This window comes from Roseateles sp. GW821-FHT09H10, from assembly GCF_059415865.1.
In genome coordinates, this window is the sequence record NZ_JBWKOB010000005.1 from 54,749 (window position 1) to 166,289 (window position 111,541).

A 111,541-nucleotide genomic window follows, 5' to 3' on the forward strand; every position below is an offset into this window, starting at 1 on the left:
AACCCCGGCAGTTCGACGAACACCAGATAGGCGCGGCGATTGGGAAACTCGCGCAGCGTCTTGTTGACGAGCCAGGCCCGCACCACCGGCTTGCAGCGGGCCAGCTCGGTCTGCACCTCGCCGAGCTCGAAGGCGGACAGGTCGTGACGCGACACCTGGCTGAAATAGGGCTCCTGGCGCAGGTCCTCCCAGGCGCGCTCTTCGGCTTCCTGCGCCTGCTTCATGCGCTCACGCCAGAGCTTGAGCGCGGCCGCATCGTGCGCCTGGCCCGCGCGCGACGTCTCCAGCGCTTCCACCGCCGTGCGCGCCGCCCACCAGCGGCGATCGCGTCCCGCGTCCCAGAGGCGCTGCAAAACCTGCAGGCGGCCGGCCCGGTCGCCATCGGCCAGCATCTGCGCCAATCCCTGCAGCGCGGCGGCATGTTCGCTGCTGCGCTGAAGCGCCAGCTCATACAGCGGCCGCACCTCGGCGCGCGGATCGAGCTGGCGGCGCAGCGATGCCTCCTCCACCAGCTCGTTGGCGTTGCTGCTGGCCCGCGAGGCTTCCAGGGCCTGCGCCCGATCGCGCACGCGGCCCAGCCAGGCGTGATGCTGCTTCCAGGCGCCGGCGTTGTCCTTGCACCATTGACGGTCGAAATGCGCGATCCAGCGCGGCGCGCCTTCGCCCAGCAGAGACAGTGCGCCGCGCCGTGACCAGTCCGGCAGCACGGCCTGCCCGCCGAGGGCCGCGACGCGGTCACGCAGGCTGGGATGGGTGTCCGCCACGTCGCTGAGGCGCGCGAGCGCCAGCCGCAGGGCCTCGCGTGCGAAACCCGGCTCGGGGGCCAGCCCCATGTGGGCTTGCATGGCCTGGAAGGGCCCGACCGGAAGCGCCTGCCCGGCCGCGCCGCGCCAATGGTCGGCCCAGAAATGCTGCCCCAGCCAGGCGCTCTTGATCTCGATTTCCACCAGCGCAGCGGTCGCGACCTCCGCGCCCAGCAGACGTCCGGCGATGCGGTCCGCCTCGTACTCGTCCTGGCGCGCCAGCGCGAAGGTCTTGGCCGCGAAGCGCGGGAAGTACCACTTCAGGAAGGCCTGCGTGGCCGCCGCGGCGATCCCTTCATCGTTCTGCATGCTGTCGTGCAGGCGCAGCCACGACAGCCGGGTGCGGTAGATCCACGCCGCGAAACGCCCGTGGTCGCCGCGCAGATGGCCGTACTCGTGCGTGAGCACCGCCAGCAGTCGCGGCTTGTCGAGGGCCATCAGCAGCGGCAGCCCGAGGGTGAGCGTGTTGACCGCGCCGCCCAGCAGGCCCCAGCGCGGCGCCTGGCGGATGCTCGCGTTGAACTCGTCGTCGAGGTAGACGGCGTGGATGGGCGGGCCGTGGATCTTCTTGCGGATGCGCTCCAGCGCGTCGAACAACGCAGGCGCTTCCTTGGCCGTGATGGCCAGGCCCCCGGGCGCGTCCAGACGCACCCACAAGGCCCGCAAGCTGGCCCACAGCAGGCCCAGTGCCGCCACCAGCACCCATATCAATCCGATGCGTGCGCGCCCATGCAGGAGCTGTGGCACCAGCCAGGCCAGCAGCCCGAAGGCCGACACCAGGCATCCCAGCACCCACAGATAGCCCAGCGCCGCGAACATGGCGACGCCGCGGCGATAGGCGCGGCTGTCATGGGCGCTGGCTTGCTCGCTCATGCGCACCATGTGCACGAAATCCGCCTGATCCATCAGCACTCCCCGCGGCCTCGCCGCCTCCTCTTGTTGTGGCGCGCATCCTAGCCAAGCCCCTACGGTCCTCGCCTTTACTTCCCTCCCGCAATGCAGGGGATGCCGCAGGTTTTAGAATGGCCTCGTCCATCGCTTTCCCCGGGGCTTTTATTTCCTTCATCCGATGCTCTATGAGCAAGGGCTTGGAAAATGCCGGACGGGCGTGATCGTCTCGCGTCAGATGAACCCGAAGTCCGGTTGACCTCGCCCACCTGATTACCCCTGGGTGTTCAGGATCTCGGCCCCCAGGATTGCGGTGGACACCTTTCTTCGCTTTAGCATCGGCCGATGAACTACTGGCTGATGAAGTCCGAGCCCGACGAGGCCTCCATCCTCGATCTGCAGAAGGCCGGCACCCTCCCGTGGACTGGCGTGCGCAACTACCAGGCGCGCAACTTCATGCGCGACGACATGCAGCTCGGCGACGGCGTGCTCTTCTATCACTCGTCCTGCCCCGAGCCCGGCATCGCCGGTCTCGCCGAAGTCAGCAGCGCGGCCTATCCCGACGCGACGCAGTTCGACGCCAGCAGCCACTACTTCGACGCCAAGTCCAAGCCCGAAACGCCGCGCTGGGTGCATGTGGACGTGCGCTGGCGCGAGACCACGCGGCTGCTGAGCCTGAAGGAGATGCGAGAGGCACCCGAGCTGGCCTCCATGCGCGTGCTGGAGCGCGGCAGCCGCCTGTCCATCACGCCGGTCACGCCGGCCGAGTGGCAGGCCGTGCTGAAGCGGCTGCACGCCAAATGACGGCCACCCTCGCTGCCGAGCTGCTGGCGCTCGGGCTGGTGGCCGGCTTCCTGGCCGGCCTGCTCGGCATCGGTGGCGGCATGCTGATGGTGCCCATCCTGACCTTCATCCTGAGCCAGCGCGGCGTCGAACCGGGCCTGGCGGTCAAGATGGCCATCGCGACGTCCATGGCCACCATCATGTTCACGTCGCTGTCCAGCGTGCGCGCCCATCACCAGCGCGGCGCCGTGCGCTGGGACCTCGTGCGCGGTCTGGCGCCGGGCATCCTTGTTGGCGGGCTGCTTGCAGGCGCGGGCCTGTTTGCCTTGCTCAAGGGGGCCTGGCTGGCGCTGGTCTTCGGCGCCTTCGTCAGCTTCTCCGGTTGGCAGATGCTGCGCAACAAGCGTCCGGCGCCCAGCCGCCAGATGCCCGGCGCGGCCGGCCAGTTCGGTGCGGGCGCCGGCATCGGCCTGCTGTCGGGCATGGTCGGCGCGGGCGGTGGCTTCGTCAGTGTGCCCTTCATGGTCTGGTGCAATGTGCCGGTGCATTTCGCCGTGGCCACCAGCGCCGCCCTGGGCTTTCCGATCGCGGTCGCCAACACCCTGGGCTATGTCATCGGCGGCTGGAACCTCGCGCCTGCGTTGCCAGGCAGCTTCGGCTATCTCTATCTGCCGGCACTGGCCCTGATTGCGCTGGCGAGCGTGACGATGGCGCCGCTGGGCGCGCGCGCGGCCCACGCCATGGATGTGGCCCAGCTGAAGAAGGTCTTCGCGATGCTGCTGTTCGCGCTCGCGGCCTACATGCTCTGGAAGGGAATTTCGGCGATCTAGCCGAAAGCGATCGACGCCAGCACGACCTGATTGCCGCCGCGGCGCTGGGCTTCGTGCACGGCGGCCTCGCTGGCCGCCATCAGCTCGTCTTGGCGCGAGGCCGTGTGCGGGAAGCTGGACACGCCCATGGAGATGGACAGGCCCAGGTCCTGGCCATTCAGCACGACGATCTGGGCTGCGCACTGGCGGCGCAGCTGCTCCATGCGGGCATGCGCCGTCGCCAGGCCCACGCCGGACAGCAGCACGGCGAAGCGCTGCGGCCCGATGCGGCAGGCTGAGTCCATCGCCCGCGTGTTGGCACGCAGCATGCGGCCAATGCCCTCGAGCAGGCGTTGCTGGGCGTCATCGCCCAGGCCGGCAATGGCCGAAGAGGAATCCAGCGCAATGATGACGAGAGCGAACTCCCGATGCTCGCGCGCCGACAAGTCGATCTCGCGCAGCAGCTGGTCGTCGAACTGGGCCCGCATATAGAGGCCGGAGACCTCGTCGCGGCCCGAGCCCTGCTGCAGCTCGCGGCGGATCTGCTCGATGGACGACTGCTGCTGCTCGATCTGGGCCAGCGCACGCTGCAGATGGGCCTCGCGATGGCGCTCCTCGGTGCGCTCATGCCAGACCGACAGCAGGAAATCGGGGCTCAGTGCCAGCCGGGTCACGCTGAACTCGCGGCGGCGGCTGTTGATCTCCAGCTTGTGCTCGCTGACGACCGGATGGCGCTGGGCCATGACGGTCTGCTCGACACGGCGCAGGGCCGTCGTCTCGTCGGCCTTCAGCAACTCGGCGTCGGTGTGGCCGACGACAGCCTCCCGCTCGAACATCTGCGCCAGGCCGGTGCTCGCGAACACATAGCGCCCGGTGGACATGGCCTTGATCGCCGCCTGGCTGCCCAGGGGCTCGATCAGCGCGACCAGGCCGAGCAGCGCCTCGCTGCCCAGCTCCGCATGGCCCGACAGCCAATGCGCCAAGCTGCCGGGTGGCGGCTGCATCGCGGTCTGGTCTGCGGTCATGTCCATGAAATCGTTTTGATGCGATCGCGCGTTCGCAACAAAACGTTGCAAGCGCCAAGGGTGTCGGGGGACTGTAGTGGGGCAAAAGCAGCGCCAGCAAGGCCGCGCCACCCCATGAATCGGGCCTCCCCCCTAGAAGACCCGTTTGCTAGCTGAACTGAATCCTAACGAGTTTCGATGCAGTCACCCACGACAATGCCGCCCCATTCACGGGAGGTCTATGCGGGGATTCGATGCGGTGGTGGTGGGCGCCGGGGCGGCAGGCCTGTTCTGTGCGGGCCTCGCGGGCCAGCGTGGGCTCAAAGTGCTGCTGATCGACCACGCTCCCAAGCTGGGCGAAAAAATTCGTATCTCGGGAGGCGGCCGGTGCAATTTCACGAATCGTGAGGCCGGACCGGCGAATTTCCTGTCCGAGAACCCCGCCTTCTGCCGCTCGGCGCTGGCCCGCTACACGCCCCTGGACTTCATCAAGCTGGTGCAGGGCCATGGCATCGCCTTCCACGAGAAGCACAAGGGCCAGCTTTTCTGCGACGACTCCAGCGAGCAGATCATCCAGATGCTGGTCAAGGAGTGCGAGGCCGGCGGCGTCACGCGCTGGCAGCCCTGCGCCGTGGCCGATGTCCGCGCCCTGCCGGAAGGCGGCTTCGAGCTGGACACCAGCCAGGGTCCCGTCAGCTCGCCGCGTGTCGTCGTCGCAACAGGCGGGCTGCCGGTGCCCAAGATCGGTGCCAGCGACTGGGGGCTGCGCCTGGCCAAGCGCTTCGAGCACGCCATCGTCGAGCCGCGGCCGGCCCTGGTGCCGCTGACCTTCGACCCCGAGGCCTGGGCGCCTTTTGCGGCCCTCGCCGGCCTGTCGCTGCCGGTGGAGGTCAGCGTCGGCAGCGGCAAGGCCCGCATGCGCTTCCTGGAAGACCTGCTGTTCACGCATCGCGGCCTCAGCGGCCCGGCCATCCTGCAGATCTCCAGCTACCGGGCCGATGGCCAGGCGCTGCAGCTCAATCTGGCGCCGGAACTGCAGCTGGACAAGGAGCTTGTCGACGCCAAGGCCGCCTCGCGCCGCCAGCTGGGCAACGAAGTCGCCGCCCGCCTGCCGCAGCGCCTGGCCGCTGCCTGGCTGGAACGCTCCGGGCTGGATGCCGCCAAACCTCTGCCCGAATGCCGCGACGCCGATCTGCAGCGTCTGGGCCGCAGCGTGCACGAGTGGCAGCTGATGCCCAGCGGCGACGAGGGCTGGCGCAAGGCCGAGGTCATGCGCGGCGGCGTCTCGACCCGTGACCTGAGCTCCCAGACGCTGGAGAGCAAGCGCGTACCGGGGCTGTATTTCATCGGCGAAGTCGTCGACGTGACCGGATGGCTGGGGGGCTACAACTTCCAATGGGCCTGGGCCAGTGCGGCCGCCTGCGCGAGGGCGATGGCGGACTCTTTCGCGCCGGCCTGAGGAAATCTTGGCAAGTCCTTGATTTCCCGGCTACAATCCTTGGCTTTGCTGGCAAACCCGCGCATCGATTCGCTGCACGTCATTGGACAAAACACAAGTGACGCAGTAATCCGGAACCTGCTGCTGAAACTTAGCCGCGAACACCGAGCGCAATCTGAAGGAAATACATGACCACCATCCGCGTCAAGGAAAACGAGCCGTTCGACGTCGCCCTGCGTCGCTTCAAGCGCACCATCGAAAAGCTGGGCCTGCTGACCGAACTCCGCGCCCGCGAGTTCTACGAGAAGCCCACCGCCGAGCGCAAGCGCAAGAAGGCTGCCGCCGTCAAGCGCCACTACAAGCGCGTGCGCAGCATGCAGCTGCCCAAGAAGCTGTACTGATCGTCTCTGACGCGACCCGGCGCCTGTTTTCGAATTGGCCCCGGTGAACTCCAAAACCCGCTACAGGACGCTGTTGCGGGTTTTTGTCTTTTTGAACCGGATTCCCCCATGAGCCTGAAAGACCGCATCACCGAAGACATGAAGGCCGCGATGCGCGCCAAGGAAAGCGACCGTCTGCTGACCATCCGTGGCCTGCTGGCCGCCGTCAAGCAGAAGGAAGTGGACGAGCGCGTGGTCGTGGATGACGCGGCGCTGGTTGCCATCGTCGACAAGCTGATCAAGCAGCGCAAGGACTCCATCAGCCAGTTCGCCGCCGCCGGCCGCGATGACCTCGTCGCCAAGGAAACCGCCGAACTGGCCGTGCTGCAGAACTACCTGCCCGAGCGCCTGTCCGCTGAAGCCGTGGCCGAGAAGGTCAAGGCCATCGTCGCCGAGCTCGGCGCCAGCGGCCCGGGCGACATGGGCAAGGTCATGGCCGCCGCCAAGGCCGCCCTGGGCAACAGCGCCGAGATGAGTGCAGTGTCCGCCGCGGTCAAGGCCGCGCTGGCGAAGTAAGGAGGCCCCCATGAGCCTGCCCATGCAAGCCATCGCGCCCGATATCTGCGCCGCGCCTCAGCTGACGCCCGAAGCCATGGCCGAAGCCGCGGCCATGGGCTTCAAGAGCGTGGTCAACAACCGCCCCGATTTCGAGCACGGTCCCGACCAGCCGACCTCGGCCGCCATCCAGGCCGCCGCCGAGGCCGCCGGCCTCGAGTACCGCCACCTGCCGGTCGCTGGCGGCTACCAGTCGCCGGAAGAGATCGCCGCCTTTGCCGATCTGCTGGCGGAACTGCCGCGACCGCTGCTGGTCTTCTGCCGTTCGGGCGCGCGCTCCACGCGCCTGTTCATGCAGGCCCAGCAACTGGGCTAGGACCAGTTCGCGCCGCGGCAATGGGCCGCGAAGGCCCGCCGCAAGGGACCAATCTAGACGCAGCGCGCCGCCCGCACTCATGTGCGGGCCAGGGTTGCAACAACGAGTGGTCCCTTGCGGCGGGCCTTCCCGAGGGGTTGTGGCCAGAAAGACCGCATGCTGTGTTGCAGGCCTTGCAGGCCGCGCCAAGCCAGAGGCTTGGCCCTTCGCCAGGCACGGTCAGGCCACAGGCCTGCCCGTGTCCGGGCTCAGCCTCGCTGGGTCGACACCCAGCTTGCGGTCTGCTGTCGTGCCTGCGGCCTTTCTGGCCACAACGCGGCCCATTGCCGCGGCGCGAACTGGCCCTTTCGTCGGGGCTTACCCTGAACGACGGCTGAACGAAGCCGCCACCCCTCAAGCGGTCGCTACATTGGCGACCGCTTTGCATTTCTGCCGTACTCCCGCCCCATGAACGCCCTGCTCTCCCTTGCGCGGCGCATCGACAGCCTCAACGACCGCTTCGGCAAGATTGCCGCCTGGGCCGTGCTGCTGTCCTGCTTCATCAGCGCCGCCAACGCCATCGTCCGCTACGGGCTGGACTACAGCTCCAATGCCTTCCTCGAGATCCAGTGGTATCTCTTTGCCACCTGCGTGATGCTGGGCGCCGCCCAGGTGCTGCGCCTGAACGAGCACGTGCGCGTGGACCTGGTCTACAGCCGCCTCACCGGCCACGGCAAGGTCTATGTCGACCTGTTCGGCCTCGTGGTCTTCCTGCTGCCAGTCATCTGCTACATGGCCTGGCTGTCCTGGGGGCTGTTCGTCGTCAAACTCAGCACGGGCATGACAGCGACCGACTCCGTTTCCAGCCTGGGTTTCATGGGCTACTGGGTCAAGCTGCTGACCTCGGGTGAGGTGTCCAGCAATGCCGGCGGCCTGATCCGCTGGCCGGCGGTGCTGGTACTGCCCCTGGGCTTCGCAATGGTCGCGCTGCAGGGCGTGGCCGAAATCATCAAGCGCGTGGCCTGGCTGGCGCACAAGTTCGACATGGACATCCACTACGAGAGGCCGCTGCAATGATGTCGATGGAGAGCTTCCCGCCGCTGATGTTCGCGGGGCTGATCCTCGTCATGCTGATCGGCTTCCCCGTCGCCTTCTCGCTGGCGGCACTCGGCCTGGCCTGTGGCTTCTTCGCCGTCAGCCAGGGCTGGTTCCCGCCGGAGTTCATGAGCGCCCTGCCGCAGAACGTCTTCGGCATCCTGTCCAACGACCTGCTGCTGGCCATCCCCTTCTTCACGCTGATGGGCTCGCTGCTGGAGAAATGCGGCCTGGCCGAGGACATGCTCGATTCCATGGGCCAGCTCTTCGGCCCCGTGCGCGGTGGCCTGGGCTATTCGGTCATCATCGTCGGCTTCATCCTCGGCGCCATCACCGGCACCGTGGCCGGCCAGGTCATCGCCATGGCGATGATCTCGCTGCCGGTCATGATGCGCTACGGCTACAACATGCGCTATGCGACCGGCGTGCTGGCCGCGTCGGGCACCATCACGCAGCTGGTGCCGCCCTCGCTCGTGCTGGTCGTCTTGGCAGATCAACTCGGCCGCTCCGTCGGCGACATGTACAAGGGCGCCTGGGGGCCTTCCATCCTGCAGGTGCTGATCTTCGCGCTCTACACCTTCATCCTGAGCCGCGTGAAGCCCCACCATGTGCCGGGCGTGCCCAAGGAAGCCCGCACGCTGCAGGGCTGGGCGCTGTGGGCCAAATGCCTGCGCGGCATCATCCCGTCGGCCGTGCTGATCTTCGCCGTGCTGGGCTCCATGGGCGGCCTGCCGGGCATCAACACCGCCATCTGCACGCCGACCGAAGCCGGAGCGATGGGCGCCGTCGGCGCCTTCATCCTGGCGGCGCTGCACAGGCGCCTGAACTGGCCGCTGATCAAGGACACCATGCTGAACACCATGCGCATCACGGCCATGGTGGTCTTCATCCTGATCGGCTCGCGCACCTTCTCGCTGGTCTTCCAGGGTGTCGAAGGCGGCCGCTGGATCGAACACCTGCTGAGCGACCTGCCGGGCGGCCAGATCGGCTTCCTCATCGTCGTCAACCTGTTCATCTTCTTCCTGGCCTTCTTCCTCGACTTCTTCGAGATCGCCTTCATCATCCTGCCGCTGCTGGGCCCGGTGGCCGACAAGATGGGCATCGATCTGGTCTGGTTCGGCGTCATGCTGTGCGTGAACATGCAGACCAGCTTCATGCATCCGCCCTTCGGCTTCGCCCTCTTCTATCTGCGTGGCATCTCGGACACGCTGTTCAAGAACGGCTCCATCCCGAAGAAGGTCCAGTCCAGCGACATCTACCTGGGCTCCATCCCCTGGGTCGTCATGCAGCTCATCCTGGTGGCCATCGTCATCTTCTTCCCGCAGACGGTGACGGCGTTCCTCGACAAGGAGAAGGCGGTCGACCTGAACCAGGCGTCGGAACTGCTGCAGCAGATGGGCGGGCAGGACAAGGCCAGCGAGATGAGCGCCGATGACGCCAGCAAGCTGTTCGCGCCGGAGCCTGCAGCGTCGGGTGCCAGCGCGCCGACGGACGATGGCGACGCGGTGCGCCGCGCGCTGGAAGACGCGGCCAAGAAGTAAGCAAAAAGCCCGCTCGCAGCGGGCTTTTTCTTGGGGCCGTCGGCGTTCAGCCGCGGCGGCGGGCACGCCAGCCGAGCAGCACCAGGCCGCCGGCCATGAGGGCCACGCTCGCGGGTTCCGGCACGGCGCTGGTCAACGTGATCAGGCGCGAGTTGCCGGTGCCGGTGTCCTCGGCCACGAGGTAGATCACGCCCTTCTCGTCGATGGTCACGCCTTCGATGGCCTGGGTCGTGATGCCCGCGAGGCTGATGAAGCTCAGCGTGTTGCCGGCACGGTCGAGCTCGATGAGCTTGTTGGATTCCAGGCTCAGCACCAGCAGATTGTCGGCAGCAGCGCTGCCGGCGAGGCGATCCACGCCGGACAGGGTCTGGATGTCGGACAGGCTGTTCAGGCCGAACAGGGACGAGGCGCCCGAGAACAGTGTCGTCGACGTGGCTGTGCCGCCGCCAACGGCGAAGCTCAGCGACGCCACGCGCAGCTGGGCCGGGTTGTCCTGCTTCACGCTCCAGAAGCGGCCGTCGCGCGCGTCGTAGCTGATGCCCTCGGTGCCGACATTGCCGACGCTTGTGCTGCTGCCCGTGATCGCCACCTTGGGCTGGCTGTTCAGCCCCAGCGTCGTGCCGGCGGCAAAGCTGAAGCGATAGGCCATCTGCGGGCGCTCGTCGACGACGACGAGCTGGCCATTGCCCAGATAGGTCAGGCCCTCGGCGTCGTTGTTGGAGCTGCCGGTGCCGGTCCAGTTGAAGGCCATGGTTCCCAGCGTCTGGCCGGTGCGCGAGATCTCGACCACGCCCAGGCCCTCGTCGCCGACGAAGAACAGCGTGCCGCGGTCGCGCGCGTAGGTCACGGCCGAGGCCTCGAGGCCCATGCCGCCCAGCGCATCCAGCTTGACGTTGCCGCTGACGCTGTAGGTCGACAGGTTCAGCGAGGTCGTTGCGGCGGTGGCCGGCGCCGCAGCGAAGGCGGCGGCCAGTGCGGTCATCAGGGCGGCGGTGCGGCACATGGGCACTCTCCTTTCATTGGCGAGCGCGCAGTGTCCCGACGGCCCATGACAAGGTGACGACATGAAAAAAGCCCCGCATCGCGGGGCTTTGCTGTTGCCAGGGACAACTGACAGGCGTCGCGAGGTCCGCAGGGACCTCGCTCGGCCCCGTCAGAGTTTTTGCGACTGCATGAAGTCGTCGAAGCCGGCTTCCGAGAAGCGGAACCACAGGTTCTGGTCGCGGCGGAAGTTGGAATAGTCCTCGTAGACCTTCTTCCAGTTCGGATTCTTGGCCGACAGCTCGCCGTAGATGGCCATGGACTCCTTGAAGGCCGCGTCCATGACGTCCTTGGGGAAGCGGAACAGCTTGGTGCCCGAGCCCACCAGCTGCTTCAGAGCGCCGGGGTTCTTGGCGTCGTACTTGGCCTGCATGTCGATGTGGGCCATCGCGGAAGCGGCCTCGACGACGGCCTTGTACTCGGCCGACAGCGCATCAAAAGCCTTGGTGTTGATGAAGAAGTCCAGCTGCGGACCGCCTTCCCACCAACCGGGGTAGTAGTAGTTGGGCGCCACCTTGTTGAAGCCCAGCTTCTGGTCGTCATAGGGACCGACCCACTCGGCGGCATCGATGGTGCCCTTTTCCAGCGCGGAGTAGATCTCGCCGCCGGCGATCTGCTGCGGCACGGCGCCCAGGCGCTCCATGACGCGGCCGGCGAAGCCGCCAATGCGGATCTTCAGGCCCTTCACGTCGGCGACGCTCTTGATCTCCTTGCGATACCAGCCGCCCATCTGCGCGCCGGTGTTGCCGCCCAGGAAGTTGATGATGTTGTAGTTGCGATAGAACTCGCGCATCAGCTTCAGGCCGTTGCCCTCCACCATCCAGGCCGTCATCTGGCGGCTGTTCAGGCCGAAGGGGATGGCGCAGCCCAGCGCGAAGGTCTCGTCCTTGCCGAAGAAGTAGTACGGCGCGGTGTGGGCGATCTCGACGGTACCGCCTTGAACAGCGTCCACCACCTGCAGGGCCGGCACGATTTCGCCGCCGGCATGCACGGAGATCTGGAACTTGCCGCCGGTCATCTCGGAGACCTTCTTCGCGAACACGTCGGCCGCGCCGAAGATGGTGTCCAGCGACTTCGGGAAGCTCGACGCGAGGCGCCAACGCACCTGGGCCTGGGCATGCACGATGGCCGGGGCGGCACCTGCCGCCAGCACGCCAGCCAGGCCGGCATGGCGCACGAAGGAACGACGTTCCATGGTCATTGAAGGTCTCCTGTTTTCGGATTTGCGAAGAGAGAAAAGTGCGGGGCGATTCTAGGAAGCGCAGGCGGCGCGCCGGCCCGGATTTACCCCGGACGCGAACGCATCAATTGCCGGCCAATTTCATTCCAGTGACGAGGACCGAACCGATGGTCTTGGTGCCCATCGTGTACTCGTCGGAGCCGATGCCGACGATGTTCTGCAGCATGTCCTTGAGGTTGCCGGCGATGGTGACCTCATGCACCGGGTAGGCGATCTCGCCGTTCTCGACCCAGTAGCCGCTGGCGCCGCGCGAGTAGTCGCCGGTCACGTAGTTGACGCCCTGCCCCATCAGCTCGGTGACGAGCAGGCCGGTGCCCAGGCGCCGGATCATCGTGGAGAGGTCATCGCCGGGGGCCGTCACGCGGCTGCTCATGCGCAGATTGTGCGAACCGCCGGCATGGCCGGTCGTCTTCATGCCCAGCTTGCGGGCCGAATAGCTGGACAGGAAATAGCCTTGCAGCACGCCCCCCTCGACCACCGAGCGGGCGCGCGTGATGCAGCCCTCGTCGTCAAAGGGCGAGCTGCCCTTGCCCTTCTTCACATGCGGATCTTCCGAGATGTCGATATGCGCCGCCGTCACCGGCTTGCCCAGGCTGTCGAGCAGGAAGGTGGTGCGCCGGTACAGCGCGCCGCCGCTGGTGGCCTGCACCAGGGCGCCGAGCAGGCCGATGGCCACCGTGCTCTCGAACAGCACCGGCACCTCGGCCGTGGCCGCCTTGCGCGCCTTCAGGCGCGACAGCGCGCGCTCGGAGGCATAGCGGCCCACGGCCTCGGCCGAGGCCAGGTCGGCGGCGTCGCGCATGGAGCTGTACCAGGCATCGCGCTGCATGTCGTTGCCGCGGCCGGCAATCGGAGCGACCGAAAGCGAGTGGCGCGAGCTGGCATAGCCGCCACGGAAACCGCGCGTATTGCCCATCCAGAAATGCGACTGCTGGGCCGACACGGCCGCGCCTTCGCTGTTGGTGATGCGCTTGTCCACGCCCAGGGCGGCAGCCTCGCAGCGCAGCGCGATCTCGGCGGCAGCGGCCGCGTCGACGGCCCAGGGGTGGAACAGGTCCAGTTGGGGCCGGGCCGAGGCGTCGAGGGCCAGGTCGGCCTCGTCGGGCAGGCCGGCAAACTCGTCCTCGGCCGTGAAGCGCGCGATGTCATAGGCCGCCCGCACCGTGTCGCGGATGGCCTGGGCCGAGAAGTCGGAGGTGCTGGCGTTGCCGCGGCGCTGGCCCAGATAGACCGAGATGCCGAGGGACTTGTCGCGGTTGCGCTCGACGTTCTCCAGCTTGCCCAAGCGTGCCGACACCGACAGGCCGCAGCCCTCGGACACCTCGGCGCCGGCATCGCTGGCGCCCATCTTCTTCGCCTCGGCGAGGGCGTCTTCGATCCACTGCTGGAACTGTTCGGGGCTGTAGGCGAAACCGGCTTGGGCTTGGGACATGAAGGGCTGGCAAATCGAGTGAGAGGCAATCATAGGCCTCGAGAAATCAGGGTTTGGCGTCCGGTTCTTTCACGCCCTGCTGGCCATAGAGCTGCAGCGTGACCGCACCCTCGGCGCCGCGTCGGAAGCCGGCGCGAACGCCGCTGCCAGCATGGATGAACTGCAGGGGCTCGGCAGCCTCGATGGGTGTCAGCAGGTAACGGTCGCCGTTGGGAAAGACCAGGGTCAGCTCGGCCTGCGCCCGCTCGACGACGACGCGCGGCCCGGAAGCACCGAAGGCGTAGCGCCCGCCCAGGCTGTCGGCGGCGGCCGCGTCGAGCCGGGCGCGGCGCACACGCGTGTCATGGAACTGCGGCCAGCCATAGGTGCGCGACAGGCCCACCAGCACCTCATGGCCCAGCCCACGCCCGCCCTCCCCGTTGGCCAGATAGACGGCGCCATCACCGGTGCGCAGATTGAGCACCATGCCGGCGTTGTAGCCGGTCGTGCCGCCGTAGTGCACCAGGAACTGCTCACCCCCTTCGCCGACCAGGCGGAAGCCATAGACATGGCCGTGCACGGGCTTCTCATCCAGCAACGCCTTCAGGCTGGCCTGGCGGAACACGGCGCTGCGCCCGTGGTAGCCCTTCCAGACCTCGGCCAGCAGCAGGCCCAGGTCGCCGGCGTTGGACCACAGCCCCGCCGCGGCGCTTTCCGGCAAGTGCAGCCAGCCACCGGGCACCGTGGCGCCGCTGTCGGCATGGCCTTCGGCGATGTCGGCGCCAGGTGACTGCAATGCAAACGTGGCCGCACCGAGCTTGGCGGGCTGGAACAGCCAGCGCCGCAGCAGCGGCTCGAACGCCAGGCCTTGCGTGTCCTGCAGGGCGATCTGCGCCAGCGTGTAGCCCCCGCCTGAATAGCGCAGATTGGCGCCGGGCGTGTCCAGCACTTCGGCCCGCGGCGTGTTGACGCCGGCGGCTCCGGCAACGATGGCCGCCAGAGACGGCACCGGGCCGCCTTGCGCATAGCCGGGATAGCCACCCGGCGTGATGCCGGCCGTGTGGGCGAAGAGATGGCGCAGCGTCACCGGATGCTCGGCGCTCTGCTTGCCCGCCGGCAGGTGCACGCTGCGCAGCAGCGTGTCGACATCGCGGTCCCAATCCAGCCGGCCCGCATCCACCAGGCGCAGCGCCGCCAGCACCGTGACCGGCTTGGCCAGCGAGCCGGCCTGGAACAGCGTGCGGCAAGACAGCGCCGGCTTCTGCGCCGCACGCACGCCATAGACGGCCGACCAATCGAGCTTGCCACCCCGGATCACCGCCACGCCCAGGCCGGGCACATGCTGTTCCGCCATGCGCGCGCTCAGGGGCTGGGCCTGGGTCTCGCCCTCGAACACCACGCTGGGCAGCATGCCCTGTTCGAAGGCCGTCCGCCTCGCAGCGGCACCGGGCTGCTGTGCGCAGACGCGGCCCTCGGGCGCCGCATGGGCTGCGCTGGCCAACGCGGTGCAGGCGAACAGGAGGCGCAGGGCTTGGGACATGAGGGAGACCGCTGAATCGGGGTGGGCGACAATGTAAGGTCTCGCCCGAACACGGCCCCCGATGCAAGAAAACAATCCTGAACTCGAAGACGACGACGACTTCGACCGCCCCAGCAAGTCCCAGCTCAAGCGTGACTCGACCGCGCTGCAGAAGCTCGGCGACGATTTGCTCGCCCTGCCCGAGAGCCGCTGGGAGCCCCTGGCCCTGCCCGAGATCCTGTACGACGCGTTGCGCCACGCCAAGAAGATCACCAACTTCGAGGGCAAGCGCCGCCAGATGCAGTACATCGGCAAGCTGATGCGCAAGATCGACCCGGAGCCGATTCGCGAAGCCGTCGCCGCCTTCAAGCTCGGCCATGCCCAGGACAGCCTCAGGCTGCACCAGTCCGAGCGCTGGCGCGAGCGCCTGCTGGCCAGCGACGACGCGCTGCAGGAGTTCCTGGCCGAGCATGCCGATGTCGACATCCAGCAGCTGCGCAGCCTCGTGCGCGCCGCGCGCAAGGACGCGGCCAACGAGCCGGAGAAGCGCAGCGGCCGCGCCTTCCGCGAGCTGTTCCAGTTCATCAAGGCCTCGGAAGTCGCCGCCGAAGATGAGTGACCCCGTCCCTGAAACCGTTCGGATAGGCATCGTCTCCATCAGCGACCGGGCGTCGACCGGTGTCTACGAGGACAAGGGCCTGCCGGCCTTGAAGGACTGGCTGACGGCCGCCCTGCGCAATCCCATCGCCTTCGTGCCCCGGCTGATCCCCGACGAGCAGGCCGGCATCTCGCAGGCGCTGATCGACCTCGTCGACGCCGAAGGCTGCGACCTGGTGCTGACGACCGGCGGCACCGGCCCCGCACCGCGCGACGTGACGCCCGAGGCCACGCTGGCCGTGGCCGACCGCGTGATGCCGGGCTTCGGCGAGCAGATGCGCCAGATCTCGCTGCACTTCGTGGCGACGGCCATCCTGTCGCGCCAGGTCGCCGTCATCCGCGGCAAGGCCCTCATCATCAATCTGCCCGGCCAGCCCAAGGCGATTGCCGAGACGCTGGCCGGCCATGAGAAGGCCAGCGGCATCTTCGCCGCCGTGCCCTATTGCATCGACCTGATCGGTGGGCCCTATCTCGAAACGCGCGACGAGATCTGCAAGGCCTTCCGGCCCAAGTCGGCCGTCCGCCCCACCCAGGCCTGACGGACTCGCAGCCATGGCGACGTCCGCGCTGTCCAGGTTCCAGGGGATGGCCGGTTTGTCGAGCGGACTCAAGAACCTGCTGCTCGCCTTGCTGGCCCTGTGGTACGCCTTGACGGCGGTCACCTTTGTCGAAGAGCTGACCGGCACCGACAGGTATCGCGCCTCGAATGAAAGCCCCGCCCTGATGGGCCTGACCGCCCTCTCGGCATGCCTGGTCCTCGGTGCGATGGGCGCCTGGTCGAAACGTCGAACCTGGCAGGTGCCCGGCATCGCTGCGATGATCTATTTTGTTCTCGAGGTCTCCCGAGTGATGAGCTTGCCAGGCCCGGTGGACTGGCTGTACGAAGTCCTTCCGATGGCCATCGCCTTCTCGGTCTGGGCGGGGTTGGCCATCGCGGTGTCGCTGCTGCTCAGGCGGTGGCTGGCCCCCGTGCTGCACGGCCATCGTCGCCTTCATCTGGCTGTCGCGGGCATTGCAGGCCTGGGCACCGGCTTGACCGTGCTGTTGCAGCCGCAAAAGCTGCAACTGCTTGTCAACCTCTTCTACGCCATCTGGCCCGGCGATGCGGCCCTTCAGGACGACTTCCTGCTGGCGCTGTACTACGCGTTGGGCGGCATGGCGGCCGGCTTCACGCTGAGCCTGCTGTGGCCTGCCCATGAGGGCCTGCCCAGGCTGCCGGCTCTCGCACTGGCCGGCTGCTGGTGCGCGCTCGCGGCAAGTACGCTGCTGGATCCGGTCAACAGCCACGCCTGGCTGTACCGGACGCCGGAACCGCCACCCCTGGTCTTGCTGCTCCTGCCCATCCTCGCGGCCCTGTTCATGGGCATCTGGCTGGCGCGCTGGCCGTCACGGTGGGCTCGCCATGCCTAGGCGACTTGCAGCCCTCGTTCTTCTGGCCAGTGTGGCGAGCACGGCGCAAGCCTGCTCCTGCATGGCACCGGGCCCGGACGAAGCCGCGAACTGGCGCGAGAACTGGAAGCATGCGCAGGCGGTCGTGCTCGCCGAAGTAGTCGGGCAATCGTCCGAACCGGCGACCGCCTGGTTCTCGAGGGACCATGTCCTTGGCTACAAATCGCCCTTGCACCGCCGCCCGATGCTGCATCTCGTCGTGAAGCACCGCTGGAAAGGCGAACTTGCCGATGGTGCGGCCTTCGTGGTTGAAAAGCTCGAAGGGGCCGCCTGCGGCTACGAGCGCTGGGCGCAAGGCGCCAGCCATCTGCTCTACCTCCACAAGGCCCAGCACTGGGTTGCCGGCCTGTGCGGTTCATCGCGTCCGGTCGTCGACGCGGCAAGCACGATCCAGCAACTGGACGCGGAACTCGCCCGATTCCTCGGGACGGCGAGCGTGCCTAGCCGATGACGGCGCCCGGCACCGCCGACTCATCGAGGGCCGCCACCACCTGGTCCAGATCGCGGTTGCTGCTCAGTCCGAAGCCGCCCACGACGCGCTGCCCGCCAGCGGCCCGGCCCGAGGCCGTGTGCACGCCCACCCAGGCATTGCGGCCCGAACGCTTGGCCGCATAGAGGCCCAGGTCGGCCAGGTTGACGACCTGCTGCCAGCTGCGCGCCTGGGGCCGCTCCATCTCGAAGGGCACGCAGGCAAAGCCGATGGAGCAGGTGACGTCCAGCTCGATGCCATCGTCGAGGCGGAAAGGCCTGTCGGCCACCGCCGAGCGCATGCGTTCGGCGAGTTCCTCGGCCCGTGAACGGTCGGTGTCGCGCGCCACCGCAAGGAATTCCTCGCCGCCCCAGCGCACCAGGTAGTCGGACTCGCGCATGACGGCCCGCAGCCGGGCGCCGAACTGCACCAGCACCGCGTCGCCGGCCGCATGACCATGGCGGTCGTTGATGCGCTTGAAGGCGTCGATGTCCAGCAGCAGGAAGACGCTGTCCGTGTCCAGCGGCTGGCCGCCTGCCGCCAGCACTTCCTGGGCACGGCGCAGGCCGACGGCCAGGTCCTGCTCGATGTGCTCGCTGAGGAAGCGGCGGTTGTGCAGGCCGGTCAGCGGGTCTGTCACGCTGCTGCGCTGCAGTTCGCGCGACTTCTGTTCCAGCGCCTCGTGCAGGGCGCGCAGGGCGGCGGTGCGTTCGCGCACCTTGTGCTCGAGCTCGAGCTGGCGATGGCGCAGCAGCCGGGTGCGTGCCGCCACCGTCAGCAGCAGCAGCAGGACCAGCGTCAGCCCCAGCGCTGTCCGATACCACCAGGTCTGGTGCCAGGCCGGCTGCACCGTCACCGGCAGGGCCAGGTCGCGCTCGCCCCATTGCCCGTCGCGATTGGAGGCGCGCAGGCGCAGCCGGTAGTCGCCCGGCGGCAGGTTGGTGTAGACCACCTGGCGGTGAGCCGCATCGGCCGCCATCCATTCGTCGTCATAGCCTTCGAGCTTGTAGGCATAGCGGTTGCGCTCGGGCGCCGAGAAATCGCTGGACGAGAACTCCACCGCCAGGCTGTTGCCGTCGGCCGGTACATCCAGGGGCTGGGCGTCGCCGGGCGCAAAGGCGACCGGGCGACCGCCGATCTGCACGTCCACCACCAGCACCTCGGGGCGGTAGGTCCAGACCTGCAGCTTCTCCGGCAGCACCACGGTCATGCCGCCGGCGCCGCCGAAGAGCAGTTCGCCGCGCTCGGTGCGCGCCGCCGAACCCGTCCAATAGGTCGGGAAGACGACACCTTCGGCGCGGCGCAGCGCCTTGACGGCCATGCGGGCCGGCTCGATGCGCGCCAGGCCGTTGTCGGTGCTGGCCCAGACCTGGCCCTGCAGGTCCTGCAGCAGCGCGTTGACGGTGCCGTCCGGCAGGCCCTGCGCGGTGCCAACGCGCACGATGGCCTCGCCACCGCCGGGCGCCGGCAGCACGTCGATGCCGCCGCCATAGCTGCCCACCCAGAGACGCCCCTCGCCGTCCAGCATCAGCGCCGTGACAAAGCCGGCGGACAGGCCCCGGGCCAGCGTCGGGCCGGCCGGGTATTGCACGACGGCGCCGCTCAGCGTGTCGACGCGGTTGAGGCCGTTGCGCGTGCCGACCCAGAGTTCGCCGCCGCTTCCGCGGGTCAGCACCATGATGCGCTGGTCGGTCAGGCCGGGCGCCGCCGGCGTGACCGCGGCGGCGCGGCCGCTGGCCAGGTCCAGGCGCCACAGGCCGTCGAACTGGCCACCGATCCACAGCGTGCCGCCGTCGGCCAGCAGGGCCCAGGTGGAAGCCGCCGGGTCGCGGCCCGCCAGCGTCACGCGGCGCAGGCGGCGCCCGTCGGCGTCGGAGCGGTAGAGGCCGCGCTTGGTGGCGATGAAGACGTCGCCATCGGCCACGCGCACCATGCCGAGCACGATGTCCGGCGGCAGGGCAGCCTCGGGGCGGCTGGCGTCGGGGCGCAGGGCATGGGCACGGGAGCCGGCCGCATCGAGGATGTCGATGCCGCTCTTGTGCGTGGCCAGCCACAGCCGGCCCTCGGGCATGGGCAGGATCCAGCTGATCTCGGCGCTGATGAAGCGCGAGTCCAGCGCGTCGCCGATCTCGGCGCTGGCGCCCAGGCGGGTCAGCACGCCGCCCTGGCGCGGGTCGTGGCGGCTCAGGCCGCGGTTGGACGCGGCCCAGACCAGACCGGCGCGGTCGCGGTAGAGGGTGCGCAGCGCGTTGTCCGCCAGGCTGACCGGCCAGGCCGGCACATGGCGGACACGCCGGCTTTCCAACCTTTCGAAATCCACGGACACGACGCCCTGACCCAGGGTCGCCACCCACATCTCGCCCGGCTGGGTTTCAAGCAGGCTGGTGATCTGGCTGTTGGCCAGCAGGTCTTCCCTGCGGGCCACACCGGTCTCGTGGACTTCCACGGCCGGCGCATCGCCCTCCTCGGCCAGCACGAAGACGCCCTGGTGCACGCCAGCGGCCCAGATGCGCCCGGCGCTGTCCTGGGCCAGGGCCAGCGGCTGCACGACGCGCCCCGCGGCCAGGGTCACGGCCTGCAGCGGCACGCCGGCGGCCGGGCGGCGGAACAGGCCCGCGGCACTGCCGATCCAGAGTTGGCCGCGCCGGTCGCGCAGCAGGCTCCAGACCTGGGCGCCCGCAACCTCGGCCCAGGCGCCACTGGCGCTGGCATGCTCGATGCGTCCGCTGTCGGGGTCGAGATGATCCAGGCCGCCATCGGTGACGATCCAGAGTCCGCCGGCGCCGTCATCGGCAATCTGGCGCACGCTGACGTGGCTCAGCCCGCGGGCGCCGCCGACGGGAATGGCGACGAAGCGATCCGTCGCGGGGTCATGCCTGAGCAGACCGGCGGCACTGGTGCCCACCCAGAGCCTTCCCTTGGCATCGCCATGCAGGGACTGCACATAGTTGTCCGGCAGCGCGCCCGGCCGCTGCGGGTCGGGCTTGTAGACCTTGAAGCGGTAGCCGTCCCAGCGCGCCAGGCCGCCCAGCGTGCCCACCCACAGAAAGCCCTGGCCGTCTTCCGCCAGGGCTGTGGCGATGGCATTGGGCAGGCCCTGCTCCTGGCTGAGATGCTGGAAGCTGATGTCGGCCAGGCTGGACCAGCGCTTCTGGGCAGGCGTCGCCTCGGCCCCGAGCACGGCCACGGCCGTCGCCAGGCCGAGAGCCAGGCGCAAAGCCGAGGAAAGCCGCAGTCGGAACTCGCGTAGAAGCACAGCAGGCCGTCACGGGGATGGGCCGTTACGGCCCGGAAGCGGCGATTCTCATCCACGCCGGCCCTCCTCCCGGCAAGCCAGGCCCCGGTCAACGGCTATTTGCGCCGGCTAATCGCCGTACTGCACCCAGTCCGTCGGGCAGGCGGCGACCTTGGCCGGCTTCCTGGCCGTGCTGTCCGCCACCCAGCATTCGTCGAAGACGGAGCAATAGCAGGCCTTGACGCTGACCTTGCCCGGCAGTTCGCTGACCCGCGCCCACAGCGCGGTGTCGGCCGACCTTGGGACATGCAGGAAGTGCTTCTCCTCGCCGGGCCGCAGGATCTCGCCGTTCACCGTGGAGAGCTGCCAGGTCAGCGCGGGCGGCTTGCCTTCGCTGCTGCAGCAGGCCTGGAGCAATTCGCGCACGCTCTTCACCGGCTTGCCCTCGAGGCGCACCTCCATGCCGTCCACGCGGGCCGGGCCTATGCCCTTGTTGCTCAGCGTGAAGCGCTGCAGCGTGGGCTGGCTGTCGGCATCGACATTGCTCGTCGAGTAGTTGACGCTCGGCCAGGACGTCGCCGTGACCATGCGGGCATTCGCCTCGGCCATCTGCTGCATCACGTGGCCGTGATGGATGGCGAGGTAAAGCGAGACCAGCGACACCACGATGGCGCAGACCGAGACGGCGATGTCGAACCAGCGATGGCCGCTGTGGCCGCCATGGTGATGCGAATGGACTTCCGGCTCTTCCAAGACTGCGCTCCCTTGTCGATGTGGGCGCGCAGTCTAGGGGCTACTTGACGAGGCGATTCATCTCCGCGGCGTCGAAGGCCTCGTCGCGCTGGGCGTCATCGGGTACACAGTCGCCCACGGGCCGGCCGGCCTGGGTCGACAGCTTGCAAACCGCGTTCCACAGCAGGGCGATCTGGTGCTCGTGGCCCGAAGCGCTGTCGATGAGGCCGCGCATGGCCATGGCGACCGGGTCGTCGCCCTGGGTCACGCCATAGGCCGAGAAGCCCATCTTGGCGGCCGCCTCCTCGCGGGCCTGCTCGCTCTCGGCCTCGATGATGCGGGCCGGGTTGCCCACGGCCGTGGCGCCGGCCGGCACGGGCTTCGTGAGTACGGCGCCCGAGCCGATGCGGGCCCCCGCACCGACCGTGAAGCCGCCCAGCACGCAGGCATTGGCCCCGACGATGACGCCCGGGCCCAGCGTCGGATGGCGCTTGGCGCCCTTCACGAGCGATGTGCCGCCCAGCGTCACGCCCTGGTAGATGGTGCAGCCCTCGCCGATCTCGGCCATCTCGCCAATGACGATGCCCATGCCATGGTCGATGAAGACCTTGCGGCCGATGCGCGCGCCGGGATGGATCTCGATGCCGGTGAGGAAACGGCTCCAGTGCGAGGTCCAGCGCGCCAGCCACTTGAAGCCGCGCTGCCAGAACCAGTGGGCGCGGCGGTGCATCCACAGCGCATGCAGGCCGGGGTAACAGGTCAGCACCTCCCACGCCGACCTGGCGGCCGGGTCGCGTTCGAGGATCAGGGCGATGTCTTCGCGCAGGCGTTGAAACATGGCGCGGAGTCTAGGAGCCCTGATTTGGGCCTGTTGCGGCTGAGGTCTTCTGCATCTGGCGGGCGATGCCGCGCAGGATGTGGACCTCCTCGTTCGTCAGGCCCGCCCGGTTGAAGAGCTGGTTCAGGCGCGGCATCAGCTTCTTGGGTGCCGCGGGGTCGAGGTAGTCGATGTGAACCAGCGCCGCCTGCAGATGCTCGAGCAGGCCCTGCACGGCGCGCGCATCCGCCAGTTCCGGATCGGGCGTGCGTGGCTGCACGCCGAATCCGCCGACGGCCTGGCGCAGGTCATAGGCCAGCAGCTGCACGGCTTGCGCCAGGTTGAGCGAGCCGTAGTCGGGATGGGTCGGGATGCTGAGCACCGCATGGCAGCGGTAGACGTCCTCGTTGCTCATGCCATAGCGCTCGGAGCCGAACACCAGGGCCAGGCGCGGCGCGGCCTCGCGGGCGGCGAGTTCGGCAAACAGCGCGCGCGGCTCGCGCGTCGGCGGGCCGAAGTCGCGCGGCGTCATGGCGGTGGCGCAGGCGAAGTCCACGTCATCGAGCGCCTCGGCCAGGGTCTCGACGACGCGGGCCCGGGCCAGGATGTCGGCCGCGCCGCTGGCCATGGCGACGGCCTCCTCGTGGCAGAGCACGTCGGGGAAGCGTGGTGCCACCAGCACCAGGTCCTTGAAGCCCATCACCTTCATCGCCCGCGCCGTCGCGCCGACGTTGCCCGCATGGCTGGTGTTGATCAGAATGAAACGTGTGGATTCCACGGGTTACTACGGGGGCTGCGGCTAGAATCCGGCGATTATCCGGGGCGTCTCATGGCGCCCCGCCGCTCTTTCCCTCTGTCAGCCCCTTCTTCCCAGCGAGTGCCACGCATGCTGCAAACGTCTCACCATCCCATGCTCAATGTCGCCATCAAGGCGGCACGTGCGGCCGGCGCCCTCATCAACCGCGCCTCGCTGGACCTCGAAGCTCTGCGCATCAACACCAAGAGCCCGAACGACTTCGTCACCGAGGTCGACCACGCCGCAGAAGGGGTGATCATCGAGACGCTGCTGGGCGCCTACCCGGACCACGGCATCCTCGCCGAAGAGTCGGGCCGCACCCACGGCGCCAAGCATTCCGAGTACGTCTGGATCATCGATCCGCTGGACGGCACCACCAACTTCATCCACGGCCTGCCGGTCTACTGCGTGTCCATCGCGCTGGCCCACCGCGGCGTCGTGCAGCAGGCCGTCGTCTTCGACCCGACCCGCAACGACCTCTTCTACGCCACCAAGGGCCGCGGCGCCTTCTTGAACGACCGCCGCCTGCGCGTGTCCAAGCGCACCCGCATGAGCGACGCGCTGATCGGCACCGGCTTCCCCTTCCGCCGCGGCGACAACTTCAAGCGCTACGTGAAGATGTTCGAGGAAGTCATGCAGCACTGCGCCGGCCTGCGCCGCCCGGGCGCTGCCGCGCTGGACCTCTGCTATGTCGCGGCCGGCTATTACGACGCCTTCTTCGAAACCGGCCTGCAGCCCTGGGACTTGGCGGCGGGCTCGCTGATCGTCACCGAGGCCGGCGGCCTGGTCGGCAACTTCACCGGCGAGGCCGACTTCCTGCACCAGCGCGAGGTCGTGGCCGGCAACCCCAAGATCTACGCCCAGCTCGTCACCATGCTGGCGCCCTACACCCGCGTCATCAAGGAAGAAGACATGGCCGCGCCGGCCGCGCCTGTCGTCGAGGTGGTGCCCGCGGCGCCCGCGCCCAAGAAGCGCGCTCCGGTGCGCATCAAGAAGGATGCCGGCGGCGACGCACCGGTCTGAGCCTGCAGCGGATCCCCGAAACAAGCCCTCTCGCGAGGGCTTTTTCGTTGGATCGCCGTGAAGGAGTTCGCGCTAGAAGCGCCTGCGGGCTAACCCGATCATTCGTGTGTGACTTCTGCACGGCCGCACCCCTTACCCAAGGGAGGGCGGCTGGACAGAATGCGTGCTGCAACGCGGCCACAAGCCGCTTCAACCAGACCCACCCACTTCACCGAAAGACGCTTCCGATGTTTGCCCGTTCCGCTGTCGCCCTCGCCCTCATCGCCGCTGCTTCCCTGGCTCACGCCGATGCCAAGGTCCTGAAGAAGGTCGCCCCCGAGTACCCCGGCGAGGCCGTCAAGAAGAACATCACCGCCGGCAGCGTGCGCGCCAAGATGACCATCGCCGGCGACGGCAAGGTCTCCAGCGTCGAAGTCGTCGAAGCCGAACCCAAGCGCGTCTTCGACCGCGCCGCCACCGAAGCCCTGAGCCAGTGGAAGTTCGAAGGCACGGGCGCTGCCCAGACGCACGAAGTCAAGCTGGTCTTCAAGTCGGAAGACTAATTCGGCGCTTCGCTGAATCAACAAGGCCCGCGATGCGGGCCTTGTTCTTTTATGGCTTTGCCCGCGGCGGCACGCGAGTGTCCAAGGGCTTGGGGCTGAACTGGGGCTCGAACTTGCAGGTCGCCCCCAGCACCGCCCTCGCCTTCTCGCAGCCCACCGCCACCCCTTCCGGCGTCGGCTTCTTCCCCTGCGTGGCCCAGGCCGACAGCGCTTCCAGCAGCGCCGCATAGGTCGGGTCGCTGAGATAGCTGTGGTCGCGGTCGCCGGTGAAGGTCTGCACCAGCCCGGCCGAGCGTCCAGCCGCCGCCATCGTGCGCCCGAAGCTGTCCTGCAGTTCGACCATGGCCGTGCCGTCGTGGATGCCATGCACCGTGAGCACCGGCACCGGAATGCGCCCGCCCAGGTCGGCGTCGGCCGCCAACGTCGCCACCGCCTTGGCATCGGCCGTGTAGCGCAGCACGCCAGCATTGAGCGCCGCGTCGTCGGCCGAGCCTGAATAGACCACCCCGATATTGCCGAAGGGACTGGCGCCGCCGGTGCGCTTGAACACCACATCCTGGAAATGCCAGGTCGCCCAGTTCAGATGCGCCAGGATGCTGCGCTCCGGGATGCGGATCACATCGGTGATGGCCTTGACCTTGGCGGCCTGCTCGGGCGTGCGCTCGGCGGGCTTGCTCAAGGACAGGCAGTCGTCGACCCGCCGCGCCAGCTCGGCCTGGGTCAGCTTCGCGTCGACCGGCAGCCCGACGTTCAGCGGGTACTGCGGCTCGCTGGGCAGCGGATGGTTGCGGCACAGATATTGATAGACGACGCGCAGGTCGAGCCGGAAGTCGTAGCTGCGCGTGCCGCCGCCCAGCACGCCGGCCGTCAGCAGCACGGCGTCATAGGGCTTGCCCTCGGTGAAGAGCTCGGCGCCCTTGGCCGCCACGCTGGCGCCCCAGGACTGGCCATGCAGCCAGATGTGCTTCGGTCTCGCCACCTTGGCGATGAAGAGCTGCCGCAGCCGCTCCGTGTCCTCGGCCGCCGCGGTCACCGCGACGCCGCCCTGTCGGTAGCTGGACGCCGCCCAGGCATAGCCCAGGCGGGGCATGACGGTCCAGCGCTCCAGGTCCTCCACGACGCGCCTGGCCGTCGGCGCGCCGAGGAAGGGCCCGCCGTGGGCATGCAGCACCAGCTCGCCATTCCAGGCCTTGGGCATGGCGATCAGGTAGAAGGCGCCGGCGCTGTCCCGCCCGGCCAGGCAGGCCGTGCCCTCGCCGACATGGGGCGGGCAAACCGTCGACACGGGCGGGGTCTCGGCCGCGGTGTCGAAAGCGGCGGCGGGCAGGCCCGCCGCCAGCGCCATCCATGCGCCCAGCCACTTCATCGTCATCGTCGTCATCGCTGCGTCTTTCGCTCAGAAGCTGTGGCGCACACCGGCCTCGAAGCCACTGCTGTTGCCGCCCGGCACCGTCGTGGCCACGCCCACGTTGAAGCGCACGCCGTTGGCCTTGTTGTCGATGCGCGCCACATTCGCGTAGAGCGCGGTGCGCTTGGACAGGTCGTGCACATAGCCCAGCGCGATGTGCTTGGCATCGCTGGCGACGCCCTTGGCGCTCAGCGTCGTGTAGGCGAAGCGGATCTCGCCCTGGGGCGTGACCTGCCACTGCGTGCCGACCATGCGCGCCGTCGTCTTGGTGACGCCGACCTTGTTCTCGCCCCACAGGCCCATCAGCTTGACCGGGCCCAGCTGCCAGGCGGCACCGACATTGGTCTGGGTGTAGTTGCCCGTCGCGTAGCGGGTGCGCGAGTTCGCCGCCGACACGTTGAAGGCCTCGTTGCGCCAGCCGACGCGCAGGCCCTGCAGTTGGCCATCCTTCTTCGTCGGGCCGTCGCCCTGCTCGCCCAGGGCCAGCATGGCATGGGCATAGACGCCTCCCAGGCCCGAGGGCAGGAAGTAGCCGACGGAGTTGGAGGCCCGCACATTGGTGCGGGCCGTGGTGCCACCGGCCGGTGCCGGGTAGAAAAGCAGCCCCGAGCTGCCGACACCATTGGTGCCGAAGGGGTGCATGGACGTCGTCAGATTGCCGAAGGACGGCACATAGTCGCGGCCCAGGCGCAGCTCGCCCCAGGGGCCGGACAGCTGCACCGTGGCGCGGCGGCCCCAGGTCAGGCCGCCGCTGACGGAGTCCTTGTTGTTGCTGCTGGTGGCGCCGCTGGTGCCGTCGTCGACCGCGACGGCCGACTCCAGCCAGAAGCCCACCTTGAGCCCGCCGCCCAGGTCCTCGGTGCCCCGCACGCCGAAACGGCTGGAGGTGTTGCCGTCGCTGTTGACCAGCCAGCGCTTGCCCACGCCATCGGCCTTGAGCTGCTGCACGCCGATGTCCATCAGGCCGAACAGCTGCACGCTGCTGGCCTGCTGGGCCTGCGCGGTCGCGGCTGCGGCGGCCAGGGCCAGAAAGCCCACCCTCGAAAGTCTTGTCTTCATGGTTGTCTCCGTTTGGTTGTTTTGCCGCGGGCTCGTCAGCGCCGCTTTGGAATCCGGGGCGGACCTTAGTGACGCGACTCCATAGCGTCAAATACACTAAACACCAGATATCAAGACATAAAACATATGGAGACGAGATGGAGCTTCGGCATCTGCGCTATTTCGTGACCGTGGCCGAGACCGGCCACATGACGCGCGCGGCCGCCCTGCTGGGCATGCAGCAGCCGCCGCTGAGCCAGCAGATCAAGGCGCTGGAGCAGGAGCTGGGCATGACCCTGCTGCACCGCCACCCCAAGGGCGTCAGCCTCACCGACGCCGGCCGCCTGCTGCTGGACGAAGCCAAGCGGCTGCTGCGCGATTTCGCCGACATGCGCGACCGCATGGACCGCCTGGCCGGCGGCCAGTACGGCCTGCTGACGGTGGGCTTCACCAGTTCGGCCGCGGCCCATGCCTTCACGCCGGCCGTGTTGCGCGCCTGCCGCAGCGAGCAACCCGGCATCGCGCTGACCATGACCGAGGACAACGCCGCCGGCCTGACCGAGGCCATCGCCAAGGGCAAGCTGCACTGCGGCTTCCTGCGCGTGCCCGTGGCCCAGCCCGAAGGCGTCGGCTTCGAGACCCTGCTGACCGAGCCCGCCCTGCTCGCCCTGCCCCTGGACCACCGCCTGGCCGGCGTCCCCCGCGCGGCGACGACGGCGGTGCGCCTGGTCGAGCTGGAGCACGAGGACCTCATCCTCGTGCGCCGTCCCGGTGCGCCCGGCCTCTATGCCAACCTGCTGGCCCTGTGCGAGCGCCACGGCGTGCGGCCGCGCAGCTTCATCGAGGTCGACCGCATGACGATGAACCTCAACCTCGTCGCGGCCGGCGCGGGCATCTCGGTCGTGCCGGCCTCGATGCGCGGCATGCATGCCCATTCCATCGTCTGCCGGCCGCTGGAAAAGCATGCCCAGCTGGAGGCCCCGCTGACGCTGGCCTACCGCACCCACGACCAGGCCGGCCCCACCGGCACCTTCATCGCGCTGGCCCGGCGCATTGCCCAGGCGCATCGCGATGCGTGAACATGCATAGGCGCGCGCTGCTCGCGCTGGCCGGTGCCGGCCTCTGCACCGAGGCTTTCGCCGAGGAGCCCTGGCCGGCGCGGCCCATCCACCTGGTCGTGGCCTACCCACCCGGCGGCGTCAGCGACGACACGGCGCGCGGACTGGCCCAGTTCATCAGCGGCCGGCTCAAGGTGCCAGTCGTTGTCGAGAACCGCGCGGGCGCCGGCGGGTTGACGGCGCTGGAGTGGCTGGCGCGTGCGGCACCCGATGGCCACACCCTGGCCTATTGCGCGATCTCGCCGCTGGTCTTCGCGCCGGCCGCCTCGGCCTCCATGCCTTCGACGCGGGGCAGCGATGCGCTGCTGCGCGACGTGGCGCCGGTCGTCAGCATCATGGACACGCCGGTGCTGGTGCTCGCCCACCCCTCCTTCAAGCCGGCCAGCTTTGCCGCCATGCTGGCCGCCGCCCAGGCCGCGCCGGGCCGGCTGCGCTGGGCCACCTCGGGCCATGCGACGGTCGGCCACATGGTGCTGGCCCAGATCCGCACCGCCGCAGGCGTCGACATCGTCCATGTGCCCTACAAGGGCGGCGGCCAGCAGCTGACCGATGCGCTGGGCGGCCAATTCGAGCTGCTGTCGTCCAACGTCGCCGCCCAGCAGCTGCAATACGTGCGCCAGGGCCGGCTGAAGGCGCTGGCCGTCGGCGCCTCCATGCGCCTGCCCGTGCTGCCCGAGGTGCCGACGCTGGCCGAACTGGGCTTCCCCGAGGCCAATCTGGCCTCGACCTTCGGCCTGTTCGCGCCGCGCGGCGTGCCGCCGGAGCGGCTGCGCCTCATCAATGCCGTCGTCAACGAGGCCCTGCGCCAGCCCGACATCCGCGCCCGCATCCTCGACGTCAGCAATCTGCCGACGGGCGGCAGCGCGGCCGACTTCGCCGCACGCATCGCCAGGGAGAGGGAGCGAGCGCTCAGGGTGCCGGCGGACTAGATAATGCGCGGCCCCATGAAAGCCGATACAGCCGCCCCCGACCTCGCGCCCCACACGCCCATGATGGCCCAGTACCTGGGCCTCAAGGCGGACTTCCCGGACACGCTGCTGCTGTACCGGATGGGCGATTTCTACGAAGTCTTCTACGACGATGCGCGCAAGTGCAATGCGCTGCTGGACATCACGCTGACCCAGCGCGGCCAGAGCGCCGGCCAGCCCGTCATCATGGCCGGCGTGCCGGTGCATGCGCTGGAGAGCTATCTCGCCAAGCTCATCAAGCTGGGCGAGGCCGTCGCCATCGCCGAGCAGGTCGGCGAGGTCGGCGCGAGCAAAGGCCCGGTGGAGCGCAAGGTGGTGCGTGTCGTCACGCCGGGCACCATCACCGACACCGAGCTGCTGGCCGACAAGCAGGACGCGGTGCTGCTGTCCGTCTCCGGCCACGGCCGCCGCCATGGCCTGGCCTGGCTGTCGCTGACCCAGGGCGAGATCGGCCTGGCGGAATGCAGCGACGTCGAGCTGCCCGCCTGGCTGGCGCGGCTGATGCCGGCCGAGATCCTGGTCAACCGCGAAGCGCCGCCCTCAGCTGTCATGAAGGCCCGCTTCCCGGTCACCAACCGGCCCGGCTGGCAGTTCGACGGCGCTCTCGGCCAGCGCAAGCTCAGCGAACAACTGGGCGTGGCCAATCTGCAGGGCTTCAATGCCCACGAGCTGACGCTGGCACATGCCGCCGGCAGCGCCCTGCTCGCCTTTGCCGAGCACACCCAGGGCCGCGCCCTGGCTCACGTTCGCAGCTTGCGCGTGCAGCGCGCCAGCGAGCTGATGGACCTGCCGCCGGCCACCCAGCGCAACCTGGAGCTGGTGCAGACGCTGCGCGGCGAAACCTCGCCCACCCTCTTCTCGCTGCTGGATACCTGCAAGAGCGGCATGGGCAGCCGCATGCTGCGCCAGTGGCTGCTGCATCCCAAGCGCGAGCGTGGTGAAGCCGTCGCCCGCCACAACGCCATCGCGGCCCTGCACGCCGAGGGCTTCGAGCCGCTGCGCGAGGCGCTGAAGTCGGTCAGCGACGTCGAGCGCATCTCCGCCCGCATCGCGCTGCGCCAGGTACGCCCGCGCGAGCTGACCGGCATCCGCGCCACGCTGCAAGCCCTGCCCGCCCTGCGCGGCGCCACGCCGGCCGCGTTGCGCGATGCGAGCATGAACCCGCCGGCCGACATCCTCGAGCTGCTGGAACGCGCCATCGCCGCCGAGCCGGCCCTGCTGCCGCGCGATGGCGGCGTCATCGCCGACGGCTTCGACGCCGACCTGGACGAGCTGCGCGGCATCCAGCAGAACTGCGACGGCTTCCTGCTCGACCTGGAAACCCGCGAGCGCGCCCGCACCGGCATCGCCAATCTGCGCGTGCAGTTCAACCGCGTGCACGGCTTCTACATCGAGGTCACGCAAGGCCAGGTCGACAAGGTGCCGATGGACTACCAGCGCCGCCAGACGCTGAAGAACGCCGAGCGTTACATCACGCCCGAGCTCAAGGCCTTCGAGGACAAGGCCCTGTCCGCCAACGAGCGGGCCCTGGCGCGCGAGAAGCTGCTGTACGAGCAGGTCATCGACGCCCTGCTCACCCGCCTGGATCCGCTGACGGCCCTGGGCCGCACGCTGGCGGGTCTCGATGCGCTGGCGGCCCTGGCCGAGCGCGCCATCACCTTGAACTGGTGCCGTCCCGAATTCGTGTCCCAGCCCTGCCTGGAGATCGAGGCCGGCCGCCACCCGGTCGTGCAGGCCCGCCTGGCCGAGACCGGCGGCACCGAGTTCATGCCGAACGACTGCCGGCTGGACGCCCGCACCCGCATGCTGGTCATCACCGGCCCCAACATGGGCGGCAAGAGCACCTTCATGCGCCAGGTGGCGCTGATCGCGCTGCTGGCGGCCATTGGCAGCTATGTGCCGGCCACAAGCTGCCGCCTGGGTCCGATGGACGCCATCCACACCCGCATCGGCGCGGCCGACGACCTGGCCAACGCCCAGTCCACCTTCATGCTGGAGATGACCGAGGGTGCGGCCATCCTGCATTCGGCCACCGACCAGTCCCTGGTGCTGATGGACGAGATCGGCCGGGGCACCTCCACCTTCGACGGCCTGGCGCTGGCCTCGGCCATCGCCAGCCATCTGCACGACAAGACGCGCGCCTTCACGCTGTTCGCGACGCATTACTTCGAGCTGACCGAAATCCCGGCCAAACATTCGATGGCGCAGAACTGGCACGTCGGCGCGGTGGAAAGCGGCGAGGACATCGTCTTCCTGCATGAGCTGCAGGCCGGCCCGGCCAGCCGCAGCTATGGCGTGCAGGTCGCCCGGCTGGCCGGCATGCCCGCCAGCCTGGTGCGCCAGGCTCGCGCGACGCTGGAGGCGCTGGAGGCACGCCAGAACGCGGCCGACGACCAGTTCGACCTCTTCGCCGCGCCGCCCGCGCCACCGCCCCTGCCCGAGCCCAGCGAGTTGCTGCAGGCCCTGGCCAGGGTCGACCCGGACGCGATGTCGCCACGGGACGCGCTGGAGGCGCTCTACAGCCTCAAGCGCCTCGCGAACGGCTGAGCGACATGCCGCAACGCCGCGCCACGCTGGCGCTGTTGTCCATGCTCGGCCTGCCCGCGGCGCGGGCCGCGGAGCCGCTGCGCATCACCATCCCGCAGCTGCCGTCCAGCGCCCAGGAGCACGCCAGCTATTTCCCGCAGTTGCTGCGCCTGGCCCTGGAGAAGACGCGCGCCAGCGACGGCCCCTTCGAGATCCGCCACTACGACCAGGCCATGAGCGGGCCGCGCCAGTTCAGCGAGCTGAAGAACGACGGCGCCATCAACCTGATCTGGGACGGCACCGATGCCAGGCGTGAGGCGGAGCTGCTGCCGGTGCGCATCTCGCTGCTGCGCGAGCTCAACGACTACCGCGTCTTCCTGATCCGCAGGGGCACCCAGGCGCGCTTTCGCGCGGTGCGCAGCCTGGACGACCTGCGCCGCTTCAACGCCGGCGCCGGCGAGGGCTGGCCATCGACCGCCGTGCTGCGTGCCAATGGCCTGCCGGTGATCACCTCCGTGGCGTATGAGCAGCTCTTCACGATGCTGGAGGCCAAGCGCTTCGACTACATGCCGCGCGGCGTCTACGAAGCCTGGTACGAGCAGAGCCAGCATGGCGGCCTGGCCATCGAGGACAGCCTGTTCCTGCACTACCGCGTGCCCTTTTATTTCTTCACCAGCCGCAGCAACCCGGCCCTGGCGGAGCGCGTCGAGCGGGGCCTGAAGGCGGCGCTGGCCGACGGCAGCTTCGACCGGCTGTTCCGCAGCATTCCGAGCTTCAAGCGCAGCCTCGACGAGATCCAGGCCGGAAAACGGCGCGTGATCGAACTCCGCTTGCCAAACGACTGAGCCGTCTGGAGTCGGCACTCCAGAACGGCCGGCCGACGCGCAGGCACACTGCGAGGCCATGACGAAAACGCTGGTCCTCTCCCACGCCAACAGCTATCCCGCCGGCTGCTATCGCGTCCTGGTCGAACGCTGGCGCAAGGCCGGCTGGCGCGTCCATGCCTTGGACCGTTTCGGCCATGACCCGCGCTTTCCCGTCACCGGCGACTGGCGCAAGCTGCGCGACCAATTGCTGGACTTCATCGATTCCGAGGTGAAGCCCAAAGGCCAGGTGGCCCTGGTGGGCCATTCCCTGGGCGGCATGCTGAGCCTGATGGCGACCTGCCGCCGGCCCGAGCTGGTCAGCCGCCTGGTCATGCTGGACTCGCCCGTCGTCGCCGGCATGAAGGCCGCCGCCGTCGCCATGGCCAAGACGACCGGCCTGATCCACCGCTACGGCCCGTCCAAGATCGCCCGCGAGCGCCGCCATGTCTGGCCGGACCGCGAGGCGGTCTACAAGCACTTCTCGGCCAAGAAGATGTTCGCCCGCTGGGACTCGCGCGTGCTGGCGGACTACATCGATGCCGGCTTCGAGGAGGGTGAGGACGGCCAGGTGAGGCTGCGCTTCACCCGCGAGGTCGAGGCCCATATCTACCGCACCCTGCCCCACCACCTGCCGCTGCTGCTGCGCCTGCGCCCGCCGCAATGCCCCGTCGCTTTCGTCGGCGGTACGCGCTCGGCGGAACTGCGCCAAGCCGGCGCTGCGGCGTCGAAAAAGCTGGCCGGGGAGAACTGGCGCTGGATGGAGGGCTCGCACCTGTTCCCCTTCGAGAAACCCGACGAGACGGCCGACCTTGTGCTTGACCTCCTTGCGTGATGCAGGAGGCAGATGTCGAAAAAGCTGACAGTGCGTCGATCCCGCAGGGGCAGGACGAGCACAAATCATTGACGCCACAGCAAAAGCGCAAGACCGGCTTGGTTATTGCTTTGGCTGTCAGTTCCAAATAAAGGGAGGGTTGATGAAGCTCGTTCAAGCTGTTTTCACGGCGCTTGTCACTTTGCCAATGGCAGCCAACGCCGATTGGGTTGCCAAAGATCTGGGCAGGCTCGGCGGAAACCAGGCCAGCAGTGTGGCCGTCAATGGCGCTGGTCAGGTTGCAGGATATTCAACTACCGTCGCCAATACGCTGGCAAACGCATTCCTGTACGACGGCAGCATGCAGAACCTGGGCACTTTGGGCGGCACTCACAGCGGTGCTGTTGCAATCAACGCCTCAGGACAAGTCACGGGCCAGTCGTATACCTTGGCCAACGCCACCACGCATGCCTTCCTGTACAGCAATGGCAGCATGAAGGATCTGGGCACGCTGGGCGGTCCCGACAGTTGGGCGTTTGCGATCAACGCTGCGGGTCAGGTGATCGGCGTTTCCTACACAAGCACCCCAGGCCAGATTCGCGGCTTCCTGTACAGCAACGGCAGCATGCAAGATCTGGGCACCTTGGGAGGCTCCTACGGCGGCCCCAATGCCCTCAATGCCGCCGGGCAAGTGGTCGGCACTTCGTTCATCCAGGGAGATGAACAGCAGCACGCCTTCTTGTACAGCAACGGTCTGATGAAAGATCTGGGAACGCTGGGCGGCACCGGCAGCGGCGCGGTGGCAATCAATTCGGCAGGCCAGGTGGTCGGCAATTCAAGCATCACGGGCAATGCCGCCTCGCACGCTTTTCTTTATGGCAACGGCGCCATGCTCGATCTCGGCACCCTCGGCGGCAACAACAGCTGGTCGACGGACCTGAACGATGCCGGGCAGGTTGTTGGCGACTCGTATATCAGCGCGCGGGATGTCAACGGGAATCCCATCATGCATGCCTTCCTGTACCGCGACGGCAGCATGATTGACTTGGGCACCCTCGGAGGATCTGCAAGTTTTGGCAGGGAAATCAATTCAGCGGGCCAGGTGCTGGGCACTTCCTATGTCGAGAACGACGCTTCGTACGACTATTTCCTGTACGACCAAGGAAGCATGATCAACATCGACAAACTGGTTGCGGCCCAGTTGCCTGGCGTCGTCGACGTGACGTTCGCGACGCTCGCCGATGGCCACATCGCAGGCACCGCGCTGCTGTCCGACGGCAATTCCAGCGCCTTCCTGATCAGCCAGGTGCCCGAGCCTGGAACAGGCGTGCTGCTATTGAGTGGGATGGCACTGACTGCCGCAGGTGTCGCGCGCCGTCGCCGCCTTGGCTGAACGCTGACTCCAGCGACAAGACCCGCCTTTGGCGGGTCTTGTCGCTTCAGGCTCTCGTACAATCGCAATTTCCACCTCAGCAGGCTGTTCTGGCCTGCTGCAAGACATGACCAAATACGTCTTCGTCACCGGCGGTGTGGTGTCCTCCTTGGGCAAGGGCATCGCGTCGGCCTCCCTGGCTGCCATCCTCGAATCGCGCGGCCTCAAAGTCACCCTCATCAAGCTGGACCCCTACATCAACGTCGACCCCGGCACGATGTCGCCCTTCCAGCACGGTGAAGTCTTCGTCACCGACGACGGCGCCGAAACCGACCTTGACCTCGGCCACTACGAGCGCTTCATCACCACGCGGATGAAGAAGGCCAACAACTTCACCACCGGCCAGATCTACAAGACCGTGCTGGAGAAGGAACGCCGCGGCGACTACCTCGGCAAGACGGTGCAGGTGATCCCGCACATCACCAACGAGATCCAGGAATACATCAAGCGCGGCGCCGAGGGCGTCGACGTGGCCATCGTGGAAATCGGCGGCACGGTGGGCGACATCGAGTCCCTGCCCTTCCTCGAAGCCGTGCGCCAGATGAGCCTGCGTGCCGGCCCGACGAACACGGCCTATGTGCACCTGACCTATGTGCCCTGGATCGCCGCTGCCGGCGAGCTGAAGACCAAGCCCACCCAGCACACGGTGCAGAAGCTGCGCGAGATCGGCATCCAGCCCGACGCGCTGCTGTGCCGCGCCGACCGCCGCATCCCCGACGACGAGCGCGAGAAGATCTCGCTGTTCACCAACGTCGCCGAGTACGGCGTCATCTCCATGTGGGACGTGAACACCATCTACAAGGTGCCGCGCATGCTGCACGAGCAGGGGCTGGACCAGCTCATCTGCACCAAGCTGCAGCTCAACACCAAGAGCACGGACCTGAAGCGCTGGGACACCCTCGTCAACGAAGTCGAGAACCCCAAGGAAGAAGTCACCATCGCCATGTGCGGCAAGTACACCGACCTGTCGGACTCGTACAAGTCGCTCAACGAGGCGCTGCGCCACGCCGGCATCCATAACCACTCAGGCGTCAAGATCGAGTACGTGGACAGCGAGACGCTGACGCCCGAGACCATTGGCAGCCTGGGCAGGTTCGACGCCATCCTGGTGCCCGGCGGCTTCGGCAAGCGCGGCGTGGAGGGCAAGATCCTGGCGGCCCAGTACGCCCGCGAGCACAAGCTGCCCTACCTGGGCATCTGCCTGGGCATGCAGGTCGCGACCATCGAGTACGCCCGCCACATGGCTGGCCTGGAAGGCGCCAACTCCACCGAGTTCGAGCCCGAGACGCCCCACCCCGTCATCGCCCTGATCGACGAATGGCAGGACGCCGACGGCAGCATCCAGAAGCGCGACGAAAAGAGCGACCTGGGCGGCACCATGCGCCTGGGCGCCCAAAGCTCCGACGTCAAGTCCGGCACCCTGGCCCACGACATCTACGGCCCGGTCGTCAACGAGCGCCACCGCCACCGCTACGAGGCCAACGAGCACTACCTGGACCGCCTGACCCAGGCCGGTCTGGTCATCTCGGCCATCACCCAGCGCGAGAAGCTGACCGAGATGGTCGAGCTGCCGCGCGAGGTCCACCCCTGGTTCGTCGGCGTGCAGTTCCACCCCGAGTTCAAGTCCACGCCCTGGGGCGGCCACCCGCTGTTCACGGCCTTCATCAAGGCCGCCCTGAACCACAAGCATTCGGCAGATAAGGCAGCCTGACCATGAAGCTCTGCGGATACGACGTCGGCCTCGACAAGCCCTTCTTCCTGATCGCCGGCACCTGCTCGATCGAGAGCCAGCAGATGTCGCTGGACGTCGCCGGCCTGCTGAAGGAAGCCTGCACAGCCTTGAGCATTCCGCTGATCTACAAGGGTTCCTTCGACAAGGCCAACCGCTCCTCCGGCACCACCAAGCGCGGCCTGGGCATGGAAGCCGGCCTGAAGATCCTCGACGAGGTGCGCCGCCAGACCGGCCTGCCGGTGCTGACCGATGTGCACGACACCACGCAGGTGGCCGAGGTCGCCAGCGTCGTCGACGTGCTGCAGACGCCGGCCTTCCTGTGCCGCCAGACGGACTTCATCCGCGCGGTGGCGCAGTCGGGCAAGCCGGTCAACATCAAGAAGGGCCAGTTCCTCGCCCCCTGGGACATGAAGAACGTCATCGACAAGGCCCGCGCCGCAGCGCGCGAGGTGGGCCTGCCCGAGGACAGCTTCCTGGCCTGTGAACGTGGCGTCAGCTTCGGCTACAACAACCTCGTCGCCGACATGACCAGCCTGGCCGAGATGCGCAACACCGGCGCGCCGGTGGTCTTCGACGTCACCCACTCGGTGCAGAAGCCCGGTGGCCAGGGCACCTCCAGCGGCGGTGCCCGCGAGATGGTGCCCGTGCTGGCGCGTGCCGGCGTCGGCGTCGGCGTGGCCGGTCTCTTCATGGAGACCCATCCCAACCCGGCCGAGGCCTTCAGCGACGGCCCCAACGCCGTGCCGCTCAAGCACATGAAGACGCTGCTGGAGCAGCTCGTTGCGCTGGATCGGGTCGTCAAGAAGCAGCCGCTGTTGGAGAACGACTTTTCCTGCTGAGAGCCCTATGTCTGCCTACATCCTCGCCAACGTCAAGGTCACGAATCCTGAGCAGTACGAGGACTACCGGCGCCTCTCGACGCTGGCCATGAAGGAACACGGCGCCGAGGTGCTGGTGCGCGGCGGCAAGGTGAAGGTGCTGGAAGGCGACTGGACGCCCGAGCGCGTCGTGCTGCTGAAGTTCCCGACGCCGGAAGCGGCGCAGGCCTTCTACGACTCGCCCGAGTACGGCGCGGCGCGTGAGGCCCGAGAGGGCATCGCCGTCATGCGCATGGTGTTGATCGAAGGCGTTTGAGCCCCGTGGCCATCGTCGCACTGCTGCTGGGCGCCCTGTTCGGCGGCCTGGCGTCGGAAAACTGGAGCGGCGTGTTCCTCGGCGCCGCGATCGGCTGGCTGGGCTGGCGGCAAGTCCAGCAGGGTCAGCGCATCGCGAAGCTGGAACAGCAGCTGACGGCCCGCGCGCAGGTGTTGCCCGTGGCACCGTTGTCGCCGCTGTCGGCGCCCGTCCCCGTTCAGCCGCCTGCGCAGGCACCGGCGGTCTCGCCGCAAGAGCCCGAAGTGGCCACCGTGCCCCTGCCGTTGGACGTCGTCGCCCCGGCCGCCGCACCGACACCCAGGCCACCGCCGCCTGAGGCGCCGCCGCGCCGCCCCATTCCCATGCCCGCCTGGGCCCAGCGCCTCGCGGCGGCCAACACCATCGTCAAGGTCGGCCTGGCCATGCTCTTCCTGGGCCTGGTCTTCCTGGCCCGCTTCGCCGCCGAGCATGTGACCGTGCCGCTCGAAGTGCGCCTGGCCGGCATCGGCGCCACCGGCATCGCGCTGCTGGTGGTGGGCTGGCGCCTGCGGCTGCGCTCGCGGGCCTATGGCCTGCTGCTGCAGGGCGGCGGCGTGGCCGTCGTCTACCTGACGCTGTTCGCCGCCGTGAAGCTGGCCGGCCTGGAGCCGCTGCTGCTGGTCTTCGTGCTGATGCTGACCGTCTCGCTGCTGGCTGCGCTGTTGGCGGTCAAGCAGGACGCCCAGGCCCTGGCCGTCGTCGCCGCACTGGGTGGTTATGCCACGCCCCTGCTGCTGTCCACGGGCGGCGGTGCCATCGCCATGCTGCTGAGCTACTACTTCGTGCTCGGCCTCGGCGTGGCCCTGGTGGCCTGGTTCAAGCACTGGCCGCGGCTGAACCTGATCGCCTTCGGCTTCACGGCCCTTGTCGCCAGCGCCTGGGCCGCCAGGAGCTATACCGCCGCGGACTATCCGGTGGCCCAAGCCTGGCTGATCGCCTTCTGGCTGCTGTTCACCGCCGTGCTGCTGATGCCTGGCCGCCGCGCCCAGGAGCCCGAGCTGTGGCTGCAGTCCACGCTGCTGTTCGGCATGCCGGCGCTCGGCGCGGCCATGCAATACCTGCTGCTGCGCCCGGACTCGATGGCCATCGCCCTGGCCGCCTTGCTGATCGGCGCGGCCTATGTCGGTCTGGCAGCCTGGGCCCGCAAGCGCACGGCGCACGCCCGCCTCTTCGAGGCCTTGCTGGCCCTGGGCGCCGTCTTCGGCACGCTGGTCATCCCATTTGCGCTCAGCGCCGAGGCCACGGCCGGTGCCTGGGCGCTGGAAGGCCTGGGCGCCGTCTGGCTGGGCCTGCGCCAGCGCCGCGACCGCGTGCTGCTCAGCGGCCTGGCCCTGATGGCCCTGGGCGGCCTGACGCTGACGAAGTCGCTGTCCGAGACCCTCGGCTATCTACAGGCGCCGACGCAATTGCTGAATGCACTGCTGATCGCCGCCGCCGGCCTGGGCGGCGCCCGCTGCTTCGGCCTCGACGAGCGCCGGCCCGTGCATGCGGTCGGCGCCTTTGCACTGGTCGGCTGGGGCACGCTCTGGCTGGCCGTGGCCGCTGCCGTCGTGCTCAAGCAATGGGTGCCTGCCGAACACGAATGGGCCGTCAGCCTGGCCCTGCTGGCTGGCGCGAGCGCCCTGCTGCTGGGCCTGCAGGCGCTGTGGCGCTGGCCGACCGCGGCCTGGCCGACGGCGCTGCTGATGCCGGCTTGGGCGCTGCTGAGCGTGGCCGGCAGCCTGCTGCATGGCGCGCCGCTGTCGGCGGGCGGCTGGTGGGCCCTGCCGCTGGCCTGGGCCGCACAGGCCTGGGTGCTGCAGCGCACGGCGCCGCATTGGCCCGAGCCGCTGCGCTACGCCACGCATGCCGGCGGCCTGCTGGCCTTCGCGCTGCTCGGCGCGTTGCAGGGGCGGCACTGGACGGCCGACCTCGGCAATATCGACGGCGGCGGTGGCAGCGCCTGGGGCTGGCTGGGCTGGCTCGCCGTGCCGGCCCTGCTGCTGGCTGCCGTGCTGCGCCAGCAGCGCCGCGCACCGGTGCTCCAGGCCTGGCCGCTGCGCCTGGCCTCGCCCGCCTACTCGCAGATCGGCGCCGGCGTGCTGAGCCTGGCCCTGGCGGCCTGGGTGCTGATCGCCAACTGGTCCAGCCCCGGCAATGCCCAGCCCCTGCCCTACATCCCGCTGCTGAACCCGCTGGACCTGGGGCTGGCCGCCGCCCTGCTCGCCGTCGTCGCCTGGCTGCGCAGCCCCGCTGCGGCCACCGTCGGGCTGCCGCCCAAGGTCCTGGCCGTGCCGGCCGGCCTGGCCTTCCTGTGGCTCAACGGCATGCTGATCCGCAGCTTCCACCATTGGGGCGGCGTGCCCTATCACGTCGACGGCTGGCTCGAATCCCGTGGCGTGCAGACCGGCCTGGCCCTGCTGTGGAGCACGCTGGCCCTGCTGCTGATGCTGCTGGGCACGCGCCGCCAGCAGCGCCTGCCCTGGCTGGCCGGCGCCGTGCTGCTGGGCGCCGTCGTGCTCAAGCTGATGCTCTTCGACCTGTCGGGCAGCGGCACCGTGCTGCGCATCGTCTCCTTCATTGGCGTGGGCGTGTTGATGCTGGTCATCGGCTACGTCGCCCCTCTGCCTGGTTCCGCCGGTTCGTCCCGAGATGAGAAACAACATACGCCGACTCCTTGAATCACTGGCGCTGGCGCTGGCCGCGGTATCGGCCGTCGCCGCCCCTTCCCGCGCGCCGGTGCAGATCACCCAGGCTGCGCCCTTCCTGACGCTGGACGCCACGGCCGAGGCCTGGCGGCACAGCCTGGCCAGCGATCTGCACGACTGGCAACTGCTCGACGCCCAGGGCCGCCGCGTGCCCTTTGCGCTGCTGCCCGACAGCCTGCTGGCCACGCCCGAGCGCGAGCTCAAGCTCTTCGCCCTGCCGCCTGCACCGACGACCGCCGCGTCCGCACCACCCCAGCGCCTGCCGGCCGGCTGGATGCTGGACCTGGGCGAACCCGCCAGCTGGCCCGCCGAGCCGCGCCAGCTGCGGCTGCGCTGGCCCGAGGCCGCCGCGCCCTTCCAGGCCGGCTACCGGCTTGAAACCAGCGCCGACCTGCAGGCCTGGCAGATGCTGGGCACCGGCCAGCTGCTGGGCCTGCGCACGGCCGAAGGCGCGCCGCTGGCCCAGCCCCTGGTGAATCTGCCGGGCCGGCCGCTGCGCTATCTGCGCCTCGTCTGGGACGACGCCAGCCGCGCCGTGCAACCCGAGGCCGCCTCGCTGCTGGCCCAACCCGCCGGCATTGCGCCCCAGCAAACGACCCGCACGGCCGCGCTGCCGACACCCGATGCCGACGGCGGCTGGGTCATCCCGCTGGGCGGCCCGCAGCCGCTGCTGGGTCTGACGCTGGCCAGCAACCAGGGCACCTGGGTGCTGCCCGTGCAGGTGCAGACGCGCGCCGGCGCCAAGTCGCCCTGGCAGACCGTGGCCCGCACCGTCTTCTACCGCGTGGATCGCGGCGGCGCAGCAGCCGATACGGCGCCCGCCCTGCCTCTGGCCATCGGCGCCAGCGAGCTGCGCCTGCTGCCTCCGCGCGGCACTGCCTTGCCGCCTGCTGAAAGCCTGCGCCTGGACTGGACGGTGCGCATGACCCGCATCGTCTGGGCCGCCCAGGGCGAGCCGCCCTTCAGCCTGCAGGTGGGGGCCGCGGCAGCCGACACCGGACCGCGCCCGCTGGCCGACGTCGTGCCCGACTGGCCGCGCGAGCAGGCGCGCCTGGGCCAGTCCCAGCTCGGCGCCTTCACGGCGCAGGCAGTGACGACGCCCGCTGAACCCGTCCTGCCGCCGCGCCGCCTGCTGCTGTGGGCCGTGCTGGGCGTGGGCGTCCTGCTGCTGGCCGCCGTCACCTGGCGGTTGTGGCGCCAGGGGCCGACGCAGACCAGCACTTAAACTCCCGCCCCAATTGCAGACGCTTGTTGTGACACGGTAACGCCCGCTTGGCACACTTTCGCCGCCCGAATTTTTCACTTCCTGGAGACATTGAATGAGCGCCATCGTTGACATCGTCGGCCGAGAGATCCTCGACAGCCGCGGCAATCCCACCGTGGAATGCGACGTGCTGCTGGAGTCCGGCGTCATGGGCCGCGCAGCCGTGCCCTCGGGTGCCTCCACCGGCAGCCGCGAAGCCATCGAGCTGCGCGACGGCGACAAGGCCCGCTACCTGGGCAAGGGCGTGCTGAAGGCCGTCGAGCACATCAACACCGAGATCTCCGAGGCCGTGCTGGGCCTGGACGCCTCCGAGCAGGCCTTCCTGGACAAGACCCTGATCGACCTGGACGGTACCGAAAACAAGAGCCGCCTGGGCGCCAACGCCATGCTGGCCGTGTCCATGGCCGTGGCCCGCGCCGCGGCAGAAGAATCCGGCCTGCCGCTGTACCGCTACTTCGGCGGCATGAACGGCAACCAGCTGCCCGTGCCGATGATGAACGTCATCAACGGCGGCGCGCACGCCAACAACTCGCTGGACCTGCAGGAGCTGATGATCGTCCCCGTGGGCGCGCCGAGCTTCCGCGAAGCCCTGCGCTGGGGCGCCGAGGTCTTCCACGCGCTGAAGAAGATCCTGCACGACAAGCACATCTCCACGGCCGTCGGCGACGAGGGCGGCTTCGCCCCCAGCGTCGAGAGCCATGAGGCTGCCATCCAGATGATCCTGCAGGCCATCGACAAGGCCGGCTACCGCGCCGGCGACCAGATCGCCATCGCCCTGGACTGCGCCGCCAGCGAGTTCTACAAGGACGGCAAGTACGTGCTCGAAGGCGAAGGCGGCATCCAGCTGACAGCGGCCGAGTGGACCGACATGCTGGCCACCTGGGTGGACAAGTACCCCATCATCTCCATCGAAGACGGCATGGCCGAAGGCGACTGGGATGGCTGGAAGCTGCTGACCGACCGCCTCGGCAAGAACGTGCAGATCGTCGGCGACGACCTCTTCGTCACCAACACCAAGATCCTGCAGGAAGGCATTGCCAAGGGCATCGCCAACTCCATCCTGATCAAGATCAACCAGATCGGCACGCTGACCGAGACCTTCGCCGCCATCGAGATGGCCAAGCGCGCCGGCTACACGGCCGTCATCTCGCACCGCTCGGGCGAGACGGAGGACAGCACCATCTCCGACATCGCCGTCGGCCTGAACGCCGGCCAGATCAAGACGGGTTCGCTGTCGCGTTCGGACCGCATGGCCAAGTACAACCAGCTGCTGCGCATCGAAGAGGACCTGGGCGACGTCGCCGTCTACCCCGGCCGTGCTGCCTTCTACAACCTCAAGTGAAATGGGCGAGCCCCTCGCCCACCCTCGCCCCGCTGAACGCGGGCGAGTCTGGTCTGGGACCACGCTGCGGCATGTGCCGCAGCGCTTCGACAGGCACGGCCAGTCCACTGGATGGGCCATGTCCGGTCGCAGCCCCCGAGGGGACGGCGATGCTTGCTGCATCGAGCCGCAAGCACATCGCCAGAGCGGGCCGGCTAGGGAGCGGCCCGGCGCTCGGCCCGCATGTCAATTCGCCGCTGCCGCACTGAAATGAAGGTGCTCGCTGCTGTTTTGGCGCTCTTCCTGATCGCCATCCAAGCCCAGCTCTGGGTGGGCCGGGGCAGCATTCCGCATGTCGCCCAGCTCCGGGAAGAGCTGGGCCAGGCGCGCGCCGACAACGACAAGGCCCGCGCCCGCAATACCCAGATCCAGGCCGAACTGCGTGATCTGCGCGAAGGCCTGGAGATGGTCGAGGAAAAGGCCCGCTTCGAGCTGGGCATGATCAAGTCGGACGAGGTCTTCGTGCCGCTGGCGCCCGCCGCGGCCTCTTCCGTCAAACGCTGATGCTGGCCACGCTGTGGGCGGCGCTGCTGGCGCCCGCCTTCTCCGCTTTCGGCAGCCCCATCTCCTGGCTGGAGCTGGTCGCCTTCGTGCTGGCCGTCTGGATGGTGGTCTGCAATATGCGCGTCCACCTGCTGGCCTGGCCGCTGGCCTTCATCAGCTCGCTGATGTACTTCGCGCTGTTCTGGGACGGCAAGCTCTATGGCGAAGCCTCGCTGCAGCTCGTCTTCGCCGCCATGGCGCTGTGGGGCTGGTGGCAATGGCGCTTCGGCCGCACCCGCGAGGGCGAGGTGCTGAAGGTGCGCCGCCTGGGCCTGGCAGGCCTGCTCAAGCCGGTCCTGCTGACCCTGGCCGCCTGGCCCCTGCTCGGCCTCTTCCTGGCTCGCCACACCGACTCGCCCCTGCCCTACTGGGACGCTTTCCCCACCGTGGCCAGCCTGCTCGGCCAGTGGCTGCTGGCGCGCAAGTACGAGGAGAACTGGCCGACCTGGATCGTCGTCAACGCCGTCAGCGTCGTGCTCTTCGGCCTCAAGGGCTATTGGCTGACCGTCATCCTCTATGCCGGCTTCATCCCGATGAGCGTCATCGGCTGGCGCGCCTGGAGGCGGATTTGAGCCGGCTCGTGACCTTGCTGGGTGCGGAGTGCACCGGCAAGTCGACGCTAGCGCCGGCATTGGCGCGGCATTTCAACGCGGGTCTTGTCACCGAATACCTGCGCGAATGGTGCGCCACCCACGGCCGCACGCCGCAGCAGCACGAGCAAGCCGCCATCGCCGCCGAGCAGGCTGCGCGCATCGAGGCAGCGGCACGCGCGCATGAACTGGTGATCTGCGACACCACGCCGCTGATCACGGCTCTGTGCAGCCAGCACTACTTCAATGACGACTCGCTGCTGGCCGACGCCGTCGCCTTCCAGCGCCGCTGCGACCTGACCGTGCTGTGCGCGCCCGACCTCCCCTGGGAGGCGGACGGCTTTCTGCGCGACGGGCCCGCGGTGCGGGCGCGCTTCGACGCCCGCCTGCGCGCGGCGTTGAGCGCCCACGGCCTGCCATGGCTCGACGTCCACGGCGAGCAGCCGGCCGAGCGGCTGGCGCTGGCGGTGCAGGCCATCGATGCCTCGCGGGATCCGGGCCGCCGCTAGCGGCCGAGCAGCAGGTAGTCGAACAGCTGGGTGCCGCCCGCGCCGCCCAGGGGCACGAGGATGGCCTTCAGCAGAGGCTGGTCGAAGAAGGAGGCGAAGGCGCCGCACTGCTCGTTTTCGACCGAGGCGATCAGCCGCTTGTAGGGCTCGACGAGGTCGGACAAGGGCTTGCCGCTGCCGGCCAGCCAGCGCAGGTCGGCCTGCATGGAGGCCAGCGCATGGCGGCGCGTCTTCTCTGCCGCGCGCTTGAGCAGCAGGGTCAGGCCGACCAGGGCCGTGATGTAGAAGCACACGCCCACGGCAATGGCCGGCGTCAGCGACCAGTTGTCGAACAGCCGGCTGCGCGCCACCACCAGCAGGGCCAGCACGACGAAGGGGCCGATGACCAGCCGCGCCACCGGCGTGCTGCGGCGGGCGACGACCTGCACGTCGATCCAGTCGTCCAGCAGCGTGTGCACGGCAAAGCCGGCGGCGTCCTTGCTGCGATCCTCCGGCCGCGCGCAGAAACGCTGGGCCCACAGGGCCTTGTGCTCCTCGCCCAGCGAGCGCGCGAACATCTCGATGGTGGCCTCGGGGTAGAAGCTGCGGCCGGCATTCAGGTGGCGCAGGAAGCGCACCAGCAGCACCGTCGCATCGGCCACCGCGACGACGAGCAGCGGCAGCAGCAGCAGGATGGCGTAGAGGGTGGCGCTGACCATCTGGCGGTGCTCGTCGCCGCGCACCGGCACCTCGGGGATCTGGCCCTCGGACAGGCACAGGAAGAGCAGGCCCACGCAGCTGAGGGTCAGGCCATACCAGACCAGGGTGCGGGCCGCGCGCGGGCGGGCCTCGCCGCGTTCGCCATACTCCTGCCAGAGCTGGTCGAAGTCGCAGCTGAAGCCCACGCCCGGCTTCCAGAACAGCACGCTGACATGCTCGAACCAGCCGCGCAGCAGCTGGCGCATGTCGCTGCGCACGACGGGCTTGGGCACCGGCCGCGGCAGGCGCAGCCAGTCGGAGTCCTGCCGGATCTGGTTCAGCGAATCGGCCCAGGCCCAGTCCAGCGTCCACAGAATGGCGAACAGGGCCAGCAGATGGATGAGATGGGAGGGCCAGGCGCTGACGCCTTCCATCCAGGCCACCGGCTCGCAGCTGTCGCAGACGCCGATCTGGCTCCAGCCGCCGGCCGGCCAGGCCAGCCAAAGCCAGATGACAGCCACCAGCAGCACGATGACGAGATGCAGGCGGTCCACGCCGGCGCGCTGGTCGGGTGGCGCCGGCTGCTCGCGCCGCGCCAGCAACAGGGCCGGCAGCACGGCCAGCAGCGCCCCGAAGGCCGCCAGACTGGCCAGCAGCAGCGCGTGCACGAAGCCCAGCTGGCTGGGCAGCAGGAACTCGATGAGGCTGGCCAGCACATAGGCGAACACGCCGGCATGCAGGGCGACCAGGACGATGGCCGTCATGTCCATCTGCGGCTGGTTGTCCAGCGTCGCTTCGCGCAGGAAGACGCGCCGCGCCTGGCGGATGGCCGGCGTCGACGGCCACACCAGCAGGGCGCAGCCCATGACGATGACCATCAACATCGCCAGGCCCTGGCGACCGGCACTCGGTGGCACGGGGCGGGCCTCCAGCGCATAGCCAGACAGCGGCACGGCGCTGGAGCGGCCCACCTCATAGACCGAAGGCCTTTGCAGCGCCGGCTCCAGGGCCTGCTTCTCGTCGCGCTTGCAGGAATCGCTGCGGCAACCGGCACGGCGGGCGGCGGCATAGGTGCTGGCCTGGTAGATGTCGCGCAGCGGCGGCGTGCCGGCCTGCAGGTCAACGGCGCCGGAAGGCGCGCTGGCCGCCGGCGGGTAGAAGGCCAGCGGCAGGCTGCTGGCCACGACGAGATTGCGCGTGAAGGCCTGGGTGCGAGGGTGCAGATAGCGCGCGTCCATGTCCGTCGTGAAGAACATGCGGTCGGAGAAGTCCTCGTGCAGGGCCTGCAGCACGAGGAGCTTGTCGTGCACGTCGTTGCCGAAGATGCCGATGGCGCCGATGGGCAGGCGGCTCGAGTCGGCCTCGCTGCGCTTGAGGGCGGCACCCAGGCGGCGCAGATAGTCGAGCTGGTCGCGGCTTTCCGGCCATTCCAGCGCCGCCGTCTTGGCCGACGGCCCGGCCGCCGCGGTGCCGGCTTCGCGCGTCGTCACGCCGTCGATGCCGCGGAAGAAATAGATGACCTCGATCTTCACCGGCTGGTTCTGCGGCCGGCTGTCGGGCAGGCGGTAGCGCAGCTCGCTGACCAGGGATTGGGCGTAGAGGGAATCCCGCTCGGCGACGATGACGACGCGCCGGCCTTCATGCGGCAGGCGCAGGCCCAGCTCGGCCACGAGGCGCTTGATGAGCTCGGCATCGGTGCCGATGGTGCGCACCATCTGCACCGGCCGCACCGGGTTGACACCGGTGATGCGGTTGAACTGGTCGGTGACGAAGGCCTCGAGCTTCTGGTCGCTGAGCTCGCTGATCATGCTGTTGGGCGCCGTCGAGGCCGAGTTGTAGAACTCGGCGCGCGACAGCAGCTCATAGCCTTCCTGCAGGTCATCGGCCAGGCCCGGCTTGCTGCCGGCCACGCCTGAGCTGCAGCGCGCGGCGGCAGCGATGGCGGCGGGCGTCAGCGCGCCGGCGGCGGCGTTCTTGCGATCGGCGGCGCAGCGCAGGTCCATCAGCGCGGCGCGCAGCGCGTCGGTGGACGAGGGGCCGATGACGGCCAGGCTGGGCAGGCGCTGCACGTCGGCGCTGCCCGGCGCGGCCAGCTCGCGGGCCGCCTTGCCCATCAGCTGCTGGGTGAGCCGGGCCAGGGCGTCCAGCTTGCGGTTGGGCAGGGAGTTCTCGTCCACCCACAGCAGCGCGATCTGGCCATAGCGGCGCGGCTTGTCGGCCTTGTTCTCACCTTCGACGTCCAGCTTGCGGCGGTGCTCGGAGCGCGCCGACAGCAGCTCATAGGGCACGACGAAGCTGTCCTTGGCGGCACGCGCCTGCTTGTCCGGCGTGGCCGGCTTGGCAGCCGCGGAGGCAGCGTCGGCCGGCACTGCGGACTCGAGCAGGTTGAATTCGAGCAAGCTCAGCCGCTCGGCGTTGTCGGGCACATAGTCCTGGGCCAGCAGGCCGGCCAGCGTCGCATAGCGCACGCGCCGCCGCGCCTCCTCGGCGCCGACGAAATCGGCGCCCGGCAGCAGGCCCATGACGATGAGGGTGTCGTCCAGGCGCTGGTCGTGGTCGCGGTCCAGCTTGGTCAGCATGCGCAGCGGATCGCGCACCTCGGCCACGCGGTCGCGGCAGTCGATGTCCAGGGTCTGGGAGGTCTGCTTGCGCACGCGCTCGCAGCGCTCGGTGCGCTCGGTCTCGTAGCGGCGCAGCGCCGTGAACGGGTCTTCCCAGAGGCGGGCGTTGACGTCGAGGTCGGGATCGAGCGGGGCCTGGGCGCGGGCCTTCTCGGCCGGCCGCAGCGGCTCGAAGGCGTGCGGCACGAGCTGGGTACTGGCCACGAAGGCCACCAGCACCGCGGCGCTCGCCCACGGGAAACCGCCCAGTCCCTTGTCGGCCATCTCGCCTCCTGGCCCGTGCGGAAACGGGCCACGAGGCAAAAGTCTCAGCTCGGGGGCGCGACGTCAATCACTAGAGCGCCGCACATCCTCAGAAGGCATGAGAGCGGCGTTGCGGAAACACCGCAGCCGGGATGCGACCGCCGCGCGGGGCTCGGTCGGTGTTTCCCTGGCTACTGCAGCGTCGCCCCGCCACCCTCGGGCTGGTGGCCCGGCGGCGTGAACAGCGCGCCGACGTCCACGGCGTCGAAGCGGTAGTGCCGGCCGCAGAAATCGCAGCCGATCTCGACGTCGCCGCGCTCGGCCAGCACGCTGTCGACCTCGTCCCGGCCCAGGCCGCGCAGCATCTGGCCGACGCGTTCGCGCGAGCAGGTGCAGGCAAAGCGCGGCGCCTGGGGCTCGAAGCGGGTCACCGTCTCCTCCCAGAACAGGCGGCGCAGGATGGTGTCGGCGTCCAGCGTCAGCAGTTCCTCGCTGGTCAGCGTGCCGGCCAGGATGGAGATGCGGTTGAAGGCGTCGGACAGGCCGATGTCGTCCTCATTGCGCTTGCCTTCGAGGTTGCCCTCGCCTTCGACCGGCAGGCGCTGGATCAGCAGGCCGGCGGCGATGTCGCCATTGGCGGCCAGCACCAGGCGGGTGTCGAGCTGCTCGGACTGCAGCATGTAGTGCTCCAGCACCTCGCTGACCTTCTGCAGCGGCTCGCGCTGGTCGCCATGCAGGGGCACGACGCCCTGATAAGGCTGCTGCCCGGGGAACTTGTCCTTGGGGTCCAGCGTGATCGCGCAGCGGCCCTGGCCGTTGACGTTGACCATGGCCTCCAGCGTCGCGCCCGCCTCCACCGTGCCGACGCACTTGGCCGTGGAGCGGAAGGACAGGTCGGGCTGCACCTCGGACACGGCCAGCTTGACCGGGCCGTCGCCGAAGACCTGCAGCACCAGGGCGCCGTTGAACTTGATGTTGGCCTGCATCAGCACGGCCGCGGCGCTCATCTCGCCGAGCAGGTCGCGCAGCTCGGGCGGGTACTCCTGACCCGGCTCGCGGCGCGACAGCAGCTCCTGCCAGCCCTCGGTCAGGCGCACCAGCATGCCGCGCACGGGCAGGCCTTCAAACAGGAATTTGTGGAGTTCGCTCATCGGATTTTCTTCAGGCCGGCCGCATAGCGGCGGCCGTTGTTGACATAGTGGGCCGCGCTGGCCTTCAGCCCGGCAATCTGGGCCTCGGTCAGTTCCCTCACGACCTTGGCCGGCGCGCCGACGATCAGCGAGCCGTCCGGAAATTCCTTGCCCTCGGTCACCAGCGCGCCCGCGCCGACGACACAGTTGCGGCCGATACGGGCGCCATTCAAGACCACCGCCCCGATGCCGATGAGGCTTTCGTCACCGACCGTGCAGCCGTGCAGCATGACCTGGTGGCCCACCGTCACGTTCTCGCCCAGCACGAGGGGAAAGCCATGGTCGGCATGCAGCACCGAGCCGTCCTGGATGTTGCTGCCGGCGCCGATGGTCAGCGTGTCGCTGTCGCCGCGCAGCACGGCGTTGAACCAGACGCTGACGCCTTCGCCCAGCGTCACGCGGCCGATAACCTCGGCACTGTCGGCCACCCAGGCCGTCTCGGCCACGTCGGGAATGTGCTCGTCGAGCTGGTAGATCGCCATCGCGGGCCTCCCGTCAAAGTGGTGTCAAAACGGCGAATTTTAGAATCCGGGCGATGTCCGAACTCCGACTGGCCACGCTCGGCCCCCTGTTGATCGCCGACGCGCCCGCCAAGGCGAGGGCCACGCTGGCCCTGGATACGGCCCTGCCCGTCGATGCGGCCACCGCCATTGCCGAACCCGCGGGCATCCCGGGCCGCCCGGCGCGGCCCCACCTCGTCGAGCACATCCGGCTGAAAGCCCCATCCATGCGCACCCCGGCGGGCATCGCGGCCCTGGTGCACGCCATCGCCCATATCGAGCTCAATGCCATCGACCTGGCGCTGGACGTCTGCTGGCGCTTTGCCGGCATGCCCGAGGCCTTCTACCGCGACTGGCTGCGCATCGCCCAGGAGGAGGCGACCCACTTCACGCTGCTGCGCGAGCATCTGCTGAGCCTGGGCTTCGATTACGGCGACTTCGACGCCCACAACGCGCTGTGGGACATGGCCGAACGCACGAAGCACGATCTGCTGGCCCGCATCGCCCTGGTGCCACGCACGCTGGAGGCCCGCGGCCTGGATGCCTCGCCGGCCGTCAAGCGCAAGCTCGTGGGTGCCGGCGACCAGCGCGCCGGCGAGATCCTGGACATCATCCTGCGCGACGAGATCGGCCATGTGGCGGCCGGCAACCGCTGGTTCCGCTTCCTGTGCGAGCAGCGCGGTCTGGCACCGGTGGCCACCTATGCCGAGCTGGCCGCGCGCTACCAGGCGCCCAGGCTGCGCGCGCCCTTCAACCTGGAAGCCCGCCGCGCGGCCGGCTTCGACGAGGCGGAACTCGCCGCCCTGCAACAAGCTTCCTGATGTCTCGCGTCCAAGCCAATCTGCTGCTCACCCTGGTCGCCCTGATCTGGGGTTCAGCCTTCGTCTTCCAGAACCGGGCCATGGCCGATGTCGGCCCCCTGCTCTTCACCGGCGTGCGCTTCCTGGTCGGCGCCCTCGTCGTGCTGCCCCTGGCCTGGCTGGAATGGCGCCGCCTGGGCCGCGAGGGCCGGCCGCTGAGCCGCCTCGACGGCTGGCATATCGCTGGCCTGGGCGGGTTGATGACCCTGGGCGCCGTCATGCAGCAGATCGGCATCCAGACCACCAGCGTCACCAATGCCGGCTTCCTGACGGCCGTCTACGTGCCCCTGGTGCCCGTGCTGGCCTGGCTGCTGCTGCGCCAGGTGGCGCACTGGTCGGTCTGGCCGGCGGCAGCGGGCTGCCTGGCCGGCGCCTTCCTGCTGTCGGGCGCGCATGAGCTCAATATCGGCCTGGGCGACAGCTGGGTGGCCACGTCGGCCATCCCCTGGGCCGTGCATGTGCTGATGGTGGGCCGCTGGGCCGACCGAATGGGAGCGCCCTTCCTCGTCGCCAGCGGCCAGTTCGCCGTCTGCGGCCTGCTGTCGCTGGTCGCGGCCTTCGTCATGGAGCCGATCCGCTGGGCCGGCCTGCAGGCCGCCGCCGTGCCCATCGCCTTCACCGGCGTGCTGTCGGTGGGCATCGCCTTCACGGCCCAGGTCGTCGCGCAGCGTTACGCGCATGCGGCAGACGCGGCCATCATCCTGTCGTCCGAGACCCTGTTTGCCGCCGCCTTCGGCTATGCGCTGCTGGGCGAGCGCCTCAACAGCGCCGGCCTGATCGGCTGCGCGCTGATGCTGGGCTGCATCCTGCTGGTGCAGCTGATGCCTCTGGTGGGAACCCTGAGGCGCCGGCAAATTCTGACAACCCCGTCAAATTAGCCCATAGACTTTGCGATCCCTTTCGAGGAGCCCCGCATGAGCGCTGACGTTTCCAAGCTGGATGCCTACTGGATGCCCTTCACGGCCAACCGCCAGTTCAAGCAGGCGCCGCGCCTGCTGACCCAGGCCGACGGCATGTTCTTCCGCGACGACAAGGGCCGCGAGATCCTCGACGGCATTGCCGGCCTGTGGTGCGTCAATGCAGGGCACAACCGCCAGAAGATCGTGCAGGCCATCCAGGACCAGGCCGCCGAACTGGACTTCGCGCCGCCCTTCCAGATGGGCCATCCCAAGGCTTTCGAGCTGGCCGAGCGCCTGGCCCAGATCACGCCGGCGGGGCTGAACCGCATCTTCTTCACCAACTCGGGCTCCGAGTCGGTGGACACCGCGCTGAAGATGGCCATCGCCTACCACCGCGTTCGTGGTGAAGGCGCCCGCACCCGGCTGATCGGCCGCGAGCGCGGCTACCACGGCGTCAACTTCGGCGGCATCTCGGTGGGCGGCATGGTGGCCAACCGCAAGATGTTCGGCAGCCTGCTGGCCGGCGTCGACCACATCCGCCACACCCACGATCCGGCCCGCAACGCCTTCTCCGTCGGCATCCCGCCGCATGGCGCCGAGTTCGCCGACGACCTGGAGCGCCTGGTCGCACTGCATGACGCGTCCACCATCGCCGCCGTCATCGTCGAGCCCGTCGCCGGCTCCACCGGCGTGCTGATCCCGCCCCAGGGCTATCTGCAGCGCCTGCGCGACATCTGCGACAAGCACGGCATCCTGCTGATCTTCGATGAGGTCATCACCGGCTTCGGCCGCACCGGCAACCCTTTCGGCGCCCAGACCTTCGGCGTGACGCCCGACCTGATGACGGTGGCCAAGGGCATCACCAACGGCTGCGTGCCCATGGGCGCCGTCTTCGCCCAGCAGAAGATCCACGACGCCTTCATGACGGGGCCCGAGCACCTCATCGAGTTCTTCCATGGCTACACCTACTCGGCCCACCCGCTGGCCTGCGCGGCCGGCATCGCCACGCTGGACACCTACGCCGACGACGACCTGCTCACGCGTGCCGCGCGCATGCAGGATGAATTCGCCAAGGCCCTGCATTCCCTTCGTGATGAACCCAATGTCATCGATGTGCGAAACATCGGCCTGGTCGGTGGCGTCGAGTTGAAGCCCCTGGATGGCCAGCCGGCCAAGCGCGCCTTCAATGTCTTCCTGGACTGCTGGGACAAGGGCCTGCTGATCCGCACGACCGGCGACACCATCGCGCTGTCGCCGCCGCTGATCATCGAGAGCAGCCATATCGAACGCATCGTCGACACCCTGCGCGGCGCGCTGCGGCGGGCCGCCTGACGCGCTGCGACTAGACTGCGCCGCCGCCGCGGCACGAGCCGCTCCGAGGATTTGTTGATGAAGTTGTACGCCCGTTGCGCCGCCGTTGCGGCTTCCCTGCTGCTGTCCCTGCCCGCCGTCGCCCAGACGCTGACCTATCTCGGCCAGCAGATCGTGCAGGGGAGCCCGATGTTCAAGGGTGCGCCCGTCGGCGGCCTGTCCAGCATCGACTATGTGCCGGCCACGGGCCGCTACCTCGCCATCTGCGATGACCGCAGCGACCGCGCGCCGGCGCGCTTCTACGAGCTGAGCCTGGACCTGTCCAAGTTCCGCCGCAGCGCCACGCCTGGCGAGGCCGGCGTGGCCTGGGTCAACATGACGACCATCCTGGACAGCGACGGCCAGCCCTTCGGCCGCAACCAGGTCGACCCCGAGAGCCTGCGCCTGGATGCCCGGCGCAACCTCATCTACTGGGCCAACGAGGGCCAGCGGGTCTCCAGCGGCATGCAGAACCCGACGCTGCGCCGCATGAACCTGGACGGCAAGCCCGCCGGCGAGTTTGCCGTGCCGGGCTATTTCAATCCTACCGGCAGCGCCAGCGGCATCGCGGCGGGCGATGTCGGCGTCTACAACAACCTCGGCTTCGAGAGCGTCGCCATCACGCCCGACGGCAAGACCCTGTGGAGCATGAGCGAGAACGGCCTGGCCCAGGACAGCCTGCCCACGGCGGTGGGCCGCGGCAGCCGCGCGCGCATGCTGTCCTTCGACCTGGACAGCGGCAAGGCCGGCCCCGAATACATCTACGACGTCGGCCCCGTGCCCTTCCCGCCGGCGCGGCAGGGCGATTTCGCCACCAATGGCGTGCCCGACATGCTGGCCCTGTCGGCCCATGAGTTCATCGTCATCGAGCGCGCCTTCGCCGTCGGTGCCGTGACGCCGGGCGTCGCGGCGCTGACCAGGCAGCCGACCAGCAACACCATCAAGCTCTATCTGATCGACACCCGCGGCGCCACCGATGTGTCGGGCTGGCCCAGCATCAAGGGCCGCGAGGTGGTGCCGGTCAAGCGCGCCATGCTGCTGGACCTGTCCTCGCTGAAGAACGACGACGGCAGTGTGCTGGCCCTGGACAACATCGAGGGCATCACGTTCGGTCCGATGTTTGAGGGCAAGCGCACGCTGATCCTCGTGTCCGACAACAATTTCAATCCCGCTCAGTTCACCCAGTTCATCGCCTTCACGTTTGAATGAGCCCCTCGCCCAGCCTTGCGCCGGCTGAACGCCGGCAAGCCTGGTCGGTCCCCCTAGGGGACGGCGATGCTTGCCGGATCGACCGGCAAGCACATCGCCAACCGGGCCGGCTCGGGAGCGGCCCAGCGCTCGGCCCGCAATACGCCACAAAACGCGCGATGGATAGCTGATGCACCCCGTCCCCTGGCGCGCCTACGCGCTGCTCGCGGCCAGCACCAGCCTGGTCGGCAGCTATGTCGGCCTGTCCAAGCTGCTGGTGGCGGCCTTTCCCATCTTCCTGCTCGCCGGCCTGCGCTTCGGTTTCGCGGCCCTGCTGATGCTGCCCTGGCTGAAGAAGCCCGCCCACGAGGCGCCGCTGGACGCACGCTCGCGCTGGCTGCTTTTCCTCGAATCGTTTCTGGGCAACTTCCTGTTCTCCATCTGCATGCTGTTCGGGCTGCGGCAGAGCTCGGCCGTGGTCGCGGGCGTCATCATGGCCGGCATTCCGGCGGCGGTCGCGCTGCTGAGCTGGGTCTTCCTGCGCGAGCGCCTCAGCGGCCGCGTGCTGGCGGGCATCGCTTGCGCCGTCGGCGGCATTGGCCTGGTGGCCAGCGGCAGACAGGGCGGCGCGGAGACGACACCTGTCGGCGCCCTGCTGCTGCTCGCCGCCGTGTTCTGCGAAGGCTGCTATGTCGTCATCGGCAAGAAGCTCACCGCCGGCCTCGGCCCCAAGCGCATCAGCGCGTTGATCAATCTCTGGGGCCTGGTGCTGGTCGCGCCGCTGGCCGTCTGGCAGGCCCTGAGCTTTGATTTCGGCGCGCCGCGTCTGCTGGACTGGGGGCTGCTCGCCTACTACGCCGCCACGGCCAGCGTCATCACCGTCTGGCTCTGGATGGCCGGCCTGAAGGGCCTGCCGGCGGCCAAGGCGGGCGTCTTCATGGTCTTCCTGCCCATCAGCACGGCCCTGATCGGCCTGGCACTCGGCGAATCCATCTCCGCCACGCAGGCCCTGGCCTATGGCCTGGCCTTATTGGGTGTGCTGCTGGCGACATGGCCGGCCAAGGCCGGCTCTCGGTAGGATGCCGGGATGTCGTCCCTGGAAGCCGATCTCGCCCGCTGGCGCGAGCACCTGAACCGTTTCGCCGCCCTGCTGGGCAACCCGCCCGACCGCGAGGCCGTGCCGGCGCCCGAGGCCCAGCCCGGCCACTGCCTGGTCTTTGCCCCTCACCCGGACGATGAGTGCATCGTCGGTGCGCTGCCGCTGCGCCTCAAGCAGGAAGCCGGCTGGCGCGTCAGCAATGTCGCCGTGACCCTGGGCAGCAACGCCGAGCGCCGCGAGGCCCGCTGGGCCGAGCTGGTGGATGCCTGCCAGGTGCTGGGCTTCGACTGCATCCGCGTGGGCGCGGACGGCCTGTCCGACGTGCGCGCCGACACGGTCAACGAAGGGCATGTGCAGGCCCTGGCTGTCGTCCTCACCGAACACCGCCCTGCCCTCGTGCTCGCGCCGCATGCGCTGGACGACAACCCCAGCCATCGCGGCGTGCACCGGGTCGTCGTCGAGGCCATCGCCGCCGCGCGGCTGGACACGGTGCTGGCCCTGACCGAGTTCTGGTCGACCCAGGAGCAGCCGAATGCCCTGGTGCAGACCAACATCGCCGACACCGCCCGCCTGATCGCCGCGCTGGAGCGCCACACCGGCGAGATCGAGCGCAACCCCTATCACCTGCGCCTGCCGGCCTTCCTGGCCGACTCGGTGCGCCGTGGCGGCGAACTGGTGCTGGGCGCCGGCGAAGAAGTGCCCGACTTCGCTTTCGCCACCCTTTATCGCCTCGTCGCCTACCGAAACGGTCAACCGGTGGGCGACCTGCCGCGCCGCGTCTTCCCTGCCGACCAGGCCCTGAATTCCGCCCTGCTCAAGCCATGACTTCACCGACCCACATCCGCGTCCATCAATTCGCCGGCCTGCAGACCGGCCCACGCCTGCTCGTCACCGGCGCGGTGCATGGCAACGAAGTCCATGGCACCAAGGCCATGGCCGAGATCATTCGCCAGCTCGATGCCGGCGAGCTGACGCTGCTGCGCGGCAGCCTGACCCTGGTGCCCATCGTCAACCCGCTGGCCCACCAGCTGAACCGCCGCGAGGGCGATCGCAACCTCAACCGCAACCTGCGCCCACCCGTCATCGCGCACGACTTCGAGGACCGCATCGCGCGCGTGCTTTGCCCGCTGATCGCCCAGCATGACGGCATCCTGGACCTGCACAGCTTCCAGGGCAACGGCCCGGCCTTCGCCATGATCGGCCCGCGCAACAACACGAACGAGCTGGAGCCCTTCTCGCAGGAGGCCACCGAGTCCGCCCTGGCTGCGCGCCTGGGCGTGAGCCGCATCGTCGAGGGCTGGCTGTCCACCTATGCGCTGGGCCTGCAGCGCCGCCAGCAGCGCGAGCACGACGGTTCGCGCCGCGCCTCGCTGATCAGCGACCCGCATTACGGCGTCGGCACCACCGAATACATGCGCTCCACCGGCGGCTGGGCCATCACGCTGGAATGCGGCCAGCATCTGGACCCGAACGGCCCCGAAGTCGCCCGCCTGGCCATCCTGCGCACCTTGGTGTTCCTGGGCATGCTGGATGAGAGCGCCGTCGAGCCGCATCGCCCCGCGCAGGCGCCGGAGCTGCTGCAGCTCTACGACGTCATCGACCGCGAGGACATGGGCGACGGCTTCGAGCGCGAATGGGCCAGCTTCGATGCCATCGAGAAGGGCCAGAAGATCGGCACCCGCGCCAGCGGCGAGGCTGTGCTGGCCCCGAGCGAGGGCCGCATCGTCTTCCCCAACATCAAGTCGCAGCCCGGGACGGAGTGGTTCTATCTGGCCAGGCCGAGCGACCGCCAGCTGGGCTGAAGGCTATTTGAACGAGACCTCCGCGGTGCTCATCACCTCGGTGCGCACATTCGGGACGCTGAGCCACTGAAAGACCGTGTTCAGCTCGGCCACGATGGCCTCGGCCGGGATGGTCTTGCCCTCGCCCAGCGGCAGCGGCTCCGTCGAATGCGCATCGCCGACCAGGGCCAGGTGATAGCCCCGATCCACCGCGGCATAGGCCGTGGCCCGGATGCACCAGTTCGTCGCCGCTCCTGCCAGCACCAGGCGCGAGACGCCCAGCGATTTCAGGCGCTGGTCCAGGTCGGTGTTGGCGAAGGCCGAGTTGTAGTTCTTGTGAACGACCTTCTCCGAGGCCGTCGGCACGAAGCCCGGCGCCAGCTTCCAGGCGGGGGAGCCATAGATCAGCTCCTTGTCGGCGTGCTGGACCCAGATGACCGGCACGCCAGCCACCCTGGCCTTGGCCACCAGAGTCTCGAGATTGGCGATGACGCGTTGGGCGTCCCACACGGACGCGAGCACGCCGACCTGGGCGTCGACGACCAGCAGGGCTGATGGGGCTTGCATGGGTGGGTGCGAAGCCGGTGTGGCCTGGGCGAAGGCGGGAGCCGGGCAGGAGACCGCCAGCGACGCGAGCAGGACTCTGCGGGTGAAAGGCATGGGCCGTCAGGATTCCGGATCAAACATGATCTCGCGCACCTCCTGCACGCATTGGCAGGCCTTGGCGATCCGCGCGGCCCACTGCAGAGCTTGCTCATGCGAGGCCACCTCGATGATGGAGAACCCGCCGATGACGGCCTTGGCCTCAGGGACGGGGCCGCCGGAGACCGTCCCGTCGGTCGCCACCAGGCTGGCCTGCTGGCGCAGGACACCGCCGCCGAAGATCCACACGCCCGCGGCCTTGGCGTCCCGGACCACGGCATGGGCCGCTTCGCCCACCGCCGGGAAGTCCGCCTCGGCAATATGGTCCATGGCGCCGTCGTCGAATGAGATCAGGTAGCGGGGCATGGCCTTGCTCCTCTGTCGGCCGATCAGGCCATTCGCCGGAAAAGCTCGTCAGGCCTTCTCGAACGTGACCGGCCTTGTGGTGCCGGCCTTGGCCCTGACGACAACGCTCTTGGCCAGCTTGTCATGCCAGCCCTGCTTGCGGGCATCGATGCCGACCCAGATCAGGCCGAGGCCCAGAGGCAGCGCGGAAACGAAATACGCGAGATAGCGGCCCACGGACTGGCCTGCGGTCAGGGTCTGGCCGGTCCTGGCATCCACGACCCGAAGCGACAGGGCCAGCTTGCCCGGCGTGCCTTGCTTGCGCAGCCAGAAGAGGATGGCCACGACCGCCGGCGCAACCCAGCCCACCAGGAAGTCGGCCGGGCCGGCGAAAACGCCCTGCCTGCCGTCGTCGAAGTAGGCGGCTCCGTAGATCGCGTAGAGGATGGGATAGGTGACCAGGATGATCAGCACGGTGTCGATGAGGGCCGCGACCGTGCGTATCCAGAAGCCGGCGTACTCGACTTCGGTGACGACGGGATCCAGAACATCGGCCTTGGGGGGTGCGTACTGATTCATGCTCATGGGCTCGGAAACTACCACAGGCCGCGCCGGAAGGCAGCTTCAGCGTTCGCGCCGGTAGTGCATGGCGACGGCGCCGTTGCGCAGCGGCTGCGCCGCGACCAGTTCCAGCCGTCGCGTGAGGGGCAGCCCGCTCTCGTACAGGGTGGGGCCGTGACCGGCAATCCTGGGATGGACGAGGAATCGGTACTCGTCGATCAGATCCAGGCGGTCCAGCTCCGCCGCGAGCCTGCCGCTGCCCAGCAGCACGCCGGCCGGGGTCGCGTCCTTGAGCTTGCGCACGCCCGCGCCCAGGTCACCGCTGAGGTGATGGCTGTTCGTCCAGGGGAAATCCTTGCGCGTCGACGACGCCACGTACTTGGGCTTGGCCTCCAGCTTGATCGCCCACTCGAGCAGAGCCGGCGGCGCTTGCACTTCGCCGCGGACGACGGCCGGCCAGTAGCCTTCCATCATCTCGTAGGTGACGCGGCCCCACAGCATGGCCCCGGCCTCATCCATCAGACGGGTGAAGAAGGCATGGGTCTCGTCGTCGGCAATGCCCTCCTGGTGGTCGACGCAGCCGTCCAGGGTGAGGTTGAGGCTGAAGGTCAGGAGGCCCATGGTGTGCTTTGTTTGGGGTTGCCTAGCTTGCAAGGCGGGACGCCAACTCGGCGATGCTCGATTCCCAGGCCTTGGTCCTCTTCCCTTCCGACCAGAGCTGCTTGAGCTCGGAAGACTGGGGGTCCAGCACTTTCTTGATGGCTTGGCGTGCCAACGGTGCCAAGCTGGCCAGCTCCGCTTTCGATTGGCGGGCGAGCCATGCTTGAAGCTCCTTGGGAAGCCTGGCGCTCGGCTTTCCTGCCGCAGCAGCGACGACCTCTGCGGCCGCCACCGCCGCAGAGGCCTCCGGTGCTTCGAGATACGTCGCTTTCGTCGCTGCGTTCAGCGTTGCAGCGACCACCTTGGCCCCGCTGCTTTGCGCACATTCGATCGCCCAGTCGAGCGCATCGTCGTTCTCGAAGCTGCCTTCGCCCCACGCGCCAGCGACTGCGGATGCCGAAAGCAAGAAGAACAGGACCAGTGCGAAGAGACGTGACATGAAGAATTACAGACTGATGCCGAACCCGTACCTGACCGAATGAAGCAAGACCAGCCAGACCAGCCCAGCGAAGAACAGCGGGCCCGTCGAGAGCGCCTGACCCACGAATTGCCGATGGGGTGCTGGCTGTCCGGAGCGGACGGCGTTCAGGTTTTGAAGATGCTGCATCGCTTGCGCGTCATCCAGCGCGTCGTTGCTGCTGTACATGCGCCATGCGCCCAAGGCCAGGCTGGCGGCCCCGACGTAGGAGCCAAGATCGATGAGCGCCGCCAGGCTCCACCCATTGAATGCCGCGAGAGCAGCAGAAACTGCGGCGCAGATGGCCAGGACGACGAGGAAGCTTTTCATGCTTGCTGGAATGCGGGGTGTATGGATGGGTCCGGAGATCCGCTGGAACGGGTGCCCGGCTTGCTGGACGGCGCTCTCTGGATGCAAAGGTTAGGTCTCGGTACTCTTGAGCCCCATGCCGAACGCAGCGCCTACGCCACCGGCAATGCCCGCCGCGAGCGGCCCGCTCAGCCCAAGGATCATGGCTACAACGGCAACGGGGATGAAGGCCAGTGCAAACCTGCTGTGAATGAGGGCCAGCTTGATCCCTTTTCCGCAATGCGGGCAGACCTTGGTCTTCCCAAACGAGTTCATCTCCTTGGAGAACAACCCAATGCTTGTTGAGCAATGAGGACACTTCATGGCATCTGCTCCTGGCGATCTGGCAAGTATTCGGGGGAGTGCATTTTCGATCTTCATGTCGGAGTGGTCAGGCGCCGCGCCTCGCAGGCCGCCGCCCTGTGAAACGAAGCCAGGACACCAAGCCCACGGCTGACAGCGCACAGGCGTTGATGGCCACCCCATCCCGGAACATGGGCGTGTGCCAGAAAAGGGATGCCGCCACAGCGACCGAAAGCCCGATGACTGCAAGCGCCGCCGGGGGACTGCGCCGAATCAGGAACGGCGACGCGGCCAGCGCAACGGCTGACAGGGCCACAGGTTGCAGCAGGTGAGCTTCCGGAGGTAGAACGCCAGTCAACTCGATGAAGCTGTTCAACCAGATGATCGGGGACACCGTGACCCAGACAACGACAACCGATCCGATGGCCACGAGCATCCTGGACGCGCGCGGCTCCGATACCCGCTCGACATCAGCGCCGGGAGGCTCAAATGGATTGCAGTCGCGCATCGGGTCTTGCCAGGTCGGGCGTTCGGCTTGAGCGGCTCTGGCCGCCCTTGCGGGCATCCCGCAGGCTCAGGGGCTTGGCGACGAGGCCGAGGGCTTTGCAGCGTATTTCTTGGACAGAAAGTAGCCGACAACCTTCCATCGGCCCTCATGCTTGTGAAAGACAGCTTTCTCCTCGACGCTGACCCGCGAAAAGTCGGTGTCGATGAAGATCGCGGCGTACTCGCCTGGGGGCGCGCCTTCCATCTGGTCAGCAAAGCCCACCTGCTTCACGCGGCGCGAGCTCTTCTCGCCCACGGCTGCGCGCAGCGTCGTGATGCCCGCAACCCAGGTGAGCTTGTTCGTGTTCTCTCGCAGCAGGGGACTCGTATGCTCCCAGGTCGCCTCGATGCTTCCCGCATCGATGAGGGCCAGCAGCTCCGACGCGGACCTGGCGACCGCGGCCTGCTCGGCGTTGAGGCCCGCCTCCAGTTGATCCGGCTTCACCGGAGTTTTCGCCTCCTTCTGGCAGCCGGCCAGCACAAGGGCTGAGAGGAGGATGACTGCGATGGTTTTCATGGCTTGAAGTCTGGCGTTCGAGGTCAAGGGAGGCCGCAAGTCGAGCTGCAAGCGTCGGCCCGGCGATGCGGGCGGGTTCAAGTGCCAGGTCAGGCGTTCGGCCTTTCAACCGGCCACCTCACGAAGGCGAACACCCAGATCACCACCAGATTCACCAAAGGAATGAGCAGCAGGAGGGAAAGCGCGCCCGGGAATCCCGCCTTTGCCGCGATACGCCACGCCGGCACGAGGAACAAGGCCAGCCAGAACAGGACGATCAGCCAATGCCAGATACTGAAAGAGCCCATGTGTTCCTCCCATGGCGGCGTGCTGTTGCGCCGCATCTTCGTGTCGCTGAAGTGAAGGATTCTTGCAGCCGCACGGCCCAACAGCTTCCCGGACTTCCCCGCAGAGTCAGGCGAAGCAGCGGCACCATCGATGAAAGGCTGAGGCCGCGCCCTCAGCCGAACCTGCCCTTGGCCGCCTCAGAGACCCGCTGCTCCGCCATTCGCGTGACTGCATTCAATCCGCGGCGTTTCGATCCATCGCGCATGTATCAATGACCTCTGCGAAACCGCCGGCCGGCCGCACATGCGCTTCGTCCCCGTGCAGACGCCCGCGCAGCAGGCCCTGCTGGGCATCTGCTGCAGTCCGACACCGACATCCGCACCGTGCAGGACCTGCTCGGCCACGGCCGACGTCGCCACGACGATGATCTACACCCAGGTGCTCAAGCTGGGCGGCGGGGCCGTGAGCAGCCCTCTCGACGCGCTGCAGGCTTGAGCGCGTCGCGCCCTTACCCCATTGTCCCCCGCGCCTGCATCCCCTCCCGCCAGCGCCTCAGGTGGGGATGCTCGTCCCCGATCTTGACCTTCACGACCCGCGCGAAATCCACCGCCACCACCGCCGTGATGTCGGCGATGCTGAACTGCCCCGCCGCAATGAAGTCCCGCCCCGCCAGATGCGCTTCCAGCGTCGCGAAGAAGGCCTTCACGCGCGCCAGGCCGCGTTCGGCGAGTTCGGGGATCTGGGCATAGTCGACCGGCCCCGTCAGCGCCCGCCCCGCCATGGCCGGGCTGCTGTTGCGGAAGGCCTCGGCAATGGCGACCAGACCCTCGAACTCGACGCGAGACTGCCAGCCGGCAATGTCGGCCTTGTCCAGCGGCGTGCGGCCCAGCAGCGGCGGCTCGGGAAAGCGCGCCTCCAGGTAGGCAGCAATGGCGGCGTTGTCGGCCAACACCGGGCCCTCGCCGGTCACCAGGGCCGGCACCGTGCATTGCGGATTGATGCGCCGGAACGCCTCACTCATCTGCTCGCCGTTGCGCAGGTCGACCTGCACGGTCTCGTGCGGCGCGCCCTTCTCGGCCAGGAAGATGCGCGCCCGGCGCGGGCTGGGCGCGGTGGCGCAGTCGTAGAGGACGAGGCTCATGGCGTGGCCGCCAGCTTGTCCTGCGTCTTCAGCTCGAAATCGCTGGCCTCATGGCGTTCATGCAATTGGCTGGACGGCTCGCCCCAGGTGCGGTTGACCTTGCGGCCGCGCTTGACGGCCGGGCGCTGCGCGATCTCGTCGGCCCAGCGGATGACGTGCGCGTACTCGTGCACGGCCAGGAACTCGCCCGCGCCATAGAGCTGGCCCTTGGCCAGGGCGCCATACCAGGGCCAGGTGGCCATGTCGGCGATGCTGTACTGATCACCGGCCAGATAGCGGCGCTCGGCCAGGTGGCGGTTCAGCACATCGAGCTGGCGCTTGACCTCCATGGCGTAGCGGTCGATGGGGTATTCCTGCTTGGTCGGCGCATAGGCATAGAAATGGCCGAAGCCGCCGCCCAGGAAGGGCGCGCTGCCCATCTGCCAGAACAGCCAGCTCAGGGCCTCGGCCCGCGCCATGCCGCTCTCGGGCAGGAAGGCACCGCCGAACTTCTCGGACAGGTAGACGAGGATGGCGCCCGACTCGAACACCCGCACCGGTTCCGCACCGCTGCGATCCACCAGGGCCGGGATCTTGGAATTGGGGTTGGTCTCGACGAAGCCGCTGCCGAACTGCTCGCCCTCGTTGATGCGAACGAGCCAGGCGTCGTACTCGGCGCCGGCATGGCCCAGGGCCAGCAGCTCCTCCAGCATGACCGTGACCTTGATGCCGTTGGGCGTGCCCAGGGAATAGAGCTGCAGGGGATGGCGGCCCACCGGCAGGGCCTTGTCGTGCGTGGCGCCGGCCACCGGGCGGTTGATGCTGGCGAACTGGCCGCCGTTGTTCTGGTTCCAGGTCCAGACCTGGGGCGGGGTGTAGGCGTCGGTCATGCGAGGGGCAGAGCGTTGGCAATGCCGCACGGTAACCACGCTTGCATGCACCTGGAAGCCGTACGGCCTTCCAGTGCCAGGGAATCAGGGCGTCAAGGCCAGGGCAAAGGCCTGCTTGCCGTTGCGCTTGACGTGATACAGCGCGTCGTCGGCGGCGCGCACCAGGTCTTGCGGGTTCATGCCATGAGACGGCAGGCAGGCCGCCCCGATGCTGACTCCGACACGAACCTCCTCGCCGGTGGACAGCCGGATGGGCAACGACAGCCCGTCCAGCAGGGCCCGCATGACCTGGACCAGCACCGCGTCCTCGGGGCCGACATCGCGCAGCGCGATGAGGAACTCGTCGCCGCCCAGGCGGGCCACGAGGTCGGAGGAGCGCCGCACGGCGATGCGCATGCGCTCGGCGCAGGCGATCAGCACCTCGTCGCCACTCTGGTGGCCGTGGGTGTCGTTGACCTGCTTGAAGCCGTCCAGGTCGATGCACAGCACGCTGAGGGCGGCGCCGCGCGAGGCGGCGTCGGCGACAAAACGTTCCAGCGTGGCCTGACCCGCCGCGCGGTTCTTCAGCTGCGTCAGCGCATCGTGCTCGGCGCGGTGGCGCACCTCGTTCTCGTCGCTCTTGCGCTCGGTGATGTCGTAGATGACACCCTCGACCGTCTGCCCGTCCAACTGCTGGACCGAGATCAGGCAATGCACCCAGCGTCTTTCCTCGCCGACCTGCACCAGCTCCAGGTCGGCCGACATGGTCTCGCCGCGCCTCACGGCGTCGTCGATCATCTGCCGGACCTGCTCGGGGCGGCTGAACACGCGCGAGATGAAGTCGTCCTCGCTGAGGGTGCGCAGCTCGTTCATGGGCAGGCCGACGACGCGCGACACCGTCGGATTGCCGTTGATGAGGCGGCCGCCCTCGTTGAGCACGAAGATGCCGGCGCTGCTGGAGTCGAAGATCTGGCGGTACTGGGCCTCCATGGACTCGACCTCGGCGCGCAGCTTGCGCTCCACCTTGAGCTGGCGCTCATTGCTGTCCAGCAGCTCATTGGCGCCGGCGATCAGCACGCCGATCTCGTCGCGTGCGTGGCTGGGAGGTGTTTCCAGCCGCTCACCCGAGCCGGGCGTCATGCGGCGCAGCGCACTCGCCAGGCGGACGATGGGGCTGGACACCATGCGGGCCGCCACCAGATACAGCACGAAGGCCAGCAGCGCGGCCTGCCCGGCCATGACGGCCGCCAGCGTGTAGGCCTCGCGGTCCGCGTCGGCCCTGACCTTGGCGTCGTTCAGGTGGATGCGCAGCTGGCCGAGGCTTTCCTTGGCGTCGAAGGGCGACATCAGCGGGCGCGTCAGCAAGGTGGCGCCCAGGTGTTCGACGGCGCCGGGCCGCACCACCTTGACCAAGGCGCTGCCATCGGCGCCCACGACGGCCACCACGTCCACCAGCTCATTGCGCACCAGGCCTTCCGCCACCTCCTGCAGCAGCACCGCATCGCGGGCATAGGCGCCGATGGCCAGCGTCTTCTCGACGGCCGTGGCCAGCGACTCCACGCTGCTGCGGCCGCTGGCCAAGGCTCGCGCCTGGCTGAGCTGGTAGGCGACGGTGGCCACGACGAGGGCCAGCAGCGTGGCGCTGGCAAACACCACCAGCATGAAACGCAGCTGCAGGCTGTTCGCGCCGCGGACGCGAGGCGCTGCGGTAGGCGTCATGGGTTGGCGGCTTCCTTGATCACCAGCACGGCTCGCAGGCCCGGCTCGGTCGGCTCGCGGCTGAGCCAGCCCAGGGCGCCCGGGTTGCGGCGCAACATGCCCATCATGGCCGCCTCGTCCGCCAGGGCCTGGGGAGGCTGGCTCTGGCCGGAGAACATCAGCCGGGACCAGTAGCTGTTGACCTGGGCCACGCTCATGCCGGTCAGGGCCTTGTAGAAGGCGGCGCGGTGCGGGTTGTCGCGGGGCAGGTCGAAGATCAGCGCGAACTCGCCGTTGGCGAAGGCGCGGCTGCGGCCCATGAAGAGATCGACCGCCTCCTTCTGCGTCAGGCTGCGCTGCGGGTTGCTGGCGTGCACGACGATGTAGAAGTCGGCGCGCGCCGGCAGCACACAGGCCAGCAGGGCGAGGGAAAGGAAGTTGCGGATGCCCATGGCCTTCAGAAGATGAAGTCCACGACGGCCGTCGCGACGCGCGAGCGCGCCGGACTTGCATCGGCCCGGGTCCACAGGCCCGAGCCGAAGGCCTCGATGCGGCTTTCGTCCCATTGCAGCTTCAGCGCGGCCTGGGGGTGGAAGTCCCAGCGTGCGCCTATCGACCAGGTCGACTGCCGCACGCGCGAGCTGTTGACGGAGGCCGTGACGAAGCTGCCCAGCATCTGCGCCTGCGCCGCCCCGGCGGGGCCGATGACGGGCGTCAGCGCGGCCTGCCATTCGGGCTGGCCGACGACGGGCATGGTGTCGCGCGAGCGGCCATAGCCGACAAAGGGCGTCCAGTCGCCGAAGCGGCGGCCGGCCGTCACATAGCCCGAGAGCTGCTTGATCAGCGGATCGGCGGCAATGTGAACCAGCTCGGCACTCCATTGCCAATCCGCCAGTTCATGGCGCAGGCCCACCTCGGTGAAGAGGGCTTTGGTCGGGGTGACGCCGACGCGGTCGCGCAGCAACCGCGCCTGATCTGCCACCACGGGAATCGGCAGATTGGCGAACTGACCGAGAGCGTCCAGGGCCGGGCCATAGTCGCTGAGGTCGATGTGGATGCGCGTGCGTGCGACGCTGGCGCGCACCAGCAGGCCGCCTTCCTCGCGCGACAGCATCAGACCCAGCACATCCCGCGTGCTGCCCGGCTTGGCCGTGTCGTAGTCGCCAATGCCCGCCTTGCCGAACACCAGCTTGGCTCGCCATTGGGCATCGCCGACGAACCAGCTGCGCGCCACGTCGGCGCCATCCAGCGTCGTCGGCAGCATGCCGTAAAGCTCGACGGGAGGGCGCGCCGTCATGAAGCCGAAGCCGACATTGCGGTAGTCGGCCATCAGGAAGGCGTCCAGATTGACGCGGCCGGCGCGCAGCGTCCAGTCCGCATTGGGCCTGTAGCTGGCATAGGCCCATTCCAGCGCATCGGTGTCGCGGGCAAAGGCGCCGCGCTTCTTGGCGATGGCCTGGGCAACGAGCTCGAACTGGCTGCCCAGGCTGTAGTTCAGCTGCACGCCCAGCCGCGTGTCGACATCGGCACGCCAGCGCTCGTCGCTGCCACCCTGGGTCAGCTCGCGCCGATAACCCCACCCGGCAGGGGCGTCCACGTGGCTCAGCCCCAAGCTGCCGAAACCACTGAAGCGCAGACCCGAGGCGCCGGCTGGGCGGTCGACTTCCTGCGCTTGGGCCATGCCCATCGCGGCCAGCGCGATGAGGCCGGCGAGCAGGCCAGATGTGCGGCGGGTGAAGAGGTCCTGAATCTGCAAGGGCATGGCGTGTTTGCTGCTTCAAACCCATTATTAGCCTCGCACCGCTTCGTGCAACAAGCGCCGCCGCAATCAATTGCAACCCCATCACGCTTGGGTCAGGCTTGCAAACCCGGGGGCATTTCGGACCCGTGAAAATGCCACATATGCGTATCGACTTCATCTCCGACATCGTCTGCCCGTGGTGCGCCATTGGCCTGTATTCGCTGGAAGCCGCGGCCGCCCGCATCCCCGGGCTGGAACTGGACCTGCACTTCCATCCCTTCGAGCTCAATCCCGGCATGGGGCCCGAGGGCCAGGACATCGAGGAGCACCTGGCGCAGAAATACGGCGCCAGCCCGGCCCAGCTGGCCGGCACGCGCCAGGCCATCCGCGAGCGCGGCGCGGCCCTGGGCTTCGAGTTCAGCATGGAGGCGCGCAGCCGCATCTACAACACGCGCGACGCCCACCGCCTGCTGCACTGGGCCGACGAGGCCTTCGGTGGCGCGGTGCAGCGCACGCTGAAGGTGGCGATGCTGAAGGCCTATTTCAGCGACGGCCGCGACGTGTCCGATCACGCCGTGCTGCTGGCGCTGGCCACGGCGGCCGGCCTGCCCGAGGGCGAGGCCCGCGAACTGCTTGCTGGCCAGCGCTATGCAGAAGAGGTCCAGGCCGCCGAAGCGGAAGTGCATGCCCAGGGCATCCACGCCGTGCCGGCCATCATCGTCAACCAGCGCCACCTGATCCAGGGCGGCCAGTCGGTGGAAGTCTTCGAGCAGCTGCTGCGCCAGGTCATGGCCGAGCCCCGGCTCGCCTGAGGGGCGCGATGCCCCCTCGGGAGGGGGTGCGTCGCCACCGGGCGGTCGCTAGGCTGGGCTCCTGTTCAGGGAGTCCAACAATGAAGACCTTGCCCGCCCTCCTCTGCGGCCTGCTGGCGACGGCCACCGCGCTGGCCGAACCACCCACGGCGCAGTCGCCCTTCCACATCCGCCAGGCCAACAGTGCCAACAGCGGCAACCATGCGACGGGCGACATCCTGGTCTGGGGCATCCAGAACGTGCTGGCGCCGGCGAGCAACCCGGGCGCCTATGTCTACGGCACCTCGGGCATCTGCCCCACCGGCCGGGTCTGCGGCTCCTACACCACCGACCCCGACTGGGACTGGCAGGGCCTGTACGAGCGCGACTGGACCCTGCTGCCCCACCAGTACTTCGCGTCCACGCCCTACCAGGCGTCGCTGACCGGCGCGCGCCACCTCGTGCTGTCGACGGCGTCCAATTTCCTGGGCAGCAACACGCTGATCGTCCAGACGCCCACCGTGGGCAGCGCCGGCGCCATGCCCTTCGTGCAGTCCATGACTGTCAGCGGCTCGGGCCTGACGCCGACGATCAGCTGGGTCCTGCCCGGCAGCACGCCCGACGGCATCGACACGATGCGCATCCGCGTCCAGGACAACGACCACAAGGTCACCGTGCAGTCCCGCCAGGGCCAGCCGCGCAGCTTCCTGCAGTCCGACCTGATCTGGCAGAGCGCCGCGTTGTCGAGCACCAGCTTCGCGATGCCCGCCGGCGTGCTCAGCTATGGCACGAGCTATTCCATCAGCATCGACCTGGCGCACACCCGCACCGATGGCAGCGTGGTCTCGCGCTCCAGCTCCTATTTCGACTTCACCCCCATCAACCCGGCCACGCTGCCGGCCGGCGTCAGCAACATCGCCCTGCCCACGCTGGCGCCGGTGCCGACGACCAGCGGCCTGCTGGCCGGGCCGGTCTATGGCTTCAACGTCGCCAACGTCGGCCCCAACGAGGTCACCTTCATCGACCCCGTCGTCGCCACCGGCTTCAGCTATGCGACCGGCGCCGGAGACCCCAATTTCAAGACCGTGCAAGTGCCGAGCAGCGTCGGCAACGGCCTCTACGAGGTCTGGACCTGGAGCGGCGGCGCCTGGCAGATGAGCGAAAGCGCCCTGGCCGCCGGCGCCAGCTTCGACTTCACGGCCCACGGCTTCGCCAGCGGCGTCGACCGCTTCCAGATCCGCGGCATCGAGGCTTCGGCCAATGTCAACGCCTTCGACGTGACCGGCTTCGTCACAGGCCTCACCTTTGTCGCCGAAGGCAGCTTCACCGGCACCATGCAGGCCATCACCACCGCCGTGCCGGAACCTGCGACTTACTGGCTGTGGATGGCCGGCACCGCCGGCCTGCTGGCCTGGCGCCGCCGGCGGACCTGAGACAATGGGGCCTGCGTTCCAAAGCCCGCCGCTGGCGGGCTTCTTGTTTCTCCAGAGCCCATGTTCAAGAACCTCATCGTCTATCGCATTGGCGAGGGCTGGCAGCCCGACGCCACCCAACTGGCCGACAAGCTGGCCAAGGAACCCTTCCTGGCCTGCGCCCCGACCCAGCCCCTGGCCGTGGGCTGGGCCCCGCCGCGCGACATCGAGCATGCCCCCCTCGTCGAGGTCATCGACGGCCACTGGCTGCTCAAGCTCAAGCGCGAGCAGCGCCTGCTGCCCTCCTCGGTCGTGCAGGAGCGCATCGACGAGCTGGCCGAACAGATCGAGGCCCAGACCGGCCGCAAGCCGGGCAAGAAGGCCAAGAAGGACCTGAAGGAGCAAGCCACCCACGAGCTGCTGCCGCGCGCCTTCACCAAGACCTCGGCCACGCGGGTGTGGGTCGCCCCCGAGCAGCGCCTGCTCTTTGTCGACGCCGGCTCCGCCAGCCGCGCCGACGAGGTCGTCACCCTGCTGATCCAGGCCGCCGACGGCCTGTCCCTGCAGCTGGTGCAGACGGCCGAGAGCCCCGCCGCCTGCATGGCCGCCTGGCTGCTGGACGGCGTGACGCCCGAGGGCTTCCAGATCGAGCGCGAATGCGAGCTCAAGGGCAGCGACGAGCAGAAGCCCGTCGTGCGCTACGCCCGCCACCCGCTGGACATCGACGAGGTCCGCGCCCACCTGACCAGCGGCAAGATGCCGACCCGCCTGGCCCTGAGCTGGAACGAGCGCGTCGCCTTCACGCTGACCGAGGGCTTTGCGATCAAGAAGATCAGCTTCCTGGACCTGGCCTTCGAGGGCCGCGCGGAAGCCAGCGGCGACGAGGCCTTCGATGCCGACGCGGCCCTGGCCACCGGCGAGCTGGGCCGGCTGATCCCGGCGCTGATCGAAGGCCTGGGCGGCGAGCATGACTTCGCCGCCGCGGGCACGGCGCCGGTGCCGGCCGCCCTGCCCGCCAACGTGCCCGAGGAAGCCCTCAGCGAGTCACCGCCCTGGTGATCCTCAGAAGCCGAGCTTGAGAGTCACGCGCACCGTGCGTGGCTCGGCGGGATGGACATGCCTGTCGGCCACCGGCGCTGCCTCGCCGGGCAGCTGGGACTCGTAGAAGTATTCAATGTCGTTGACTTTGCGGTTGCCGAGGTTGAAGACGTCGAAGCTCAGCTCACTGCCCTTCCACAGCTTGCGGCTGACACGCAGATTGGTGGTCAGCGACGAGCGCGAACGCACGCTGTTGTCCTCGATCAGCGAGCCCGAGCCCAGGTAGCGCCACTGCAGGCTGGCCGACCAGGGGCCGAGGTCGCGCACGGTCACGGCGAGGGAGCCCACCTTGTCGACGGCGTTGGGGATGCGGTTGCCGGCGGGGTCGAAGTCCGCAAAACGGGCATGCGTCCAGGCCAGGTCGGCGTCGATGAGCAGCCAGGGGACCGGGATATAGCGGTTGTTCCACTCGATGCCGTGGCGCTTGGCTGGCCGGCTGGCCTCGGTCGCGCCGGCGTCGCCGACATAGACGAGCTCGGAATCGAAGTCGAGCTTCCACAGCGCCAGCGAGCTCTGCAGGCCCGGCACCCATTCGGTCCGCGCGCCCAGCTCCATGCCACGAGCCGCGACAAGGCCCGGCACCTTGTCCACCGGGTCGCCGGTCTTGGGGTCGATGCTGGCCGTCGTGCCCCGCGCATCATTGCTGTGGAAACCCCGGCCGGCGTTGAAGAAGAACTCCGTCTTGGCCCAGGGGCCCGCGATCAGCGAGAACTTGGGCGACAGCAGATGGGCCGAGGCGCTGCCGGAATTGGCGGCATTGCTGAAGCTGCGCACCTTGAAGCGCGCTTCGTCGGCGCGCAGGCCGATGACGCCGCGCAGCCAAGGCGTCAGCTCGACGGAGGTCTGGCCATGGATGCCGGCCAGGGTCTCGCGCACCTCGTCGTCCCGCGTCGTGGCGGTGATGCGGCGCTCCACGGCGTCGAACAGGCCCACGCGCGCACGGTCGTGGCGCAGCTGCACGCCGATCTCGCTCCTGGCGGGCAGATCACCCAGCCTGTGTTCGATGGCGTGGCTGGCGTTGAAGCCGTAGACCTTGCGCCTGTCCTGCTGGGAGAACTGGTCGCCGTCGGCGGGGCGCTCCAGCGCATAGGTGAAGTTGGAGAACAGCTTGAGGCGGTAGTTCATCGCATAGGCGGCCACCTGCGTGGCGCCGCCGTCGCCGCTGCGATGCCATTCACCGGACAGGCTGCTGCGACGCGTCTCGCCGCCGTCGCTCTTGTCGATGGCGTCGAAGCGGCCGAAGGCCTGGCCGTTGAAAGTGCCGGCGGCTATGAGGCGCTCGGGCACCTGGTCGGTCGAGTTCCATTTGGCGTCATAGCCCATCAGGCTGGCGCTCCAGCCCTGCGTGCGCGTGCCCCCCGACAGCGTCAGCACGCCATTGCTCTTGCGCAGGCGTTCGGGCAGCTTCCAGGGCCCGTCGTTGTGCTGCACCTCGACGGCGCCCAGCAGATGCAGATCGCCCAGATGGGTCGAGCCGGCGCCGACGAAGCGCTGGAACTGGCGCTGGCCCAGCGTCAGGGCGGCGATGCTCTCGTCCAGCGTGTTGCGGTAGGCGATGTCGGCCGAGCCGGCGGCGGCGAAGTCGCCGTTCTTCGCGAAATAGGGTCCCTTGCGGTACTCGATGCGGTCGACCAGTTCGGGAATCAGGAAGTTCAGGTCCGAGTACCCCTGGCCATGCCCGTGCGAGGGCATGTTGACCGGCAGGCCGTTGACGGTGGTGGCGAAGTCGGTGCCATGGTCGAGGTTGAAGCCGCGCAGGAAGTACTGGTTGGCCTTGCCGTCACCCGAGTGCTGGGTCACGATGAGGCCGGGCACGAACTCCAGCACTTCACCCGGGCGCAACGCGGGGCGGCTCTTCAGCAAGTCGGCGCGGATGCTGCCCTGCGAGGCGGCATCGGCGCTGCCGATGGCGTTGTCGTAATGGCGGCCCACCAGTTCCACGCGCTCCAGGTGATTGGCTGAGGCGACGACGACGGGCGCCCCGGTTTGCGCATGAATGGTGGAGACGGCGAGCAGGCTGGCGGCGGCGAGCAGCGTCGGACGATGCTTGGGCATGGAAATCTCGGTCAATGCAGACCCGCGGGCATGCGCAGGCCCATCCGCCTCGATACGGCGCGGATGGAAATCAGGGGCGCTTGGGTGGCGCAGGCTGCGCCGGCGGCGGTCAGCCCCGCGGCGGCACCAGCGGAGGAACGACCACGCGGTCACGCCAGACGGGAGCGGCCATGTCGGGCCGAGGGCTGCCCGCAACGGCAGGCAGGGCCAGGGACCCGGGCAGCCAGGCCAGGAAGGCCGTCACGCCGATTTGCCCGGCTTCGTCCGCAGCGTCACCGACTTCGAGCACATCGGCGGTATCCGCCGAATGCCTGTGGAAGACACCGCCATGCTCGTGCAGCTCCGCCGCAGGCCCCTTGCTCGCCAGCCAGCCCAGCTTGGGCCCCTGGAGCCGCGGGTCTTGGGCGGCATGCAGATGATCCAGCAAGGCCCGCAGCGGCTGCGCCAGACCCGACAGGACGGAAGCACCGGAAGCGCCCGTATGCACATGCCGGTGCCCCTGCAGGCCCGCCACCAGCGGCACCACACCCTGCAAGGGCAGCACGACGAGCAGCAGCGCCAGGACGGCGGTGCGACTTCGGTGCAGCAGCGATGACAGCGTGGGAGGCATGGGTGTGACGACGCAGGAAGCGGGCCAGGCGGTGCATCAGACTTACGCGTGCCCGGGCGCTTCGGATGCGCGGCCCCCTAGCTTCACCAGCTCGTGAAGGGCCTGACCGCCAGATTGGCGTTCACGTAGCGGCCATCACCGGTCACCTCCGCGCCCAGCCAGTCGGGGTGCGCGAAGACCTGGCCTTCGTCGGTGAGCTCGATCTCGGCGACAACCAGGCCGGCATTGGCACCGAGGAACTCGTCGACCTCCCAGGTCATGCCCTCAAACAGGCAGAGATGGCGGATCTTCTCGACCACCGGGCCGTCGCACAGGGCCAGCAGGGCCTGGGCATCGGCCAGCGGCACCTCGTACTCGAACTCGGCCCGCGTCGCGCCCCGCGTCGCGCCCTTGATGGTCAGGAAGGCCTTGTCGCCAGCGATGCGCACGCGCACGGTGCGCGCCGGGTCGCGGCTCAGATAGCCCTGGCTGAAGCGGGTCTGCGCTGAAGCCGGCTGGCGCCAGGCGTCACCGCTGACGAGGAACTTGCGCTCGATCTCAATGCCCATCTTCAGCTGCCCTGGCTGCGGCTTCGCGCAGCTTGTCCTTCTTGCTCTTGCGCGTCGTGCTCTTGATGCCACCGGTGGCCTGGGCCTCGGTCGCCACGGCCTGCGGCTCGAAACCGGCCAGCCGCTCGCGCGCCACGCGCTGGCCCTGGCGCTTCTCGATGAGACGGAAGTGGCTCTCGGCGTTCTCGGCGCCGTCAGCGCAGATGAAGCTGACGGCCGTGCCTTGAGCCCCCGCGCGCCCGGTGCGGCCGATGCGGTGGGTGTAGTCGGCGGCCGAACGGGGCAGCTCGTAGTTGACGACCGCGTCCAGGGCCTCGACATGCAGGCCACGCGCGGCGACATCGGTGGCCACCAGCACCTCGACGCGGCCGCTCTTCAAGGCCTCCAGCACGTCGCGGCGCGCGCCCTGGCTCAGCTCGCCATGCAGCACGCCGGCCTTGAAGCCATGGGCGAAGAGCTTGTCCGACACCAGCTCTGCCGTGTAGCGGCTGGCGACGAAGACCAGCGCCCGCTTCCAGCCCTCGGCCTTCAGCAGCTGGCGCAGGGCCGGCAGGCGCTGGGCACGGTCCAGCTGGAAGGCGCGCTGGGTGATCTGCGGTGGCGCTTCCTCGATCTGGATGCGCACCGGCTCACGCAGCAGCTGCGTGGCCAGGGCCTCGACCGCGGGCGGGAAGGTGGCCGAGAACAGCAGCGACTGTCGCCTGGCCGGCAGCAGGGCCAGCAGGCGCTGCAGCTCCTCCGCAAAGCCCTGGTTGAGCAGGCGGTCGGCCTCGTCCAGCACCAGGCATTCGACGCCTGCCAGCGTCAGGCCGTTGTGGTCGATCAGGTCCAGCAGGCGGCCCGGCGTGGCCACCATGACGTCGCAGCCGCCGCGCAGGGCCATCAGCTGCGGGTTGATGGACACGCCGCCAAAGGCCAGGGCCACCTTGGGCCGGTGCAGCAACAGGGATGCCACGTTGCGCAGCAGTTCGGCCGTCTGCGCCGCCAGCTCCCGCGTGGGCGCCAGCACCAGCGCACGCGGGCCGGGCCGGGGTGGCGAGGCGACCAGGCGCTGCAGCAGCGGCAGCGCAAAGGCGGCGGTCTTGCCAGAGCCGGTCTGGGCCAGGGCCAGCACATCGGCACCGGCGAGGATGGGAGGGAGCGCTGCCGACTGGACGGCGGTCGGCGCGTGATAGCCCTGTTCGCGCACGGCGCGCAGCAGGGCGGGCGTGAGGCCCAGGGAAGCGAAGGACATGCGCGATTGTCGCGCCTGACTCTCAGAACAGCTTCTGCTGGTCGCCCGCGAGCTGGCCGACGGCACGCGCCTCGATGAGCAGCATGCGCCGCTTGGTCTCGACGCCGCCGGGCGCCGAGAAGCCTGTCGGTTCGCCGCCCGCGCCCATCACGCGATGGCAGGGCACGATGGGCGGGAAGGGGTTGTCGCCCTCGGCGCGGCCCACGGCTCGGGCAGCGCCCGGCTGGCCCAGTGCATTGGCGATGTCGCCATAGGTGCGGGTCTGGCCGGGCGGGATGGCGCGGGTCAGCGCATGCACCTGGCGGCGGAACTCAGGGATGCCGCGCTCGTCGAGGACGATGTCGCTGAGGTCTTTCGCCTCGCCGGCGAGCAGCGCGCGGATGCCGTCGACGGCGCGGGCGATGTGGGGTGGCAGCTCATCCGTCGGCTGCGCGCCCGGGTGGCGGCGCTTCAGCCGTGCGGGGCTGGCATCGGGCAGCAACGAGGCGACGATGCCGCGCGCGCTCCAGACCAGGCCGCAACGCCCCAGGGCCGTGTCGAAGCCGTGGCTCCACAGCTTCTCGTCCGGCGGCAGCACGGGGCCAATCTCAGGATCGTCGACAAAATCGCTCACGTTGATCTTTGGGAGCTTGCAGCAAGGTCTTGAAATAGTAGCCAAGCATGCCACTCACGCGGGCGCGGCCAGCGTCGTCCAGCCAGGGGTCGACGCGTGAGCGCCAGACGGCGGCGCAGGCAGCCGGGTGAAGGCCCTGGTCGGCGCAGTCCAGCAGGGCCTCATAGCCACCGCGCCAGCGTTCGAAGTCGGCACGGCTCATGACCGGGCCGTGGCCGGGCACCAGGCGCTTGAAGGGCTGGGCCGAGAGTCGCGCCAGGGCCGCGCGCCAGGCCGGTGGGCAGGCCGTGTCCATGAAGGGCACGGGCAGGGTGACCAGATCACCCGCGGCCAGCGTGCCCGAGGCGGTGTCCATCACCCACAGATCGCCACCGCTGACGGCCGTCTCGACGCCGACCTGCAAGCGGCGGCCGGCCAGCGCCAATACCGACGCGGCCCTGACCTCGTGGTCAGGCTTCAAGGCCGTGGCTTGGTTCAGCAGATCCTGGTCGACGCGCATGACGGCGGCCTGCTCGGCCGGGGCCGTCGGCAGCGCCTCGGCGAGCTGGCGGCGGTAGCGGTCGAGCCAACCCTGCGCGGCCAGCGCGTGGGCCACGGCGGGTGAAGCCCAGACCTCGAGCCCGGGCAGCTGCGAGCGCAGCCAGGCATTGCCCCCCAGGTGGTCGAGATGCCAATGCGTGTTCAGCACCGCCCTCACCTGCCCGCCGGCCGCCTTCAGCGCGGCCTCGGTATGCGCGCGGTGCCGTCCGCTGTCGATCAGCAGCCAGCCGTCGCGGCCCTTGAGCAACAGGCTGTTGCCATCGGGCTGGCGGCCGGCCTCGAAGCCGCCGGGCAGGAGCAGGACATCGGGAGCCAGGGCCTGCTGGGCCTGGGCGACGGTGCAGCACAACGACAGGGCAAGCAGCAGGAGGCGCATGCCTGGATGCTCGCGGAAACCGGCCTCGCGGCCGGTCGTCATGCCGCGACGGCGGCTCCGGCCAGGCGGGCGGCGGCCGCCTGTTTGGCGACATCGCGCGGCGCCAGCGTCTTCAGGCGGTGGTCGCTCCAGACCTGGCGCCAACGGCGGGCACCCGGCGTGCCGTTCCACAGGCCCAGGGCATGGCGCATCGCATGCGACCAGGAGCGGCCGTTGGCATGCACAACTTCGAGGTAGTCCAGCCAGGCGTCCTCGACCTGCTCGCGCGATGTGGCGGGGTCGGGCTGGCCGAAGAAGCGCGAGTCCCACTGCGCCATGCTCCAGGGCTCGTGATAGGCCTCGCGGCCGATCATGACGCCGTCCAGCACGGCCAGCTGCCCGGCGATCTGGTCGGGCGTCTTCAGGCCGCCGTTGATGGCGATGGTCAGCTGCGGGAACTCGCGCTTGAGCTGCTCCACCAGCTCATAGCGCAGCGGCGGGATCTCGCGGTTTTCCTTGGGCGACAGGCCCTGCAGCCAGGCATTGCGGGCATGCACGATGAAGACCTCGCAGCCAGCCTCGGCGACGGTGGCGACGAAGTCGCGCACGAAGTCGTAGCTTTCGATCTTGTCGATGCCGATGCGGTGCTTGACGGTGACGGGCAGCGAGGTCGCATCGCGCATGGCCTTGACGCAGTCGGCCACCAGCTGGGGCTCGGCCATCAGGCAGGCCCCGAAGGCGCCTTTCTGCACGCGCTCGCTGGGGCAGCCGCAGTTCAGGTTGACTTCGTCATAGCCCCAGCGCTCGGCCAGCTTCGCGCAGGCGGCCAGGTCGGCCGGCTCGCTGCCGCCCAGCTGCAATGCGACCGGGTGTTCGGCGTCGTTGAAGTCGAGATGACGGGGCTGGTCACCATGCAGCAGCGCACCGGTCGTCACCATCTCGGTGTAGAGCAGCGTCTTGCGGGTGATGAGCCGGTGGAAGTAGCGGCAATGGCGATCCGTCCAATCCATCATCGGAGCGACGGAGAGGCGCCAGGGAGAAAACAAGGCAGTCACGGACCCGATTATCCCGGGCGAAAAAAAGCAACGCCCGCGTCGGGCTGACGCGGGCGTTGAGAAATGCTGAACCGCGAGGGCTTAGCGGGCGCGGCGACGGGCGACGCCGACACCGGCCAGGCCGGCAGCCATCACCAGGGCCAGGCTGGCGGGCTCAGGCACATGGTTCGGCGTGCCGCTGAACTCGACCACATAGCCATTGATCTGGCCGCCGTTGCCGGGACCGCCGTGGTCGTTCCACAGGCCGGTGCCGCCCCAGTTGGTCTGCAGATAGTTTTCGCCGTTGCAGCAGTTGTTGGGTTCGCCTGCGTTCCAGCTGAAGAAGGTCAGGGCCTGGCCGTTCTCGGGGCCCGCGCGCCAGGACCAGTTGCCTTCGCTGCCATCGTCCGAGCCGCTGAGCCAGGCCAGCACGCCCTGGGCCACGGTGGCGGAGATGAAGCGGTTCTCGCCGGCATCCACGGCCGTGGCCAGGTAGCCGGACATGCCCATGAAGCTCATGCCCTGGGCGCCCGCAAGTGCGGCGCTCCAGGTGACGTTGGAGTCGATGAACTCGTACCAGTGGTCATTGCCGCCGGAGGCAACGGTCCACTGCACCGGGGCAGCGTGGGCCTGGGCCATCAGGCCGGCGGCCAGCAGGGCGGTCGAGAGCAGCTTGCGCATATATGTCTCCGTCTAGCGTAAGAAATTTCCGCGAGTGTCTGGAGCAGCGGGCACGAGGCCAATCCCCGATCCAAGGGGCGACAGCTTCAGCTCAGGTCACGCAGCGGATGCTCGGCGGGCGCCCAGGGGCTGACGAAGAAGGCCGCCACCTCGGCCGCGTCCACCTCGGCCACCGTCGCCGGGCTCCAGCGAGGGGCGTGGTCCTTGTCGACGGCCAGCGCGCGGACGCCCTCGACCGTCTCGCTGCGCGCCGCGCCGCGCATGTGGAAGGCGTGGTGCACGAGGTCGCGCTCCAGGCGCAGGTCGTCGGCCAGGCCGAGCTTGCGGCCGCGGCGCACCAACTCCAGCGTGACGGCCATCATGGTCGGCGAGCGGGTCAGCAGGGTCTCATGGGTCTGGCGCGCCCAGTCGTCGCCGGCAGCCGCCAGCGAGGCCAGGATGCCGCCCAGCGTCGCCTCGCCGAAGTGGCGATCGATGCGCTCCGCGGCGGCCTTGGGATCGGCGGCGGGCGCGAGATCGGCACGCTCCATGACGGTGGCGACGACATGCTCGGCGCTGGGCTGCGGGCTGGCGCGCAAGGCCGTGACGAGATCCGCCCACTGCGCCGCCGGCACATAGACATCGCCCAGCCCCCATTCGATGGCGTCACCCGCCGCGATGGCCTGGCCGGTCAGGGCCAGCCACTCGCCGACATGGCCCGGGCATTGGGCCAGGAAGTAGCCGCCGCCGACGTCGGGGAAGAGGCCGATGGCCGTCTCGGGCATGGCGAGCTTGGAGCGCTCGGACAGCACGCGCAGCTTGGCGCCCTGGCTGATGCCCATGCCACCGCCCATGACGATGCCGTCCATCAGCGCGATATAGGGCTTGGGATAGTGGTGGATCAGGTGGTTGAGGCGGTATTCCTCGGTGAAGAATTCACCCAGGGCCGGGTCGCCCGCGTGGGCGGCCTGGTGGAAGAAGCGGATGTCGCCGCCGGCGCAGAAGGCCGGCGCCTTGCCTTCGCGGCCCGCACCCAGCACGGCCACGGCCTGGATCTCGGGGCGCGAGGCCCAGTGGCGCAGCAGCGCCGTCATGTCGCGGATCATGGCCAGCGACAGCGCGTTCAGGGCCTGCGGGCGGTTCAGCGTGATGAGGCCGAGACAGCCGTTGACCTCGGCCAGGATCTGGCCTTCGGACACCAGGGGTGGAATCAGGTCGTTCATGCGTTCTTCGGGACGGATTTGACGGGAGAGGGGGCGAAGGCTTCGTTGGCGATCAGTGCGGCCAGCACAAGGCTACCGCCGATCAGGGCCGCGCTGCCTGGGTGTTCGCCCGCAAAAGCCCAGGCCCACAGCACGCCGAGCAGGGTTTCGGCCTGGCCGAGCAGGGCCAGCTCATGCCCGGGCAGCTCGCGCGCCAGGCGCACGGCCAGCAGGCAGGGCACGGCGAGCTGGAAGACACCCAGGAAGGCCAGCAGGCCCAGGTCATGGGCGCCGGCCTGCAGCGGCCAGGCCAGTGGCAGCGTGGCGGCCATGGAGATCAGCGCGCCGATCAGCACGGCGGGCAGCATGTCGGTGCCGCTGCCCTGCCCCACCTTCTGCAGCAGGCACCAGTTGGACGCCGCGGCCAGCGGCACGCCCAGGGCGACCCACACGCCGAGCAAAGGCCCACCGAGCTGGCCGCCAAACATCCAGGCGATGCCGGCACCGGCCACGGCAATGGCCCACCAGGTGCGGGCCGCGATTGGCTGGTGCAGGAAGACGCGCGCAAAGATCGCCGTGAACAGCGGCGACAGCGACATCGTGACCAGCACATTGGCCACCGTCGTCAGCGACAGCGCCACCATGAAGGCCGTGAACATGACCGCCCAGCACAGGCCCGAGGCCCAGACCGCCACACCACGCATCGCGCCGAAGAGCGCCCTTCCCCGCATGACGCCGAGGATGACGACCAGCGCCAGCGCATTGAACGCACTGCGCCAGAACGTGATCTCGAAGCCCCGCGCCGCCTCCAGATGCCGCGTGACCACCCCCGCCGAACTCCACATCAGCGTGACCAGCAGCATCAGCAAAACAGCGCGACGGTGACTCATCAAGAAGAGCGCCCCTGAAAAGGGGCGCGGGCAATCAACTGACTAGAGCCACCCTCTTGGAGGGGGGCTGGGGGGAGCCCAACATTAACCGCGCCACGCGCGGAGAACGGGCGCGAGCGGGCTTCGTGCGCTTAAGCGCGCGACGCTCGCTTGCGCTCGTTCTCGCTGAGGTAGCGTTTGCGCACCCGCACGCTCTTGGGCGTGATCTCGACCAGTTCGTCGTCGTCGATGAAGTCCACGCCGTATTCCAGCGTCAGGTCGATCGGCGGCGTGATCTTGATCGCGTCTTCCTTGCCGGAGACACGGAAGTTGGTCAGCTGCTTGGTGCGCGTCGCGTTGACGACGAGGTCGTTGTCGCGGTTGTGGATGCCGACGATCATGCCCTCGTAGACCGGGTCGTTGGGCTTGACGAACATGCGGCCGCGGTCGTCCAGCTTGCCCAGGGCATAGGTGAAGATTTCGCCATCGTCCATGGAGATCAGCACGCCGTTCTTGCGGCCGCCGATCTCGCCCTTGTGGGCTTCGTAGCCGTCGAAGATCGACGAGATCAGGCCCGATCCGCGGGTCAGGTTCATGAATTCGTTGGCGAAGCCGATCAGGCCACGCGCGGGGATGCGGTACTCCAGGCGCACGCGGCCGTTGCCGTCCGGCTCCATGTTCAGCATCTCGCCCTTGCGCAGGCCCAGCGCCTGCATGACGCCGCCCTGGTGGGTTTCTTCGACGTCGGCAGTGACCAGCTCCATCGGCTCCTGCTTCTCGCCGTCAACGTCCTTGAACATCACGCGCGGCTTGGAGACGGCCAGCTCATAGCCTTCACGGCGCATGTTTTCCAGCAGGATGGTCAGGTGCAGTTCGCCGCGGCCACAGACCTCGAAGATGCCGTCTTCGTCGGTCTCGCTGACGCGCAGGGCCACGTTGTGCTGCAGTTCCTTCTGCAGGCGGTCCCAGATCTGGCGGCTGGTGACGTACTTGCCTTCACGGCCGGCCAGGGGGCTGGTGTTGACGCAGAAGTTCATCGTCAGCGTCGGCTCGTCCACCTTCAGCATGGGCAGAGGCGCGGGGTTGGCCTGGTCGGTCACGGTCACGCCGATGCCGATGTCCTCGATGCCGTTGATCAGCACGATGTTGCCCGGGCCGGCTTCCGTGACCTGCACGCGGTCCAGCCCGTGGAAGGTCAGCACCTGGTTGATGCGGCCATTGACGGACTTGCCGTCCGGGCCTTCCATGACGGCGACCTGCATGCCCGGCTTGATGGTGCCCTGGCTGATGCGGCCCACGCCGATGCGGCCGACGAAGGTGGAGAAGTCCAGCGCCGAGATCTGCAGCTGCAGGGGAGCGGCCGGATCACCCGACTGGGCCGGCACGTGCTTGAGCACGGTGTCGAACAGCGCCGACATGTCGGGGCCCCACTGCTCGCCGGGCGCGCCTTCGGTCAGCGACGTCCAGCCGTTGATGCCGGAAGCGTAGACGACCGGGAAGTCCAGCTGCTCGTCGGTGGCGCCGAGGTTGGCGAACAGGTCGAACGCGGCGTTGATGACGGCATCGGGCTTGGCGCCGGGCTTGTCGACCTTGTTGACGACGACGATGGGCTTGAGGCCCAGGGCCAGCGCCTTCTTCGTGACGAAGCGGGTCTGCGGCATCGGGCCTTCCTGGGCGTCGATCAGCAGCACGACGCCGTCCACCATGGACAGGGCGCGCTCGACTTCGCCGCCGAAGTCCGCGTGTCCGGGCGTATCGACGATGTTGATGTGGGTGCCGCCCCAGCTGACCGCGCAGTTCTTGGCCAGGATGGTGATGCCGCGCTCGCGCTCGATGGCGTTGCTGTCCATGACGGTGTCGACGACCTTTTCGTGGTCAGCGAACGTGCCGCTCTGGCGCAGCAGTTGGTCGACCATGGTGGTCTTGCCATGGTCAACGTGGGCAATGATGGCGATGTTGCGGATCGGGGTGGTCATGGTGATGCTTGAAAAAAAACCGGATCAGGCGGAAAGCAGAGCCTGGACCTCCGGTGGGGTCAACAGGCGATCGGCGATCAGTTCGCCAGAGGTGATGTGGGCGCTGCCGAGGAAGGCACGCGTCTCGGGGCCGTAGACACGCACGCGCTCGGCGTCGGGCGCATTGACGCGGCGGCGCAGGCCGGACAGGAAGCGGGTCGCTTCCGACGCATCCAGGCGCAGCTCGGGCGCTTCGGCCAGCAGGCGGTCGGGCGAGGTCAGCAGGGCCGCGCGCGCTTCGTCGGGCATGGCTTCGATCTGGGCCAGCGTCACGGCACCGTCCAGCGTCAGGCCGCCGGAACCGGTGCGGCGCAGGGCGGCCAGCGAGGCACCCACGCCCAGCTTGGCGCCGATGTCTTCGGCCAGCGTGCGGATATAGGTGCCTTTGGTGCAGCGGACGTCGAGGGTCACGGTGCCAGCCTGCATGGCGACGATGTCGATACCGTGAATCGTCACGCGACGGCTCTTGCGCTCGATCTCGACGCCGGCACGGGCGTATTCGTAGAGGGCCTTGCCCTCGTGCTTGAGCGCCGAGTACATCGGCGGCGTCTGGTCGATCTCGCCGGTGAAGGCGGCACAGGCGGCAGCGATCTGCTCTTGCGTGATGTGGCCAGCGTCGACACGCTCCAGCACCTCGCCTTCGGCATCGCCCGTCGTCGTGCGGATGCCCAGGGCCAGGGTCGCGAGATAACGCTTGTCGGCGTCCAGGCTGACCTGGCTGAACTTGGTCGCCGCGCCGAAGCACAGCGGCAGCAGGCCGGTGGCCAACGGATCCAGCGTGCCGGTGTGGCCCGCCTTCTCGGCGCGCAGCAGCCACTTGGCCTTCTGCAAGGCGTCGTTGCTCGACAGGCCCAGCGGCTTGTCGAGCAACAGCACGCCATGCAGCGGGCGGCGCTGGATGCGCACCCGGGCAGGCTTGGCGGCGACCGCGGCTTCAGTCATTCGGCTCCTCGTCTTCGATCGCGCGCGTCGCGTTGGCCTTGTGGATCAGCGCACTCATCTCGGCCGCACGCTCGGTGGTGCGGTCGAACTGGAAATGCAGCGTCGGCACGGTGTGGATCTGCAGGCGCTTGAACAGGCCGTTGCGCAGGAAACCCGCCGCCTCGTTCAGTGCTTCCTGCGTCTCGGCGGCGTCGCCGATCAGTACCGAGAAGAACACCTTGGCGTGGGCGTAGTCGGGCGTGACTTCGACCGCGCTGATGGTCGCCATGCCAATGCGCGGATCCTTCAGCTCACGGATCAGCTCGGCCAGATCACGCTGGATCTGGTCGGCGACGCGGAAGCTGCGGTTGGGGATGGCGCGTTTGTGTCTCATGGCGGTTTCCTGAAAGAACAAACCCCGCCCCGAGGGGCGGGGTTAACCCTCGGGGCTTTGGGTCAGAGCGTGCGGGCCACTTCCTTGATTTCGAAGAACTCGAGCTGATCACCTTCCTTGATGTCGCTGTAGTTCTTCAGCTTGATACCGCACTCGAAGCCTTCCTTGACTTCCTTGACGTCGTCCTTCTCGCGGCGGACCGAATCCACCTCGCCCGTGTAAACGACGGTGTTGTCGCGCAGCAGACGGAACTTCGCGCCACGGCGGACCAGGCCGCTGGTGACCATGGAGCCGGCCACCGTGCCGATCTTGGAAGCAACGAACACGACGCGGATCTCGGCGGTACCGAGCGCCTCTTCGCGCTGCTCGGGCGCCAGCATGCCGGACATCGCCTTGGTCACGTCATCCACAGCGTCGTAAATGATGCTGTAGTAACGCAGATCGACGGCGTTGCCTTCGGCCAGCTTGCGCGCGCCGGCATCGGCCCGCACATTGAAGCCGATGATGACGGCCTTGGAGGCGATGGCGAGGTTGACGTCGCTCTCGCTGATGCCGCCGACCGCCGCGTGGACGATCTGCACCTTGACCTCGGCGTTGCTGAGCTTGAGCAGCGAAGCGGCCAGCGCTTCCTGCGAGCCCTGCACGTCGCTCTTGATGATCAGCGGCAGGGTCTGCACGTCGCCGGCGCCCATCTCGCTGAACATGTTCTCGAGCTTGGCGGCCTGCTGCTTGGCCAGCTTGACGTCGCGGTACTTGCCCTGGCGGAAGGTCGCCACTTCACGGGCACGGCGCTCGTCGCCCAGCACCATGAACTCGTCACCGGCTTGCGGCACTTCGGTCAGGCCCTGGATTTCCACCGGAATGGACGGACCCGCCTCGTTGGTGGCCTTGCCGTCTTCGTCCAGCATGGCGCGCACGCGGCCGAAGGTGGAGCCGGCCAGCACGACGTCGCCGCGCTTCAAGGTACCGCTCTGCACCAGCACGGTAGCGACCGGGCCGCGGCCCTTGTCCAGCTTGGCTTCGATGACCAGGCCCTTGGCCATGGATTCGACCGGCGCCTTCAGTTCCAGCACTTCGGCCTGCAGCAGCACCTGCTCCAGCAGCTCGTCGATGCCCTGGCCGGTCTTGGACGACACGCCGATGAAGGGCGACTCGCCGCCGAATTCTTCCGGCACGACCTGCTCGGCCACCAGCTCGCTCTTCACGCGCTCGGCGTTGGCATCGGGCTTGTCGATCTTGGTCATCGCGACCACGATGGGCACGCCAGCGGCCTTCGCGTGGTGGATGGCTTCCTTGGTCTGGGGCATGACGCCGTCATCCGCGGCACAAACCAGGATGACGATGTCGGTGGCCTTGGCACCGCGAGCACGCATGGCCGTGAAGGCCGCGTGACCCGGGGTGTCCAGGAAGGTGATGACGCCACGCGGCGTCTCGACGTGATACGCGCCGATGTGCTGCGTGATGCCGCCGGCTTCGCCCGCGGCCACGCGGCTGCGGCGGATGTAGTCCAGCAGCGAGGTCTTGCCGTGGTCGACGTGGCCCATGACGGTGACGACCGGGGCGCGCGACAGCGATTCGTGCTGCTGCTCGGTGGTGCCCTCTTCTTCGAGGAAGGCGTCCGGATCGTCCAGCTTGGCGGCGAAGGCCTTGTGGCCCATTTCCTCAACGAGGATCATGGCCGTTTCCTGGTCCAGCTGCTGGTTGATGGTGACCATCTGGCCCAGCTTCATCAATTGCTTGATGACCTCGGCGGCCTTGACCGACATCTTGTGGGCGAGATCGGCCACCGAGATGGTCTCGGGGACATGGACCTCCTGGATCTGCATTTCTGCAGGCGCCTGGAAGTTGGACTGGCCATTGCCACCGCGGTCGCCACGGCGGCCACCGGCACCACCACGCGCCGGAGCGCGCCAGTTGCCGCCGCCACCCGGGCGGTTGGCGCCGGCAGGACCGGCACCAATGGTCTTGAGGCCGCGCTTCTTGGCGGCGTCATCGGCCCAGCTGGAAGACAGCTTCTCGGACTTGACCGACTTCTTGTCGCCCGGCTTGCCGGCACCTGCACCGGCACCCGCTGCGGCGGGCGCAGCACCCGGAGCGCCCGCCTTCTTGTGGATGGTGCCCTTGATGCCCGCGGCGGCCTCGGCCGGCTTGGGTTCTTCCTTCTTGGCCGCGACGAGCACCTTCTTGGGTGCATTCATCATGGCGCGGATCTTGGCGGCCTCGTCCTCGGCAGCCTTGCGGCGGCGGGCCAGGTCGTCCTGCTTCTGCTTCTCTTCGGCAGCGGCATCCACGGCCTTGACGACGCGCAGGGCCGGCTTCGCCACTTCAGGCGCGGGGGGCGGCGGGGCGACGACTTCAGGAGCGGGCGCGGGCGGCGGCGGAGCCACGACTTCGGGCTCGGGCGCCGGCGCGGCAGCCTTGGCGCCACGCTTGGAAGCGGCCTTGTTGATGGCAGCGGCTTCAGCGGCGGCGGCAGCGGCATTGCGCGCGCGGGCCTCGGCCTGCGCTTCGTTCTTGTCGTCGCTCTTGTCCTCCGTCTTCGCAGCGGCAGCAGCAGCGGCGGCGGCTTCGGCAGCGGCCTTGGCAGCGGCTTCAGCGGCGGCGGCTTCGGCAGCGGCCTTGGCGGCGGCAGCTTCACGCGCGGCGCGTTCGGCTTCCTCGCGGGCCTTCACCTTGGCTGCGAGTTCCTCTTCCTGGACGCGCAACGCAGCGGCCTGGGCCTGGGCTTCTTCCTCGCGGCGCACCAGGTCGGCTTCTTCAGCGCCGGCGGAGGACTCGTCGGAGGCATCGTCACGCTTGACGAAGGTGCGCTTCTTGCGCACTTCGACCTGGATGGTGCGGGCCTTGCCAGAAGCGTCGGCCTGCTTGATCTCGGTGGTCGACTTCTTGACGAGGGTGATCTTCTTGCGCTCGCCGCCGGCGGTGCCGTGGGCGGTACGCAGGTGGTCGAGCAGGCGTTCCTTGTCGTTCTCGCTCAGCGAGTCGTCGACGGAAGACTTCTTGACGCCCGCGGCATGCAGCTGCTCCAGCAGCGTGCCCGCCGGCTTGCTCAGCTCGGCGGCGAATTGGGCGACGGTAGTCACGGCCATGTGGGGATCCTTCAAATTGCTTTCGGTGCGGCGCTGCGTGTGTTGTTGATCGATCAGTCGTTGAACCAATGTTCGCGGGCTTTCATGATCAGCGCACGCGCGCTGCCTTCTTCCAGGCCGGCCAGTTCGACCAGTTCGTCCACGGCCAGATCGGCCAGGTCGTCACGCGTATTGATGCCACCTTCCGCGAGCTTGCTCAGCAGTTCGGGCGTCACGCCTTCGAGGTCGCGCAGATCCTGCGAGACTTCCTCGACCTTCTCTTCCTTGGCGATTTCCATCGTCAGCAGCGCATCCTTGGCACGGGTGCGCAGCTCGGTGACGGTGTCTTCGTCGAAGGCCTCGATCTCCAGCATTTCCTGCATGGGGACGTAGGCGACTTCTTCCAGGCTGGTGAAGCCTTCGGCGATCAGGATGTCGGCGACTTCGGCGTCGACGTCCAGCTTCTCGACGAAGAGCTTGCGCACGCTCTCGGCTTCCAGCTCGTGCTTGGCGGCCGATTCCTCGGCCGACATGATGTTGATGCGCCAGCCGGTCAGCTCGGACGCCAGGCGCACGTTCTGGCCGCCACGGCCGATGGCGATGGCGAGGTTTTCCTCGTCGACGACGACGTCCATGGCATGGCGCTCTTCATCGACCACGATGGACTGCACATTGGCCGGGGCCAGGGCGCCGATGACGAACTGGGCCGGGTCTTCGCTCCACAGCACGATGTCCACGCGCTCGCCGGCCAGCTCGGTCGTCACGCCGTTGACGCGCGAACCGCGCACGCCGACGCAGGTGCCGATGGGGTCGACGCGGCGGTCGTGGCTGACGACGGCGATCTTGGCGCGGCTGCCGCTGTCGCGGGCGCAGCTCTTGATCTCCAGCAGGCCCTGCTCGATTTCCGGCACTTCCTGCGCGAAGAGTTCCTTCATGAACTCGGGCGCCGAGCGCGACAGCATGATCTGCGGGCCACGCTGGGTCGGGTCGACGCCCAGGATGACGGCACGCACGCGGTCGCCGGTGCGCAGGTTCTCTTTCGAGATCATCTCGCTGCGCTTCAGGCGCCCTTCGACGCGGCCGCTCTCGACAATGATGTCGCCCTTGTCCAGGCGCTTGACCGTGCCGACGAAGATCTTCTCGCCGCGCGACATGAAGTCGTTCAGCAGCTGCTCGCGCTCGGCGTCGCGGATCTTCTGCAGGATGACCTGCTTGGCGGCCTGGGCGCCGATGCGGCCGATGGGCACGGACTCGACGGGTTCCTCGATGTGGTCGTCCACCTCGATGTCGGCGATCTGCTCCTGGGCTTCGAACAGCAGGATCTCAGCGTCGGCGTTCTGCAGGCCGGCCTCATTGGGCACGACATGCCAGCGGCGGAAGGTCTCGTATTCGCCGGACTCGCGATCCACGCTCACGCGGATGTCGGCTTCACCGCCGTAAATCTTCTTGGTGGCCGAGGCCAGCGCGGCTTCCACCGCACCGAACACGACATCACGCTCCACGCTCTTCTCGCGCGAGATTGCGTCCACCAGCATCAACATTTCGCGGTTCATTGCTTGAGACCTCCGTCAACCTTGTCTTGGCCGGGCACCGCCTGATCAGGCTCGCCCGCTTGTTTCTTAGCCGTTGCCTTCTTCGGCTTGATGACGCCCCGCTGGCCGGGCTTGCGATCGGGCGCCGGCTCACCGCCGCGCCCCTTGAAACTGAACTGCGGCACCAGGCGCGCTTCGCGCACTTCATCGAGCGTGAAGTCCAGCGCGTGCTCGGCGCCCTCGTCGTCAAACACCAGACGCCAGGCCTGGTCGCTCGCCGCTTCAGGCTGCGCACTGACGATGCCGCGGTACTTTTTGCGCCCCTGGAAGGGCATCTTCAGCGTGATGTCGATTTCCTGGCCGGCAAAACGCGCATAGTGGGCGGCATTGCGCAGCGGGCGATCCAGCCCCGGCGAGGAGACCTCGAGCCGGGAATATTCGAACGCTTCGACTTCCAGCACATACTGCAACTGGCGAGTGACCTTCTCGCAATCGTCCACCGTGATCAACTCGCCGGCGGCAGCTTGGGGAGCCAGCTTGTCGATGGTGACGCGCAGAGTTCCACCACTGGCACTGCGATCGCAGTCCACGAGTTCGTAACCGAGTCCGGTCACGGTCGTTTCCACAGCGGTTTGCCAACTCATTCGGTGTTGCGGGCGTCTAGCGAGAAGAAAATCGAAAAAGCAAAAAAAATGGGCTGGATGAATCCGCCCACTCGTTCACCGGATACCGCGCCCCGGGGGATGTCGTCCGGGGCTCGTTGAAAGACCCCCACAGGCTATCCTGCGCAGTTCTCTCGTTTCTAGTGAAGCTCGGATTGTACTGTGCAAGTCCCATGCCGGCAAGCTGCTACGCCCTGCGCATGCCAGAATCTGAGGCTGTTTGAGACCTCACAGGAGACAAGAATGGGCTTTCTCGCCGGCAAGCGGCTGCTGATCACGGGCGTGCTGTCCAACCGCTCCATCGCCTACGGCATTGCCCGTGCCTGCCACCGCGAAGGGGCGGAACTGGCCTTCAGCTACCAGGGCGAGCGCTTCAAGGACCGCATCAGCGAGTTCGCCGCCGAATTCGGCTCCAAGCTGATCTACGACTGCGACGTGACCAGCGACGAGCAGATGCAGGCCCTGTTCGACCAACTCGGCGAAGTCTGGCCGGAATTCGACGGCTTTGTCCACTCCATCGGTTTCGCGCCGCGCGAGGCCATCGCAGGCGACTTTCTCGAGGGCATGACGCGCGAGAACTTCCGCATCGCCCATGACATCTCGGCCTACAGCTTCCCGGCCATGGCCAAGCTGGCGGCGCCCCGCCTGCGCCCCGGCTCGGCCCTGCTGACCCTGAGCTACCTCGGCGCCCTGCGCATCGTGCCCAACTACAACACCATGGGCCTGGCCAAGGCCAGCCTGGAAGCCAGCGTGCGCTACCTGGCCTCGGCCCTCGGCCCCAAGGGCGTGCGGGTCAACGGCATCTCGGCCGGCCCGATCAAGACGCTGGCCGCCTCGGGCATCAAGGACTTCGGCAAGCTGCTGGGCCAGTTCGCCGCCCAGGCGCCCATCCGCCGCAACGTGACCATCGACGACGTGGGCAACACGGCCGCCTTCCTGCTGTCCGACCTGTCGGCCGGCATCAGCGCCGAGATCACCTACGTGGACGGCGGCTTCAGCCACACGGCCATGGCGATGGACTAAGCCGACCCAGACCTTCTCGCGACGACCGCGGCGCGCCGACCAGGCCCGCCGCGGTTTCTTTTTGGCCCCTACAACTCGTGACATTTGCACAAATCAGCCGTGCAAGTCCTTACAAGACTGACATCCTTGGTCAGCGGCTAACAGAAATCGTCAGTCGATCTGAGCCCGTGACGGTCAGAACCGACGAGCGGCGTCAGTTTTGACGCCTTTTGGCCATGGCATGGGCGTTGCACCGGTGAGCTGTCCTCTCTCGGAGCAGCCGCATGATTTGCCCTCCCCCGCCGCGCCTCGTCCGCATCGCCGCCCTGGCCTTCGCCGGCAGCTTGAGCGCCGGCCCGTTGCTGGCCCAGACCATCACGGTCTACAGCAACGGCAACCTGCCCATCGCCACCTCCCGCCAGCTGACGGCCTATGTGCCGCTGTCGCCCAACACCGTGACCTGGACGGTCAACGGCATTGCGGGCGGCAACACCACCGTCGGCACGGTCAGCGACCGCGGGCTCTACACGGCGCCAGCCACGGTGCCCATGCAGAGCGACGTGACCGTCACGGCGACCAGCACGGCCTTCCCGGCGAAATCGGGCAGCGTCACGCTCAGCATCACCCAGGTCCAGCCGCGGCTGTGGGGCATCAGCCCGGCAGCCGTGCCCGTGGGCGCCTTCACGATCAGGCTCAATGGCGCGTCCTTCCCGTCCAATGTGGCGGTGAAGATCGGCGACCTGGACGCGGCGGTCACGCGCATCTCGGCCACGCAGCTGCAGGCCTCGGCCACGGCGCCGAGCACCTGGCTGGGCAAGACACAGCGGGTGCAGGTCTGGGCCACGGGCCTGGGCGCCATCGGTTCCGACGTCGTCAACCTGTCGATCTCGGCCTCCGCCCCAGCCCCTGCACCGACGCCGGCCCCCTCCCCCGCGCCCACGCCGGCTCCTTCTCCTGCGCCCACGCCCAGCCCGGCTCCGCCGCCTGCGCCGACACCCGCTCCCGGCCCTGGCCAAGGCACAGCCAATCTGGCCGCCGCCCGCTTCCTGGAGCAAGCGACATTCGGCCCGAATGCAAGCACGGTCGCTCGCGTGCAGAGCCTGGGCCACGACGCCTGGCTGACCGAGCAGTTCGCTCTGGCCGAAACCGCCATCGCGACACCGTCCGACGGCCGCACCTCGACCGTGGCCACCCAGATGCTGAGCCGCCTGACCGACGCGCCCGACCAGCTGCGTCAACGCGTCGCCTATGCGCTGGCCCAGGTCATCGTCATCTCGGCCAACAAGAACATCTACGCCGAGGAGATCGCGCCGCATCTGCGCACGCTGAGCAAGAACGCCTTCGGCAACTACCGCACGCTGCTGGAAGAGGTGGCGCGCAGCCCGCAGATGGGCAAATACCTCGACCTCGCCAACAGCAACAGGCCGCTGGGCGGCTCTTCGGCCAACGAGAACTTCGCCCGCGAGCTGATGCAGCTCTTCACCATCGGCCTAGTCAAGCTGAACACCGACGGCAGCCCGCAACTCGACCTGTCCGGCCGCACCATCCCGACCTATGACCAGTCGACCATCCAGCAGGTGGCCCTGGCGCTGACGGGCTGGACCTATGTCGGCAGCGGCGCCAACAACTGGGAGAACTTCAGCGGCCCCATGGTGCTGCGCGAGGCCAACCATGACCAGCGCGCCAAGAGCTTCCTGGGCTGCAGCCTGCCCGCCAACCAGGGCGCGGATGCCGATCTGAAGGCCACGCTGGACTGCCTCTTCCAGCATCCCAACACGTCGCCTTTCGTGTCGCTGCGGCTGATCCGCCAGTTGGTCAAGAGCAACCCCAGCCCGGCTTATGTGCAGCGCATCGCCGCCGTGTTCAGCAACAACGGCAGCGGCGTGCGGGGCGACCTGCAAGCCGTCGTGCGGGCCATCCTGCTCGACCCGGAGGCCCGCAACGACACGGCCAGCACCAACGACGGCCGGCTGCGCGATCCCGTCCAGCACATCGCCGCCACGCTGCGCGCGCTGAACGGCGGCTTCCAGTCCGGCAACAACCTCGGCTGGGAGATCGGCCGCGCCGGCCAGACGCCGCTGACACCGCCCTCGGTCTTCGGCCACTACTCGCAGCTTTTCCGCCTGCCGCAAACGACGCTGGCCGCACCCGAGTTCCAGATCTACACGCCCACCGAAGCCACGCTGCGCGGCAACTTCCTGTGGTCCCTGCTGACCCAGCCGGGCAGCAATATGCGCATCAATCTGCAGCCCTTCAGCGCGGTGGCCAGTGACACGACGGCCCTGATCAACGCGGTCGACCAGGCCCTGCTGTGGGGCCGCATGACACCGGCCATGCGCCAGAGCCTGGCCAATGCCATCAACGCCCAGCCCGATGCGACCCAGCGCATGCAGACGGCGCTCTACCTGACGCTGCTGTCCGGCCAGCACGCCATCCAACACTGAGGAGCGCAGCCATGACCAACCACAACACCACCCGCCGCGCCCTGCTGCGCGCCGCCTGCGCCCTGACCGCCGCACCCGCCCTGCCGAGCTTCGCGCAGACCACCGAGGACTACCGCGCCCTGGTCTGCGTCTTCCTGGCCGGCGGCTGCGACGGCCACAACGTGCTGATCCCGCAGAGCACAGCCGCCTACGCCGCCTACCGCAGCATCCGCGGCGGCCTGGCCCTGCCCGACCAGTCGGCCAGCCTGCTGCCCATCACGACGACCGAAGGCGTGCCCTACGCGCTGAATTCCGGCCTGCAGGCCATCCACCCGCTGTGGGCCCAGGGCAAGCTGGCGGCCATTGCAAACGTTGGCCCCTTGCTCGCGCCGACGACGCGAGCCCAGATCACGGCCGGCACGGCCACCCTGCCCGCCAACCTGTTCTCCCACTCCGACCAGATGCAGCAGACCCAGGCCGGCAACGGCAGCGGCGGCGGCACGGGCTGGGGTGGTCGCACGGCGGACGCGATGATGGCTCGCAACGGCACGTCGCGCTTCCCGGCGGCCGTGTCCATGTCGGGCGGCGCCCTGTTCGCCAACGGCGCCCAGGTGCCCAGCGCCAGCTTGATTCCGGGCTTCAACCTCGACGTCAGCGGCATGAACACCTGGCCGGCCTCGGCCACGACGGCGCGCAGCCAGGCACTGAACGAGATCCTGGCCCTGGACGGCGGCGTGCGCCTCATCCAGGGCGCCAACCAGGTCAGGCGCGATGCGCTGAGCCTGGGCACCCTGCTGCGCAACAGCGGCGCGGGCACGGTCAACACCGTCTTCCCCGGTACCGAGCTGGGCCGCCAGCTGCAGCAGGTGGCACGCGTCATCGCGCTGCGCAACAGCGTCGGCGTCAGGCGCCAGGTCTTCTTCGTGCAGCTGGGCGGCTTCGACACCCACAGCGGCCAGAGCTGGCAGCAGTGGGACCTGCTGCGCCAGCTGGGCGACGCCATGGGCGCCTTCTACAACGCCACCGTCGAGCTGGGCGTGTCGCAGATGGTCACCAGCTTCACGCAGAGCGAGTTCGGCCGCTCCCTGCAGCCCAGCGGCTCGGGCACCGACCACGGCTGGGGCAACCACCACCTCATCCTGGGCGGCGCGGTCAAGGGCGGCCAGGTCTATGGCCACTTCCCCTCCCCGGCCCTGGGCGGCATCGACGACGCGGGCAGCCGCGGCGCCCTGATCCCGTCCACCTCGCTGGAGCAGTTCGGCGCGACACTTGCGCGTTGGTTCGGGCTGGACGCCGCCGCGGTGGCGACGGCCTTCCCGGCGATCACCGCCTTCTCGCCGCAAGATCTCGGCTTCATGACTGCATGACCCCGTCCGCCAGCCGCACCCAGCTCCTGCCTCCAAGTCCTGCGCTGGCGCCTTATGTCCAGGCCATCGCGGTGCGGCGGCCCAGCCCCGAGGGGCCGGCGCTACCGGCGGTGCAATGCTTCCCCGCCAATGTGCAGGGCGCCCTCACCGTGCTGCACCGCGGCGACTGGCTCGACGCCGACTCGGGCCTGTCGCTGGCCGACCTGGAGCTGGCTGGCCCTCGCCTCAAGCCCGCGCGGCGGGCCTATGCCAACGACCCGGCCATCACGACGGTGCTGCTGCGCCCCGGCGTGCTGAGCTGGCTGTTCGACCTGCCGGCAGCGGAATGGGTCAACCGCCGCGGCCCGGCGGCCGAGGTCATCGGCTGGCAGACGGCCGAAGTGCTGTTGTCGCAATTGCGGCGCGCCAGCAGCACGGCGGCCCAGGTCTGGATCATCGAACAGCAGTTGCACTGCTGGGTCGAGAGGGCCCAGGCGCGTCGCGTCTGGCAGCCGCCGCCGCGCCTGCCCGCAACGGCTCTGAGCGTGGGCGATTGGGCCGACGTGGCCACCTCCAGCGCGCGCCAGTTGCAGCGCCGCGTCGGCGACGCCCTCGGCCTGTCGCCCAAGGCCTGGCTGCGCATCGAGCGCCTGAACGAAGGCCTGCGCCAGCTCGCCGACGGCACAGCCCTGGCCGACGTGGCCGCGCAATGCGGCTTCAGCCACGCGGGTCATATGGTGCGCGAGTTCCGCGCCCTCACCGGCCTGAGCCCGGCCGGCGTGCGCCGCGACCTGGCTCGCCACGAGGGCTTGCCCTGGCGCATGGGCAGCACGCTCGCCTGAAAGCGCTTACATTGCGGCCGACTCTGACGAGGAGACTCGATGAAGAAGGCCCTCCTGTACGCCGCCGGCCTGCTGGCCCTGTCGATGCCACTGTCGGCGGCCGCCACCGATGCCGTGCCGTGGAAACCGGCCGCCGTCATCGCCCTGGCCGAAAAGTCCGCCCGCTGGCAACTGGCGGCACTGGAGCGCGGCGAGCATCCCCGCTCGGTCAAGTCCATGCCCGACCCCAAGGGCTGGGAGCAAGGCGCCCTCTTCGTCGGCCTCGTCGCCCTGGCCGAGCGCAGCAAGCAGCCCGAGTTCACAGCCGCCATCCTGCAGCGCGGCCAGGACAACGGCTGGCAGCCTGGGCACCGCGTCTATCACGCCGACGACCACACCATAGGCGCGGCCTACCTCTGGGCGGCGCGCCACGGTGCAGGCAGCGCGGCCATCGTGCCGCTGCGCGAGCGCTTCGACCAGATTCTGGCCAGCCCGAGCGCCGTCGACCTGCACTTCGTCGAACTGCCTGACCGCAGCGTGCCCTCGGTGGACCGCTGGTCCTGGTGCGACGCCATCTTCATGGCGCCGCCCGTCTGGCTGGAGATGGCCCGCCGCACCGGCGACCGCCGCTATGCCGACTTCGCGATGAAGGAGTTCTGGGCGACGACGGCGCTGCTCTACGACAGGGAAGAGCACCTCTACTTCCGCGACAGCCGCTTTTTCGAGCGCCGCGACGCCAACGGCCGCAAGGTGTTCTGGTCGCGCGGCGACGGCTGGGTGTTCTCGGGCCTGGCGCGCATGCTGGAGCAACTGCCGAAGAAGCACCCCGACCGGCCACGCGTCATCGCCATCTTTCGCGAGATGGCGGCCAAGCTGAAGGCCATCCAGAAGCCCGATGGCTACTGGGCGCCCTCGCTGCTGGGCGATCCCGAGACGGCCCTGCCCGAGTCCAGCGGCACGGGCTTCTACACCCATGGCTTCGCCTGGGGCATCAAGGCCGGGCTGCTGGATCGCAAGACCTACGAACCCACCTTGCGCAAGGGCTGGGCCGCACTGACGCGAGCCGTACATGCCGATGGCAAGGTCGGCTATGTGCAGCCGGTGGGCGACCGGCCGGACGCCGTCGAGTTCGACGACACCCAGCACTATGGCGTCGGCGCCTTCTTGCTGGCGGCCACCGCCGTGGCCGACCTCAAGCTGACGAAATAGCGCCGAGCAGGCCTCAGGCCTTCACGCAGTCCACGTAATAGCGGCCGCGGCCGGTCTCCTCGTCGACTTCGTGCACGAGGCCGTGCACATCGGTCGCGAAGCCCGGGAACTTGGCGTTGAAGCTGCGCGTGAACTTCAGGTAGTCGCAGATCTTCTTGTTGAAGCGCTCGCCCGGGATCAGCAGCGGGATGCCGGGCGGGTAAGGCGTCAGCAGCGAGGTCGTGATGCGGCCTTCCAGCTCGTCGATGCCGACGCGCTCGGTCTTGCGCTGCGCGATATGGGCATAGGCGTCCGTGGGCGTCATGGCCGGCTGCAGATTGGACAGATACATGTCCGTCGTCAGGCGCGCGATGTCCCCCTCGGCATAGGCCTGGTGGATGCTCTGGCAGAGGTCGCGCAGGCCCATGCGCTCGTACTTGGGGAACTGGGCACAGAACTCCGGCAGGATGCGCCACAGCGGCGCATTCTTGTCGTAGTCGTCCTTGAACTGCTGCAGCGCGGTCAGCAGCGTGTTCCAGCGGCCCTTGGTGATGCCGATGGTGAACATGATGAAGAACGAGTACAGACCCGTCTTCTCGACCACCACGCCGTGCTCGACGAGGAACTTGGTCACGACAGACGCCGGGATGCCGGTGGCGGCAAAGCGGCCTTCCATGTCCAGCCCGGGCGTGATGATGGTGGACTTGATGGGGTCCAGCATGTTGAAGCCTTCGGCCATGGCGCCGAAGCCATGCCACTCCTCGTCGGCATGCAGCATCCAGTCGGCCGACACGGGCTCGCTGCCCTCCTCGGCGCGCAGGAAGTCCGGCCCCCAGACCTTGAACCACCAGTCGTCGGCGTAATCGGCCTCGACCTTGCGCATGGCGCGGCGGAAGTCCAGCGATTCGCGGATGCTTTCCTCCACCAGGGCCGTGCCGCCGGGCGGCTCCATCATGGCGGCGGCCACGTCGCAGCTCGCGATGATCGAGTACTGCGGGCTGGTGCTGGTGTGCATCAGATAGGCCTCGTTGAAGAGGTGCTTGTCGAGCTTGACGCTCTGCGAGTCCTGCACGAGCACCTGGGAGGCCTGCGAGATGCCGGCCAGCAGCTTGTGCGTGGACTGGGTCGCGTAGACCATGGCTTCCTTGGGGCGCGGGCGGTTCTTGCCCATCGCGTGGAACTGGCCGTAGAAATCGTGGAAGGCCGCGTGCGGCAGCCAGGCCTCGTCGAAGTGCAGCGTCGGGATGTAGCCGTCGAGCTTCTTCTTGATGGTCTCGGTGTTGTAGAGCACGCCGTCGTAGGTGCTCTGAGTCAGCGTGACGATAGAGGGCCGGACGGTCTCGGGATCGACGTGGGCCAGCAGCGGGTTGGCAGCGATCTTGGCGCGGATGGCCTCAGGGCTGAACTCGCTCTCGGGGATGGGACCGATGATGCCGTAGTGGTTGCGCGTCGGCGTCATGAAAACGGGAATGGCGCCGCACATGATGATGGCGTGCAGATTGCTCTTGTGGCAGTTGCGGTCGATGACGACGACGTCGCCCGGCGCCACCGTGTGGTGCCAGACCATCTTGTTGGATGTGCTGGTGCCGTTGGTGACGAAGAAGCAATGGTCGGCGTTGAAGATGCGCGCGGCATTCTTCTCGCTGGCGGCGACCGGTCCGGTGTGGTCCAGCAGCTGGCCGAGTTCTTCCACGGCATTGCAGACGTCGGCGCGCAGCATGTTCTCGCCGAAGAACTGGTGGAACATCTGGCCGACCGGGCTCTTCAGGAAAGCCACGCCGCCGGAGTGGCCGGGGCAGTGCCAGGAGTAGGAACCGTCCTGGGCATAGTCCATCAGCGCCTTGAAGAAGGGCGGCGCCAGGCCGTCGAGGTAGCTTTTGGCCTCGCGGATGATGTGGCGGGCCACGAACTCCGGCGTGTCCTCGAACATGTGGATGAAGCCGTGCAGTTCGCGCAGCACATCGTTGGGCAGATGCTGGCTGGTGCGCGTCTCGCCGTACACGTAGATCGGAATGTCCGGGTTGCGGTTGCGGATCTCCTGGATGAACTTGCGCAGGTTCAGCACGACCGGGTCCATCTCGGGGCCGGCCGTGAATTCCTCGTCGTCGATGGAGAGGATGAAGGCCGAGGCGCGGCTTTGCTGCTGGGCGAACTGCGACAGGTCGCCATAGCTCGTCACGCCCAGGACTTCCATGCCCTCTTTCTGGATGGCTTCGGCCAGCGCGCGAATGCCAAGACCCGAGGTGTTCTCGGAACGGTAGTCCTCGTCAATGATGACGATGGGGAAATGGAAACGGATCATGGCGGCCTCCAGCGGGCGGGGCATCAGAAAAACGAAGCGGCGAAGTGTAGGGCCGCGAGGTGTCCTGACCGTGTCCTGCGGGTCTAAACTGGATCGACACCACAGCCTTGGGAGGCAAGATGGATTGGAACTGGGCCACCATGTGGTGGATCGCGGCCGGTGTGCTGGTCGCCGCCGAACTCGCAACGGGCAGTTTCTATCTGCTGATGCTGGCTGTGGGCGCTGCCGCCGGCGCGCTGGCGGCTCATCTCGGCCTGGGTGTGACGGGCCAGATCATCGCGGCAGCCGTCGTCGGCGGTGCCGCCGTAGCGGTCCTGCACCAGCGCCGCGCCAAGGCCCCCAAGGCTGAACCGGCCTCCAGCAATCCCGACGTCAACCTCGACATCGGCCAGAGCGTGCAGGTCGACGTCTGGTCGGCCGATGGCCATGCGCAGGTGCAGTACCGCGGCGCAGCCTGGCGAGCGCGTTTCATCGGCAACGCGCCGGCCGAGCGAGGCCGGCATGTGATCCGCGCCGTGGAAGGCAGCTGCCTGCTGCTGGATCGCTGAGACCCCTTCCCCTTCATCCCTGCCCGAGAGGCTTCATGGAAATCGCACTCGTCATCCTCGTCATCGCCGCCATCTTCGTCGTGCGCTCGATCAAGGTCGTGCCCCAGCAGCATGCCTGGGTGGTCGAGCGGCTGGGGCGCTATCACGCCACGCTGACCCCGGGCCTGAATTTCCTGGTGCCCTTCGTCGACAGGCTGGCCTACAAGCACTCGCTGAAGGAGATTCCGCTCGACGTGCCCAGCCAGGTCTGCATCACCAAGGACAATACCCAGCTGACCGTCGACGGCATCCTCTATTTCCAGGTCACCGATCCGATGCGCGCCAGCTATGGCGCGAGCAACTATGTCATCGCCATCACACAGTTGGCACAGACGACGTTGCGCTCCGTCATCGGCCGCATGGAGTTGGACCGCACCTTCGAGGAGCGCGCCGTCATCAATACCTCGGTCGTCGAGGCCCTGGACGAAGCCGCCTTGAACTGGGGCGTCAAGGTGCTGCGCTACGAAATCAAGGATCTGACACCGCCCCCCGCGATCCTGCATTCCATGCAGGCCCAGATCACGGCCGAGCGCGAGAAACGCGCGCTGATTGCGGCCTCAGAGGGCCGGCGCCAGGAGCAGATCAACATCGCCACCGGTGAACGCGAGGCGGCGATCGCGCGCTCGGAAGGCGAAAAGCAGGCGGAGATCAACCAGGCCCAGGGCCAGGCCGCGGCAATCACGGCCGTGGCCGACGCGACCTCGGATGCCATCCGCAAGATCGCCGCTGCCATCCAGCAGCCGGGCGGGGATCAGGCCGTGCAGCTCAAGGTCGCCGAGAAGGCCGTCGACGCCTATGCCCAGCTTGCGCAGAAGAACAACACGATGATCGTGCCCGGCAACATGACCGAGGTCTCCGGGTTGATCGGCACCGCCATGGCGCTGATGAAGGGCGGCACGCGGCCCTGAGGCCCGGGCACAAAAAAGCCCGCGAGGGCCCTGAACTAGGGCGGTCGCGGGCGCAAGACGTTCGGGGGGCGCCGAACGAAAGCGATGGAGGTGTCGCTTTTCCTAAAGATTTCTTCGGAGGTGCTCAGCTGCCCGTGATGGGGAAGCCGAGCAGTTCCGCGACAACTTCCCAAAAAGAAAACTTTTCCATTTGCACCATCCGTCAAGCAGCGTTGAGATGGCGCGCAGTGTGTAGGACAGGCCGAGAACCGTGAACTACAAACCCTGGTAGGGGGCAGGTCCGGTCAGATGATTCCCAGCTCCATCGCCTTCAGCACCGCCTGGTGCTTGGTCGACACATCGAGCGACTTGAACAGCTGCTTCATGTGGTAGTTCACCGTGTTCTCGCTGATGCCCAGCAAGCTACCGACAACCCAGGCACTCTTGCCTTCCATTGTCAGTTTCAGGATCTCCAGTTGACGCGACGGCAGCTCAACCGCCGCCGCCCGCTTCGGCGCCCACAAGCGGCCCGCAGCATCCTGGGCATGAACGGCCAGCAACTGAAGGTCCGCAATCATCCTGTTCAGCTTGATCGGATCCTTGGGCAGAGGGTCTTCGCGGTCGACGCCAAGCAAAAGTCGGCGATAGCCCGGCATCTGGACGCCGACAGCGACGCCTGTCCGGTAGCCATAGGGCGCATACATCTCCCACAACTCGCCAGCACCGGCCTCGACGTAGAAGGCCTGGTCATAGATCAAGGGCTTGGTGAGGTTCATCAAGCGCTGATGCACAGGGTCGCGCCGTGCGTAGCTGTTGTCTTTCTGGATCTCCAAGAACGCATCAGGCGTATTGCCGACGGCGTGGTACTCAGTCTTGGCACCTGGACCGCGATGCTCGACGACCATCAGCCCAACGACCAGACCGAAGTCCAGATCGTTGGCGAAGTCGATCAGCCCCTGTCGAAAAGACGTGAGATCTGCCGCTTGACTGACTTGTTCGTACCGCTGGAGGTTCATGCGCTACTAGGGTTGGTAGGCGCAGTACGGCGTCGACGAACGCAAACTGCAAGCCATCCAAATGACGGGGAGATCCGAATGCAGATGGCAGCCTGGCAACTGATGGCCTGCGATACGGTCGTTAAGACTGTAAACGAGTTTGAAAAGGTGACTCACGACCTGCGTCAAATCGGCAGCAGCGTCCGAGTGCACGATGCACGCTCCGGGCTGAGATGCGGCCAGGAGGTCTGGGCCGCGCTGGCCGACGGCGAGGCCATCCAGATCGCCTGGGAATGGACGGAGATCCAGCCCGACGTCGTTGCGCTCTTCGATCCGATGAACATCCTCTGCAACGTCGCCCTCATCGATGGGCATGGCCACGAACTCGCCCGTTCGCGCCGCATGCTGCACCTCAACAACGTCGTGCATCAACTCGACTGGCGCGTTTCGCTGGACTGGCGTTGCGCCAACTGACCGAATGATTCATCTCGGGCGTGCCGCGATGGGTTATGATGGCAGGCTTGCAGGAGAGGTGGATGAGCGGTTTAAGTCGCACGCCTGGAAAGCGTGTGTGGGTTAATAGCCCACCGCGGGTTCGAATCCCGCCCTCTCCGCCAAGCATGACCGGGCCCCTCAGGGGCCCGTTTTGCTTTTCGGCCCGGGAACTGATCGATGTCGACCGCAGTTCACCCCCTCGAAAACGCAGTTCGTCGCGCGGCGCTGGTTCAGCGCCCAAGCTTGTTCAACACTTCAATCCGCGCCTTGCCAACCAGCAAGGCTGGAGTCGGAGATGCCAAGAGTGAAAAACGGGTGGTTGTGCTTGAGTCTGAGCTTCGGGCTGCTGGTTGGCGGCCTGCCGGCTGAGGCCAGTGAAGTCGTCAAGCTCGCCCGCCTTGTGGTCAGCGGCAAGCGCGGCCCCGCCGAAACCCCACGGGCCGCCCCGGCGGAGCAGCGCCCGGCCCCGGCCAGCCCCCAGGCACATGGCAACGGCGGCAACGACGATGCCGGCACGGCACCCGCTCCGGCACGCGGCCTCGTCTCCTGACCAGACAAAAGAAAATGCGCCGAAACCTCACGGTTTCGGCGCATTGCTGTTTTTGGCGGAGTGGACGGGGCTCGAACCCGCGACCCCCGGCGTGACAGGCCGGTATTCTAACCAACTGAACTACCACTCCGCGTGGGATGAATTCGATACCGTCTTTCGACAATATCCAAGCTCATCAAACTCACCTGCCTTGCGGCAGGAATTTCCCGTCTTGCGACGGATTGCCAAACAAGTTTGGCGTCCCCTAGGGGATTCGAACCCCTGTAATCACCGTGAAAGGGTGGTGTCCTAGGCCTCTAGACGAAGGGGACATTATATTTTCGCTGCGACCCGCCAAATCCCTGGAAATTTGGTGGAGGTAAGCGGGATCGAACCGCTGACCTCTTGCATGCCATGCAAGCGCTCTCCCAGCTGAGCTATACCCCCGGATAAACCGGTCGCAAAAAATAAACGGCCAATAAGGCCGTTCATTTTATCGGGCGGACCCGATGGAATCCTTGGCGGAGTGGACGGGGCTCGAACCCGCGACCCCCGGCGTGACAGGCCGGTATTCTAACCAACTGAACTACCACTCCGCGTGGGATGAATTCGATACCGTCTTTCGACAACATCCAAGCTCATCAAGCTTGCCTGTCTTGCGACAGGAATTCCCGTCTTGCGACGGATTGCCAAAGCAATTTTGGCGTCCCCTAGGGGATTCGAACCCCTGTAATCACCGTGAAAGGGTGGTGTCCTAGGCCTCTAGACGAAGGGGACTAATCCTTCACGACTTGAACCGCGCGCCACTCAAAACTCCCGAAGGATATTTGGTGGAGGTAAGCGGGATCGAACCGCTGACCTCTTGCATGCCATGCAAGCGCTCTCCCAGCTGAGCTATACCCCCGATGTTTTCAACTCGTTCGTTGCCGACTTCGTTGTTAACAGCGCTGTTCAAGCGAGACCAAGAGTATATGACGAAAATCAGGCCGCTTGCAAGCGTTCGAGAACTTTTTTCTTGTCGAACTGCTCGAGCACGGCATCCACGCTCGGAGTTTGCGCACGACCGCACACCAGCACGCGCACCGGCACGGCCAGCTGAGGCATCTTCAAACCGGTGGCGGTCAGCGTTTCCTTCAGGGCCTGCTGAATGCTGGCCTTGTTCCAATCGGCCAGGGCGGACAGGCGCTCGGCCAGTGCCGCGAGCGCCGGACGCACCGCGTCCGTGATGTGGGCCGCCAGGTCTTCAGCAGAAGGCGTGACCGGCACGAAGTACATGGCCAGCCAGTCCGCCAGGGCGACAGCGGTTGCGCAACGATCCTTGAACAGGCCCACCTTGGGCTGCACCTGCTCGAGCGTCGCTGCGATGCCCTTGGCTTGGAGCTGGGAGACGGCGAGTTCGGCCAGGCGGCCCTCGTCCATCTGCTTCAGATAGTGGGCATTGACCCAGTCCAGCTTGGCCGGGTCCCACTGGGCCGGGCTCTTGGACAGGTGGGAGCCGTCGAACCAGGCCACCATCTGCTCGGCCGAGAACAGCTCATCGTCGCCGTGGCTCCAGCCCAGGCGGGCCAGGTAGTTCAGCATCGCCTCGGGCAGATAGCCACTGTCGGCATACGCGGTCACGCTGACGGCGCCGCGGCGCTTGGACAGCTTCTGGCCGTCATCGCCCAGGATGATGGGCAGGTGGCCGAACCGCGGCAGCGGCGCGCCGAGGGCGTTGAAGATGTTGATCTGCCAGGGCGTGTTGTTGATGTGTTCGTCGCCGCGGAAGACATGGCTGATGCGCATGTCCCAGTCGTCCACCACGACCGCAAAGTTGTAGGTCGGCACGCCATCCGTGCGGGCGATGATGAGGTCGTCGATCTCGCGGTTGTTGATGGTGATCGTGCCCTTGACCAGGTCGTCCCAGCTCACGTCGCCCTCGACGGGGTTGGCAAAGCGGATGACCGGCTTCACGCCCTCGGGAGGCGTCGGCAGCAGCTTGCCGGGCTCGGGCCGCCAGCGGCGGTCGTAGAGGGTCTTCTCGCCGCGGGCCTTCTGGGCCTCGCGCATCTCGGTCAACTCTTCGGGCGTCGCATAGCAGCGATAGGCCTTGCCCTCGCTGATGAGCTGGTCGACGACGGCCTGGTAGCGGTCCAGGCGCTGCATCTGGTAGATCGGACCCTCGTCATAGCTCAGGCCCAGCCAGTTCATCGCCGCGATGATCTGGTCGACCGAATCCTGTGTGGAGCGGGCGACGTCGGTGTCCTCGATACGCAGCACGAACTCGCCGCCATGGTGGCGGGCATAGGCCCAGGAATACAGGGCGGTGCGGGCCGTACCCAGGTGCAGGAAGCCGGTCGGGGACGGCGCGATGCGCGTGCGGATCTTGTCGAAGGAACTCATCGGATGGTCAATGTTGAAAGGCCACGCAGCAGGTCGTCGGTGATGTCGTCGACATGCTCAAGGCCGACGGCCAGGCGGATCAGACCCTGCCCGATGCCAGCGGCTTGACGCTGCTCCTCGGTCAGGCGGCCATGCGAGGTCGTCGCGGGGTGGGTGATGATGGATTTGGTATCGCCGAGATTGGTGGCGATGGACAGCACGCGGGTGCTGTCGATGACATGGAAGGCGGCCGCGCGGGCGGCCTCGGAGGTGTCGGCGCGCAGGTCGAAGGACAACACCGCCCCACCCTGCCCGCTTTGCTGGCGCATGGCCAGCTCATGCTGGGGGTGGGATGCCAGCGACGGGTAGTAGACGCGGTCGACCTCCGGCTGCGCTTCCAACCAACGTGCCACCGCAAGGGCCTGTTCGCTCTGGGCCTTCATGCGCAGGGCCAGGGTCTCCAAGCCCTTGAGCACGACCCAGGCGTTGAAAGGTGCCAGCGTCATGCCTACGGTGCGAAGGACGGGGCCGAAGACATCGCGGATCAGCCGGTTGGGCCCGCACAGCGCTCCAGCCATCACGCGGCCCTGGCCGTCCATGTATTTGGTGGCCGAATGCATGACGATGTCGGCGCCCATCTCCGCCGGCCGCTGCAGGGCTGGCGTCGAGTAGGTGTTGTCGACGGCCAGGATGGCGCCGGCCCCGTGGGCGATGTCGGCCAGGGCACGGATATCGCAGACCTCGGTCAGCGGGTTGGTCGGCGTCTCGGCGAAGAGCAAACGGGTCGTCGTCTTGACCGCCGCGCGCCATTCGCCCAGATCGGTCTGCGAGACGAACGTCGTCTCGACACCGAACTTGGCGAATTCCTTGGCAAAGAGGTTGATCGTCGAGCCGAACACCGAACGTGAGCAGACCACATGGTCGCCGGCCTTCAGCACGCCCATGCCCAGCAGCAGGATGGCGCTCATGCCGGTGGACGTCGCGATGGCCCCCTCCGTACCCTCCAGAGCCGCCAGGCGGGCCTCCAGGCTGCGCACCGTCGGATTGCTGGTGCGCGAGTAGGTGAAGTCCTCGGAGTTGGAGAACTTGCGCGCCGAGGTCTCGGCGTCCGGCTGGACGTAGGCCGTCGTCAGGAACAGGGCTTCGGAGTTCTCGCCATGCTGGCTGGGCTCCAGCGACGTGCGAACGGCCAGCGTCTCGGGGCGCAGGCCGTCGGGCAGGCGTCGCTCTGCGCTCATTCGCTCAGCCTTCGCCGCCGCCCTGCAGGGCCAGGCGGCCGCGTGAGTCGGCGTCTTCCTCGGTGGACTGGCTGGTGCGCTGCTCGCGCATCGCCTGGAAGTCGGCCAGGCTGACGTCGCCCGTCACGTAGTGGCCGTCGAAGCAGCTCGCCTCGAAACCGGCCAGGCCAGGGCGCAGCGCAGCGACGACGCGCTTCATCGCATCGACGTCCTGGTAGATCAGCGCATCGGCGCCGATGTATTCGCGGATCTCTTCGATGGAACGGTTGTGGGCGATCAGCTCCTCGGCCGTCGGCATGTCGATGCCATAGACATTGGGGAAACGCACCGGCGGCGCGGCCGAGGCCAGATAGACCTTGCGCGCGCCGGCCTCGCGGGCCATCTGCACGATTTCCTTGGACGTGGTGCCGCGCACGATGGAGTCGTCCACCAGCAGCACGTTGCGGCCCTTGAACTCCAGGCCAATGGCGTTGAGCTTCTGGCGCACGCTCTTCTTGCGCGCGCCCTGCCCCGGCATGATGAAGGTGCGGCCGACGTAGCGGTTCTTCACGAAGCCCTCGCGATAGGGCTTGCCGATGCGGTGGGCCAGCTGCATGGCCGAGGGGCGGCTGCTCTCGGGGATGGGGATGACGACGTCGATGTCGCTCGGCGGCATCGTGGAGATGACGCGCTGGGCCAGGGTCTCGCCCATGTTGAGCCGGGCCTGGTAGACCGAGATGCCGTCCATCACGGAGTCCGGGCGGGCCAGGTAGACGAACTCGAACATGCAGGGGTTGAGCGACGGGTTGTCGTTGCACTGCTCGGTGTGCAGCTTGCCCGTCATGTCGACGAACAAGGCCTCGCCGGGCGCCAGGTCGCGCTCCAGCTGGTGGCCGGTGCCCTCCAGCGCCACGCTCTCGCTGGCCACCATGAACTCGCCGTTGGCCGAGCGGCCAAAACACAGCGGGCGGATGCCGAAGGGGTCGCGGAAGGCCAGCAGGCCCTGGCCAGCGATGAGCGCGATGACGGCATAGCTGCCCTTGATGCGCTTCTGCACGGCGCGCACGGCGGAGAAGATCTCCTTGGGCGTCAGCGGCAGGTCGCGCGCGGCCAGCTCCAGCTCGTGGGCCAGCACATTGATCAGCACCTCGGTGTCGCTCTCGGTGTTGATGTGGCGGCGGTCGATGTCGAAGAGCTCATCCTTCAGCGACAGCGCATTGGTCAGGTTGCCGTTGTGCACCAGCACGATGCCGAAGGGCGCGTTGACATAGAAGGGCTGGGCCTCTTCCTCGCTGTAGGCATTGCCTGCCGTCGGGTAGCGCACCTGGCCGAGGCCGATCGTGCCCGGCAGGGCTCGCATATTGCGGGTGCGGAAGACGTCGCGCACCATGCCGCGCGCCTTGTGCATGAAGCACTTCTGGCCCTGCATCGTGACGATGCCGGCGGCGTCCTGGCCGCGGTGCTGCAGCAGCAGCAGCGCGTCATAGAGGAGCTGATTGACGGGAGAGGCAGCGAGAGCGCCGACGATGCCGCACATGGCGAGGGTCCTTAGTCAGTAGCGTCCGCTTCAGATGGGGTCATCGAGCGGGAAATAAATCGGGCGAGGGGTTCGGGCAGCAGCGGCGCGGCATCCTGCAGCACGCCGGCCAGCATTGGCGCGGCGCGCGAGGCCCGCCAGGTGGAGGATTCGGCCAGCGGCGAGGCGCCGATGACGAGCACCAGCAGCAGCGCGATGAAGAGGCCGCGCAGCGCGCCGAAGCCGGCGCCGCCGAGGCGGTCCACAGCGGACAGCGGCGTGGCATGGATCAGCATCTTCACCAGCCGCGAGGCCAGGCTCCAGACGAGGAGCACCAGGAAGAAGGCGAGGACGAGGGCGATCACATGCAGGGTCGCCGGGCCGAACTGACTGGTGAAGGAGAGCGGCAGCAGCTCCTCGACAACGGGCGCCAGTGGCGAGGCCGCGAAATAGGCGATCACCCAGCCGGCCAGTGACATGACCTCGAAGATGAGGCCGCGCCAGATGCCCAGGCCGATGGAGATCAGCAGCATGGCTGCCAACGCAAGATCGACCCAGCTGAGCGCGACGTCCATGGTGGCCTACAGCGTCAGGATGGCGCCCGGCAGGCCGGCGCCCTTGAGCTTGGCCGCGGCGCGCTCGGCCTCGTCGCGGCTGGCGAAGGGCCCCAGGCGCACGCGGATGCGGCGGCCGTCTGCCGTGTCGACGGCCTGGGCATAGGTCTTGAGACCCAGCTTCTCCACCTTGCCGCGGACTTCCTGCGCGGCCTTGTTCTCGCCGTAGGCACCGACCTGCACGATGAAGCGCGCGGCCGCGGCCTGCGTTGCAGGCTCCTTGCCTTCCAGCAGGGCCTGGGCACGGGCGCCGTCATGGGCGGTCCTGGGTTTGTCCGCGGGTTTCTCGGCGGGCTTCTCCGCCGGCTTTTCGGCGACCTTGACGGGCGGCTTTTCAGCGACCGGCTTCTCGACCACGGGCTCGGCAGGCGCGCTCGCCACGGCGACGGCCGGGGCTGGCGTTGGCGTTGAAGCCGGCTCTGCCTGCGACACCGGCTCGCGCGTCGGCACGGTCAGCGGGACGGCCGTCTCCTTGCGCGGGATGTCGATGGGCAGGTCGACCGGAATCGGCCGCGGCTGGGTCTCGAAGATCAGCGGGAAGCCGACGACGCCGGCCGCCACCAGCACGGCGGCGCCGATGAGGCGGCGGCGGGCGCGGATGCGCAGCACCTGCACGTCTTCGGCCGCAGGGGCCTTGGCGCCGGACTTGCCAGCCGACTTCTTGGGCGCCGCCGCAGTGGCGGCGTCATCGCGCTTGAGGAAGGAAAACAGGCCCATCGGCGGCGTCTGGCTCAGTGGAGGGTGGGAGGCTGGGGCGCTGTGGCACCGGCGGTCACGCGAGGCAGGCCCTGTTGGAGCACCCCGCCCACGGTGAAGAAGGATCCGAAGACCAGGATTCTATCGGCCGTGGTCGCCCCGGCGGCCGCCGCATGCAGCGCCTCGAGGGGGTTGGCGTGGGTGTGGGTCGTGACGCCGGCCGGTGTCTTCAGCCCGGCCGCCAGGAAGGCAGTCTCGAGCTGTTCGGCCGTCGCTGCACGCGGCAGCGGCAGGTCGGTGAAATGCCAGACGTCCACCAGTGGCGCGATCCTGCCCAGGATGCCCGCCAGGTCCTTGTCCGCCATGGCGCCAAAGACGGCGTGGGTGCGCGGGAAGAAGCCCATCTGGTCCAGGTTCTGGGCCAGCGCCGCCACCGCGTGCGGGTTGTGAGCCACATCCAGCACCACGGCCGGCTGGCCGGCCAGCACCTGGAAGCGGCCCGGCAGCTCGACCAGGGCCAGGCCGGTGCGCACGGCCTGGGCGCTGATGGGGAGGCGCTCATGCAGGGCCTCGAAGGCGGCCAGCACGCCGGAGGCGTTCAGCAACTGGTTGACGCCGCGCAGGGCCGGATAGGCCATGCCGGAGAAGCGTTTGTTGCGCCCGGCCCATTGCCACTGGGTGCGGTCACCGCTGAAGGTGAAGTCGCGGCCCAGCTGGCGGAGATCCGCACCCACCTCGGCAGCGCGCGCAGCCAGCGAGGTTGGCGGCATGGGGTCGCTGACGACGACGGGGCGGCCGGCGCGCATGATGCCGGCCTTCTCGCGGCCAACGCTCTCGCGGTCCGGGCCGAGGAATTCGGTGTGATCGAGATCGATGCTGGTGATGACGGCGCAATCAGCGTCGATGACGTTGACGGCGTCCAGCCGCCCGCCCAGACCCACCTCCAGGATGACCAGGTCCAGGGGCTCATGCTGCAGGCGCCGCATGATGGCCAGCGTCGTGAATTCGAAGTACGTCAGCGTGATGTCGCCGCGCGCGGCCTCGACGGCCTCGAAATGAGGCTCCAGCGACTCGGCCGCCACCGGCGCGCCAGCCACGCGGCAGCGCTCCTGGAAGTGCACCAGATGGGGCTTGATGTAGAGGCCGACGCGATAGCCGGCGTGCAGCGCGATGGACTCCAGCATGGCGCAGGTCGATCCCTTGCCATTGGTGCCGGCGACGACGATGGTCGGGCAGTCAAAAGCGATGCCGAGCTTCTCCTTCACCGCCTTGACGCGATCCAGCGTCATGTCGATGGTCTTGGGATGCAGGCGCTCGCAGTGGGCGAGCCATTCATCAAGCGTCATGGCGGTTCAGCAAAAAACAAAAGCCAGGCACTGGGCCTGGCTCGGATGTCTACGGGCGACGGTCAGGCGACGGCGTCCGCGCTCTGGCGCTGCAGCATGGCGAGCTGGCGGGCGATGGTCTCGCGCAGCTGGCGGCGGTCCACGATCATGTCGATGGCGCCCTTCTCCATCAGGAACTCGGCGCGCTGGAAGCCGGCGGGCAGCTTCTCGCGCACGGTGTTCTCGATGACGCGCGGGCCGGCGAAGCCGATCAGGGCCTTGGGTTCGGCCAGCACGATGTCGCCGACGAAGGCGAAGGAGGCGGACACGCCGCCCATGGTCGGGTCGGTCAGCACGCTGATGTAGGGCAACTTGGCCTTGGCCAGGCGCGTCAGCGACGCGTTGGTCTTGGCCATCTGCATCAGGCTCAGCAGGCCTTCCTGCATGCGCGCACCACCGGTGGCGGTGAAGCAGATGAAGGGCGTCTTCTGCTCGATGGCTGTCTCGACGCCGCGCACGAAACGCTCGCCGACGACGGAGCCCATGGAGCCGCCCATGAAGTCGAACTCGAAGCAGGCCGCGACGACGGGCACGCTCATCACGGCGCCGCCCATGACGATCAGCGCATCGGTCTCGCCGGTGTTCTCCAGCGCTTCCTTCAGGCGGTCGGGGTACTTCTTGCTGTCCTTGAACTTCAGCGCGTCGACCGGCAGCACCTCCTGGCCGATCTCGTAGCGGCCTTCACCGTCGAGGAAGGCGTCCAGGCGGGCGCGGGCGCCGATGCGGTGATGGAAGCTGCACTTGGGGCAGACATTGATGTTCTGCTCCAGGTCGGTCTTGTAGAGCACCGTCTCGCAGCTCGGGCACTTGATCCACAGGCCTTCCGGCACCGTGCGGCGGTCGGCGGGGTCGCCTTGCTGGATCTTGGGCGGGAGGAGTTTGTCGAGCCAACTCATGTCTCAGTCCTTGTCGAGTGCGGCGCGGATTTCACGGATGAAGGCCGCGCCAGTCAAGGCGACATTATCGGCTGGCTGGCGCTCGAGCAGTTCGACCAGCTTGGAGCCGATGACGACCGCGTCCGAAACGTCGGCAACGGCCCTGGCCGTCGCCCCGTCGCGGATGCCGAAACCGACACCCACCGGCGTGCTGACGTGCCGCTTGATACGCGGCACGGCCTCGGCCACTGCGGCCGTGTTCAGGTGGCCGGCCCCGGTCACGCCCTTCAACGACACGTAATAGACATAGCCGCAGGCCAGCTTGCCGACCTGGGCCATGCGGGCCTCGGTGGAGGTGGGCGCCAGCAGAAAGATGGCGTCCATGTTCGCGGCACGCAGCTTGGCGGCGAAGTCCTCGCACTCCTCGGGCGGGTAGTCGACGATGAGCACGCCATCGACGCCGGCAGCCGACGCGTCCGCCACGAAGGCGTCCAGGCCATAGCGCTCGACCGGGTTGGCGTAGCCCATCAGCACCAGCGGCGTCTTGTCGTTGCGGGCGCGGAAGCCGCGAACATAGGCAAGCACCTTGCGCAGGCCGATGCCGTTCTTCAGCGCCCGCTCGCCGGCGCGCTGGATGACGGGGCCGTCGGCCATGGGGTCGGAGAAAGGCACGCCCAGCTCGATGACGTCGGCACCCGCCTCGGCCATGGCCAGCAGCAGGTCGACGGTGGCCGTCGGGTGCGGGTCACCGGCGGTGACGAAGGGGATGAGTGCCTTGCGGCCGTCGGCCTTGAGCTGGTCGAAGGTGGCGGTGATGCGGCTCATTGCTTCACCTTTTCACCGGCTTGCGACGGGCGATCGAAATAGGCGGCGCCGGAAAGGTCGGCGACGGTGCCGATGTCCTTGTCGCCACGGCCGGACAGGTTGACGAGCAGCACCTTGTCCTTCCCCAGCGTCGGCGCGAGCTTGATGGCATGCGCAACGGCATGGCTGGATTCGAGCGCGGGGATGATGCCCTCGGTGCGGCACAGCCGGTGGAAGGCCGCCAGCGCGTCGGCATCGGTGCAGCCGACGTACTCGGCGCGGCCGATGTCCTTCAGATGGGCGTGCTCGGGGCCGACGCCAGGGTAGTCCAGGCCGGCGGAGATCGAGTGCGTCTCGATGATCTGGCCGTCCTGGTCCTGCAGCAGATAGGTGCGGTTGCCGTGCAGCACGCCGGGGCTGCCGGCCGTCAGCGTCGCGGCATGCTTGCCACTGGCGACGCCCTGCCCTTCGGCCTCGACGCCGATCAGGCGCACGTTCTCATGCGGGATGTAGGGATGGAAGATGCCGATGGCATTGCTGCCACCGCCCACGCAGGCGATGACGGCATCCGGCTGGCGGCCGGCCAGCTCGGGCATCTGCTCCAGGCACTCCAGGCCGATGATGCGCTGGAAGTCGCGCACCATCATCGGATAGGGATGCGGGCCGGCCACGGTGCCGATGATGTAGAAGGTGTTCTCGACATTGGTGACCCAGTCGCGCATGGCCTCATTGAGCGCGTCTTTCAGCGTCTTGCTGCCGCTCTCCACCGGCACG

General features: G+C 68.2%; 106 protein-coding genes and 7 tRNA genes (2 of these 113 cut by a window edge). 51 read left to right on the plus strand and 62 right to left on the minus strand.

The features are described from left to right. Positions 1–1,709, minus strand: the 5' portion of a protein-coding gene (locus AC07OY_RS21460) for a M48 family metalloprotease (protein WP_495044617.1). 154 nt of this gene lie to the left of the window's left edge; 1,709 of the gene's 1,863 nt are visible here — the first part of the coding sequence; its start codon is at positions 1,707–1,709; its stop codon lies beyond the left edge, outside the window. A gap of 327 nt (positions 1,710–2,036) precedes the next feature. Here AC07OY_RS21460 and AC07OY_RS21465 point away from each other — a divergent pair, with 327 nt between their 5' ends. Both AC07OY_RS21465 and AC07OY_RS21470 read left to right on the plus strand, forming a co-directional pair. Beyond that, a complete protein-coding gene (locus AC07OY_RS21465) occupies positions 2,037–2,495 on the plus strand; it encodes an EVE domain-containing protein (RefSeq protein WP_495044618.1) in 459 nt (152 codons plus the stop codon). After that, positions 2,492–3,304: a sulfite exporter TauE/SafE family protein gene (locus AC07OY_RS21470; protein WP_495044619.1), complete on the plus strand. Its 813-nt coding sequence runs from the start codon at positions 2,492–2,494 to the stop codon at positions 3,302–3,304. Before AC07OY_RS21465 ends, AC07OY_RS21470 begins: the two co-directional genes overlap by 4 nt. On the opposite strand, the gene AC07OY_RS21475 is transcribed toward AC07OY_RS21470, so the two are convergent. Beyond that, positions 3,301–4,314: a GGDEF domain-containing protein gene (locus tag AC07OY_RS21475; RefSeq protein WP_495044620.1), complete on the minus strand. Its 1,014-nt coding sequence runs from the start codon at positions 4,312–4,314 to the stop codon at positions 3,301–3,303. The genes AC07OY_RS21470 and AC07OY_RS21475 overlap by 4 nt on opposite strands. Positions 4,315–4,528: 214 nt before the next feature. Here AC07OY_RS21475 and AC07OY_RS21480 point away from each other — a divergent pair, with 214 nt between their 5' ends. From AC07OY_RS21480 to AC07OY_RS21505, 6 genes are all read left to right on the plus strand, one after another. Continuing rightward, positions 4,529–5,746 (plus strand): BaiN/RdsA family NAD(P)/FAD-dependent oxidoreductase, encoded by a 1,218-nt coding sequence (locus AC07OY_RS21480; protein ID WP_495044621.1) that lies wholly within the window; start codon positions 4,529–4,531, stop codon positions 5,744–5,746. Positions 5,747–5,913: 167 nt separating this feature from the next. Then, a complete protein-coding gene (gene rpsU / locus AC07OY_RS21485; protein WP_012346814.1) occupies positions 5,914–6,126 on the plus strand; it encodes a 30S ribosomal protein S21 in 213 nt (70 codons plus the stop codon). Between the two features lie 108 nt (positions 6,127–6,234). Further along, complete coding sequence (locus AC07OY_RS21490; RefSeq protein ID WP_495044622.1) at positions 6,235–6,681, plus strand: GatB/YqeY domain-containing protein; 447 nt, start codon at positions 6,235–6,237, stop codon at positions 6,679–6,681. Between the two features lie 10 nt (positions 6,682–6,691). Continuing rightward, positions 6,692–7,036 (plus strand): protein tyrosine phosphatase family protein, encoded by a 345-nt coding sequence (locus AC07OY_RS21495; protein ID WP_457325264.1) that lies wholly within the window; start codon positions 6,692–6,694, stop codon positions 7,034–7,036. A 447-nt stretch (positions 7,037–7,483) separates the two neighbouring features. After that, positions 7,484–8,092, plus strand: a complete 609-nt coding sequence (locus AC07OY_RS21500; RefSeq protein WP_495044623.1) for a TRAP transporter small permease subunit — start codon at positions 7,484–7,486, stop codon at positions 8,090–8,092. Further along, positions 8,092–9,651, plus strand: coding sequence for a TRAP transporter large permease (locus AC07OY_RS21505; protein ID WP_495045050.1), 1,560 nt, complete (start codon positions 8,092–8,094; stop codon positions 9,649–9,651). Before AC07OY_RS21500 ends, AC07OY_RS21505 begins: the two co-directional genes overlap by 1 nt. 46 nt (positions 9,652–9,697) lie before the next feature. On the opposite strand, the gene AC07OY_RS21510 is transcribed toward AC07OY_RS21505, so the two are convergent. The 4 genes from AC07OY_RS21510 to AC07OY_RS21525 form a co-directional block, all read right to left on the minus strand. Then, positions 9,698–10,654, minus strand: coding sequence for an SdiA-regulated domain-containing protein (locus tag AC07OY_RS21510; protein ID WP_495044624.1), 957 nt, complete (start codon positions 10,652–10,654; stop codon positions 9,698–9,700). A gap of 150 nt (positions 10,655–10,804) precedes the next feature. Continuing rightward, positions 10,805–11,887, minus strand: coding sequence for a TRAP transporter substrate-binding protein (locus AC07OY_RS21515; protein WP_495045051.1), 1,083 nt, complete (start codon positions 11,885–11,887; stop codon positions 10,805–10,807). 109 nt (positions 11,888–11,996) lie between these two features. Then, the gene (gene pmbA, locus AC07OY_RS21520; protein WP_495044625.1) at positions 11,997–13,364 is read right to left on the minus strand and encodes a metalloprotease PmbA; all 1,368 of its coding nucleotides are present in this window, start codon (positions 13,362–13,364) and stop codon (positions 11,997–11,999) included. Between the two features lie 46 nt (positions 13,365–13,410). Beyond that, positions 13,411–14,883: a serine hydrolase domain-containing protein gene (locus AC07OY_RS21525; protein ID WP_495044626.1), complete on the minus strand. Its 1,473-nt coding sequence runs from the start codon at positions 14,881–14,883 to the stop codon at positions 13,411–13,413. 61 nt (positions 14,884–14,944) lie between these two features. Here AC07OY_RS21525 and yjgA point away from each other — a divergent pair, with 61 nt between their 5' ends. The 4 genes from yjgA to AC07OY_RS21545 all read left to right on the plus strand — a co-directional run bounded on the left by yjgA (position 14,945) and on the right by AC07OY_RS21545 (position 17,419). Then, complete coding sequence (yjgA, locus tag AC07OY_RS21530; protein ID WP_495044627.1) at positions 14,945–15,481, plus strand: ribosome biogenesis factor YjgA; 537 nt, start codon at positions 14,945–14,947, stop codon at positions 15,479–15,481. Then, complete coding sequence (gene mog / locus AC07OY_RS21535; RefSeq protein WP_495044628.1) at positions 15,474–16,058, plus strand: molybdopterin adenylyltransferase; 585 nt, start codon at positions 15,474–15,476, stop codon at positions 16,056–16,058. Before yjgA ends, mog begins: the two co-directional genes overlap by 8 nt. A gap of 13 nt (positions 16,059–16,071) precedes the next feature. Beyond that, a complete protein-coding gene (locus tag AC07OY_RS21540) occupies positions 16,072–16,929 on the plus strand; it encodes a hypothetical protein (RefSeq protein WP_495044629.1) in 858 nt (285 codons plus the stop codon). Positions 16,930–16,990: 61 nt separating this feature from the next. Then, positions 16,991–17,419 carry a hypothetical protein gene (locus tag AC07OY_RS21545; RefSeq protein ID WP_495044630.1) on the plus strand — a complete coding sequence of 143 codons (429 nt, stop codon included), beginning with the start codon at positions 16,991–16,993 and terminating at the stop codon, positions 17,417–17,419. On the opposite strand, the gene AC07OY_RS21550 is transcribed toward AC07OY_RS21545, so the two are convergent. From AC07OY_RS21550 to AC07OY_RS21565, 4 genes are all read right to left on the minus strand, one after another. Continuing rightward, positions 17,409–20,654 carry a ligand-binding sensor domain-containing protein gene (locus AC07OY_RS21550; protein WP_495044631.1) on the minus strand — a complete coding sequence of 1,082 codons (3,246 nt, stop codon included), beginning with the start codon at positions 20,652–20,654 and terminating at the stop codon, positions 17,409–17,411. The genes AC07OY_RS21545 and AC07OY_RS21550 overlap by 11 nt on opposite strands. Positions 20,655–20,801: 147 nt before the next feature. Continuing rightward, positions 20,802–21,425 (minus strand): hypothetical protein, encoded by a 624-nt coding sequence (locus tag AC07OY_RS21555; protein WP_495044632.1) that lies wholly within the window; start codon positions 21,423–21,425, stop codon positions 20,802–20,804. 40 nt (positions 21,426–21,465) lie between these two features. Beyond that, the gene (gene cysE, locus AC07OY_RS21560) at positions 21,466–22,242 is read right to left on the minus strand and encodes a serine O-acetyltransferase (RefSeq protein ID WP_495044633.1); all 777 of its coding nucleotides are present in this window, start codon (positions 22,240–22,242) and stop codon (positions 21,466–21,468) included. Positions 22,243–22,252: 10 nt separating this feature from the next. Continuing rightward, entirely contained in the window at positions 22,253–22,999 is a 747-nt protein-coding gene (locus AC07OY_RS21565) for an RNA methyltransferase (protein ID WP_495044634.1), read from the minus strand. 108 nt (positions 23,000–23,107) lie between these two features. On the opposite strand from AC07OY_RS21565, the gene AC07OY_RS21570 reads away from it, so the two are divergent. Together AC07OY_RS21570 and AC07OY_RS21575 are read left to right on the plus strand one after the other, a co-directional pair. After that, positions 23,108–24,040: an inositol monophosphatase family protein gene (locus AC07OY_RS21570; RefSeq protein ID WP_495044635.1), complete on the plus strand. Its 933-nt coding sequence runs from the start codon at positions 23,108–23,110 to the stop codon at positions 24,038–24,040. A 227-nt stretch (positions 24,041–24,267) separates the two neighbouring features. After that, positions 24,268–24,582 carry an energy transducer TonB gene (locus AC07OY_RS21575; protein WP_495044636.1) on the plus strand — a complete coding sequence of 105 codons (315 nt, stop codon included), beginning with the start codon at positions 24,268–24,270 and terminating at the stop codon, positions 24,580–24,582. Between the two features lie 49 nt (positions 24,583–24,631). Here the strand turns inward: AC07OY_RS21575 and AC07OY_RS21580 are convergent, their stop codons facing one another. Beyond that, positions 24,632–25,927 (minus strand): hypothetical protein, encoded by a 1,296-nt coding sequence (locus AC07OY_RS21580; protein ID WP_495045052.1) that lies wholly within the window; start codon positions 25,925–25,927, stop codon positions 24,632–24,634. Between the two features lie 51 nt (positions 25,928–25,978). Next, positions 25,979–27,049 (minus strand): porin, encoded by a 1,071-nt coding sequence (locus tag AC07OY_RS21585; RefSeq protein WP_495044637.1) that lies wholly within the window; start codon positions 27,047–27,049, stop codon positions 25,979–25,981. A 137-nt stretch (positions 27,050–27,186) separates the two neighbouring features. Here AC07OY_RS21585 and AC07OY_RS21590 point away from each other — a divergent pair, with 137 nt between their 5' ends. From AC07OY_RS21590 to AC07OY_RS21660, 15 genes are all read left to right on the plus strand, one after another. Further along, on the plus strand, positions 27,187–28,107 hold the full coding sequence (locus AC07OY_RS21590; protein WP_495044638.1) for a LysR family transcriptional regulator: 921 nt from the start codon (positions 27,187–27,189) through the stop codon (positions 28,105–28,107). Between the two features lie 2 nt (positions 28,108–28,109). Next, complete coding sequence (locus AC07OY_RS21595; RefSeq protein ID WP_495045053.1) at positions 28,110–29,075, plus strand: Bug family tripartite tricarboxylate transporter substrate binding protein; 966 nt, start codon at positions 28,110–28,112, stop codon at positions 29,073–29,075. Positions 29,076–29,090: 15 nt separating this feature from the next. After that, positions 29,091–31,661 carry a DNA mismatch repair protein MutS gene (mutS, locus tag AC07OY_RS21600; protein WP_495044639.1) on the plus strand — a complete coding sequence of 857 codons (2,571 nt, stop codon included), beginning with the start codon at positions 29,091–29,093 and terminating at the stop codon, positions 31,659–31,661. Between the two features lie 5 nt (positions 31,662–31,666). After that, the gene (locus AC07OY_RS21605) at positions 31,667–32,485 is read left to right on the plus strand and encodes a substrate-binding periplasmic protein (RefSeq protein WP_495044640.1); all 819 of its coding nucleotides are present in this window, start codon (positions 31,667–31,669) and stop codon (positions 32,483–32,485) included. Between the two features lie 58 nt (positions 32,486–32,543). After that, positions 32,544–33,338, plus strand: a complete 795-nt coding sequence (locus tag AC07OY_RS21610; RefSeq protein WP_495044641.1) for an alpha/beta fold hydrolase — start codon at positions 32,544–32,546, stop codon at positions 33,336–33,338. A gap of 142 nt (positions 33,339–33,480) precedes the next feature. Beyond that, a complete protein-coding gene (locus tag AC07OY_RS21615; RefSeq protein WP_495044642.1) occupies positions 33,481–34,710 on the plus strand; it encodes a PEP-CTERM sorting domain-containing protein in 1,230 nt (409 codons plus the stop codon). A 106-nt stretch (positions 34,711–34,816) separates the two neighbouring features. After that, positions 34,817–36,460, plus strand: coding sequence for a CTP synthase (pyrG, locus tag AC07OY_RS21620; protein ID WP_495044643.1), 1,644 nt, complete (start codon positions 34,817–34,819; stop codon positions 36,458–36,460). Positions 36,461–36,462: 2 nt separating this feature from the next. After that, complete coding sequence (kdsA, locus tag AC07OY_RS21625) at positions 36,463–37,320, plus strand: 3-deoxy-8-phosphooctulonate synthase (RefSeq protein ID WP_495044644.1); 858 nt, start codon at positions 36,463–36,465, stop codon at positions 37,318–37,320. Between the two features lie 7 nt (positions 37,321–37,327). Further along, positions 37,328–37,615 carry a DUF1330 domain-containing protein gene (locus AC07OY_RS21630; protein WP_495044645.1) on the plus strand — a complete coding sequence of 96 codons (288 nt, stop codon included), beginning with the start codon at positions 37,328–37,330 and terminating at the stop codon, positions 37,613–37,615. 5 nt (positions 37,616–37,620) lie between these two features. After that, the gene (locus tag AC07OY_RS21635; protein ID WP_495044646.1) at positions 37,621–40,314 is read left to right on the plus strand and encodes a DUF2339 domain-containing protein; all 2,694 of its coding nucleotides are present in this window, start codon (positions 37,621–37,623) and stop codon (positions 40,312–40,314) included. Further along, entirely contained in the window at positions 40,286–41,566 is a 1,281-nt protein-coding gene (locus tag AC07OY_RS21640; RefSeq protein ID WP_495044647.1) for a DUF3999 family protein, read from the plus strand. The genes AC07OY_RS21635 and AC07OY_RS21640 overlap by 29 nt, the downstream gene beginning before the upstream one ends. A 94-nt stretch (positions 41,567–41,660) precedes the next feature. Beyond that, positions 41,661–42,947, plus strand: coding sequence for a phosphopyruvate hydratase (gene eno / locus AC07OY_RS21645; RefSeq protein ID WP_495044648.1), 1,287 nt, complete (start codon positions 41,661–41,663; stop codon positions 42,945–42,947). Between the two features lie 249 nt (positions 42,948–43,196). Next, positions 43,197–43,490, plus strand: a complete 294-nt coding sequence (locus AC07OY_RS21650) for a septum formation initiator family protein (RefSeq protein WP_495044649.1) — start codon at positions 43,197–43,199, stop codon at positions 43,488–43,490. Then, positions 43,490–44,101: a nicotinamide riboside transporter PnuC gene (gene pnuC / locus AC07OY_RS21655; RefSeq protein WP_495044650.1), complete on the plus strand. Its 612-nt coding sequence runs from the start codon at positions 43,490–43,492 to the stop codon at positions 44,099–44,101. The genes AC07OY_RS21650 and pnuC overlap by 1 nt, the downstream gene beginning before the upstream one ends. Then, complete coding sequence (locus AC07OY_RS21660; protein ID WP_495044651.1) at positions 44,098–44,628, plus strand: AAA family ATPase; 531 nt, start codon at positions 44,098–44,100, stop codon at positions 44,626–44,628. The genes pnuC and AC07OY_RS21660 overlap by 4 nt, the downstream gene beginning before the upstream one ends. Here the strand turns inward: AC07OY_RS21660 and AC07OY_RS21665 are convergent. The 3 genes from AC07OY_RS21665 to AC07OY_RS21675 all read right to left on the minus strand — a co-directional run bounded on the left by AC07OY_RS21665 (position 44,625) and on the right by AC07OY_RS21675 (position 49,842). Further along, positions 44,625–48,191 carry a hypothetical protein gene (locus AC07OY_RS21665; protein WP_495044652.1) on the minus strand — a complete coding sequence of 1,189 codons (3,567 nt, stop codon included), beginning with the start codon at positions 48,189–48,191 and terminating at the stop codon, positions 44,625–44,627. The two genes, AC07OY_RS21660 and AC07OY_RS21665, sit on opposite strands and share 4 nt — an antisense overlap. A 170-nt stretch (positions 48,192–48,361) precedes the next feature. Next, complete coding sequence (gene hslO / locus AC07OY_RS21670; protein WP_495044653.1) at positions 48,362–49,321, minus strand: Hsp33 family molecular chaperone HslO; 960 nt, start codon at positions 49,319–49,321, stop codon at positions 48,362–48,364. Further along, positions 49,318–49,842: a gamma carbonic anhydrase family protein gene (locus AC07OY_RS21675; RefSeq protein ID WP_495044654.1), complete on the minus strand. Its 525-nt coding sequence runs from the start codon at positions 49,840–49,842 to the stop codon at positions 49,318–49,320. The genes hslO and AC07OY_RS21675 overlap by 4 nt, the downstream gene beginning before the upstream one ends. A 53-nt stretch (positions 49,843–49,895) precedes the next feature. Here AC07OY_RS21675 and AC07OY_RS21680 point away from each other — a divergent pair, with 53 nt between their 5' ends. The 7 genes from AC07OY_RS21680 (at position 49,896) to AC07OY_RS21710 (ending at position 57,058) form a co-directional block, all read left to right on the plus strand. Further along, positions 49,896–50,681: a ferritin-like domain-containing protein gene (locus AC07OY_RS21680; protein ID WP_495044655.1), complete on the plus strand. Its 786-nt coding sequence runs from the start codon at positions 49,896–49,898 to the stop codon at positions 50,679–50,681. Next, on the plus strand, positions 50,681–51,598 hold the full coding sequence (locus tag AC07OY_RS21685) for a DMT family transporter (RefSeq protein WP_495044656.1): 918 nt from the start codon (positions 50,681–50,683) through the stop codon (positions 51,596–51,598). Before AC07OY_RS21680 ends, AC07OY_RS21685 begins: the two co-directional genes overlap by 1 nt. A 36-nt stretch (positions 51,599–51,634) precedes the next feature. Next, complete coding sequence (gene aptA, locus AC07OY_RS21690) at positions 51,635–52,951, plus strand: omega-aminotransferase AptA (RefSeq protein ID WP_495044657.1); 1,317 nt, start codon at positions 51,635–51,637, stop codon at positions 52,949–52,951. Between the two features lie 57 nt (positions 52,952–53,008). Further along, on the plus strand, positions 53,009–54,178 hold the full coding sequence (locus AC07OY_RS21695; RefSeq protein WP_495044658.1) for an esterase-like activity of phytase family protein: 1,170 nt from the start codon (positions 53,009–53,011) through the stop codon (positions 54,176–54,178). Between the two features lie 169 nt (positions 54,179–54,347). Continuing rightward, positions 54,348–55,235, plus strand: a complete 888-nt coding sequence (locus tag AC07OY_RS21700) for a DMT family transporter (protein WP_495044659.1) — start codon at positions 54,348–54,350, stop codon at positions 55,233–55,235. 9 nt (positions 55,236–55,244) lie between these two features. Beyond that, entirely contained in the window at positions 55,245–56,081 is an 837-nt protein-coding gene (locus tag AC07OY_RS21705) for a PIG-L deacetylase family protein (protein ID WP_495044660.1), read from the plus strand. After that, positions 56,078–57,058 carry a succinylglutamate desuccinylase/aspartoacylase family protein gene (locus tag AC07OY_RS21710; protein ID WP_495044661.1) on the plus strand — a complete coding sequence of 327 codons (981 nt, stop codon included), beginning with the start codon at positions 56,078–56,080 and terminating at the stop codon, positions 57,056–57,058. Before AC07OY_RS21705 ends, AC07OY_RS21710 begins: the two co-directional genes overlap by 4 nt. 3 nt (positions 57,059–57,061) lie before the next feature. Here the strand turns inward: AC07OY_RS21710 and AC07OY_RS21715 are convergent, their stop codons facing one another. The 7 genes from AC07OY_RS21715 to AC07OY_RS21745 all read right to left on the minus strand — a co-directional run bounded on the left by AC07OY_RS21715 (position 57,062) and on the right by AC07OY_RS21745 (position 60,431). Further along, positions 57,062–57,604: an isochorismatase family protein gene (locus AC07OY_RS21715; protein ID WP_495044662.1), complete on the minus strand. Its 543-nt coding sequence runs from the start codon at positions 57,602–57,604 to the stop codon at positions 57,062–57,064. A 99-nt stretch (positions 57,605–57,703) separates the two neighbouring features. Continuing rightward, positions 57,704–58,045 carry a YciI family protein gene (locus tag AC07OY_RS21720; RefSeq protein WP_495044663.1) on the minus strand — a complete coding sequence of 114 codons (342 nt, stop codon included), beginning with the start codon at positions 58,043–58,045 and terminating at the stop codon, positions 57,704–57,706. Positions 58,046–58,093: 48 nt separating this feature from the next. Then, positions 58,094–58,603, minus strand: a complete 510-nt coding sequence (locus AC07OY_RS21725) for an RDD family protein (RefSeq protein ID WP_495044664.1) — start codon at positions 58,601–58,603, stop codon at positions 58,094–58,096. A 45-nt stretch (positions 58,604–58,648) separates the two neighbouring features. After that, complete coding sequence (locus AC07OY_RS21730) at positions 58,649–59,206, minus strand: dihydrofolate reductase family protein (RefSeq protein ID WP_495044665.1); 558 nt, start codon at positions 59,204–59,206, stop codon at positions 58,649–58,651. A gap of 22 nt (positions 59,207–59,228) precedes the next feature. Next, positions 59,229–59,684: a DUF4259 domain-containing protein gene (locus tag AC07OY_RS21735; RefSeq protein ID WP_495044666.1), complete on the minus strand. Its 456-nt coding sequence runs from the start codon at positions 59,682–59,684 to the stop codon at positions 59,229–59,231. A gap of 6 nt (positions 59,685–59,690) precedes the next feature. After that, complete coding sequence (locus AC07OY_RS21740; protein ID WP_495044667.1) at positions 59,691–60,032, minus strand: hypothetical protein; 342 nt, start codon at positions 60,030–60,032, stop codon at positions 59,691–59,693. Between the two features lie 90 nt (positions 60,033–60,122). After that, positions 60,123–60,431: a hypothetical protein gene (locus tag AC07OY_RS21745; protein ID WP_495044668.1), complete on the minus strand. Its 309-nt coding sequence runs from the start codon at positions 60,429–60,431 to the stop codon at positions 60,123–60,125. A 284-nt stretch (positions 60,432–60,715) separates the two neighbouring features. On the opposite strand from AC07OY_RS21745, the gene AC07OY_RS21750 reads away from it, so the two are divergent. Beyond that, positions 60,716–60,892, plus strand: coding sequence for a hypothetical protein (locus AC07OY_RS21750; protein ID WP_495044669.1), 177 nt, complete (start codon positions 60,716–60,718; stop codon positions 60,890–60,892). A gap of 35 nt (positions 60,893–60,927) precedes the next feature. Here the strand turns inward: AC07OY_RS21750 and AC07OY_RS21755 are convergent, their stop codons facing one another. Together AC07OY_RS21755 and AC07OY_RS21760 are read right to left on the minus strand one after the other, a co-directional pair. After that, positions 60,928–61,416, minus strand: coding sequence for a DUF4019 domain-containing protein (locus AC07OY_RS21755; protein WP_495044670.1), 489 nt, complete (start codon positions 61,414–61,416; stop codon positions 60,928–60,930). 89 nt (positions 61,417–61,505) lie between these two features. Further along, complete coding sequence (locus AC07OY_RS21760) at positions 61,506–61,703, minus strand: hypothetical protein (protein WP_495044671.1); 198 nt, start codon at positions 61,701–61,703, stop codon at positions 61,506–61,508. 283 nt (positions 61,704–61,986) lie between these two features. Here AC07OY_RS21760 and AC07OY_RS21765 point away from each other — a divergent pair, with 283 nt between their 5' ends. Next, positions 61,987–62,178: a hypothetical protein gene (locus AC07OY_RS21765; protein WP_495044672.1), complete on the plus strand. Its 192-nt coding sequence runs from the start codon at positions 61,987–61,989 to the stop codon at positions 62,176–62,178. A 13-nt stretch (positions 62,179–62,191) separates the two neighbouring features. Here the strand turns inward: AC07OY_RS21765 and AC07OY_RS21770 are convergent, their stop codons facing one another. From AC07OY_RS21770 to AC07OY_RS21790, 5 genes are all read right to left on the minus strand, one after another. Next, positions 62,192–62,824, minus strand: coding sequence for a glutathione S-transferase family protein (locus AC07OY_RS21770; protein ID WP_495044673.1), 633 nt, complete (start codon positions 62,822–62,824; stop codon positions 62,192–62,194). Next, a complete protein-coding gene (yghU, locus tag AC07OY_RS21775; protein WP_495044674.1) occupies positions 62,821–63,693 on the minus strand; it encodes a glutathione-dependent disulfide-bond oxidoreductase in 873 nt (290 codons plus the stop codon). Before yghU ends, AC07OY_RS21770 begins: the two co-directional genes overlap by 4 nt. Before the next feature lie 84 nt (positions 63,694–63,777). Continuing rightward, positions 63,778–65,391 (minus strand): diguanylate cyclase domain-containing protein, encoded by a 1,614-nt coding sequence (locus AC07OY_RS21780; RefSeq protein WP_495044675.1) that lies wholly within the window; start codon positions 65,389–65,391, stop codon positions 63,778–63,780. Beyond that, positions 65,388–65,822: a hypothetical protein gene (locus AC07OY_RS21785; protein ID WP_495044676.1), complete on the minus strand. Its 435-nt coding sequence runs from the start codon at positions 65,820–65,822 to the stop codon at positions 65,388–65,390. The genes AC07OY_RS21780 and AC07OY_RS21785 overlap by 4 nt, the downstream gene beginning before the upstream one ends. Positions 65,823–65,827: 5 nt before the next feature. Beyond that, positions 65,828–67,132 carry a hypothetical protein gene (locus tag AC07OY_RS21790; RefSeq protein WP_495044677.1) on the minus strand — a complete coding sequence of 435 codons (1,305 nt, stop codon included), beginning with the start codon at positions 67,130–67,132 and terminating at the stop codon, positions 65,828–65,830. A 140-nt stretch (positions 67,133–67,272) separates the two neighbouring features. Here AC07OY_RS21790 and AC07OY_RS21795 point away from each other — a divergent pair, with 140 nt between their 5' ends. From AC07OY_RS21795 to AC07OY_RS21805, 3 genes are all read left to right on the plus strand, one after another. Continuing rightward, on the plus strand, positions 67,273–67,923 hold the full coding sequence (locus AC07OY_RS21795) for a DsbA family oxidoreductase (RefSeq protein ID WP_495044678.1): 651 nt from the start codon (positions 67,273–67,275) through the stop codon (positions 67,921–67,923). An 80-nt stretch (positions 67,924–68,003) separates the two neighbouring features. Continuing rightward, positions 68,004–69,335 carry a PEP-CTERM sorting domain-containing protein gene (locus AC07OY_RS21800; protein ID WP_495044679.1) on the plus strand — a complete coding sequence of 444 codons (1,332 nt, stop codon included), beginning with the start codon at positions 68,004–68,006 and terminating at the stop codon, positions 69,333–69,335. 60 nt (positions 69,336–69,395) lie between these two features. After that, positions 69,396–70,373, plus strand: coding sequence for a recombination-associated protein RdgC (locus tag AC07OY_RS21805; protein WP_495044680.1), 978 nt, complete (start codon positions 69,396–69,398; stop codon positions 70,371–70,373). A 3-nt stretch (positions 70,374–70,376) separates the two neighbouring features. Here the strand turns inward: AC07OY_RS21805 and AC07OY_RS21810 are convergent, their stop codons facing one another. The 16 genes from AC07OY_RS21810 to rimP form a co-directional block, all read right to left on the minus strand. Continuing rightward, the gene (locus AC07OY_RS21810) at positions 70,377–72,467 is read right to left on the minus strand and encodes a TonB-dependent receptor (protein WP_495044681.1); all 2,091 of its coding nucleotides are present in this window, start codon (positions 72,465–72,467) and stop codon (positions 70,377–70,379) included. Between the two features lie 109 nt (positions 72,468–72,576). Next, positions 72,577–73,077 carry a hypothetical protein gene (locus tag AC07OY_RS21815; protein ID WP_495044682.1) on the minus strand — a complete coding sequence of 167 codons (501 nt, stop codon included), beginning with the start codon at positions 73,075–73,077 and terminating at the stop codon, positions 72,577–72,579. 83 nt (positions 73,078–73,160) lie between these two features. Continuing rightward, complete coding sequence (locus AC07OY_RS21820; protein WP_495044683.1) at positions 73,161–73,625, minus strand: CYTH domain-containing protein; 465 nt, start codon at positions 73,623–73,625, stop codon at positions 73,161–73,163. Next, positions 73,615–74,859, minus strand: coding sequence for a DEAD/DEAH box helicase (locus tag AC07OY_RS21825; RefSeq protein ID WP_495044684.1), 1,245 nt, complete (start codon positions 74,857–74,859; stop codon positions 73,615–73,617). Before AC07OY_RS21825 ends, AC07OY_RS21820 begins: the two co-directional genes overlap by 11 nt. A 22-nt stretch (positions 74,860–74,881) precedes the next feature. After that, a complete protein-coding gene (locus tag AC07OY_RS21830; RefSeq protein WP_495044685.1) occupies positions 74,882–75,472 on the minus strand; it encodes a methylated-DNA--[protein]-cysteine S-methyltransferase in 591 nt (196 codons plus the stop codon). Continuing rightward, positions 75,447–76,388, minus strand: a complete 942-nt coding sequence (locus tag AC07OY_RS21835) for an MBL fold metallo-hydrolase (RefSeq protein WP_495044686.1) — start codon at positions 76,386–76,388, stop codon at positions 75,447–75,449. The genes AC07OY_RS21830 and AC07OY_RS21835 overlap by 26 nt, the downstream gene beginning before the upstream one ends. Positions 76,389–76,426: 38 nt before the next feature. Further along, on the minus strand, positions 76,427–77,380 hold the full coding sequence (gene dusA, locus AC07OY_RS21840; protein ID WP_495045054.1) for a tRNA dihydrouridine(20/20a) synthase DusA: 954 nt from the start codon (positions 77,378–77,380) through the stop codon (positions 76,427–76,429). A gap of 123 nt (positions 77,381–77,503) precedes the next feature. Beyond that, positions 77,504–78,082, minus strand: coding sequence for a lectin-like protein (locus tag AC07OY_RS21845; RefSeq protein ID WP_495044687.1), 579 nt, complete (start codon positions 78,080–78,082; stop codon positions 77,504–77,506). A gap of 86 nt (positions 78,083–78,168) precedes the next feature. Further along, positions 78,169–79,284, minus strand: coding sequence for an enoyl-CoA hydratase/isomerase family protein (locus AC07OY_RS21850; protein ID WP_495044688.1), 1,116 nt, complete (start codon positions 79,282–79,284; stop codon positions 78,169–78,171). Next, positions 79,281–80,153: a DMT family transporter gene (locus AC07OY_RS21855; RefSeq protein WP_495044689.1), complete on the minus strand. Its 873-nt coding sequence runs from the start codon at positions 80,151–80,153 to the stop codon at positions 79,281–79,283. The genes AC07OY_RS21850 and AC07OY_RS21855 overlap by 4 nt, the downstream gene beginning before the upstream one ends. Before the next feature lie 131 nt (positions 80,154–80,284). Then, the gene (typA, locus tag AC07OY_RS21860; RefSeq protein WP_495044690.1) at positions 80,285–82,108 is read right to left on the minus strand and encodes a translational GTPase TypA; all 1,824 of its coding nucleotides are present in this window, start codon (positions 82,106–82,108) and stop codon (positions 80,285–80,287) included. A 24-nt stretch (positions 82,109–82,132) separates the two neighbouring features. Next, positions 82,133–83,089 carry a tRNA pseudouridine(55) synthase TruB gene (gene truB, locus AC07OY_RS21865; protein ID WP_495044691.1) on the minus strand — a complete coding sequence of 319 codons (957 nt, stop codon included), beginning with the start codon at positions 83,087–83,089 and terminating at the stop codon, positions 82,133–82,135. After that, positions 83,082–83,462, minus strand: coding sequence for a 30S ribosome-binding factor RbfA (gene rbfA, locus AC07OY_RS21870; protein WP_119047414.1), 381 nt, complete (start codon positions 83,460–83,462; stop codon positions 83,082–83,084). The genes truB and rbfA overlap by 8 nt, the downstream gene beginning before the upstream one ends. Before the next feature lie 62 nt (positions 83,463–83,524). Next, positions 83,525–86,551: a translation initiation factor IF-2 gene (gene infB / locus AC07OY_RS21875; protein ID WP_495044692.1), complete on the minus strand. Its 3,027-nt coding sequence runs from the start codon at positions 86,549–86,551 to the stop codon at positions 83,525–83,527. A 53-nt stretch (positions 86,552–86,604) separates the two neighbouring features. Next, positions 86,605–88,083, minus strand: a complete 1,479-nt coding sequence (gene nusA / locus AC07OY_RS21880; protein WP_495044693.1) for a transcription termination factor NusA — start codon at positions 88,081–88,083, stop codon at positions 86,605–86,607. Continuing rightward, complete coding sequence (gene rimP, locus AC07OY_RS21885) at positions 88,080–88,706, minus strand: ribosome maturation factor RimP (protein WP_495044694.1); 627 nt, start codon at positions 88,704–88,706, stop codon at positions 88,080–88,082. The genes nusA and rimP overlap by 4 nt, the downstream gene beginning before the upstream one ends. Positions 88,707–88,967: 261 nt before the next feature. On the opposite strand from rimP, the gene fabI reads away from it, so the two are divergent. The 5 genes from fabI to AC07OY_RS21910 all read left to right on the plus strand — a co-directional run bounded on the left by fabI (position 88,968) and on the right by AC07OY_RS21910 (position 95,525). Next, a complete protein-coding gene (fabI, locus tag AC07OY_RS21890; protein WP_495044695.1) occupies positions 88,968–89,747 on the plus strand; it encodes an enoyl-ACP reductase FabI in 780 nt (259 codons plus the stop codon). Positions 89,748–90,010: 263 nt separating this feature from the next. After that, complete coding sequence (locus AC07OY_RS21895; protein WP_495044696.1) at positions 90,011–92,170, plus strand: DUF1800 domain-containing protein; 2,160 nt, start codon at positions 90,011–90,013, stop codon at positions 92,168–92,170. 11 nt (positions 92,171–92,181) lie between these two features. Then, positions 92,182–93,516 (plus strand): DUF1501 domain-containing protein, encoded by a 1,335-nt coding sequence (locus AC07OY_RS21900; protein WP_495044697.1) that lies wholly within the window; start codon positions 92,182–92,184, stop codon positions 93,514–93,516. Next, entirely contained in the window at positions 93,513–94,337 is an 825-nt protein-coding gene (locus AC07OY_RS21905) for an AraC family transcriptional regulator (RefSeq protein ID WP_495044698.1), read from the plus strand. Before AC07OY_RS21900 ends, AC07OY_RS21905 begins: the two co-directional genes overlap by 4 nt. Before the next feature lie 39 nt (positions 94,338–94,376). Then, positions 94,377–95,525, plus strand: a complete 1,149-nt coding sequence (locus AC07OY_RS21910) for a glycoside hydrolase family 88/105 protein (protein WP_495044699.1) — start codon at positions 94,377–94,379, stop codon at positions 95,523–95,525. Positions 95,526–95,538: 13 nt separating this feature from the next. On the opposite strand, the gene AC07OY_RS21915 is transcribed toward AC07OY_RS21910, so the two are convergent. Then, a complete protein-coding gene (locus AC07OY_RS21915) occupies positions 95,539–97,806 on the minus strand; it encodes an Orn/Lys/Arg family decarboxylase (protein ID WP_495044700.1) in 2,268 nt (755 codons plus the stop codon). A gap of 119 nt (positions 97,807–97,925) precedes the next feature. On the opposite strand from AC07OY_RS21915, the gene AC07OY_RS21920 reads away from it, so the two are divergent. Then, the gene (locus AC07OY_RS21920) at positions 97,926–98,354 is read left to right on the plus strand and encodes an NfeD family protein (RefSeq protein ID WP_495044701.1); all 429 of its coding nucleotides are present in this window, start codon (positions 97,926–97,928) and stop codon (positions 98,352–98,354) included. A 35-nt stretch (positions 98,355–98,389) separates the two neighbouring features. Then, the gene (locus tag AC07OY_RS21925; RefSeq protein WP_495044702.1) at positions 98,390–99,301 is read left to right on the plus strand and encodes an SPFH domain-containing protein; all 912 of its coding nucleotides are present in this window, start codon (positions 98,390–98,392) and stop codon (positions 99,299–99,301) included. Positions 99,302–99,585: 284 nt separating this feature from the next. Here AC07OY_RS21925 and AC07OY_RS21930 read toward each other — a convergent pair whose 3' ends face one another. Then, positions 99,586–100,296: a helix-turn-helix transcriptional regulator gene (locus AC07OY_RS21930; RefSeq protein ID WP_495044703.1), complete on the minus strand. Its 711-nt coding sequence runs from the start codon at positions 100,294–100,296 to the stop codon at positions 99,586–99,588. A 78-nt stretch (positions 100,297–100,374) separates the two neighbouring features. On the opposite strand from AC07OY_RS21930, the gene AC07OY_RS21935 reads away from it, so the two are divergent. The 3 genes from AC07OY_RS21935 to AC07OY_RS21945 all read left to right on the plus strand — a co-directional run bounded on the left by AC07OY_RS21935 (position 100,375) and on the right by AC07OY_RS21945 (position 101,320). After that, positions 100,375–100,749 (plus strand): DUF4902 domain-containing protein, encoded by a 375-nt coding sequence (locus AC07OY_RS21935; protein ID WP_495044704.1) that lies wholly within the window; start codon positions 100,375–100,377, stop codon positions 100,747–100,749. 52 nt (positions 100,750–100,801) lie between these two features. Then, positions 100,802–100,892 (plus strand) — tRNA-Ser (locus AC07OY_RS21940). Between the two features lie 203 nt (positions 100,893–101,095). Continuing rightward, positions 101,096–101,320: a hypothetical protein gene (locus AC07OY_RS21945; protein WP_495044705.1), complete on the plus strand. Its 225-nt coding sequence runs from the start codon at positions 101,096–101,098 to the stop codon at positions 101,318–101,320. A 53-nt stretch (positions 101,321–101,373) separates the two neighbouring features. Here the strand turns inward: AC07OY_RS21945 and AC07OY_RS21950 are convergent. The 15 genes from AC07OY_RS21950 to trpB all read right to left on the minus strand — a co-directional run. After that, a tRNA-Asp gene (locus AC07OY_RS21950) sits at positions 101,374–101,450 on the minus strand. 105 nt (positions 101,451–101,555) lie between these two features. Next, a tRNA-Glu gene (locus AC07OY_RS21955) sits at positions 101,556–101,631 on the minus strand. Between the two features lie 39 nt (positions 101,632–101,670). Beyond that, a tRNA-Ala gene (locus tag AC07OY_RS21960) sits at positions 101,671–101,746 on the minus strand. A 72-nt stretch (positions 101,747–101,818) separates the two neighbouring features. Then, positions 101,819–101,895: transfer RNA gene (locus AC07OY_RS21965), tRNA-Asp, on the minus strand. 105 nt (positions 101,896–102,000) lie between these two features. After that, positions 102,001–102,076 (minus strand) — tRNA-Glu (locus tag AC07OY_RS21970). 51 nt (positions 102,077–102,127) lie between these two features. After that, positions 102,128–102,203: transfer RNA gene (locus tag AC07OY_RS21975), tRNA-Ala, on the minus strand. 77 nt (positions 102,204–102,280) lie between these two features. Then, positions 102,281–103,681 carry a glutamate--tRNA ligase gene (gene gltX, locus AC07OY_RS21980; protein WP_495044707.1) on the minus strand — a complete coding sequence of 467 codons (1,401 nt, stop codon included), beginning with the start codon at positions 103,679–103,681 and terminating at the stop codon, positions 102,281–102,283. After that, positions 103,678–104,898 carry an O-succinylhomoserine sulfhydrylase gene (locus AC07OY_RS21985; RefSeq protein WP_495044708.1) on the minus strand — a complete coding sequence of 407 codons (1,221 nt, stop codon included), beginning with the start codon at positions 104,896–104,898 and terminating at the stop codon, positions 103,678–103,680. Before AC07OY_RS21985 ends, gltX begins: the two co-directional genes overlap by 4 nt. A 4-nt stretch (positions 104,899–104,902) precedes the next feature. Continuing rightward, positions 104,903–106,414 (minus strand): amidophosphoribosyltransferase, encoded by a 1,512-nt coding sequence (gene purF, locus AC07OY_RS21990; protein WP_495044709.1) that lies wholly within the window; start codon positions 106,412–106,414, stop codon positions 104,903–104,905. An 11-nt stretch (positions 106,415–106,425) separates the two neighbouring features. Beyond that, positions 106,426–106,968 carry a CvpA family protein gene (locus tag AC07OY_RS21995; protein WP_495044710.1) on the minus strand — a complete coding sequence of 181 codons (543 nt, stop codon included), beginning with the start codon at positions 106,966–106,968 and terminating at the stop codon, positions 106,426–106,428. A 6-nt stretch (positions 106,969–106,974) separates the two neighbouring features. Then, positions 106,975–107,724, minus strand: a complete 750-nt coding sequence (locus AC07OY_RS22000; RefSeq protein ID WP_495044711.1) for an SPOR domain-containing protein — start codon at positions 107,722–107,724, stop codon at positions 106,975–106,977. Between the two features lie 14 nt (positions 107,725–107,738). Continuing rightward, positions 107,739–109,049 carry a bifunctional tetrahydrofolate synthase/dihydrofolate synthase gene (gene folC / locus AC07OY_RS22005; RefSeq protein ID WP_495044712.1) on the minus strand — a complete coding sequence of 437 codons (1,311 nt, stop codon included), beginning with the start codon at positions 109,047–109,049 and terminating at the stop codon, positions 107,739–107,741. 62 nt (positions 109,050–109,111) lie between these two features. Beyond that, complete coding sequence (gene accD, locus AC07OY_RS22010; protein ID WP_495044713.1) at positions 109,112–109,984, minus strand: acetyl-CoA carboxylase, carboxyltransferase subunit beta; 873 nt, start codon at positions 109,982–109,984, stop codon at positions 109,112–109,114. Between the two features lie 3 nt (positions 109,985–109,987). Continuing rightward, positions 109,988–110,788 (minus strand): tryptophan synthase subunit alpha, encoded by an 801-nt coding sequence (gene trpA / locus AC07OY_RS22015; RefSeq protein ID WP_495044714.1) that lies wholly within the window; start codon positions 110,786–110,788, stop codon positions 109,988–109,990. Beyond that, a protein-coding gene (gene trpB, locus AC07OY_RS22020; protein ID WP_495044715.1) for a tryptophan synthase subunit beta crosses the window boundary here: on the minus strand, positions 110,785–111,541 show its 3' portion. Its footprint extends 497 nt past the window's final position; only the last 757 of its 1,254 coding nucleotides appear in the window; the start codon falls outside the window, past its right edge — the gene reads right to left on this strand; the stop codon is at positions 110,785–110,787. The genes trpA and trpB overlap by 4 nt, the downstream gene beginning before the upstream one ends.

Bases quoted from the DNA above. Each gene is read 5' to 3' on its own strand.
- AC07OY_RS21850 (WP_495044688.1), bottom strand. From the start codon at position 79,284: ATGAACGACCTGATTCCACCCCTGGTGTCCGAAGGCCAGATCCTGGCC.
- AC07OY_RS21580 (WP_495045052.1), bottom strand. From the start codon at position 25,927: ATGGCGCTGGCGGCGGGCCTGCCCGCCGCCGCTTTCGACACCGCGGCC.
- pmbA (WP_495044625.1), bottom strand. From the start codon at position 13,364: ATGTCCCAAGCCCAAGCCGGTTTCGCCTACAGCCCCGAACAGTTCCAG.
- AC07OY_RS21745 (WP_495044668.1), bottom strand. From the start codon at position 60,431: ATGAAGATCGAAAATGCACTCCCCCGAATACTTGCCAGATCGCCAGGA.
- AC07OY_RS21525 (WP_495044626.1), bottom strand. From the start codon at position 14,883: ATGTCCCAAGCCCTGCGCCTCCTGTTCGCCTGCACCGCGTTGGCCAGC.
- AC07OY_RS21490 (WP_495044622.1), top strand. From the start codon at position 6,235: ATGAGCCTGAAAGACCGCATCACCGAAGACATGAAGGCCGCGATGCGC.
- AC07OY_RS22000 (WP_495044711.1), bottom strand. From the start codon at position 107,724: ATGGGCCTGTTTTCCTTCCTCAAGCGCGATGACGCCGCCACTGCGGCG.
- infB (WP_495044692.1), bottom strand. From the start codon at position 86,551: ATGGCCGTGACTACCGTCGCCCAATTCGCCGCCGAGCTGAGCAAGCCG.
- hslO (WP_495044653.1), bottom strand. From the start codon at position 49,321: ATGAGCGAACTCCACAAATTCCTGTTTGAAGGCCTGCCCGTGCGCGGC.
- AC07OY_RS21475 (WP_495044620.1), bottom strand. From the start codon at position 4,314: ATGGACATGACCGCAGACCAGACCGCGATGCAGCCGCCACCCGGCAGC.
- nusA (WP_495044693.1), bottom strand. From the start codon at position 88,083: ATGAACCGCGAAATGTTGATGCTGGTGGACGCAATCTCGCGCGAGAAG.
- pyrG (WP_495044643.1), top strand. From the start codon at position 34,817: ATGACCAAATACGTCTTCGTCACCGGCGGTGTGGTGTCCTCCTTGGGC.
- AC07OY_RS21465 (WP_495044618.1), top strand. From the start codon at position 2,037: ATGAACTACTGGCTGATGAAGTCCGAGCCCGACGAGGCCTCCATCCTC.
- AC07OY_RS21995 (WP_495044710.1), bottom strand. From the start codon at position 106,968: ATGGACGTCGCGCTCAGCTGGGTCGATCTTGCGTTGGCAGCCATGCTG.
- AC07OY_RS21740 (WP_495044667.1), bottom strand. From the start codon at position 60,032: ATGAAAAGCTTCCTCGTCGTCCTGGCCATCTGCGCCGCAGTTTCTGCT.
- AC07OY_RS21505 (WP_495045050.1), top strand. From the start codon at position 8,092: ATGTCGATGGAGAGCTTCCCGCCGCTGATGTTCGCGGGGCTGATCCTC.
- aptA (WP_495044657.1), top strand. From the start codon at position 51,635: ATGAGCGCTGACGTTTCCAAGCTGGATGCCTACTGGATGCCCTTCACG.
- yjgA (WP_495044627.1), top strand. From the start codon at position 14,945: ATGCAAGAAAACAATCCTGAACTCGAAGACGACGACGACTTCGACCGC.
- AC07OY_RS21910 (WP_495044699.1), top strand. From the start codon at position 94,377: ATGAAGAAGGCCCTCCTGTACGCCGCCGGCCTGCTGGCCCTGTCGATG.
- AC07OY_RS21825 (WP_495044684.1), bottom strand. From the start codon at position 74,859: ATGTCCTTCGCTTCCCTGGGCCTCACGCCCGCCCTGCTGCGCGCCGTG.
- AC07OY_RS21630 (WP_495044645.1), top strand. From the start codon at position 37,328: ATGTCTGCCTACATCCTCGCCAACGTCAAGGTCACGAATCCTGAGCAG.
- AC07OY_RS21590 (WP_495044638.1), top strand. From the start codon at position 27,187: ATGGAGCTTCGGCATCTGCGCTATTTCGTGACCGTGGCCGAGACCGGC.
- AC07OY_RS21675 (WP_495044654.1), bottom strand. From the start codon at position 49,842: ATGGCGATCTACCAGCTCGACGAGCACATTCCCGACGTGGCCGAGACG.
- AC07OY_RS21805 (WP_495044680.1), top strand. From the start codon at position 69,396: ATGTTCAAGAACCTCATCGTCTATCGCATTGGCGAGGGCTGGCAGCCC.
- AC07OY_RS21845 (WP_495044687.1), bottom strand. From the start codon at position 78,082: ATGCGCAAGCTGCTCTCGACCGCCCTGCTGGCCGCCGGCCTGATGGCC.
- AC07OY_RS21695 (WP_495044658.1), top strand. From the start codon at position 53,009: ATGAAGTTGTACGCCCGTTGCGCCGCCGTTGCGGCTTCCCTGCTGCTG.
- truB (WP_495044691.1), bottom strand. From the start codon at position 83,089: ATGACTGAAGCCGCGGTCGCCGCCAAGCCTGCCCGGGTGCGCATCCAG.
- AC07OY_RS21510 (WP_495044624.1), bottom strand. From the start codon at position 10,654: ATGTGCCGCACCGCCGCCCTGATGACCGCACTGGCCGCCGCCTTCGCT.
- AC07OY_RS21500 (WP_495044623.1), top strand. From the start codon at position 7,484: ATGAACGCCCTGCTCTCCCTTGCGCGGCGCATCGACAGCCTCAACGAC.
- typA (WP_495044690.1), bottom strand. From the start codon at position 82,108: ATGACCACCCCGATCCGCAACATCGCCATCATTGCCCACGTTGACCAT.
- folC (WP_495044712.1), bottom strand. From the start codon at position 109,049: ATGACGCTTGATGAATGGCTCGCCCACTGCGAGCGCCTGCATCCCAAG.
- AC07OY_RS21495 (WP_457325264.1), top strand. From the start codon at position 6,692: ATGAGCCTGCCCATGCAAGCCATCGCGCCCGATATCTGCGCCGCGCCT.
- AC07OY_RS21595 (WP_495045053.1), top strand. From the start codon at position 28,110: ATGCATAGGCGCGCGCTGCTCGCGCTGGCCGGTGCCGGCCTCTGCACC.
- AC07OY_RS21760 (WP_495044671.1), bottom strand. From the start codon at position 61,703: ATGGGCTCTTTCAGTATCTGGCATTGGCTGATCGTCCTGTTCTGGCTG.
- pnuC (WP_495044650.1), top strand. From the start codon at position 43,490: ATGCTGGCCACGCTGTGGGCGGCGCTGCTGGCGCCCGCCTTCTCCGCT.
- AC07OY_RS21770 (WP_495044673.1), bottom strand. From the start codon at position 62,824: ATGAGCCTCGTCCTCTACGACTGCGCCACCGCGCCCAGCCCGCGCCGG.
- AC07OY_RS21720 (WP_495044663.1), bottom strand. From the start codon at position 58,045: ATGCCCCGCTACCTGATCTCATTCGACGACGGCGCCATGGACCATATT.
- AC07OY_RS21915 (WP_495044700.1), bottom strand. From the start codon at position 97,806: ATGATCCGTTTCCATTTCCCCATCGTCATCATTGACGAGGACTACCGT.
- yghU (WP_495044674.1), bottom strand. From the start codon at position 63,693: ATGACCGACGCCTACACCCCGCCCCAGGTCTGGACCTGGAACCAGAAC.
- AC07OY_RS21925 (WP_495044702.1), top strand. From the start codon at position 98,390: ATGGAAATCGCACTCGTCATCCTCGTCATCGCCGCCATCTTCGTCGTG.
- mog (WP_495044628.1), top strand. From the start codon at position 15,474: ATGAGTGACCCCGTCCCTGAAACCGTTCGGATAGGCATCGTCTCCATC.
- AC07OY_RS21855 (WP_495044689.1), bottom strand. From the start codon at position 80,153: ATGAGTCACCGTCGCGCTGTTTTGCTGATGCTGCTGGTCACGCTGATG.
- gltX (WP_495044707.1), bottom strand. From the start codon at position 103,681: ATGAGTTCCTTCGACAAGATCCGCACGCGCATCGCGCCGTCCCCGACC.
- AC07OY_RS21650 (WP_495044649.1), top strand. From the start codon at position 43,197: ATGAAGGTGCTCGCTGCTGTTTTGGCGCTCTTCCTGATCGCCATCCAA.
- fabI (WP_495044695.1), top strand. From the start codon at position 88,968: ATGGGCTTTCTCGCCGGCAAGCGGCTGCTGATCACGGGCGTGCTGTCC.
- AC07OY_RS21765 (WP_495044672.1), top strand. From the start codon at position 61,987: ATGCGCTTCGTCCCCGTGCAGACGCCCGCGCAGCAGGCCCTGCTGGGC.
- AC07OY_RS21750 (WP_495044669.1), top strand. From the start codon at position 60,716: ATGAAGCTGTTCAACCAGATGATCGGGGACACCGTGACCCAGACAACG.
- AC07OY_RS21900 (WP_495044697.1), top strand. From the start codon at position 92,182: ATGACCAACCACAACACCACCCGCCGCGCCCTGCTGCGCGCCGCCTGC.
- AC07OY_RS21540 (WP_495044629.1), top strand. From the start codon at position 16,072: ATGGCGACGTCCGCGCTGTCCAGGTTCCAGGGGATGGCCGGTTTGTCG.
- AC07OY_RS21810 (WP_495044681.1), bottom strand. From the start codon at position 72,467: ATGCCCAAGCATCGTCCGACGCTGCTCGCCGCCGCCAGCCTGCTCGCC.
- kdsA (WP_495044644.1), top strand. From the start codon at position 36,463: ATGAAGCTCTGCGGATACGACGTCGGCCTCGACAAGCCCTTCTTCCTG.
- AC07OY_RS21680 (WP_495044655.1), top strand. From the start codon at position 49,896: ATGTCCGAACTCCGACTGGCCACGCTCGGCCCCCTGTTGATCGCCGAC.
- purF (WP_495044709.1), bottom strand. From the start codon at position 106,414: ATGTGCGGCATCGTCGGCGCTCTCGCTGCCTCTCCCGTCAATCAGCTC.
- AC07OY_RS21795 (WP_495044678.1), top strand. From the start codon at position 67,273: ATGCGTATCGACTTCATCTCCGACATCGTCTGCCCGTGGTGCGCCATT.
- AC07OY_RS21640 (WP_495044647.1), top strand. From the start codon at position 40,286: ATGAGAAACAACATACGCCGACTCCTTGAATCACTGGCGCTGGCGCTG.
- rpsU (WP_012346814.1), top strand. From the start codon at position 5,914: ATGACCACCATCCGCGTCAAGGAAAACGAGCCGTTCGACGTCGCCCTG.
- eno (WP_495044648.1), top strand. From the start codon at position 41,661: ATGAGCGCCATCGTTGACATCGTCGGCCGAGAGATCCTCGACAGCCGC.
- AC07OY_RS21545 (WP_495044630.1), top strand. From the start codon at position 16,991: ATGGCACCGGGCCCGGACGAAGCCGCGAACTGGCGCGAGAACTGGAAG.
- AC07OY_RS21895 (WP_495044696.1), top strand. From the start codon at position 90,011: ATGATTTGCCCTCCCCCGCCGCGCCTCGTCCGCATCGCCGCCCTGGCC.
- AC07OY_RS21705 (WP_495044660.1), top strand. From the start codon at position 55,245: ATGTCGTCCCTGGAAGCCGATCTCGCCCGCTGGCGCGAGCACCTGAAC.
- AC07OY_RS21790 (WP_495044677.1), bottom strand. From the start codon at position 67,132: ATGCCCTTGCAGATTCAGGACCTCTTCACCCGCCGCACATCTGGCCTG.
- AC07OY_RS21605 (WP_495044640.1), top strand. From the start codon at position 31,667: ATGCCGCAACGCCGCGCCACGCTGGCGCTGTTGTCCATGCTCGGCCTG.
- cysE (WP_495044633.1), bottom strand. From the start codon at position 22,242: ATGTTTCAACGCCTGCGCGAAGACATCGCCCTGATCCTCGAACGCGAC.
- AC07OY_RS21820 (WP_495044683.1), bottom strand. From the start codon at position 73,625: ATGGGCATTGAGATCGAGCGCAAGTTCCTCGTCAGCGGTGACGCCTGG.
- AC07OY_RS21570 (WP_495044635.1), top strand. From the start codon at position 23,108: ATGCTGCAAACGTCTCACCATCCCATGCTCAATGTCGCCATCAAGGCG.
- AC07OY_RS21610 (WP_495044641.1), top strand. From the start codon at position 32,544: ATGACGAAAACGCTGGTCCTCTCCCACGCCAACAGCTATCCCGCCGGC.
- AC07OY_RS21700 (WP_495044659.1), top strand. From the start codon at position 54,348: ATGCACCCCGTCCCCTGGCGCGCCTACGCGCTGCTCGCGGCCAGCACC.
- trpA (WP_495044714.1), bottom strand. From the start codon at position 110,788: ATGAGCCGCATCACCGCCACCTTCGACCAGCTCAAGGCCGACGGCCGC.
- AC07OY_RS21780 (WP_495044675.1), bottom strand. From the start codon at position 65,391: ATGACGCCTACCGCAGCGCCTCGCGTCCGCGGCGCGAACAGCCTGCAG.
- AC07OY_RS21985 (WP_495044708.1), bottom strand. From the start codon at position 104,898: ATGAGCGCAGAGCGACGCCTGCCCGACGGCCTGCGCCCCGAGACGCTG.
- AC07OY_RS21785 (WP_495044676.1), bottom strand. From the start codon at position 65,822: ATGGGCATCCGCAACTTCCTTTCCCTCGCCCTGCTGGCCTGTGTGCTG.
- AC07OY_RS21685 (WP_495044656.1), top strand. From the start codon at position 50,681: ATGTCTCGCGTCCAAGCCAATCTGCTGCTCACCCTGGTCGCCCTGATC.
- AC07OY_RS21815 (WP_495044682.1), bottom strand. From the start codon at position 73,077: ATGCCTCCCACGCTGTCATCGCTGCTGCACCGAAGTCGCACCGCCGTC.
- AC07OY_RS21665 (WP_495044652.1), bottom strand. From the start codon at position 48,191: ATGGCCGACAAGGGACTGGGCGGTTTCCCGTGGGCGAGCGCCGCGGTG.
- AC07OY_RS21730 (WP_495044665.1), bottom strand. From the start codon at position 59,206: ATGGGCCTCCTGACCTTCAGCCTCAACCTCACCCTGGACGGCTGCGTC.
- AC07OY_RS21480 (WP_495044621.1), top strand. From the start codon at position 4,529: ATGCGGGGATTCGATGCGGTGGTGGTGGGCGCCGGGGCGGCAGGCCTG.
- AC07OY_RS21930 (WP_495044703.1), bottom strand. From the start codon at position 100,296: ATGAACCTCCAGCGGTACGAACAAGTCAGTCAAGCGGCAGATCTCACG.
- AC07OY_RS21735 (WP_495044666.1), bottom strand. From the start codon at position 59,684: ATGTCACGTCTCTTCGCACTGGTCCTGTTCTTCTTGCTTTCGGCATCC.
- AC07OY_RS21515 (WP_495045051.1), bottom strand. From the start codon at position 11,887: ATGGAACGTCGTTCCTTCGTGCGCCATGCCGGCCTGGCTGGCGTGCTG.
- AC07OY_RS21800 (WP_495044679.1), top strand. From the start codon at position 68,004: ATGAAGACCTTGCCCGCCCTCCTCTGCGGCCTGCTGGCGACGGCCACC.
- AC07OY_RS21835 (WP_495044686.1), bottom strand. From the start codon at position 76,388: ATGCGCCTCCTGCTGCTTGCCCTGTCGTTGTGCTGCACCGTCGCCCAG.
- dusA (WP_495045054.1), bottom strand. From the start codon at position 77,380: ATGATGGATTGGACGGATCGCCATTGCCGCTACTTCCACCGGCTCATC.
- rbfA (WP_119047414.1), bottom strand. From the start codon at position 83,462: ATGAGACACAAACGCGCCATCCCCAACCGCAGCTTCCGCGTCGCCGAC.
- AC07OY_RS21585 (WP_495044637.1), bottom strand. From the start codon at position 27,049: ATGAAGACAAGACTTTCGAGGGTGGGCTTTCTGGCCCTGGCCGCCGCA.
- AC07OY_RS21575 (WP_495044636.1), top strand. From the start codon at position 24,268: ATGTTTGCCCGTTCCGCTGTCGCCCTCGCCCTCATCGCCGCTGCTTCC.
- accD (WP_495044713.1), bottom strand. From the start codon at position 109,984: ATGAGTTGGCTCGACAAACTCCTCCCGCCCAAGATCCAGCAAGGCGAC.
- AC07OY_RS21905 (WP_495044698.1), top strand. From the start codon at position 93,513: ATGACCCCGTCCGCCAGCCGCACCCAGCTCCTGCCTCCAAGTCCTGCG.
- AC07OY_RS21715 (WP_495044662.1), bottom strand. From the start codon at position 57,604: ATGCAAGCCCCATCAGCCCTGCTGGTCGTCGACGCCCAGGTCGGCGTG.
- AC07OY_RS21615 (WP_495044642.1), top strand. From the start codon at position 33,481: ATGAAGCTCGTTCAAGCTGTTTTCACGGCGCTTGTCACTTTGCCAATG.
- mutS (WP_495044639.1), top strand. From the start codon at position 29,091: ATGAAAGCCGATACAGCCGCCCCCGACCTCGCGCCCCACACGCCCATG.
- AC07OY_RS21755 (WP_495044670.1), bottom strand. From the start codon at position 61,416: ATGAAAACCATCGCAGTCATCCTCCTCTCAGCCCTTGTGCTGGCCGGC.
- AC07OY_RS21920 (WP_495044701.1), top strand. From the start codon at position 97,926: ATGGATTGGAACTGGGCCACCATGTGGTGGATCGCGGCCGGTGTGCTG.
- AC07OY_RS21935 (WP_495044704.1), top strand. From the start codon at position 100,375: ATGCAGATGGCAGCCTGGCAACTGATGGCCTGCGATACGGTCGTTAAG.
- rimP (WP_495044694.1), bottom strand. From the start codon at position 88,706: ATGAGTTGGCAAACCGCTGTGGAAACGACCGTGACCGGACTCGGTTAC.
- AC07OY_RS21725 (WP_495044664.1), bottom strand. From the start codon at position 58,603: ATGAATCAGTACGCACCCCCCAAGGCCGATGTTCTGGATCCCGTCGTC.
- AC07OY_RS21470 (WP_495044619.1), top strand. From the start codon at position 2,492: ATGACGGCCACCCTCGCTGCCGAGCTGCTGGCGCTCGGGCTGGTGGCC.
- AC07OY_RS21710 (WP_495044661.1), top strand. From the start codon at position 56,078: ATGACTTCACCGACCCACATCCGCGTCCATCAATTCGCCGGCCTGCAG.